The organism is Neptuniibacter sp. 1_MG-2023, from assembly GCF_030547185.1.
GTDB lineage: Bacteria > Pseudomonadota > Gammaproteobacteria > Pseudomonadales > Balneatricaceae > Neptuniibacter.
The window spans coordinates 57,672-173,014 of sequence record NZ_JAUOQR010000004.1 but is presented as its reverse complement, the minus strand read 5'-3'; the positions used below and the strand labels follow the sequence as shown (position 1 = coordinate 173,014).

The 115,343-nt window shown below is 42.6% G+C and carries 105 protein-coding genes and 1 tRNA gene (2 of these 106 cut by a window edge); 54 read left to right on the top strand and 52 right to left on the bottom strand.

The features are described 5' to 3' along the window. Positions 1 to 331, bottom strand: partial view of an Lrp/AsnC ligand binding domain-containing protein gene (locus Q4492_RS06970; protein WP_303416526.1) — the 5' portion only. The gene continues 164 nt to the left of window position 1, outside the view; 331 of the gene's 495 nt are visible here — the first part of the coding sequence; it begins with the start codon at positions 329 to 331; its stop codon lies off the left edge, out of view. Between the two features lie 141 nt (positions 332 to 472). On the opposite strand from Q4492_RS06970, the gene Q4492_RS06965 reads away from it, so the two are divergent. From Q4492_RS06965 to Q4492_RS06930, 8 genes are all read left to right on the top strand, one after another. After that, entirely contained in the window at positions 473 to 1,729 is a 1,257-nt protein-coding gene (locus tag Q4492_RS06965; protein ID WP_303416525.1) for a D-amino acid dehydrogenase, read from the top strand. Between the two features lie 79 nt (positions 1,730 to 1,808). Further along, positions 1,809 to 2,192 (top strand): Rid family detoxifying hydrolase, encoded by a 384-nt coding sequence (locus Q4492_RS06960; protein ID WP_303416524.1) that lies wholly within the window; start codon positions 1,809 to 1,811, stop codon positions 2,190 to 2,192. An 89-nt stretch (positions 2,193 to 2,281) separates the two neighbouring features. Continuing rightward, the gene (gene alr / locus Q4492_RS06955) at positions 2,282 to 3,358 is read left to right on the top strand and encodes an alanine racemase (protein WP_303416523.1); all 1,077 of its coding nucleotides are present in this window, start codon (positions 2,282 to 2,284) and stop codon (positions 3,356 to 3,358) included. A gap of 10 nt (positions 3,359 to 3,368) precedes the next feature. Next, the gene (locus Q4492_RS06950) at positions 3,369 to 3,716 is read left to right on the top strand and encodes a RidA family protein (protein ID WP_303416522.1); all 348 of its coding nucleotides are present in this window, start codon (positions 3,369 to 3,371) and stop codon (positions 3,714 to 3,716) included. A gap of 209 nt (positions 3,717 to 3,925) precedes the next feature. Further along, the gene (locus tag Q4492_RS06945; protein ID WP_303416521.1) at positions 3,926 to 4,420 is read left to right on the top strand and encodes a DUF4405 domain-containing protein; all 495 of its coding nucleotides are present in this window, start codon (positions 3,926 to 3,928) and stop codon (positions 4,418 to 4,420) included. 122 nt (positions 4,421 to 4,542) lie between these two features. After that, positions 4,543 to 4,722 carry a CPXCG motif-containing cysteine-rich protein gene (locus Q4492_RS06940; protein WP_067861807.1) on the top strand — a complete coding sequence of 60 codons (180 nt, stop codon included), beginning with the start codon at positions 4,543 to 4,545 and terminating at the stop codon, positions 4,720 to 4,722. Between the two features lie 10 nt (positions 4,723 to 4,732). Continuing rightward, complete coding sequence (locus tag Q4492_RS06935) at positions 4,733 to 5,242, top strand: MOSC domain-containing protein (protein WP_303416520.1); 510 nt, start codon at positions 4,733 to 4,735, stop codon at positions 5,240 to 5,242. A gap of 55 nt (positions 5,243 to 5,297) precedes the next feature. Further along, entirely contained in the window at positions 5,298 to 7,127 is a 1,830-nt protein-coding gene (locus Q4492_RS06930; protein ID WP_303416519.1) for an ABC transporter ATP-binding protein, read from the top strand. Positions 7,128 to 7,201: 74 nt separating this feature from the next. Here the strand turns inward: Q4492_RS06930 and Q4492_RS06925 are convergent, their stop codons facing one another. Beyond that, complete coding sequence (locus Q4492_RS06925) at positions 7,202 to 7,963, bottom strand: ABC transporter substrate-binding protein (protein ID WP_303416518.1); 762 nt, start codon at positions 7,961 to 7,963, stop codon at positions 7,202 to 7,204. Between the two features lie 360 nt (positions 7,964 to 8,323). Between Q4492_RS06925 and Q4492_RS06920 the strand changes: the two genes are divergently transcribed. Genes Q4492_RS06920 through Q4492_RS06905 form a run of 4 tightly spaced genes read left to right on the top strand, consistent with a single transcriptional unit; the run spans position 8,324 to position 11,731 of the window. Beyond that, positions 8,324 to 8,797 (top strand): RimK/LysX family protein, encoded by a 474-nt coding sequence (locus tag Q4492_RS06920; RefSeq protein ID WP_303416517.1) that lies wholly within the window; start codon positions 8,324 to 8,326, stop codon positions 8,795 to 8,797. Then, positions 8,794 to 9,699, top strand: a complete 906-nt coding sequence (gene rimK, locus Q4492_RS06915) for a 30S ribosomal protein S6--L-glutamate ligase (RefSeq protein ID WP_067861822.1) — start codon at positions 8,794 to 8,796, stop codon at positions 9,697 to 9,699. The genes Q4492_RS06920 and rimK overlap by 4 nt, the downstream gene beginning before the upstream one ends. Before the next feature lie 5 nt (positions 9,700 to 9,704). Then, complete coding sequence (locus tag Q4492_RS06910) at positions 9,705 to 10,730, top strand: succinylglutamate desuccinylase/aspartoacylase family protein (protein WP_067861825.1); 1,026 nt, start codon at positions 9,705 to 9,707, stop codon at positions 10,728 to 10,730. A gap of 20 nt (positions 10,731 to 10,750) precedes the next feature. Next, positions 10,751 to 11,731, top strand: a complete 981-nt coding sequence (locus Q4492_RS06905) for a magnesium transporter CorA family protein (protein ID WP_303416516.1) — start codon at positions 10,751 to 10,753, stop codon at positions 11,729 to 11,731. Positions 11,732 to 11,741: 10 nt separating this feature from the next. Here Q4492_RS06905 and Q4492_RS06900 read toward each other — a convergent pair whose 3' ends face one another. The 3 genes from Q4492_RS06900 to Q4492_RS06890 form a co-directional block, all read right to left on the bottom strand. After that, on the bottom strand, positions 11,742 to 12,677 hold the full coding sequence (locus Q4492_RS06900) for a diguanylate cyclase (RefSeq protein WP_303416515.1): 936 nt from the start codon (positions 12,675 to 12,677) through the stop codon (positions 11,742 to 11,744). A gap of 1 nt (position 12,678) precedes the next feature. Next, the gene (locus tag Q4492_RS06895; RefSeq protein WP_303416514.1) at positions 12,679 to 17,499 is read right to left on the bottom strand and encodes a CHASE domain-containing protein; all 4,821 of its coding nucleotides are present in this window, start codon (positions 17,497 to 17,499) and stop codon (positions 12,679 to 12,681) included. 618 nt (positions 17,500 to 18,117) lie between these two features. After that, a tRNA-Val gene (locus Q4492_RS06890) sits at positions 18,118 to 18,194 on the bottom strand. Between the two features lie 685 nt (positions 18,195 to 18,879). Here Q4492_RS06890 and Q4492_RS06885 point away from each other — a divergent pair. After that, the gene (locus Q4492_RS06885) at positions 18,880 to 20,511 is read left to right on the top strand and encodes a methyl-accepting chemotaxis protein (RefSeq protein ID WP_303416513.1); all 1,632 of its coding nucleotides are present in this window, start codon (positions 18,880 to 18,882) and stop codon (positions 20,509 to 20,511) included. A gap of 150 nt (positions 20,512 to 20,661) precedes the next feature. On the opposite strand, the gene Q4492_RS06880 is transcribed toward Q4492_RS06885, so the two are convergent. Then, positions 20,662 to 21,315 (bottom strand): response regulator transcription factor, encoded by a 654-nt coding sequence (locus Q4492_RS06880; RefSeq protein WP_303416512.1) that lies wholly within the window; start codon positions 21,313 to 21,315, stop codon positions 20,662 to 20,664. Between the two features lie 15 nt (positions 21,316 to 21,330). Then, entirely contained in the window at positions 21,331 to 22,602 is a 1,272-nt protein-coding gene (locus Q4492_RS06875; protein ID WP_303416511.1) for a cache domain-containing protein, read from the bottom strand. Positions 22,603 to 22,822: 220 nt separating this feature from the next. Between Q4492_RS06875 and Q4492_RS06870 the strand changes: the two genes are divergently transcribed. Continuing rightward, positions 22,823 to 23,701, top strand: a complete 879-nt coding sequence (locus tag Q4492_RS06870; protein WP_303416510.1) for a hypothetical protein — start codon at positions 22,823 to 22,825, stop codon at positions 23,699 to 23,701. Positions 23,702 to 23,734: 33 nt separating this feature from the next. Here the strand turns inward: Q4492_RS06870 and Q4492_RS06865 are convergent, their stop codons facing one another. Genes Q4492_RS06865 through Q4492_RS06840 form a run of 6 tightly spaced genes read right to left on the bottom strand, consistent with a single transcriptional unit; the run spans position 23,735 to position 28,275 of the window. Further along, positions 23,735 to 24,493: a heme ABC transporter ATP-binding protein gene (locus Q4492_RS06865; RefSeq protein WP_303416509.1), complete on the bottom strand. Its 759-nt coding sequence runs from the start codon at positions 24,491 to 24,493 to the stop codon at positions 23,735 to 23,737. A gap of 2 nt (positions 24,494 to 24,495) precedes the next feature. Next, on the bottom strand, positions 24,496 to 25,518 hold the full coding sequence (locus tag Q4492_RS06860; protein ID WP_303416508.1) for an iron ABC transporter permease: 1,023 nt from the start codon (positions 25,516 to 25,518) through the stop codon (positions 24,496 to 24,498). Then, positions 25,518 to 26,357, bottom strand: a complete 840-nt coding sequence (locus Q4492_RS06855; RefSeq protein ID WP_303416598.1) for a hemin ABC transporter substrate-binding protein — start codon at positions 26,355 to 26,357, stop codon at positions 25,518 to 25,520. The genes Q4492_RS06860 and Q4492_RS06855 overlap by 1 nt, the downstream gene beginning before the upstream one ends. 59 nt (positions 26,358 to 26,416) lie before the next feature. Continuing rightward, a complete protein-coding gene (locus Q4492_RS06850; RefSeq protein WP_303416507.1) occupies positions 26,417 to 26,836 on the bottom strand; it encodes a biopolymer transporter ExbD in 420 nt (139 codons plus the stop codon). Continuing rightward, positions 26,833 to 27,384: a MotA/TolQ/ExbB proton channel family protein gene (locus Q4492_RS06845; protein ID WP_303416506.1), complete on the bottom strand. Its 552-nt coding sequence runs from the start codon at positions 27,382 to 27,384 to the stop codon at positions 26,833 to 26,835. The genes Q4492_RS06850 and Q4492_RS06845 overlap by 4 nt, the downstream gene beginning before the upstream one ends. Before the next feature lie 30 nt (positions 27,385 to 27,414). Continuing rightward, positions 27,415 to 28,275, bottom strand: a complete 861-nt coding sequence (locus Q4492_RS06840) for an energy transducer TonB (protein WP_303416505.1) — start codon at positions 28,273 to 28,275, stop codon at positions 27,415 to 27,417. A gap of 271 nt (positions 28,276 to 28,546) precedes the next feature. Between Q4492_RS06840 and Q4492_RS06835 the strand changes: the two genes are divergently transcribed. From Q4492_RS06835 to Q4492_RS06825, 3 genes are all read left to right on the top strand, one after another. After that, positions 28,547 to 30,511 (top strand): TonB-dependent hemoglobin/transferrin/lactoferrin family receptor, encoded by a 1,965-nt coding sequence (locus tag Q4492_RS06835; RefSeq protein WP_303416504.1) that lies wholly within the window; start codon positions 28,547 to 28,549, stop codon positions 30,509 to 30,511. 75 nt (positions 30,512 to 30,586) lie between these two features. Then, positions 30,587 to 31,000 carry a heme utilization cystosolic carrier protein HutX gene (gene hutX / locus Q4492_RS06830; RefSeq protein WP_303416503.1) on the top strand — a complete coding sequence of 138 codons (414 nt, stop codon included), beginning with the start codon at positions 30,587 to 30,589 and terminating at the stop codon, positions 30,998 to 31,000. A 9-nt stretch (positions 31,001 to 31,009) separates the two neighbouring features. After that, entirely contained in the window at positions 31,010 to 31,534 is a 525-nt protein-coding gene (locus Q4492_RS06825; RefSeq protein WP_303416502.1) for a HugZ family protein, read from the top strand. Positions 31,535 to 31,599: 65 nt separating this feature from the next. Here the strand turns inward: Q4492_RS06825 and Q4492_RS06820 are convergent, their stop codons facing one another. From Q4492_RS06820 to Q4492_RS06750, 15 genes are all read right to left on the bottom strand, one after another. After that, a complete protein-coding gene (locus tag Q4492_RS06820; protein WP_303416501.1) occupies positions 31,600 to 33,384 on the bottom strand; it encodes a type II secretion system protein GspD in 1,785 nt (594 codons plus the stop codon). After that, positions 33,384 to 33,791, bottom strand: coding sequence for a hypothetical protein (locus tag Q4492_RS06815; RefSeq protein ID WP_303416500.1), 408 nt, complete (start codon positions 33,789 to 33,791; stop codon positions 33,384 to 33,386). Before Q4492_RS06815 ends, Q4492_RS06820 begins: the two co-directional genes overlap by 1 nt. 7 nt (positions 33,792 to 33,798) lie before the next feature. Next, positions 33,799 to 35,013, bottom strand: coding sequence for a type II secretion system F family protein (locus tag Q4492_RS06810; RefSeq protein ID WP_303416499.1), 1,215 nt, complete (start codon positions 35,011 to 35,013; stop codon positions 33,799 to 33,801). After that, positions 35,010 to 36,641 carry a GspE/PulE family protein gene (locus Q4492_RS06805; RefSeq protein ID WP_303416498.1) on the bottom strand — a complete coding sequence of 544 codons (1,632 nt, stop codon included), beginning with the start codon at positions 36,639 to 36,641 and terminating at the stop codon, positions 35,010 to 35,012. The genes Q4492_RS06810 and Q4492_RS06805 overlap by 4 nt, the downstream gene beginning before the upstream one ends. Positions 36,642 to 36,645: 4 nt before the next feature. Then, positions 36,646 to 37,734 (bottom strand): type IV pilus twitching motility protein PilT, encoded by a 1,089-nt coding sequence (locus tag Q4492_RS06800; RefSeq protein WP_303416497.1) that lies wholly within the window; start codon positions 37,732 to 37,734, stop codon positions 36,646 to 36,648. Beyond that, on the bottom strand, positions 37,734 to 38,369 hold the full coding sequence (locus Q4492_RS06795; RefSeq protein WP_303416496.1) for a hypothetical protein: 636 nt from the start codon (positions 38,367 to 38,369) through the stop codon (positions 37,734 to 37,736). Before Q4492_RS06795 ends, Q4492_RS06800 begins: the two co-directional genes overlap by 1 nt. After that, positions 38,369 to 40,099, bottom strand: a complete 1,731-nt coding sequence (locus Q4492_RS06790) for a hypothetical protein (RefSeq protein ID WP_303416495.1) — start codon at positions 40,097 to 40,099, stop codon at positions 38,369 to 38,371. Before Q4492_RS06790 ends, Q4492_RS06795 begins: the two co-directional genes overlap by 1 nt. Further along, complete coding sequence (locus tag Q4492_RS06785; protein WP_303416494.1) at positions 40,099 to 41,100, bottom strand: type II secretion system protein; 1,002 nt, start codon at positions 41,098 to 41,100, stop codon at positions 40,099 to 40,101. Before Q4492_RS06785 ends, Q4492_RS06790 begins: the two co-directional genes overlap by 1 nt. Next, a complete protein-coding gene (locus tag Q4492_RS06780) occupies positions 41,088 to 41,945 on the bottom strand; it encodes a type II secretion system protein (protein WP_303416493.1) in 858 nt (285 codons plus the stop codon). The genes Q4492_RS06785 and Q4492_RS06780 overlap by 13 nt, the downstream gene beginning before the upstream one ends. A 157-nt stretch (positions 41,946 to 42,102) precedes the next feature. Then, positions 42,103 to 43,170 carry a type II secretion system protein gene (locus Q4492_RS06775; RefSeq protein WP_303416492.1) on the bottom strand — a complete coding sequence of 356 codons (1,068 nt, stop codon included), beginning with the start codon at positions 43,168 to 43,170 and terminating at the stop codon, positions 42,103 to 42,105. 109 nt (positions 43,171 to 43,279) lie between these two features. Next, the gene (locus tag Q4492_RS06770) at positions 43,280 to 43,459 is read right to left on the bottom strand and encodes a hypothetical protein (RefSeq protein WP_303416491.1); all 180 of its coding nucleotides are present in this window, start codon (positions 43,457 to 43,459) and stop codon (positions 43,280 to 43,282) included. A 659-nt stretch (positions 43,460 to 44,118) separates the two neighbouring features. Beyond that, positions 44,119 to 45,189 (bottom strand): TRAP transporter substrate-binding protein, encoded by a 1,071-nt coding sequence (locus tag Q4492_RS06765; RefSeq protein ID WP_303416490.1) that lies wholly within the window; start codon positions 45,187 to 45,189, stop codon positions 44,119 to 44,121. A gap of 214 nt (positions 45,190 to 45,403) precedes the next feature. After that, complete coding sequence (locus Q4492_RS06760; protein ID WP_303416489.1) at positions 45,404 to 46,693, bottom strand: TRAP transporter large permease subunit; 1,290 nt, start codon at positions 46,691 to 46,693, stop codon at positions 45,404 to 45,406. A gap of 12 nt (positions 46,694 to 46,705) precedes the next feature. Next, on the bottom strand, positions 46,706 to 47,242 hold the full coding sequence (locus Q4492_RS06755; RefSeq protein ID WP_303416488.1) for a TRAP transporter small permease subunit: 537 nt from the start codon (positions 47,240 to 47,242) through the stop codon (positions 46,706 to 46,708). 172 nt (positions 47,243 to 47,414) lie between these two features. Further along, positions 47,415 to 48,491 carry a TRAP transporter substrate-binding protein gene (locus tag Q4492_RS06750; protein WP_303416487.1) on the bottom strand — a complete coding sequence of 359 codons (1,077 nt, stop codon included), beginning with the start codon at positions 48,489 to 48,491 and terminating at the stop codon, positions 47,415 to 47,417. Between the two features lie 388 nt (positions 48,492 to 48,879). Between Q4492_RS06750 and Q4492_RS06745 the strand changes: the two genes are divergently transcribed. From Q4492_RS06745 to Q4492_RS06680, 14 genes are all read left to right on the top strand, one after another. Next, complete coding sequence (locus tag Q4492_RS06745) at positions 48,880 to 49,155, top strand: hypothetical protein (RefSeq protein ID WP_303416486.1); 276 nt, start codon at positions 48,880 to 48,882, stop codon at positions 49,153 to 49,155. Positions 49,156 to 49,216: 61 nt separating this feature from the next. Beyond that, positions 49,217 to 49,804 (top strand): CBS domain-containing protein, encoded by a 588-nt coding sequence (locus Q4492_RS06740; RefSeq protein ID WP_303416485.1) that lies wholly within the window; start codon positions 49,217 to 49,219, stop codon positions 49,802 to 49,804. A 150-nt stretch (positions 49,805 to 49,954) separates the two neighbouring features. Continuing rightward, complete coding sequence (locus Q4492_RS06735; RefSeq protein WP_303416484.1) at positions 49,955 to 51,625, top strand: phosphoethanolamine transferase; 1,671 nt, start codon at positions 49,955 to 49,957, stop codon at positions 51,623 to 51,625. Then, positions 51,625 to 52,350 (top strand): phosphatase PAP2 family protein, encoded by a 726-nt coding sequence (locus Q4492_RS06730; RefSeq protein WP_303416483.1) that lies wholly within the window; start codon positions 51,625 to 51,627, stop codon positions 52,348 to 52,350. Before Q4492_RS06735 ends, Q4492_RS06730 begins: the two co-directional genes overlap by 1 nt. 13 nt (positions 52,351 to 52,363) lie before the next feature. Beyond that, complete coding sequence (locus Q4492_RS06725; protein ID WP_303416482.1) at positions 52,364 to 53,050, top strand: response regulator transcription factor; 687 nt, start codon at positions 52,364 to 52,366, stop codon at positions 53,048 to 53,050. After that, entirely contained in the window at positions 53,047 to 54,270 is a 1,224-nt protein-coding gene (locus Q4492_RS06720; RefSeq protein ID WP_303416481.1) for a HAMP domain-containing sensor histidine kinase, read from the top strand. Before Q4492_RS06725 ends, Q4492_RS06720 begins: the two co-directional genes overlap by 4 nt. Positions 54,271 to 54,422: 152 nt before the next feature. Then, positions 54,423 to 55,130 (top strand): thermostable hemolysin, encoded by a 708-nt coding sequence (locus Q4492_RS06715; RefSeq protein WP_303416480.1) that lies wholly within the window; start codon positions 54,423 to 54,425, stop codon positions 55,128 to 55,130. Next, positions 55,127 to 56,617: an AMP-binding protein gene (locus Q4492_RS06710; protein ID WP_303416479.1), complete on the top strand. Its 1,491-nt coding sequence runs from the start codon at positions 55,127 to 55,129 to the stop codon at positions 56,615 to 56,617. Before Q4492_RS06715 ends, Q4492_RS06710 begins: the two co-directional genes overlap by 4 nt. Positions 56,618 to 56,633: 16 nt before the next feature. Next, positions 56,634 to 57,287, top strand: a complete 654-nt coding sequence (locus tag Q4492_RS06705; RefSeq protein WP_303416478.1) for a TenA family transcriptional regulator — start codon at positions 56,634 to 56,636, stop codon at positions 57,285 to 57,287. Further along, a complete protein-coding gene (locus tag Q4492_RS06700; protein WP_303416477.1) occupies positions 57,284 to 58,069 on the top strand; it encodes an SDR family oxidoreductase in 786 nt (261 codons plus the stop codon). The genes Q4492_RS06705 and Q4492_RS06700 overlap by 4 nt, the downstream gene beginning before the upstream one ends. A gap of 12 nt (positions 58,070 to 58,081) precedes the next feature. Beyond that, the gene (locus Q4492_RS06695) at positions 58,082 to 58,705 is read left to right on the top strand and encodes a hypothetical protein (RefSeq protein WP_303416476.1); all 624 of its coding nucleotides are present in this window, start codon (positions 58,082 to 58,084) and stop codon (positions 58,703 to 58,705) included. A 22-nt stretch (positions 58,706 to 58,727) separates the two neighbouring features. Further along, positions 58,728 to 59,393, top strand: coding sequence for a response regulator (locus Q4492_RS06690; RefSeq protein ID WP_303416475.1), 666 nt, complete (start codon positions 58,728 to 58,730; stop codon positions 59,391 to 59,393). Further along, positions 59,390 to 60,778 carry an ATP-binding protein gene (locus Q4492_RS06685; protein ID WP_303416474.1) on the top strand — a complete coding sequence of 463 codons (1,389 nt, stop codon included), beginning with the start codon at positions 59,390 to 59,392 and terminating at the stop codon, positions 60,776 to 60,778. The genes Q4492_RS06690 and Q4492_RS06685 overlap by 4 nt, the downstream gene beginning before the upstream one ends. 497 nt (positions 60,779 to 61,275) lie before the next feature. Continuing rightward, the gene (locus Q4492_RS06680) at positions 61,276 to 62,868 is read left to right on the top strand and encodes an HD domain-containing phosphohydrolase (RefSeq protein ID WP_303416473.1); all 1,593 of its coding nucleotides are present in this window, start codon (positions 61,276 to 61,278) and stop codon (positions 62,866 to 62,868) included. 6 nt (positions 62,869 to 62,874) lie between these two features. On the opposite strand, the gene Q4492_RS06675 is transcribed toward Q4492_RS06680, so the two are convergent. Next, positions 62,875 to 65,070 (bottom strand): CHASE2 domain-containing protein, encoded by a 2,196-nt coding sequence (locus Q4492_RS06675; RefSeq protein WP_303416472.1) that lies wholly within the window; start codon positions 65,068 to 65,070, stop codon positions 62,875 to 62,877. Between the two features lie 411 nt (positions 65,071 to 65,481). Here Q4492_RS06675 and Q4492_RS06670 point away from each other — a divergent pair, with 411 nt between their 5' ends. Next, positions 65,482 to 66,249: an MBL fold metallo-hydrolase gene (locus Q4492_RS06670; protein ID WP_303416471.1), complete on the top strand. Its 768-nt coding sequence runs from the start codon at positions 65,482 to 65,484 to the stop codon at positions 66,247 to 66,249. Between the two features lie 14 nt (positions 66,250 to 66,263). Here the strand turns inward: Q4492_RS06670 and Q4492_RS06665 are convergent, their stop codons facing one another. The 4 genes from Q4492_RS06665 to uvrB all read right to left on the bottom strand — a co-directional run bounded on the left by Q4492_RS06665 (position 66,264) and on the right by uvrB (position 72,103). Beyond that, positions 66,264 to 67,868 (bottom strand): FecR family protein, encoded by a 1,605-nt coding sequence (locus Q4492_RS06665; protein ID WP_303416470.1) that lies wholly within the window; start codon positions 67,866 to 67,868, stop codon positions 66,264 to 66,266. A 10-nt stretch (positions 67,869 to 67,878) separates the two neighbouring features. Continuing rightward, positions 67,879 to 69,183, bottom strand: coding sequence for a porin family protein (locus Q4492_RS06660; RefSeq protein WP_303416469.1), 1,305 nt, complete (start codon positions 69,181 to 69,183; stop codon positions 67,879 to 67,881). A 112-nt stretch (positions 69,184 to 69,295) separates the two neighbouring features. Further along, positions 69,296 to 70,039, bottom strand: coding sequence for a FecR family protein (locus Q4492_RS06655; protein WP_303416468.1), 744 nt, complete (start codon positions 70,037 to 70,039; stop codon positions 69,296 to 69,298). Positions 70,040 to 70,081: 42 nt separating this feature from the next. Continuing rightward, a complete protein-coding gene (uvrB, locus tag Q4492_RS06650; RefSeq protein ID WP_303416467.1) occupies positions 70,082 to 72,103 on the bottom strand; it encodes an excinuclease ABC subunit UvrB in 2,022 nt (673 codons plus the stop codon). Positions 72,104 to 72,417: 314 nt separating this feature from the next. Between uvrB and Q4492_RS06645 the strand changes: the two genes are divergently transcribed. From Q4492_RS06645 to Q4492_RS06630, 4 genes are all read left to right on the top strand, one after another. Beyond that, positions 72,418 to 73,605, top strand: coding sequence for a pyridoxal phosphate-dependent aminotransferase (locus Q4492_RS06645; RefSeq protein WP_303416466.1), 1,188 nt, complete (start codon positions 72,418 to 72,420; stop codon positions 73,603 to 73,605). A 109-nt stretch (positions 73,606 to 73,714) separates the two neighbouring features. Beyond that, on the top strand, positions 73,715 to 74,221 hold the full coding sequence (locus Q4492_RS06640; protein ID WP_303416465.1) for a disulfide bond formation protein B: 507 nt from the start codon (positions 73,715 to 73,717) through the stop codon (positions 74,219 to 74,221). A gap of 181 nt (positions 74,222 to 74,402) precedes the next feature. After that, complete coding sequence (locus tag Q4492_RS06635) at positions 74,403 to 74,858, top strand: DUF4442 domain-containing protein (RefSeq protein ID WP_303416464.1); 456 nt, start codon at positions 74,403 to 74,405, stop codon at positions 74,856 to 74,858. 152 nt (positions 74,859 to 75,010) lie between these two features. Then, complete coding sequence (locus tag Q4492_RS06630) at positions 75,011 to 77,002, top strand: methyl-accepting chemotaxis protein (RefSeq protein ID WP_303416463.1); 1,992 nt, start codon at positions 75,011 to 75,013, stop codon at positions 77,000 to 77,002. 62 nt (positions 77,003 to 77,064) lie between these two features. Here Q4492_RS06630 and Q4492_RS06625 read toward each other — a convergent pair whose 3' ends face one another. Next, positions 77,065 to 77,259: an RSP_7527 family protein gene (locus Q4492_RS06625; RefSeq protein WP_067862011.1), complete on the bottom strand. Its 195-nt coding sequence runs from the start codon at positions 77,257 to 77,259 to the stop codon at positions 77,065 to 77,067. Between the two features lie 224 nt (positions 77,260 to 77,483). On the opposite strand from Q4492_RS06625, the gene gcvA reads away from it, so the two are divergent. From gcvA to Q4492_RS06605, 4 genes are all read left to right on the top strand, one after another. Next, complete coding sequence (gcvA, locus tag Q4492_RS06620) at positions 77,484 to 78,392, top strand: transcriptional regulator GcvA (protein ID WP_303416597.1); 909 nt, start codon at positions 77,484 to 77,486, stop codon at positions 78,390 to 78,392. 166 nt (positions 78,393 to 78,558) lie between these two features. Next, positions 78,559 to 79,617 (top strand): efflux RND transporter periplasmic adaptor subunit, encoded by a 1,059-nt coding sequence (locus tag Q4492_RS06615; RefSeq protein ID WP_303416462.1) that lies wholly within the window; start codon positions 78,559 to 78,561, stop codon positions 79,615 to 79,617. Positions 79,618 to 79,623: 6 nt separating this feature from the next. Beyond that, positions 79,624 to 82,674, top strand: a complete 3,051-nt coding sequence (locus Q4492_RS06610) for an efflux RND transporter permease subunit (RefSeq protein WP_303416461.1) — start codon at positions 79,624 to 79,626, stop codon at positions 82,672 to 82,674. A gap of 13 nt (positions 82,675 to 82,687) precedes the next feature. Then, positions 82,688 to 83,983, top strand: coding sequence for a TolC family outer membrane protein (locus tag Q4492_RS06605; RefSeq protein ID WP_303416460.1), 1,296 nt, complete (start codon positions 82,688 to 82,690; stop codon positions 83,981 to 83,983). Positions 83,984 to 83,990: 7 nt separating this feature from the next. Here Q4492_RS06605 and Q4492_RS06600 read toward each other — a convergent pair whose 3' ends face one another. Then, positions 83,991 to 84,848, bottom strand: a complete 858-nt coding sequence (locus Q4492_RS06600) for a methylated-DNA--[protein]-cysteine S-methyltransferase (protein ID WP_303416459.1) — start codon at positions 84,846 to 84,848, stop codon at positions 83,991 to 83,993. A gap of 426 nt (positions 84,849 to 85,274) precedes the next feature. On the opposite strand from Q4492_RS06600, the gene Q4492_RS06595 reads away from it, so the two are divergent. Further along, positions 85,275 to 86,405 (top strand): GGDEF domain-containing protein, encoded by a 1,131-nt coding sequence (locus tag Q4492_RS06595; protein ID WP_303416458.1) that lies wholly within the window; start codon positions 85,275 to 85,277, stop codon positions 86,403 to 86,405. Positions 86,406 to 86,494: 89 nt separating this feature from the next. Further along, positions 86,495 to 87,550 (top strand): DUF3549 family protein, encoded by a 1,056-nt coding sequence (locus tag Q4492_RS06590; RefSeq protein WP_303416457.1) that lies wholly within the window; start codon positions 86,495 to 86,497, stop codon positions 87,548 to 87,550. 65 nt (positions 87,551 to 87,615) lie between these two features. On the opposite strand, the gene Q4492_RS06585 is transcribed toward Q4492_RS06590, so the two are convergent. The 3 genes from Q4492_RS06585 to Q4492_RS06575 form a co-directional block, all read right to left on the bottom strand. After that, on the bottom strand, positions 87,616 to 88,155 hold the full coding sequence (locus tag Q4492_RS06585; protein ID WP_303416456.1) for a hypothetical protein: 540 nt from the start codon (positions 88,153 to 88,155) through the stop codon (positions 87,616 to 87,618). 58 nt (positions 88,156 to 88,213) lie between these two features. After that, entirely contained in the window at positions 88,214 to 88,690 is a 477-nt protein-coding gene (ybaK, locus tag Q4492_RS06580) for a Cys-tRNA(Pro) deacylase (protein ID WP_303416455.1), read from the bottom strand. Positions 88,691 to 88,819: 129 nt separating this feature from the next. After that, positions 88,820 to 89,059, bottom strand: a complete 240-nt coding sequence (locus Q4492_RS06575; protein WP_075107875.1) for a DUF3820 family protein — start codon at positions 89,057 to 89,059, stop codon at positions 88,820 to 88,822. A 95-nt stretch (positions 89,060 to 89,154) separates the two neighbouring features. On the opposite strand from Q4492_RS06575, the gene Q4492_RS06570 reads away from it, so the two are divergent. Beyond that, positions 89,155 to 89,403: a Rho-binding antiterminator gene (locus Q4492_RS06570; protein WP_303416454.1), complete on the top strand. Its 249-nt coding sequence runs from the start codon at positions 89,155 to 89,157 to the stop codon at positions 89,401 to 89,403. A gap of 11 nt (positions 89,404 to 89,414) precedes the next feature. Then, positions 89,415 to 91,316 carry a hybrid-cluster NAD(P)-dependent oxidoreductase gene (locus Q4492_RS06565; RefSeq protein WP_303416453.1) on the top strand — a complete coding sequence of 634 codons (1,902 nt, stop codon included), beginning with the start codon at positions 89,415 to 89,417 and terminating at the stop codon, positions 91,314 to 91,316. Positions 91,317 to 91,366: 50 nt separating this feature from the next. On the opposite strand, the gene Q4492_RS06560 is transcribed toward Q4492_RS06565, so the two are convergent. Together Q4492_RS06560 and Q4492_RS06555 are read right to left on the bottom strand one after the other, a co-directional pair. Continuing rightward, positions 91,367 to 91,765, bottom strand: a complete 399-nt coding sequence (locus Q4492_RS06560; protein ID WP_067862037.1) for a phasin family protein — start codon at positions 91,763 to 91,765, stop codon at positions 91,367 to 91,369. Between the two features lie 112 nt (positions 91,766 to 91,877). Then, the gene (locus Q4492_RS06555; RefSeq protein WP_067862039.1) at positions 91,878 to 92,327 is read right to left on the bottom strand and encodes a YaiI/YqxD family protein; all 450 of its coding nucleotides are present in this window, start codon (positions 92,325 to 92,327) and stop codon (positions 91,878 to 91,880) included. A 343-nt stretch (positions 92,328 to 92,670) separates the two neighbouring features. Here Q4492_RS06555 and Q4492_RS06550 point away from each other — a divergent pair, with 343 nt between their 5' ends. The 4 genes from Q4492_RS06550 to Q4492_RS06535 all read left to right on the top strand — a co-directional run bounded on the left by Q4492_RS06550 (position 92,671) and on the right by Q4492_RS06535 (position 95,828). After that, the gene (locus tag Q4492_RS06550; protein WP_303416452.1) at positions 92,671 to 93,828 is read left to right on the top strand and encodes a methyl-accepting chemotaxis protein; all 1,158 of its coding nucleotides are present in this window, start codon (positions 92,671 to 92,673) and stop codon (positions 93,826 to 93,828) included. After that, the gene (locus Q4492_RS06545; RefSeq protein ID WP_303416451.1) at positions 93,825 to 94,586 is read left to right on the top strand and encodes a hypothetical protein; all 762 of its coding nucleotides are present in this window, start codon (positions 93,825 to 93,827) and stop codon (positions 94,584 to 94,586) included. The genes Q4492_RS06550 and Q4492_RS06545 overlap by 4 nt, the downstream gene beginning before the upstream one ends. A gap of 137 nt (positions 94,587 to 94,723) precedes the next feature. Beyond that, positions 94,724 to 95,290 (top strand): elongation factor P-like protein YeiP, encoded by a 567-nt coding sequence (yeiP, locus tag Q4492_RS06540; protein WP_303416450.1) that lies wholly within the window; start codon positions 94,724 to 94,726, stop codon positions 95,288 to 95,290. Positions 95,291 to 95,321: 31 nt separating this feature from the next. Further along, positions 95,322 to 95,828: a TIGR02281 family clan AA aspartic protease gene (locus Q4492_RS06535; protein WP_303416449.1), complete on the top strand. Its 507-nt coding sequence runs from the start codon at positions 95,322 to 95,324 to the stop codon at positions 95,826 to 95,828. Between the two features lie 12 nt (positions 95,829 to 95,840). Here the strand turns inward: Q4492_RS06535 and Q4492_RS06530 are convergent, their stop codons facing one another. Genes Q4492_RS06530 through Q4492_RS06520 form a run of 3 tightly spaced genes read right to left on the bottom strand, consistent with a single transcriptional unit; the run spans position 95,841 to position 100,200 of the window. Continuing rightward, positions 95,841 to 96,476: a LysE family translocator gene (locus tag Q4492_RS06530; RefSeq protein ID WP_303416448.1), complete on the bottom strand. Its 636-nt coding sequence runs from the start codon at positions 96,474 to 96,476 to the stop codon at positions 95,841 to 95,843. 35 nt (positions 96,477 to 96,511) lie between these two features. Beyond that, positions 96,512 to 98,713, bottom strand: a complete 2,202-nt coding sequence (locus Q4492_RS06525) for a tRNA(Met) cytidine acetyltransferase TmcA (protein WP_303416447.1) — start codon at positions 98,711 to 98,713, stop codon at positions 96,512 to 96,514. A gap of 41 nt (positions 98,714 to 98,754) precedes the next feature. Next, positions 98,755 to 100,200 carry a diguanylate cyclase gene (locus Q4492_RS06520; RefSeq protein WP_303416446.1) on the bottom strand — a complete coding sequence of 482 codons (1,446 nt, stop codon included), beginning with the start codon at positions 100,198 to 100,200 and terminating at the stop codon, positions 98,755 to 98,757. A gap of 152 nt (positions 100,201 to 100,352) precedes the next feature. On the opposite strand from Q4492_RS06520, the gene Q4492_RS06515 reads away from it, so the two are divergent. The 3 genes from Q4492_RS06515 to Q4492_RS06505 all read left to right on the top strand — a co-directional run bounded on the left by Q4492_RS06515 (position 100,353) and on the right by Q4492_RS06505 (position 103,604). Next, positions 100,353 to 100,841 carry an NYN domain-containing protein gene (locus Q4492_RS06515; RefSeq protein ID WP_303416445.1) on the top strand — a complete coding sequence of 163 codons (489 nt, stop codon included), beginning with the start codon at positions 100,353 to 100,355 and terminating at the stop codon, positions 100,839 to 100,841. A gap of 321 nt (positions 100,842 to 101,162) precedes the next feature. Continuing rightward, the gene (locus Q4492_RS06510) at positions 101,163 to 102,383 is read left to right on the top strand and encodes an acetylornithine transaminase (protein WP_303416444.1); all 1,221 of its coding nucleotides are present in this window, start codon (positions 101,163 to 101,165) and stop codon (positions 102,381 to 102,383) included. 111 nt (positions 102,384 to 102,494) lie between these two features. Beyond that, a complete protein-coding gene (locus Q4492_RS06505) occupies positions 102,495 to 103,604 on the top strand; it encodes a sterol desaturase family protein (RefSeq protein WP_303416443.1) in 1,110 nt (369 codons plus the stop codon). A 66-nt stretch (positions 103,605 to 103,670) separates the two neighbouring features. Here the strand turns inward: Q4492_RS06505 and Q4492_RS06500 are convergent, their stop codons facing one another. The 4 genes from Q4492_RS06500 to leuA all read right to left on the bottom strand — a co-directional run bounded on the left by Q4492_RS06500 (position 103,671) and on the right by leuA (position 106,715). Continuing rightward, on the bottom strand, positions 103,671 to 103,967 hold the full coding sequence (locus tag Q4492_RS06500) for a hypothetical protein (RefSeq protein WP_067862060.1): 297 nt from the start codon (positions 103,965 to 103,967) through the stop codon (positions 103,671 to 103,673). Positions 103,968 to 104,001: 34 nt separating this feature from the next. After that, on the bottom strand, positions 104,002 to 104,538 hold the full coding sequence (locus tag Q4492_RS06495; RefSeq protein WP_303416442.1) for a GNAT family N-acetyltransferase: 537 nt from the start codon (positions 104,536 to 104,538) through the stop codon (positions 104,002 to 104,004). Then, positions 104,535 to 104,900, bottom strand: a complete 366-nt coding sequence (locus Q4492_RS06490) for a DUF1778 domain-containing protein (RefSeq protein ID WP_303416441.1) — start codon at positions 104,898 to 104,900, stop codon at positions 104,535 to 104,537. Before Q4492_RS06490 ends, Q4492_RS06495 begins: the two co-directional genes overlap by 4 nt. Before the next feature lie 135 nt (positions 104,901 to 105,035). After that, a complete protein-coding gene (gene leuA, locus Q4492_RS06485; protein ID WP_303416440.1) occupies positions 105,036 to 106,715 on the bottom strand; it encodes a 2-isopropylmalate synthase in 1,680 nt (559 codons plus the stop codon). Between the two features lie 389 nt (positions 106,716 to 107,104). Here leuA and Q4492_RS06480 point away from each other — a divergent pair, with 389 nt between their 5' ends. Then, positions 107,105 to 107,587 (top strand): Lrp/AsnC family transcriptional regulator, encoded by a 483-nt coding sequence (locus Q4492_RS06480; RefSeq protein ID WP_067862066.1) that lies wholly within the window; start codon positions 107,105 to 107,107, stop codon positions 107,585 to 107,587. Positions 107,588 to 107,661: 74 nt separating this feature from the next. Here Q4492_RS06480 and Q4492_RS06475 read toward each other — a convergent pair whose 3' ends face one another. Genes Q4492_RS06475 through Q4492_RS06455 form a run of 5 tightly spaced genes read right to left on the bottom strand, consistent with a single transcriptional unit; the run spans position 107,662 to position 114,302 of the window. Beyond that, a complete protein-coding gene (locus Q4492_RS06475; RefSeq protein WP_303416439.1) occupies positions 107,662 to 108,939 on the bottom strand; it encodes an HD domain-containing phosphohydrolase in 1,278 nt (425 codons plus the stop codon). Positions 108,940 to 108,964: 25 nt separating this feature from the next. Further along, a complete protein-coding gene (locus Q4492_RS06470; protein ID WP_303416438.1) occupies positions 108,965 to 110,596 on the bottom strand; it encodes an ATP-binding protein in 1,632 nt (543 codons plus the stop codon). Between the two features lie 26 nt (positions 110,597 to 110,622). After that, positions 110,623 to 111,438, bottom strand: a complete 816-nt coding sequence (locus tag Q4492_RS06465; RefSeq protein WP_303416437.1) for a phosphate/phosphite/phosphonate ABC transporter substrate-binding protein — start codon at positions 111,436 to 111,438, stop codon at positions 110,623 to 110,625. Further along, positions 111,435 to 112,553: an HDOD domain-containing protein gene (locus tag Q4492_RS06460; RefSeq protein WP_303416436.1), complete on the bottom strand. Its 1,119-nt coding sequence runs from the start codon at positions 112,551 to 112,553 to the stop codon at positions 111,435 to 111,437. Before Q4492_RS06460 ends, Q4492_RS06465 begins: the two co-directional genes overlap by 4 nt. Positions 112,554 to 112,577: 24 nt before the next feature. Continuing rightward, positions 112,578 to 114,302: an EAL domain-containing protein gene (locus Q4492_RS06455; protein WP_303416435.1), complete on the bottom strand. Its 1,725-nt coding sequence runs from the start codon at positions 114,300 to 114,302 to the stop codon at positions 112,578 to 112,580. A gap of 321 nt (positions 114,303 to 114,623) precedes the next feature. Here Q4492_RS06455 and Q4492_RS06450 point away from each other — a divergent pair, with 321 nt between their 5' ends. Both Q4492_RS06450 and Q4492_RS06445 read left to right on the top strand, forming a co-directional pair. Continuing rightward, the gene (locus tag Q4492_RS06450; protein ID WP_303416434.1) at positions 114,624 to 115,160 is read left to right on the top strand and encodes a heme NO-binding domain-containing protein; all 537 of its coding nucleotides are present in this window, start codon (positions 114,624 to 114,626) and stop codon (positions 115,158 to 115,160) included. After that, positions 115,160 to 115,343: the beginning of a sensor histidine kinase gene (locus Q4492_RS06445; protein WP_303416433.1), read on the top strand. Its footprint extends 779 nt past the window's final position; the window shows 184 of its 963 coding nt (coding positions 1–184); it begins with the start codon at positions 115,160 to 115,162; its stop codon lies beyond the right edge, outside the window. Before Q4492_RS06450 ends, Q4492_RS06445 begins: the two co-directional genes overlap by 1 nt.

Genomic DNA, 115,343 nt, shown 5'->3' with positions numbered 1-115,343 from the left:
CTGCATCACCCGATACTAAATGACACTCAAGTATATAAGGCAAATCAGAAACAGCTCTGTTAAACATACGAAAGGCGTCTGGTGTCTGATAAGACAACGAGATCTCTACAAATACCAACATATTGTAATCAAGCAGCTGTGGATTCAAGCGAGCATAATAGCCCTCTATATAACCCTCCTTTTCCAACCGTTTTACACGCTCAATACAAGGCGTAGAACTTAATCCTACCTTCTCCGCTAAGTCGACATAACTAATTCGACCATCAGACTGTAACGTACGCAGTATACTGATATCCAAACGATCTAATGCACGTTTTTTATTATTCGTCATATAGAGAAATCCACTGCATATATTAAATTAATTAGCTAATATCGCTTAATTATAGAAAAATTCAAAGCCATTTAATACAAAAAAGCCAATAAACTAGTGTTTTCTCATTAGCAAAATAAATTTAATAAATGAGGTCATACAATGAAAGTATTGGTTTTAGGTGCAGGCGTGGTTGGCGTTACTAGCGCTTGGTATTTAGCCAAAGCAGGCCATGAAGTAACTATAATCGATCGCCAAGTAGATGTCGCCTTAGAAACAAGTTATGGCAATGCCGGACAAATATCCCCCGGTTACTCAGCTCCTTGGGCTGGTCCAGGCATCCCTCTTAAAGCGATTAAATGGTTAATGCAAGACCTTGCCCCGTTTATGATTAGCGGCAAAGAAGTCGATATTCAGACGCTTGGCTGGATGACAAAAATGCTGACTAACTGCACTGAAGACGCTTATCACACCAATAAAGCTCGAATGATGCGTTTAGCTGAATACAGTCGCGATTGCTTTATTAACCTACGTCAAGAGATTGATATAGATTATGAACAGCGCAGCAAAGGTACGCTGCAACTGTTCCGTACAGATAAACAGGTCAGCGACTCTAAAAAAGACATCTCTGTTTTAGAAGAGTGTGGGGTTAATTTCCAAGCCCTCGACACCGACGGTTGTATTGAATATGAACCAGCCCTAGCAATGGTAAAAGAAAAAATCGTTGGCGGCCTTCGACTACCGGGCGATGAAACGGGTGATTGCTTCAAATTCACTAACGCCCTTGCTGAAGAGTGTAGAAAGTTAGGTGTCGTCTTCAAGATGAAGACCGATATTCTTAACATCAACACTGAGGGTGATGAAGTCGTGAGTGTCAGCACCTCAAGAGGTAAGATGACATCTGATGCTTACCTCGTTGCATTAGGCAGCTATTCAACCTTAATGCTCTCAAAAATTGGTTTAAAAGTACCTGTTTACCCTATCAAAGGTTACTCATTAACAATACCGATTATAGATCCATCCAAAGCACCAACCTCTACGGTTATGGATGAAACCTATAAAGTGGCTGTCACACGTTTTGATGATCGTATTCGTGTTGGTGGAACCGCAGAGATCGCCTCTTACAACAAAGAGTTAGAAGAAAAACGCCGTGCCAATGTTGAGTTTGTTGTAAATGATCTCTTCCCTGGTGGTGGCGATATAGAACAGGCTGAATTTTGGACAGGCTTACGTCCGATGACACCCGATGGCACACCGATTCTTGGCGAAACCAATATCTCTAACCTGTTCTTAAATACCGGCCACGGTACTTTAGGTTGGACTATGTCACTAGGTTCAGGCAAATACGTTGCCGATGTAATCAGCCAAAAGGCCCCAGATATAGATAACGAAGGCTTGTCGGTAGCCCGTTACGCTTAACACCTATCTAAATCGTATCTAATATTTTTGATGCCAATCAGCCAACTGATTGGCATCAGTTAACATTGAAGGAACTATTATGAGCAATAAATCTATCATCACCACCAACAAAGCCCCAGCGGCGATCGGCACATACTCTCAAGCAGTCAAAGCAGGTGATACTGTATACCTTTCAGGTCAAATCCCGTTGAACCCTGAAACAATGGAGATGGTTACAGAATCTTTTGAAGCACAAGCCGTACAAGTATTCGAAAACCTACAAGCGGTAGCAGAAGCCGCTGGTGGTAACCTAAACGATTTTGTTAAAATAACAGTGCTTTTATCTGACCTATCTTACTTTGCTCAGGTTAACGAAATCATGGCAAAGTACTTTCAAGCACCTTATCCTGCGCGTGCAGCTTATGCGGTCAAAGCATTACCAAAAGATGCTGATATAGAAATCGAAGCGATTATGGTTTTATAAGACAGCTTAAAATAGCTTTTACGAGATTATCATCTTTATTTTTTAGCGCTATTTATTATTACTAAAAGCACCACCGATTAGGAGTTCCCATGGCACGCCCAGCCACCGCTACAATTAACTTAGATGCTATACGTCAGAATTATCTTTTGGCTAAATCTGTGGCGCCTAAACAAGGCGCATTGGCTATTATAAAAGCCAATGCCTATGGACATGGTGCCGTAGAAGTTGCCAAAGCCTTAAGTAAAGATGCAGATGGGTTTGGCGTAGCCTGTATTGAGGAAGCCATTGAGCTTCGCAATGCAGGTATTAGCTTACCTATATTATTACTAGAAGGTTTTTTCACCGCGGATGAGCTACCTATTATCAGCGACCAAAACTTGTGGTGCGCAGTTCACAACGCAGATCAGATCGATATTATTGCTAATGCTCCACTAAACAAACCTATCACCGCATGGTTGAAATTAGATAATGGCATGCATCGTTTAGGTATCACTCCAGGTGAATACAAAGAGGCATTTAATAAGCTATCGGCTCTACCTCAAGTTGAACATGTTGTATTAATGAGCCACTTCTCTGCTGCCGATGAGCCTGAACTTAATACAACAGCTGAACAAATCCAGATTTTGGACACTCTCGCTGATGAGCTCAAAGCGCCGATCAGTATGGCCAATTCAGCCGGAACCCTTGGACATGATAATGCACGTAGGGACTGGCAGCGCCCAGGTATTATCCTTTACGGTGCAAGCCCTTTTGCTGAAGCACATAAGTTAGCCGATCAGCTAAAACCAGCTATGACATTAAGCTCAGAAGTTATTGCCGTTCGCGAAATCGAGCCGGGTGAAAGTGTAGGCTACAGCGCCACATGGACCTGTGACAAACCCACCCGTGTAGGTACGGTCGCTATGGGATATGCCGATGGTTACCCACGTCATGCGAAAAATGGCACCCCCGTACTTGTGGATGGACATAAAAGCCGCATTATTGGTCGCGTTTCTATGGATATGTTGGCCGTTGATCTCAGTGATATTCCAGACGCTAAAGTTGGTAGCTATGTGGAGCTTTGGGGCGAGAACTTACTAGCTTCAGAAGTCGCCGCTTGTTGCGACACTATCCCCTACACCTTGTTTACCGGTATTACTCGCCGTGTACACAAAAAATATATTTGAGGAAACATCTATGAGCATTGAGCGCATGGAATCTACCGAACGCATGAGCCGTATCGTTAAGCATAACAATACCGTTTACCTTTGCGGCCAAACCGCTGGCGAAGCCCAGTGGGATATAGCAGAACAAACGCAACGCTGCCTAGATAAAATTGATGACTTACTCGCTAAAGCGGGTAGCCACCGTAATCAATTACTTTCTGTCACTATATATATCCGTGATATGAAAGATTTTGCTGCGATGAATAAAGTCTGGGACGCATGGGTAGCAGACTGTGAAAAGCCTGCTCGTGCTTGTGTAGAAGCACGTATGGCGCGTCCTGAGATACTTGTTGAATTGAGTGTCACTGCCGCATATTAAATGCTCAATCGATCATATTCATAGAAACTTTTAGGGGGCATTTAACGCCCCCTTTTTTTTATGCTCAATAACAAGAGCCCACCCTCTTAATCGCCTTCGCCTTAACTTTAAGACCCTCCTTTACTTTTCTTTACAGTTTATAAACCCTAGTTAACTCTTCCTAACGGCATAATTTCTATAAAGAGATATAGCTTATTTGGATCATCGTTATGAAATACAACCACCGTCATTTTTCAACGCCCCTCATCATCGCTAGCGGTCTAATTATTGCGATTAGTGGCGTTATGATGTTTTTCCATATAGGGAAAGATGTAGTCAAATTAATGCATGAGTGGATTGGCCTTATCATGGCCGCAGCGACTCTGCTACATATTCAGTTTCACTGGCGCTCCTTTAAACAATACTTCTCAAAGAAAACGGGCCTTGCCGTTATAAGTTTTATATTACTAGGAGCTAGCGCTCTAGCCTTAACGCCAATAGAGCATAAACCACATCCAGACAAGCAACTTATTGAACTCTACTCAGAGAAGTCACTAGAACAGATCGCCTCCTTTGAAGAGCGTAATATAGAGCAATTACTGATTGATTTAGAGATCGCCAATTTTAGCGTTAGTTCAGAACAACTAAGCCTGAAAGATATTGCTCAAGAAAATCATGCGCGCCCATTTGAATTAATCAATGCCATAATTAATCCGGAATACTAACCGCCTTTCAGCTATTCTAAACCTAGCCTGTATCATTTAAATTTAAACAGGCTACCAAACCCTTTCCACAAGCGATAAACGAAAACCACACTCTTGTTCAAATTGATCTTAAAAGAGGTGCTATGTTCATATCTTTCGAATGTCCTTACTGTATGACCCCAAATACTGCTGAAGTAGATCCGGACAACGATATTGATCAGCAGATGATTCAAGATTGCGAGATCTGCTGCCAACCGATTGAACTTTTCATCACCGAAAGCGATCAAAAGATCTACGTGGAAGCAAAGCAGGAATGGGAGTAGCCATCGTTTTATGAGCTTACATAGTTTATTTTTACGTTACGCAAAAGATCTACCTCCCGGTACGCTTAACTGGATAGGCATTAGACCAGAGCGTAAACAGCCCCTGATCTCACTTGATCATGTCATGGCAATTAAACACAAAGGCTTAGAAGGTGATCATCGCTGCATAAAAACGCCCGGCTCTGCACGCCAAGTAACGCTTATCTCTGAAGAGTTTATTCAACAAATCGCTTATTACGCTAACAAAAGCACTATAGCCCCCGATCTTTTACGGAGAAACCTTGTTGTATCCGGCATTAATCTCAATGCGTTAAGATACCAACAGTTTCGAATCGGCAGTGCTGTATTTGAAGCCAGCGCTTTATGCCACCCCTGCTCAAGAATGGAAGCAGCCTTAGGTCATAATGGTATTAGTGCAATGCTTGGCCACGGCGGATTATGCTGTAAAATCATCCGCTCAGGTGAGATCAAAGTTGGAGATCGTTTACATGTGCTCAATACCCAACAAGACCTTTTTTAACGGCTGTGATTGACCCCACCACTCATAACTACCTTATTCACTGTTAGAGAGACTTATGTTTTCATTTTTTGAAAAGCTGATTCCCGCTTTTCCTCCTGCAGAGCCTAGCCAACCGCCCAAAGGCCTTTATGCGTTCTGTCGTCACTATACAAAAGGGGCAGAATGGCCATTAATAGCGATGTCTTTACTCACCGCTACGGTTGCCATTTTAGAAGTCACTCTATTTGGTTTTATGGGACAACTAGTTGATTGGCTATCAACTAAAGATAGAGCCACCTTTCTTGAGCAAGAAGCAGATCAACTTCTGTTAATGAGCTTAGTGCCTTTGATTGCGCTGCCCATTGCCGGTCTACTACATTCATTAATTACCCACCAAACTCTTTTGGGTAACTACCCTATGTCCATCCGTTGGCTCGCCCATCGCTATCTTTTAAAACAAAGCGTCTCCTTTTATGCCGATGACTTTGCCGGACGAATCTCAACAAAAGTGATGCAGACGGCACTTTCTATACGTGAATCAGTAATGAAACTACTAGATGTCATGGTGTTTATCGTTGTCTACTTTTTTGCCATGCTAGTATTAGTCGCTCAATCAGATTGGCGCCTCACCTTACCTATGGCCATTTGGTTATTATTCTATGTAGGGATCCAAACCTATTTTGTCCCTCGCTTGAAAAAAATATCTACCGAGCAAGCCGATGCTCGCTCAATGATGACCGGACGAATTGTCGATTCCTATGCCAACATTACAACCATAAAACTTTTTTCCCATACTCAGCGAGAAGCTGAATACGCTAAGGAGGGTATGGATCTATTTTTAAAGACTGTCCATAAACAGATGCGTCTTGCCACAGGGCTGAACCTTAGTGTGCAATGCATAAACCACCTGCTCTCATTTTCTGTAGCCTCTCTTTCCATCTGGCTTTGGCTCGAAAATGCTGTATCTGTTGGTGCCATCGCTATCTCTATCGCCTTAGCTCTGCGGTTAAATGGTATGGCGCACTGGATTATGTGGGAGATCAGTGCACTTTTTGAGAATATTGGCACAGTTGCCGATGGCATGAGCACACTTTCAAAGCCACTCCAGATCCAAGATAAAGCCCATGCAAAAGCACTTAAAATAAAAAATGGGGCAATAGACTTTAACGCTGTCAGCTTTGGTTACGGTGAAGAGAAAAAGATCATAGATCAGTTAAATTTGGCGATAAAATCGGGTGAAAAAATAGGCTTAGTAGGTCGTTCTGGCGCAGGGAAATCAACCATTGTTAATTTGCTTATGCGTTTTTACGATGTTGAAAGTGGCTCTATACAAATTGATGGCCAAGATATTAGAGACACAACACAAGACTCCCTGCGCGCGCATATAGGCATGGTCACTCAAGATACCGCACTCCTTCATCGTTCAGTGCGCGATAATCTACTTTATGGTCGACCTGAAGCAAGCGAAGAAGAGATGATCTATGCAGCTAAAAAAGCGGAAGCACACGACTTCATTCTAGGCCTACGCGATAGTGCCGGACGTACAGGCTATGATGCCCACGTGGGCGAACGGGGTGTAAAACTATCCGGTGGACAACGCCAACGGATCGCAATCGCCCGCGTATTACTTAAAGATGCACCTATAATTATCTTAGATGAAGCAACATCTGCATTAGATTCTGAAGTCGAAGCCGCAATCCAATCTAGCTTATATACCTTAATGGAAAACAAAACCGTTATAGCGATTGCCCATCGCCTATCGACTATCGCAGCTTTAGACCGCTTAATCGTCTTAAATGAGGGAAAAGTACTTGAACAGGGAACCCATAACGAGTTAATTCAAAAGCAGGGAATTTATGCCCAGTTATGGGCCCATCAAAGCGGTGGCTTTTTAGGTGAAAAGTGATAATAAACTGCATGCTATAAACTTGTTACCTAGCATGCCCGTATCAGATAGATACTCTCTATTAGATCTCTCTATTATTTCCAATCCTTAAGGCCATATTTAGCTAAAATTGTGGAGAGTTCTCCCGACGCCCTAAGCTTTTTTATGCCATCAGATAGAAGGTCTGCATACACTGTTGAACTTTTCAGTGCTGGAGAAAAAGCGATATACGCTTTTTCCCGTTGCACAACTGTGCCAGCAAATTTAAATTGATCCGCTACACCCAACTGATTTGCGGTATACCAAAACACAGGATCAGTTTCGATCATCGCATCAATACGATGCCTATCAAGTAATTTAATCCCCTGAGATAACAAATGATAATTCCCATTGAGCATAGTGACTCTCTCAGCACCACTCTCTTGGATATAACTCCTTAACTCATCACCGTAGTCATAGCCTAAAATAGCCCCTAACTGCACATATTTAAGGGATTCAACTCCCTCATAAGTCCAGTCACTATCTTTACGCACAAAGAAAGAGTTCGCCAAAACCGCCAACTCTTCTTGAGGATAGATGAAATGTGGGGCATCACTCTTAAAGCCCCCCATAATGGCATTAATATTACCTTTTCGCGTTTCTTGAATAGCACGCGACCAGTTCATCTCTATATATTCAACATCATGTCCATGGTCTGAGAATACCCGCTGGGCAACCTCCACCATAAAACCGGGCAGTTCGGCACCTACTTCACAATTAAACGGACACCAGCGGTCTGCCGCAATTAATATGTGTTCAGCATAAGCCCGAGGCATAACAACAAAGAACAAACAAATTAAAATCAATATATGACGCATAAATATCAACAATTAGAATATAAGTGCACAAAAATTAGTATCCTGTGTTATTAGAGTATACCGAATAGAACGATACATAGCCTAATCCCATTACCGCTTCCCTTCTTCAATAATAAGAAACCCCATTAGTCGACAAAATAGATATCTCTACCTAAAGTTAGTTCAGGGTTAGCTATCAATCGGCTCCCTCTTTGGAATACCGCTAATCAATAGATGATTTTTAAATAGCCTTGATTAACTGAAATAGAGTGCAATAACAGATTTTCCTTGGTAAAAGGAGAAGCGTAAATTCTGCCTGCAGCACTTCTAACTTATCCACTCAAAAAGCAGCGCTAGGCTTATACATTATAGGTATGCACCATGGGTAAAGAACGTATATCAACAGGCTGGCAAGAATGGGCTCTACTTCCTGAGCTCGGTTTAACGCCATTACAAACCAAAATTGACTCAGGAAGGCAAACATCGACCCTGCATGCCTTTATGACTGAGGAGTTTGAAAAAGATGGGCAGCCTCACGTCCGCTTTTGTATTCATCCAAAACAGAATGATCGGACAGACGCTGTACTCTGCGAAGCCCCCATCCTCGGCAAGTTCGAAGGTACAAATAAGTACGGCAAAAAAGAAGACGATTATCTTATAAAAACGACGATTCAAATGGGGAACGAGCAGTGGCCTGTTGAGTTGGTAATTACCAATATGGATGAAATGACATTCCGTTTAGTGTTAGGCCACTCAGCAATTGACGGACGGCTCATCGTAGATCCTGCAGCCACATTTTTATTAGGTTCCTCCGATGATATGACACACAATTCAAGCCAAAAGGCAGACAAATGAATATCGCCATCCTTTCACGTAACAGAAAGCTCTATTCAACTCGCCGTCTCGTCGAAGCATGCGAGCAGCGTGGCCACGAAGCTATGGTGGTAGATGCCTTAAGAACCTATATGGATATTGCATCAAATAAACCACAGGCTCACTTTAAAGGCGAACCACTACCCCACTTTGATGCCGTCATTCCTCGTATTGGCGCTTCTATTACCTTTTACGGCACTGCGGTTCTACGTCAGTTTGAAATGATGGGTTCCTACCCTTTAAATGAGTCAGTCGCTATTTCTCGCTCTAGAGACAAACTACGTACTATGCAGTTACTTTCCCGTAAAGGCGTAGGTATGCCCTTTACTGGATTTGCGAACAACCCTGATGATATAGGCGATCTAATCAAAATGGTTGGCGGTGCACCTCTCGTCATCAAGTTACTTGAGGGTACTCAAGGTATAGGCGTTGTCCTTGCTGAAACACAAAAAGCAGCCGAAAGCGTACTTGAAGCCTTCATGGGTCTAAAAGTGAATATTATGGTGCAGGAATATATTAAAGAAGCTGGCGGTGCCGATATTCGCTGCTTAGTTATTGGTGATAAAGTCGTTGCTGCGATGAAACGCCAAGCAATGGCGGGGGAATTCCGTTCCAACCTTCATCGTGGCGGCAGTGCATCACTGATTAGAATATCCCCCGCTGAACGAGCCACCGCAGTCAATGCAGCCAAAATAATGGGGCTCAATGTGGCTGGGGTTGATCTCTTACGTTCAGAGCGAGGCCCGTTGGTGATGGAAGTGAATTCATCACCTGGGTTAGAGGGAATCGAATCCGCAACTGGCAAAGATATAGCGGGTATGATTATTGATTTCATTGAGAAAAATGCAAAACCTCATCGAACAAAAACACGGGGTAAAGGTTAATATCTATGGCAGATACAACGTTTACTATTAACGGAACAAAGGTCGCCCCAGGTACACGGACGACCATTGAGCTTCCGGCAGGCCGCCTCTACACCCATACGCCTATGACCATCCCTGTTCACGTTATCAATGGTAAACGAGATGGTCCTCGACTATTTCTCAGCGCCGCAATACATGGCGATGAGATCAATGGGGTTGAGATTATCCGGCGCGTGTTAACCCTGCCTGCACTTAAACGTATTAAAGGCACATTAATCGCCGTGCCTATCGTTAATGTGCACGGATTACTGAGCCACTCTCGCTACCTACCAGATCGGCGCGACCTTAATCGCTCCTTTCCTGGCAGTGAAAAAGGCTCCCTTGCAGCGCGTATCGCCCACCTATTTATGGAGGAGATAGTTTGTCAAAGTACTCACGGTATAGATCTACATACTGGCGCGGTACACCGTACGAACCTTCCCCAAATTCGTGCCAATCTGGATGATGAAGAAACCGACAAACTCGCACGCGCCTTTAATGTTCCGGTAATCATATCGTCCAACCTTAGAGATGGTTCGCTTAGAGAAGCCGCAGCGGAACATGGGATTCCAATGCTGCTATATGAGGCAGGTGAAGCGCTAAGATTCGATGAAATGGCGATCAGGGCCGGCGTAAAAGGGATTGTAAACGTCATGCGCTCATTAGGTATGCTTCCCCCTTCACGAGGCACACGTAAATCCTATAAAGAACCGGTAGTCGCCCGCTCTAGCTCATGGGTACGCGCCTCTGAAAGTGGTATTTTGCGCGCACTTATCCCCCTTGGTGGTCGTGTCAGCAAAGGCACCTTACTGGGTGTTGTGTCTGACCCTTTTGGTGAGAAAGAAGCGCAAATCACCTCTCCCTATAGCGGCATTGTGATTGGAAAAACCAATCTCCCCTTAGTTAATGAAGGAGATGCGCTTTATCACATTGCCCGCTTTGGCGACATTGAAGAGATTGAAGCCAAAGTTGATGAGTTTCAAGAAGACCTCTCTGACGAACTTAATCGTTAATCTATAGGACGCCATAGTAAATGGTCACAACGTATTGGAAAAAGAGCGGTCAACCTATGTTGATCGGCAATGAAGACCAGATAGCGGCTTGGCAAAACGATGCATCAAGTTTTATTTGGATAGACATCCAGTACACTGGGATGGATCAACAATGGGTTGGCGAGCTTCTCTCATCATTAAACTGCAATGCCCTTGCAGTGAAAGATGTACTTAGGACACGCCATCCACCCAAAATAGAGCTTTTTCAAGATCAAACTTTTATCTTGTACCGCGGTATATCGGACGTTATTAATGAGTTGGAATACAATCACCAACAGATCGGCTTTTTTATCAATGATCGATATTTAGTCACCGTACACCCTGAACACTCCATGGGGATAAGCCAAATTATCCAATTGGATTCACTTACAGATTATATAGAGGAGCCGATGCTACTGGCTCTAAAAATAATGCATAAGTCATCCGATACCTATCTATCTAATATGCTGAATTTTGAAGATGAATTGGGGTTACAAGAAGACGCCCTTCTAGCTGGTGAAGGAGAAAGGCATATGGCCGCTTTAGCAGGCTACCGGATAAAGCTTCTACGCCTAAAGCGCATATTTAATTATCATCAACAGATGTTTGCAGAATTCTGCTCCCACGCAAATGATGATAAAGCCTCATTTATTCAACTATCAAAGCATGAACACTATCTCACTGATGTTTATGAACGCTTTGAACGTATTTACAGTTTATCTAGCCTCTACTACGAGATGTGCTCAGATATGGTTGAAGGCTATATATCAATAAGCTCACACCAGCAAAATGTCTCAATGCGCGTGCTTACAGTCATTACCGCTATTTTTGTACCGCTAAGTTTCTTAGCCGGTTTATACGGAATGAACTTTGATAATATCCCAGAGCTGCACCACCCTAATGCCTATTATGTGCTGCTCAGTACGATGTTTATTATCTCCTTTGCGCTCATTGTGCTCTTTAAACGTAAGAAATGGATCTGATACGCTAGACTCATTCCACCGACTGATAACTCAGTCGGTTTCGCCCCTTATCTTTAGAGGCATAAAGGGCGCGGTCAGCCGCTTTAACGACAGCCCAATCATCTAAATGATTTTGATTCTTTTTTTCTGGATAAAAAGTACTGTACCCAACAGATACAGTGACGCATTTATATATAGCATCTGGCGCATGCTCAACATTCAACTCTTCGATTAGTAGAATGAGCTTCTGAAGTAATATTTCAGCACCCTCTTTATTTGTATTAGGTAGAATTAACGCAAACTCTTCACCACCATACCGAGCAACCATATCAGCCGGACGCCGAACATTATTAGCCAGTGCCTGAGCAATACCTTTGATACACACATCACCTTCTATATGACCAAAGTGATCGTTGTACTTTTTAAATTGATCAATATCGATCATAGCAACTGTCAGAGGCTCTCTTTCACGATACATTCGTCTTAGCTCAACACTTAACCGTTCATCAAATGCTCGACGATTGGCAAGCCCCGTCATAGAGTCGATTTTCGCCAACTGCTCAAGCAAGTGAATGGCTTGATGGTAATTCAAATGTGTCTGTACACGTGCCGCTACCACACGTGGGTTAAGTGGCTTAACAATGTAATCAGCGGCTCCCGCATCAAATACAGCCTCTTCAAAACCAAGCTCACTATTACTTGTAATAAATAAGACAGGAATATCAGCAGTATCGGGATTGTCTTTTAGTGTGCGGCACACCTCTAATCCATTAATGTCAGGCAAACCCATATCGAGCAGAAGAAGCTTAGGCGGCTGTGCTTTTATCATCGTTAACGCTTGCCTTGCATCTAACGCAAAACGAATTCGTCCGATCTCCCCTAAAGCTTTGTTTAATGCCATTATGACCGTGTTGTCATCATCAACAATTAGAATGTCTGGTAGTTCACCACTCTTAGGCTTGATCATATTACTCTTCAGCTCCAGACGTTTTTATAAGGGCACCCACTAAAGAAGCCGCCTGTTCAAAGTTAAGTTTCATCAAACTATCATTCAACTCCTTAAACCCCTTATAGCCCAAAGCCTCACGCAGCATCGCACTATGCTCTTCCACTTTAGCCAAAGCGCTTAAATCCTGCTCAGTTAACAAGGTCAGAATATGTTCTACTACATCCTGTTTAAATACAGGCTCTGACAGGTTCGAGCTTAAGTTTGACTCCTGATTTACAGCGGAATCTTTCTCTTTACGCCTAGCATCTATGAGACGGGAGCTCGCTTGCTGTAGTGTTTGTAATGCAAGCGCTAGTTCTGATAACAAGTTCATTACCGGCTCATTTTCAGCTCTTAAAGCCGTCTCAATCTCAGCGGCAAGCAACTGTATTTTCTCTGCGCCAACCATTCCAGAAACACTTCTCAATTTATGAACTTGAGATGCTATCTGCAAGCGCTGATCAGTCTCCCTGTTTTTATCAAAATCCACGGCTGGCGGAACCATAAGGTTGGCATACTCTTGCAACAAGTTATCCAGCGTATCTAAGAATAGTTGTTCATCTCCTAGTAGCAATTTTTTGGCTTGAGCGTGATTTAAACCGCTTATGTCTGGCCAAGTATCCCGATCAGGCGCCGCTGCATTAATCGCTTCAATAGGTATATCCTTACTTCGATAAGCTTCTACAGATATTCTTAACACGTTGATAAGTTTTGATGGATCTATAGGTTTAGTAAGGAAGTTATTCATTCCAGCATCCAACGCACGGTTCTTCTCTTCCAGCAAAGCACCTGCGGTCAATGCAATAATAGGTAAAGAACTCAGGCCTAGTTGATGACGAATACGCTGCGTTGTCTCAAGACCATCAATACCTGGCATTTGTACATCCATCAGTACTGCATCATAGTCATTAGATCTATCTTGTAATCTTTCAAGGGCCTCTTCACCACTACCTGCTGTCTCAACCAACGCCCCGTTATGCTCAAGAATATGACTAACCACCTCTAAATTAGTCGGGCTGTCATCCACTACCAACAAACGAATTCCCGGTAACCATCTTGCGCTGACAGCTTCAGTATGGGTGGATTGTAATACACGTTTAGCATTACCCGTGTGTAGCGTCACCGCATCATTAATTGCATTAAATAGTGCCGAAGCATTGACGGGTTTATGTAAAAATCGATTTACCAAATGCTCCGTATCATGCTTTTTAATGGTTTCACTATCATGGGCTGAAATCATCAAAATCGCTGGTAATTTCTCGCTATCCTCTTTGTTCGCAAGAATATTAATCGCATCTAATCCGTCCATCTCTGGCATCTGCCAATCAACGATCATAGCATCAGGTGGCCGTAGATTTTCTTCTTGTCGTGTAACAAAAGATTGAATTAACTGCTTACCATTACTGACTATTTCAGAACGCCAACCTAAGGCGCGTGTTATTTCTTGCAACTGCTTAGCATCATTTGGATCATCCTCAGCAATCAACACAAAAAGAGCTCGGTTTTGATTCTCTTGCAGTATAATTTCGTCAGATGTTTGGGCTCTCAATGGCAAGCTAACCCAAAAAACACTTCCTACCCCTTCTGTACTTTCAACACCTAGCGTTCCGCCCATAAGGCTAACTAATTTACTGACGATGGATAATCCCAATCCAGTGCCACCAAAACGGCGTGTCGTACTAGAATCCGCTTGCGTAAAAGGATTAAATAAGCGCGTTTTAGACTCATCAGAAATGCCAATCCCTGTATCCGATACACTAAGACGTACGCTCACATGGTTATCTGGCAGGCCTTCTACTTCGGGCTGAACTTCAGCACGAACAGAAACCTTACCTATGGTAGTAAATTTAAACGCATTACTCAGTAAATTAACCAAAATTTGACGAAGCCTGACTTCATCTGCCAATACCCACGAGGGTAAATTCGGATCAAGCTTGCAAGTAAAATCTATATTTTTAGCTTCTGCCTGTACCGCAAAGACACTCGATACTTCCTCAAAGAACTCTGGTAGATCTAGCGGGTACTGCTCCAATGCCATTTCATTCGCTTCTATTTTCGACAAATCTAATACATCGTTAACAATACCCAATAGGGATTTACCTGAAATCTGAATTTTAGAAACTAGTCGATGTTGCGAGTCAGTTAATTGCTCCTCATTCAGTAGATAGGTTAAACCAATGACCGCATTGAGAGGTGTGCGAATTTCATGACTAGTGTTTGCTAAAAATGCACTTTTCGCTTCCGTTGCTTGCTCAGCATCATGTAACGCCCTTCTAAGCTTTTCCTCAATAGCAAGCCGATCGCTAATATCACGTACTGAAGCGAGTACCAGTAACTTTTCATCAATGTTGACGGTGTTTAAGCTAATCTCAACTGGAAACTCTTTCCCATCCCTTCTGCGTGCAAGAAACTCTTCATTACCACCAAAAGGCAGTTTTTCAGGCTGCTCCACATACTCCATGAGATGCACCGCATCTCCATCGTCTGCCGTAGCGGGTAATATTTTGTATATAGAAAGTCCTTCTAATTCGACGCGATCGTAGCCAAACATACTCTCTGCTTGTGCATTGACTATTTTAATAATACCTATCTGATCGATCACAAAAGTTGCATCAGGCGCAGACCCTAGCAACGCTTTGAAACGCAGCATCTCTTTGTTCCGTTGGGCTTCTATTTCTACAGCGAGGGCATTTCTTTGACGTATTTTTTCATTTAGCCACATCCAATATTGAACAACGAAAACTAAGAAACCTAAAATCAAAAACACACAAAATACGCCGGCAATATTAAAGGCGATTTTTTTTACAACGAAAAACTGAGAGATCACACTATAAATTTCTAAACGGCTTCCTTGAATCTGCTCATCAAGAGAAAAACGACCTTGATCGGCTAACACATATCCTTTTTGCCCATCAAAACGCAGCATATTAAAAGCACTTAATTTATGTAAAAAAGTAGCTTCCTTAAATTCATTATCCCAACGATATGGATTCCCATATTCAAAAGTAAACGTTTTCTCTACATTAGGGTGGAGCAAAAAATCGCCCGCTTGATTTGTGATGTAAAGCTCGGACTCTGCAGGTAAATTGGAGGCAAAGGAGTTTAAGACCCTGTCTGCACTGACATTCACAATAACAATAGCTAACGGCGTGCCATCCTCATTAAAAATAGGCGTTGAAAAACGCCACACTGGTCGGGCAGGCTGCTCGATTTTCCCGTATTCTCGGTTTAAATTAATATTTGAGACGTAAACCTTGCCAGCCCCCACTTGAAGTGTTTTTGCGATATACGGCTCATCACCCTTAAACTGAAGCTCTTCTTGGGCATATACCTCAAGCTCATCTCCATCACGTTGAACCTTAACGCTTTCTTGCCAACCATTTCCGGCCTCAATTAAACGCACCTGATGCACATCAGGAATGGCCAGCATATACGCTTTAAAAATGTCCGCCAGCGTCCCGTACCAGTGATGCGATAATAGGCGATTTTGTGAATCCACACCCTCGACTTGATTATTTAAAAGGTCAGAAATAGAGGGTGTATTAGCAAGAAATATCACATCACGCTTGAATTGAGTCGCTTCATTATCAAGCTTAAGAAGAACAGATTCTTTTACTTTTAGCAGCTCATTACTAACACTAGACAGGTGGCTTTTTACGATAAACCAGCTCGATACCGAAAATACAAAACAGAGAATAAGAAAAATATATGGCCAAGAACGATTAAATCTAGCGCTCTTAAAGAAAATGGATAAGCTATGGATATCCGCTTTTAATATTTCATCGTACTGATCCTCACCCACCTGACCATTACGCAATAAACTAATCACTAATAAACCGCACAAGGTTAACCCTAAACCAATAGCAATAACCCAATCCATATTCCATGATTTTATAAGATCAGTCGCTTCGACGGTGGGTGTTAGCGTCATTTTCCAATGCTGCCCCATGACAAGGACATCTCGCACTACTGCGCTATCCTTGAGCAACTTAGATGAATAAGTATCAAGTACGCTAAAAAAAGGCTCCTCTTCTTTTACATTACTGAGTGTAATTGATGCATTATCCGTTAATAAATCTATATCCGATAACACATCATCGATAATTAAAGGCGCATATGCCCAGCCCAGTACCGATTCTTCCCGTGACTCTACAGTGGTTAAAAGTGCGGTATGTGAATAAACCGGCAACAAAATAAGAACACCTTTACGGGCTTTTCTATTTGCCTGAACAAGGGTAATTGGATTGGTTATATAAGCTTTATTATCTCTAGCTGCGGCAAGAGCCGCTGAGCGTCGATTACTTTCAGATCCAATATCCAGCCCCATAGCTTGTCTATTTTTATAGATAGGATAGATATATTGAATTACAAAGCGATCCTCCTCGTGAGGCGATAGCGCTCTGATAGTAAAATCAGGCGCACCGTCCTGACGCGCACGGGCTAGAAAGCTAGCTTCTTGTGATGGGGGAACCCGTCGAATAAAACCAAACCCTAATGCGCCTGGAAATTCATTATCTATATCTCGGCTATTCACATAACGTTCAAATTGTTTACGAGTAACTTCATTAACCCCCGCTGTAGCTATCGCCCCTCTAGCACCACGTAAACCGTATTCAAAGAGTTGAAAACGCTCTTTAATCAGATTTTCTGTTTTATCTGCAAGCCCATTCGTGTAAGCCTTAATATCATGCTTATTTTGATAATCCAGCATCCAAGCAATTATCATTGTTGTTAAGAGCCCAATAACCAAAGGCCACCGCAATGTAGAAAAGCCATATCGATTTAGCTTTGTTTCTTTCATATAAGATAAATACTCATAATTTCCTTAGCAGAAGCAGGGGTGGAACAATAATAACTTTGAAAAATCGAACGTTTCATTCGCAACATTTGCTCTTTTGACCCAACGATAGGTTTATCCCTATCCTGTATATACCAGTGTCACAATGACCTTAAAGAATTATCCCTGCCAATGCTGATGCCACCTAAGAGAAACAGGTGCAACAAGAGGCATTTATCGACAAAAACGCCGTCCCTATAAAAATACCTATAGGCCTATGTTAAACGGCGCCAATTATATTTATCGCAAGATCAACCTCTTTCAACAATAGTACAGTATAAGCAACCTTGCCCTGAAAGATCGCTTATCCCTTATAATCAGCTATTAAATAATCACAGATAAACCGTTCTATACAGCAATCTACAGATGGAAGGGTTATAAGCAAAAAAGCCGAATCATAAGATTCGGCTGACAGCGACTTAATACTCAATATAACTTAAGTAAGGCTAAGCAGATTATTCCCCTTCGGGCTATCGTCGCAAGCTCCGATGTGGTCTCGCTTCGCTCGGCTCGAACTGCGCAGTTCTCATCTGCATAGTCCAGATAGCAAAAAGCCCCGCATTCACGAGGCTCTTTTAAATCTGGTAGGACTAGTCAGATTCGAACTGACGACCCCTTGCATGTCGAGCAAGTGCTCTAACCAACTGAGCTATAGTCCTAAATAAGTGGTGCGTAGTATACGACTCTGCTTAATCAGTTCAAGATTTTTTTCACTCGATTTACCACTTTGATACTTAAATACAACGATTAAACGGGTTGGATCACTGCTATTAGCCTAAAACACCTTACACTGCTGCCGCTTATCACACTGTAAGTAGCATCTTTAATATTAAGTTTTAGGTTCCGTTCTTTTTGAATCACTAACCCGATCGATCATTTACAGAAAACATCCTTGCGTCTATGTTTACTGAGTGTTTATCAACCGTTAATCATTCCATAGTGGTAAAATTAGATACTATTTATCAGTACACTCTAAGCTGTGAGGTGCGGTATTATCTGCTTTAGAACGGTGAACTTTATAGGGAACCTATCGGTATATTTACCTCATATAGCCTAGACCCAAGGTGTAGATTTTGAGAATAACCGAAAGCATTCGCGAGGAAGCTGTTCAATTTATCACCTCCCCTGCTGAAGCTCATTTAGTACAGGTTCAGTAACCGAGTGTTAGTGTTTCGCTACTTTATTAGTTTTTAAAATTCAGGCCTTTTGCACTCATTAGATATACATGAAAATCAACACCCTATAAGACTTGCCTTCGATTAACTAAATTTTAATCGCGCAGGTCAATAACCCATTTGCCCAGAAAGAATTGAACAGCGCCGATCCCAAAAAGAGATAATAGCTATGCTTAAAGATGTTTCCATAAAGACAAAACTGACGGTAATGGTCGTTCTACCTATTATTGGCTTGATTTGTATTACTTTGTTTGCACTTCAAGAACTACAATTGACGGAAGGCGGCGCGAAACGGATTTATCATGACAGGGTTGTTCCCCTTGAAGACTTAAAAATAATCGCCGACGATTATGCGGTGCTCGTTATTGATGCGATCAATAAAGCAAATGCCGGTATTTATACTTTAGACGAAACCGTAGCCGATATAGAAAGCTCTAAGCAAGAGATCAGCCTTAAGTGGAAAAAATATCTAGCAACAAACCTCACACCAGAAGAGAAAACTTTAGCTGATGAAGCTCAAAACCTTTTTGTGTCCGCTGATGCAGCTATTGATAATACACTACAGATCCTAGCCACTATATCTGGGCCCCCTAAAGGCCAGCTTGATGCACTGGATGGCCCTCTCTATACCCAAATAGACCCTATTAGCGAAAAAGTTACTGAGTTAATTAATTTACAGCTGCGCGTTGCTAAACAAGAATATGAGGCTATTCAACAGGTTTATAAGGAAAGTATTTTTCTGCTCTCTACACTATCAATACTGATCATGGTTTTACTGATCGCTATTTCAGCTTATATCTATCGCTCCATGATTAATCCACTGCTACATATGCAGGAAACCATTGAACGTATTTCTGAATCTTCTGATTTAACTCTCACACTGCAAACAGAAGGTAAAAACGAATTAGGAACAATAAGTAAAAGCTTTAACGCAATGATCGCGCAGATGCGTGACATTGTTAGTCAAATTACCTCGGCGACTAACCGACTGGCCAGCGCGGCTACGGATATGACCGATGTTAGCGTTGAAACAAAATCCAGTATTAACACTCAACGTGCAGAGATAGAACAAGTGGCAGCAGCCATGAATCAAATGGTCTCCTCATCACAAGAGATATCACACAATGCGGAGCAAGCGGATAGTGATGCTCGCAATACAAGAGAGAAAGCACATCAAGGCACTACGATTGTAAATCAAGCGGTCGTGGCCACAAACGCACTCGTCACTGATGTTAAAAGTGTATCCAGTAAAATAAAAACGCTTGAGTCTGATAGTGAAAATATTGGCTCAATTGTGGATGTGATCAAGAGCATTGCCGAGCAGACAAACTTACTGGCACTTAACGCTGCTATTGAAGCCGCCCGGGCAGGCGATCAAGGACGTGGATTTGCTGTCGTAGCGGACGAAGTACGTACATTGGCACAACGCACGCAGGTCTCTACCCAAGAGATACAAGTAGCTATTGAACGTTTACAGTCGGGGACTACCGATGCCGTAACCGCAATGAGTGAAGGTCAGAAAAAAGCGGAGACCGCCGGTTCTAAAGCGACTGAAGCAGGCTCTGCACTCGAAGAGATCTCAAAAGCAGTTATCAGCATAACGGATATGAATGCTCTTATCTCTAGCGCATCAACCGAACAAACCAGTGTGTCTGAAGAGATCAACCGCTCACTCATTAACCTACATGATGCGTCTAATATCTCTAGTAATGGGGCGGAAAAGATCTCTCAATCGAGTACTGAACTAAACGCCCTTTCCAACGAGCTAAAAGCGATGATCGCAAAATTTCGCGTAGGCTAACGTTAAGTAGAGTGATGGGATGCTCAACTTATAAAATAACGTCAAAATATGCTGAATAATTTTTTAGATATTCTGACGTTATTGATTCTGTCTTAAAAGGCAGGGAAGTTATTAGCGCAAGAGCGTTTTAATCCTTTTACAGCCTAACGCTCAATCCACCAGCTTATGTTCTATCGCGTAACGGGTCAGCCCTGCTGCTGTGTGTATATCTAATTTTTGTTTGATATTTTGTCTATGAGTCTCAACTGTACGTACAGAGATATCGAGCTCTCTAGCAATCTCTTTATTACTATTGCCTTCAGCAACTAGTTTCAAGACATCTTTTTCACGGCCGGTAAGCTCTTCCTGTTGAGTATTTGCATGCCCACCCTCCTGATCAAACTGGCTAAATAAGCTTTGTGATGCTCCTGAACTAAAGTATGTACCACCGCCGTAAACCGTTTCAATCGCTGAAATCAGCTCGTTAGATGAAACATCTTTTAAAACATAGCCAGCCGCACCACATTTAATCAGCTTAACAATATATTCTCGATCATCATGCATGCTTAAAATTAGCACTTTCACATCTGGCTGCTCCGCATGGAATCGCTCCGATGCTTCAAAACCATTCATCACCGGCATAGAGATATCCATAAGAACAACATCTGGATGAAGGGTTGATGCCAACGCTAGGGCTTGCTTTCCATCATTAGCCATGCCGATAATTTCAAGGGAGGGTTCACCTTCTAAGCGCGCACTAATTCCATCTAGTACAAGAGGGTGATCATCGACCAATAATACTCGGATTTTATTGTCACTCGGCATTAGCGTTTGTATCTCCTAAAAAATTGCGAAACCCACTTTAATACGTGTACCTACACCCAAACGACTCTTAATACTAAAACGTCCACTGAGCAATTCTGTACGCTCACGCATATTTAGAAGACCGATTCCTGTCTCTGTCTTCTCGGGGATAAAGCCTCGTCCATCATCTGATACTTCTAACCAGATATAGCCTTCACGAAACCAAATTTTTAAACCTACATTCTGAGCTTGTGCATGCTTTTCAATATTTGTCAGGGTTTCTTGGGCAATTCTATACAGCGTAATCTCAATATCATCAGGTAGACGCTGTTCTGGTAACTCTATTCTGGCATTCATTCGGATGTTCGTGCGCTCAGAAAAGTCATTGGCCATACTGTGTAGTGCGGACTCAAGCCCTAGATCATCAAGCTGTATAGGTCGAAGGTCATGGGAGATACGTCGCACCTCTTGAATCGCCATATTTAAAACATCACAACCTTTAGTGATGTCATCAACCGCACTTGCATCCCCTTTCAACGATTTATCTCTGGCAAGTTCCAATCTAAATTTTACCGATACCATTAACTGATTAATGCCATCATGCAGTTCACGTGCAAAATTACGCCGCTGACTCACCTGAAATTGAACATAGCGATGGGCTAACTCACGTAACCGCACATCCGCTAATTGGGAGGAATGCATATTAATCGCAATACCTATGAGCGCAATAATAATAATTGTACCCGCTAGAATAACGACCACGGTAAAAAATGTATTTCTGATATTACGGGTTACTTTTAAACGCGTATGGGCAACTTCTTCTGCAATATCATCAATATATAAACCGGTTCCCATCATCCAATTAAATTTCGGTATTTTAACCACGAAACTCAATTTCTTTTCCTGATGCCCTGCTGAAGGTTTTCGCCAGAGGTAACGATAAAACCCGCCCCCCTCATCAGCAATCCTAATCAAATCGCGTATTACATATTTACCATTACTATCTTGCAGCTCGATTAGATCCTGCCCAACCAACTCCGGCTGGGTAGGATGAACTAAATTAATGCCCTGCATGTCATATAAAAAGAAATAGCCATCATCACCAAAAGTGAGAGTGCTCAGCATATCCTTTATACGCTTTTCTGCATTTTCATCTCCAGGCTCAGATTCATTAACGACTTCCTCTATCGCGTTCATCGCTAAGGCGACATAATGCTGTAGCTCTTGATGTTTGGAGTTGAGTAAATTTTCTTCGAAGGTTTCAATCTCTTGTTCTGAGAGAATATGCGCCTGATTTAAGCTAATCATAGTGATAGCTACCGTCACTATAATTAGTGGCAGTATTGAAAGCAGTAGCATTTTTGCTTTTAATGAAGCTGTGACGCTTTTCATATTGGAATAATTATGATTTTTAACTGACGCTAGAATACAACTAACGCATGACTAAAGAACAGCCTATAACGGCAAACCCACAAGCTTAATAACCACTTATATAATCAGTATAAAGTACTCTGAGGGAGAACACCCGATGGTTTTTACATTGTGGAAAGATGCTGCGGAAGTTGCAAAAAGTGCCACTAAAGCTGGCGCATTAAACAGTTTTAAAACATCTATGCTTAGTGTCCAAGAAGGAAGTCTTAATTTTCATGTCCGTATACTTGATAATCTCCAAAACAAACCAACACCCGATAGCTCCCTAGCTAAGCTCAATCAAAGTAAACCCGACCCATTCCTACCCCATGAAGAAGCTTTATTTGTCACCAACATCGGTGATAATCATAAATGTTTATTGAATAAATATAATGTAGTCGATGAACATCTGCTCTTAGTAACTCAAGCCTTTGAAGAACAAAATACAGCCCTTAATAAAAACGATTTTTATGCCTTACACCGGTGCCTATGCGCCGCGCCGGCATTAGCTTTTTACAATAGTGGTAAAACGGCTGGGGCCAGTCAAACCCATAAGCACCTACAGCTGATAAAAGTGCCAGAAACAGTGGAACAATTAATCGCTTTTAATCCACAACTGTCAGAACTACATGACGAAGTACCTAGGGAGCTAGATAGCTTACCCTTTCGCCATGCAGCACTGGCCTTACCTAAAGATATTTTTACAGAAGAGAAAATACAGAATGGTGATGGTGCTGCTCAATTACAAAATTTTTATAATCGGCTGCGAATGACCTTAGGGATCGAAAAAGACGGAGAGAAGATAGCCCGCGCTTATAATCTTCTCTTAAGCCACCATTGGATGTTGATGGTACCTAGAACAGGTGAAAATTTTTCCGGTGTCTCACTTAATGCACTTGCCTTTAGTGGTTCGATTTTAGTAAAAAGCGAAGCACAAGCTCACGAGATTATAGAGGCTGGACTCTCCACGGCTTTAAATGTGGTGAGTTGGTCTTAAAATACCCCCTTGATCCAAAGACTTTTGCAACGATCAAATTAAAGCGATCTGTCCATCATTTAAGATCACCCGTTGTGGCTGATACTGCCAGTGCTGTTTTATCCGCTCATCGGATAACACCTTATCAGGACTATCTACAGCACTCACCTGCCCCTGATCTAACAAACAACAGGTATCACAATAACGCAGCACTTGGTTAAGATCATGCAGAATGGCAACAACGCCAAACCCTTCTTTTTTTGCTAGCTGTTGAGTCAACGTTAACAGATTATGTTGCTGTCCTAAATCTTGTGCCGACGTCGGCTCATCAAGAAGCAGTAAAGGTGAGTGACTCGCTTGACTGAGCTGCAATAAGACCCGCGCGAGCTGAACCCGCTGTCGTTCTCCCCCTGATAACGAAGGATAGGAGCGATCCGCAAAGCTATAACAATCAGTCGCCTGCATTTTTTCATCGATCAAACAATTTGCTTGAGCTTTAGACAGCGATAATGGAGTTAAACCTAAAGCAACTACTTCTCTGGCGCTGAAGGGAAAGGTCAATTGGCTCGCTTGGGGAAGTACTGCCAGATGCTTAGCCAATTCACGGCGATTCCACTGTGTTAGCTCTTTACCATAGAACTTGATAGAACCGCTGGCTTTAATATCACCACTAATCGCTTTTAATAAAGTCGTTTTACCGGCCCCATTCGGCCCCAGTAGACCATAGACTTCACCTGCTTTTACCGATACAGAAACCTGATCCAATAACAGCTTTCCCTGCGGTTTAAAACTGACATTATTAAGCTGCAACATGATCAACTCCAGTTTTTACGCTGTTGGATTAACAAAATCAGGAAGAACGGAGCGCCCAATAACACCGTAACTAAACCTACGGGAAGTTCCGCAGGCTGTACGACAAGACGGGCTAACAGGTCGGAACCCATCAGTAGAACAGCACCTAGCAGAGCTGATAAAGGCAGTAGGAAATGATGGTTCGGCCCTGTGGCTAAACGAACCAAATGAGGCACAACTAAGCCAACAAAACCGATAATGCCTGAACAGGAAACCGCCACACCAACACCTATAGCGGTAAGAATAATCATTTGTAACTTTAGCTGCTCAACATCTATACCTAAGTGACGCGCCTCGGGTTCACCTAAAAGTAACGCATTTAAAGCTTGGGCCCGACGCTGAAAGGCGATCATTAATAGCAGCATTGTTGTAAAAGCTAGCCATAAGTTAGCATCACTCGCACCGGTTAATGAACCCATCTGCCAGACATTCAGTTCACGTAAACTGGCATCATCCGCAAAATAACTTAAGAAACCGATAGCAGCACCGGCGAAAGCGGATATAGCGACACCGGCCAGTAATAATACTAATACGGAGGTGCCATTTTTTGATTGCGCTAAACCATAGACCAGCAAAGTAGTGAGCAAACCACCAACAAAGGCCATCGTAGGGATTGTCCAACTTCCCCAAACAGCCGGAAACACAACAATCGCTAAAATAGCGCCCACCGCTGCTCCAGAAGAAACACCGATAATGCCAGGATCTGCCAACGGATTACGAAATAAGCCCTGAGCAACCGCACCGCATTGGGCCAATATGGCCCCGACAAAAATAGCTAATAATAATCGAGGTAAACGAAGCTCTAAAACAACAACCTGCTGATAACCTTCTAGTTGACTGAAATTAGCACCAAAAAGGTCATCTACAACAATCAATAAACTATCGTATACCGGTAAATTCATCGCCCCTAACACAAGTGATAAGAGTGCACAGGCAATCAAAAGACTCGCTAATGCTAAGGCGCATACTGAAACGGACCTTTGCATCAATTATTTTCCTGACGAGCAAGAATTTGCGGATTAGATAGCTGCTGAGTTAAACGAATCGCTTCATTAATAGCCGATACACTCAAACCAGCAACTAAAGCGGAACCATTCACGGCCACAATACGTTTATTTTTGACCGCGGGTGTATGAGCGAGTACAGGATTAGCCGCAAGCAAGCTTTGCACTGCATTCTCTACATCACTACCTGCAACGATAATCACAGAGGGTTTCATTTCAAACAGTGATTCAGCCGATATATTTCGGTAGTTTTTAAAGTCAGCTACATTGCTAGCTTTCATTAATTCGATAAAGGAATGGCCCGTTGTCCCCTCTCCTGCTAAACGTAATTTACTATCATCCATAGATAATAAAAACGCTACGCGCTCCCCCGATAAGTTCACCTTATCAAGTGTCGCTAGTTTTTGATCAATAGATTCAAGCAAAGCTTGCCCCTTTTCCTTCTGCTCTAAAGCCAGAGATAGCGAACGTATATTGTCACGAAGTTGTTCACTATTTTTTGCACTGCTTAACTGTACAAATTGAACATCTGCTTGCTTTAGTGCTGTCACAACGGATGAAGGACCTATATGTTCACTCCCTATCACTACCGATGGATTTAAACTCATTAAACCTTCAGCAGACAAAGTGCGGTGATAACCAATATTGGGGAGTTTAGGATACCCCTCTGGCAGCTTGCTAGTCACATCTACGGCAATCAGGTCATCTTCAAAGCCAAGAGCAAAAATCAGCTCAGTAACACCCGCATCAGTACTAATTAAACGCTGTTCATCCGCTGCATAAACTGAAACAGGTAACGCAATTAATAGGATAAGTTTCATCCAGTTCACGACTGAAAACCTATTCTTTTTTTGTGTAAATAATCGAAACGGCAAAGAGATCATGGCTGTGCGTCTTCCATTAAAATTTGAGTGTTAGTTATTTGCTGCTCATTGAGGAGGGCTAAAAGTTTTAACAAAGGTTCGACGTCTGAATCACGGGCAGCAGCAATTGAAAGTGCCCGATCTTTTTGATCTGCAATATTTACCAACAGCGCCTGTTTAAATTCGGCCCATTCATAAAAGCGATCTTCTCCAATTGCATAGATGGGAGATTCATCCAACAAACTAATGGTTAACGGCGTAACCGCTTCGGAATGGTGACTAATATCACTATCACTGTCTGGTATATCGACCGGCAAGGAGAGCAAACGCGTATTCGCAGTTAACAGTAAAAAAACCACCACTATAAAAATAATATCTATCAATGGGGTGAGCTCTACACTGCTATTTATTTGGCTCTTCTGCTGTACACGAATCATTTTAACGCCTCAGTGCAAACACCTTCGATCCGAAGATTACCTACATTAAGTACTTGCTCGGTCACTGCTATCAATTTATCCACCCAAAGCTGAAAGCCATGAGCCCCAATGACCGCGGGAACAGCAATAATCAAACCAGCGGCTGTTGTTTTCATTGCGATTCCTAGTCCTTCGGCCATCATAGATGGGTTAATCGGTCCTTGGTGATCACCTAAGGCATCAAACACTTGAATCAGACCAATCACAGTCCCGAGCAGCCCTAACAAAGGTGAAATTAACGCGATAATTTGGAGCATACGAATACCATGGCTCAGTTTTCGTTGTCTGTTATGCAGCCATATTGCCGCTATATCCGTCCTCATAACCCGTGATTGATCTGCATGTTGATTAAGTAGTTCCATCCCAGCACTAGGAAGGCTCCGCTGAATGCTGTGATAACAAAGCACAGCTATACGCTCAAGCAATATCAAAAGAGTAAGAACAGAGCAGATTAATAATGGGATTCCTAGCGGCCCCAAATACTGTTGCGTTAAAACAAGGATATTCATAATTTATAATCTTAAAACCTATAAAAACGATCAGTTAAGCGAAAAAACAACTGGAATCCTGACACGTGAAGCGATGCGGATACCGTTCCTTTCATAAGGTTTGAACTTCCACTCGGACACAGCTTTTAAAGCTGACTTATCTAACAAAGCCAAACCTGAACTCTGAGTAACCTCCAGCTTTGACTTGTTACCTTTTTCATCCAACCAAATATCTAACCAAACAGTGCCTTCTTGACCTCGCTTACGCGCAACCGCTGGGTAGCGAGGCGGCTTAGGCTGTGCCGCAAAAACAGGCTTAGTAATAATTTGCTCGCTCACTTCCATCTGATCACTTGTGCTCCGATGGGGAGGATTAGCCTCTAGGTCTGTGAGGGATTGAGTATCTGAATTAGTCTGTACCGATGATGGTTCAACCGTTTTAGCATCAGGATTTACCTGCTTAATACTCGGTTCCACCTTAGCCACTGAGGTACTGGCTAGCGCTTCACTCTTATTTTTGAGAACGGAGGATGGCTTTAAAACCTCTTTCGATACTGGCTGTGTAATAGCCGGTTTGCTTGTTTTCTTTGTAACTTTATTTGCGACTACAAGCGCCTTAGTGACCTCTTCTTTAGGTACAGGTCTATCCGCTGTTGTCTCAGGCTTAGGCTCTGTATGCCTTAATGCCTCTTGAGCAGGCAAAGAGTTAACTGTTTTCCCCTGAGTAGGTTCAGGCTGTGGCCGACTAAACGAGATCGCGAGCGATAGCTGACTACCTTTCCCCGAGGCCTCATCCATAAAGCTCGGTTTTGCCAACGCAGCGAAAGCCCACTCTTGCAGCAAAATAAGTGCACTAATGAATAGCACTCGCCAGCCAAGTAAACCCCATTTTCTCTTAACCAACTGAGTCATAAATACCCGTTACCTAACCCTATAACCTTTGCGCAAAAAAGCGCCCGATGATTCTTTAAGACTAATAATGACCGCCATAATAAAACAGGACAAAACCTAATGCAAATACAAGTCATTATCATTTACATTATGTTTATTAAATAGTAGCATCCCCTCAATCAGGACCTAGAGAGATAGAAAAAACTCCAAATTTAACGAGCTAGCCATTGCTGATAACGCTATATGCAGCAAGCTAGAAAACTCAATTCTCATTGACGTAATAGGGGAATTCATGAAACCTAAACCTTTAGCGGTGCTCATCAGTAGTATTATTTCAGCTCCAGCAATGGCCGATGCTGTTGATAACAGCCTAGTCTTTAATGTCGGTGAAGTAGTTGTCAGCGCAACCCGAATGGAACAAAAATCTGATGAGGTTTCACGTCCAATCACCGTTGTTGATAAGGAAACAATCGATAGCATTCAACCGCAGTCGGTCGCTGAAGTCCTAGCGAATGAACCTAATATATTAATCGATGGTGGCTCTCGCCCTGGCTTCCAGACTATTAACATACGAGGTTTAGGTGACAATCGAGTATTGCAAACCGTTGATGGTGTTAGACAAGATTTTGAATCTGGTCATCGAGCCAGCTACTTTTTAGATCCAATAATACTGAAGTCAGTTGAAGTCGTTAAAGGGCCGGCAAGTACTCTTTGGGGATCTGGCGCTTTAGGGGGTGTAGTTGCACAAAGCACCATTGACGCAGCAGATATTTTAGAGGGCGATGCAGATGTAGGCGGCCTAATCAAAAGCAGTTTTAACTTCAACAATGACCAATTAACGACAACAGCCGTTGTCGCGGGTCGTACAGACTCCGTCGATTGGTTAATTAGTGGTTATGGTCGCGATTCTAATAATATCGAAATGGGTAACGGCGAGCCGTTAGAAGACTCGGCTTCAGAAGATCAAGGTGCTTTAGCTAAGATTGAATGGCAAATTAACGAGGATCAATCCATCGCTTTTAATGCGCGCCACGCAACGGTTGAAGGTGGAGTTCCTTCTAATGGAGCATCCCAAGTCAACGGCAGCAGCGTTTTTCTTATCGACAAAGATCAAGTTAACAACAGCCTATCTGCTGACTATAGAATCAATACAGAATCACCACTACTCAATGCACAGATAATGGCTTACTGGAATAGTGTCGATGTTGATGAGTCTCGTGTGAGTGATGGGCGTATAGATAACACTGAAAAAGACACATACGGCTTAAACCTTAACAACCTGTCACAGTTTGGTGATATCACACTGCTTTATGGGGTTGATGGTTCACATAGTAATTTTTCCGCTGAACGTAGTGGCGCCGACCGTCCAACACCTCCTGATGCAGACATTGATATCTGGGGCGCTTTTGCCCAAGGTATTATCCCTCTATCAGATAAATGGTCTGTAGAATTAGGCGCCCGTTACGACTACTTTTCAGTTACAGCTAACAACTTAGATGATAGCCGCTCAGATAATGAGCTGTCCCCTTCTGCTGCACTGGTCTGGAAAACAACTGATAACCTAGAACTCACCCTTCGACATGATAGAGCCTTCCGAGCGCCAACAGCTGAGGAGCTTTACAGTACAGGCACTCACTTCTGTATGGGGCCAGGTATGTGTAATACCTTTATACCTAACTCTGATTTGAAAGCTGAAAAAGCAGCCAATACCGAATTACTGGCTAAGTTAAAGATCAATAACGCTTGGACATTAAAAACATCCATCTTTGAAAACCGTGTAGATGACTTTATTGAGCAGACCGTATCGATGAATCCATTCCCCGGTAACACTTATTGGGAAAACGTTGATAAAGCAAAACTGCACGGATTTGAAGTGAGTGCTGTATATAGCCAAAACAATGTCAATTTGGCATTAGGTTACGGACAAACCCGAGGTAAAGACCTAGCAACAGGTGACGCACTCAACAACATCCCAGCCGATACTTGGTCTGCAGACCTAAGTTCCAGCTTCCTGAATGATCAGCTAAAAGCAGGTGTACGAGTCCTACATGCTGAAGAACAGAACTTATCTACAGGTGATGTTTATGATGACTACACTATCACTGACCTCTACGCCGCTTGGCAGCCAGCAGCTCTCAAAGATTTGACCATAAACCTCACGGTTAATAATGCAACGGATGAATATTACCGTCGCGCATGGGCTGAAATTTATGAAGCGGGTCGCGAAGTATCTTTAGCCGCCACATATAAGTTCTAAATAAAGGCATTTAATTAACAGAGCGACTCTCCTTTGAATCGCTCTGTTAATTTCCAACTTAGAGCATAAAAACTAATGAATAAAGAAGACACTCAGTCCCTAAATACACAACTCCCTGGCGATCAAGCTGAAGCCCTGTTGAGGGAGCTAGCAACTTGGGGTAACACCACGACTATTATTTTACATGCTGGGTCTGTATTTGAATTTAAAGGTGTATTTCCAAAGGGTGAAATTGGCCATGGTTACTACAACCTAACAGGCCCCGTTCCTGGCTTTCATGGACATATAAACCTAAACAGCATTCACCATATAAACTTCCAAGATAAGCCTCATCGAGGTCAGGAAAGTTACGCCTTCAATTTCCAAGATAAAGACGATAGCAACATTTTCAAAGTATTTTTAGGACGAACAGAGGATGGTGAATTAATAGCCGACCAAGTCTCTCGTTTTAAACAAATAAAACAGCAGTTTAGCTTAAAAAAAGATTAGGAATTTTCCATGAGCAACGATTTATTGCAAACCCGTGTACAAGAAGAAGTCTTAACATTTATCAATAGCCGTCGAAGCTTACAGTTAGCGACTGTAGGAAAAAATGGCGAGCCTTATGCCTCATATTCCCCCTTCGCAATTGGCGATGATTGTTTATACGTGTTACTGAGTGAAATGGCCGTACATGCGACCAATCTGCAAGAAAACTCCGTTGCGGCTGTGATGATTATTCAGGATGAAGACAGCGCCAAAGAGTTGTTTGCACGTAAGCGTGTTAATTACTCCATAAAAGCTGAACTTCTCTCATACGACAGCCAAGAATGGAGCTTCGGCATCAATACCTTAGCTAAACGTCACGGGGATCGAATTAATAAACTTAGCCAACTGTCTGACTTTAAGCTGTTTAAATTAATCCCCACAGGAGGCCGATACGTTAAAGGGTTTGGTAAAGCCTACACTTTAGCCGGCGATGGTCTAACCGGTAACGAAGTACAGCATATGACCGGTGGACATACAAAACGCAACGCGGCATAAGTAGATTGGCCGGTTTAAACAAAAAGCGAGTGGCGTCCTGTCACTCGCTTTTTTAAAATCAGTTCTTAACCTGCATCAAACATAACTTGATCCGCAGAATCCCACCACCCCTGTGTTGCATTTGTACCTTTTGATGACTTTGACGGCAGTTGCTGAACAGGCTGAACTTCCGGTTGTTGAGCTCGGTTATTCAATGCTTTATTTTCTTCCTTAAAAAAACGCGGTTCTGGTTTCTCTAAGTCAGGAAACCCCTGATTATGTTGTTGATAAAAACGATTATTACTGTTTTCTAACTCTTGGCTGCTAGACGGTGTATTCAAAATACGCGGTGTAATTAACAGCACCATTTCAGTTTCCTCTTCCTGTTCAATCGTACTGCGAAAAGCAGCACCTAAAACCGGCACATCGCCTAAAAAGGGAACTTTACGTTCGTTGTTTGAAACTGTGGATCGAATTAAGCCACCTACTGCAACGGTCAACCCGTTTTGAGCCGCGACTATACCTCTTAGGCGGGAGGTATTAATTGTATCTATAGAGAGATTAACTACATTACCTGTGCCATCAGTCACAGGAACAGTCCCACCACCGGGATTCAAGGTTGAACTTTCTTGTTCTAAATCCAACAGGACAGATCCATCTGAGTTGATACGTGGCGTGATCTTTAATGAGATACCAATCTCTCTAAGCTCAGTTTGCGTCTCAATATAAGCAGGGGAAATAACAACACCGCTATCGATGGTAGCTGGGTTAAACGTAAAACCACGCGTCATAATGCTCTCTTCACCAATAAAGAGGTCAGCCTCGCGATGGTTAGACGCCAATACCATCGGATTGGACAATACTTTTAAACGCTTATTTTCTTCAAGAAACTCAATGTTAGCGCGTAAACGATCATTCAGATATTCGTAAAGGAATGAGCCTGAATTTAAGAGGCCATTATTACCAAATGAGGTTGGTGTTAGTGAATCATTACTACCAAAAGGGGCCAATTCAAAATTAAAAATAGAGTTAAAATCTTCACCTAAGGAGATACTAAGAATTTTCATCTCCAGCATCACTTGCGGAACAGGAATATCCATCTGCTTAACCAAACTAGCGATGGAGGCAAGTACCTTATCATCATCAGTTCGCGCAATAATCATATTATGCTCGTTATTCACCGTCACATAGATAGGCTGAGGCTGTAAGGTGACCGCCTGTATTTTATTAGGATCTAACGGCATAACGCTGCTATTGCTGCTTTCCCGTGCAAGCTGCTCGATCTGCGCTACTGAAAATTCAGAGGTATCAGCATTACCGTTGCTACCATAGCGCTGCTGTGACAAATTGCTTGAAGAACGACTTGAAGAACGACCGGATGTACTACTTGAACGACTGCTGCTTCGGCTCGATGTGGATGTGGACTGCCCTGCTTCAATACCTAAAGATAACTCAACACGATCGCCATAAAGATCTTCAATCGCTTGGGCAACAATTTGCACATTCGCATTACGTAATCTAAACACCTCAATCCGTTGACTCTCTCGTACAACTAGATCGCGCGTATATTCTTCTCTTCCCATGATTCGATAGGTATGAGTATCCTCATCATAGCGGTACCACAGATCACTAATGCGGCAGATCGATTTAATCGCATCAATCTCTGAAACATTTTTAAGATGTATAGTAATGCTTTTATTAATCGCACTCGGAGTCGCTATAATATTGGACTGTGATAATTCAGATAGCACCCTAACCACATCGCCTAAACGTGTTTCAGAAAACTCTATCTCAGAAATTTTAGCCGCCGCCGAAGCATTTAAAGTCACGGCAAGCAGTACAGTACTGATTATTATCTTGATATTACCCATTAGCGAAGCACCTTCATCTGCCCCAAAGTACCCGCCTCAATAGTGAGACTTAACCTTGAAATCTTTGTTATTCTTATTGCATGCCTAGGGTTGGTTGGATCAATATTAATCTCATCCCCTACCGTCACCATGTGAACACGATCCCCTGCGACTTCGATCAATGCCATAGGTGGGAGGCTTTTTCCCCTATCTACATAACCTTTAAACAACAGCACCGGCACCTTCACGTCATCAGGCATACGTCTGAAACCACGACCAAAGGTACTCAGCACCCCATTAATACCACCAGCCTCCTCTGTATTTTTAAGTATTTGTGGCTCACTAAAAGGGTCACGCATCACCAAGATTTCCTCTGCATGCGCGGTATTAAAAACAACCAACATAATTAATAAAAAAATCCGATTCATAAAACACCTAACCCGATACAGCAAACATTGATTTAAAGAAGCCATAGTAGACATATCCGACAATCCCACCGATCATCAGAATTGATATAGGCTCCATCGCAGCGGCCAACGCTTTTGTAATTGAACGCACCCGCTCCTCATAAAAACTACCTGCATCTTGCATCACCTGTACCATATTCCCGGTACGTTCACCCACCAGCGTCATCTCTTGAATAAGCCCTTCAATATGAGGTTTACGAAAGCTTTTCCCCATATCATCGCCACACAAAATATCCTCTGCTGCTTGAGATATATCCCGAGCAATCATTTTGTTATTAATCAAAGAGCTAATAATCTGTAACGACTGCACAACAGATATGCCACTTTGCAACATACTGGTTAGCCCCCAAGTAATCTGCGACATTGAGCTAGCTGAAATCATCTTGCCTATAAGCGGCATCTTCAGAAGAATCAGGTCTAGAAACAAACGCCCTTTGGGCTGCCTATAGGTAATAAAAATGGAAACTAAGATGGCAATAATGCAAACGATAATCAGCCACCAATATTGATGAATAAAATTAGAAATACCCATCATCTGCAGCATCTCCGGTGGCGGAACGCGACCCGTTTTTGCAAAGAAAGCAGCAAATTTAGGTATGACAGTAGACATCAAGAAGATAAACACACCCACCGTCATAAACAGCACAACCGCAGGGTAGGTCATGGTGGAAATTAATTGGCTTTTAATCTCCGCCTGACGCTCCATAAAACTCGCGATACGTACTAACGCTGGTTCTAATTCACCACTAGCTTCTGCGCTGCGAATCATATGCAAGGCTAAAGGCGTAAATATAGCTTCATGCTTTTCCATCGCTTGGGAGAAGGATCGGCCTGCGCTAATTTGATCATTCATATCATCAATGATCCGAAGCATTCCTCCCCGCTGTATTCCCCTTAATATATTGAGCCCTTCAGTCACCGAAAGCCCAGAGCGAAGCATTAACGCAAACTGCCTAAAGAAAAATATTTTTTGTGAATTTTTAATCGGTAGAAGCGCACTGATCTCATCCAATAAACCAACATTCGGCTTATTCTTCTCGTTTTTAGATGTACTTTCATGAATATCGGTAATATAGATACCTTTATTCTGCAGTTTGGCGATTGCCGCATCATGGTCGACCGCCGAAATAGTGCCACTGCGAGCATCGCCCGATGTGCTAATACCGTTGTAGGAGAACTTCATCTACCCTCCTCCACTAACCTATGCACTAAACCTAAATGCTTCAGCTCATCTAATGTAGTTAACCCCTGAATCACTTTCTCACAGCCATCATGGGCTAGGCTGACATAGTATTGCGCATGCTTACGTAACTGTTGTTCGTCAGCACCCTGGGTAATTAACTCACGAAGGAGATCATCCACCCACAAGGTTTCAAACAGCGCGATCCTACCTTTAAAACCTGTGCCATCACAGAGAGAACAGCCCTGAGGATGAGAAAGCATCACCACCTGGTCTGTTTCCTCTATACCTAAAGCATCTAACTCAGCTAAGTCGGCCTCCATCTCTAACTTACAATGCTGGCAAAGCCTTCTCGCCAAGCGCTGGGCCACGACTCCCTGTAAACTAGAAGCGATCATAAACGGCTCTAAGCCAATATTTTTAAGCCTTGTTACACTGGCAATCGCCGAGTTGGTGTGCAAAGTAGATAAAACCATATGACCTGTAGTCGCTGCTTTAAGTGCAATTTCAGCCGTTTCTGGATCACGTATCTCCCCCACCATAATCACATCAGGATCATGACGCAGAAAACTACGTAGCGCCGAGGCGAAATTTACTTTGGCATTCATCTGTACTTGCGAAACACCCTCTACAACCATCTCCACAGGATCTTCAGCCGTAAGAATATTCGTACTTTCGGACTTTAACTGAGTAAGCGCGGCATAGAGTGTTGTTGATTTACCACTACCGGTCGGCCCTGTAATAAGAACGATGCCATGGGGTTGCGCAATAACACGACTAAACTGGCGTAAGGTTTCAGATGACATACCCAGTTGGGTTAAGGTCAAGAGCTGATTATCTGTCCCTAATAGTCGCAGTGTAACCCTTTCCCCATGCTTGGTTGGCGCAGTCGCCACCCTCATTTCAAACTCTATATTGGAAGGTGTTACATAATCAGCGCCGCCATCTTGAGGCATGCGCGTTTCCGCAATATCCAGATGGGACATTACTTTAATACGACTAACCAAAGAGCTGCCTTCAGCTAGCGAAAAACGCTTACCATACTGCTGTAAACGTCCATCAACCCTAAAACGAATCAAATAAGATTCCGCCTGAGGCTCAATATGTATATCCGAAGCGCGGTGCATATAGGCAGAATTTAATAGCTGCTTAAATGATTCCACCGCATCAAACCCTACTTCAGGGGTGTGTATCTCTAGATCTATACGTAAGCAGCTTTCGAAGGTTTCCGGATCGGTTACACAGAGCTTAATATCGGTTTTAAAAATCCGTTGTACTTGCTTCTCCAGTGCAGGGTTTTCAGGCGAGTCAGTAACAACATATATCGCCTCATCATCATTAGATGCAACCTCAATAGGTAAAATACGCCACTGACGAACAAGACTTTGAGGCACTAAATTCAGCTGTTTCTTATTAATACGAACCTGCGATGAACGAACAAAAAGTAATCCCTGTTCGCTGGCATAAGCGTGATAAAAGCTACTTAGAGATAAGCGCTGCTGATAGCAAAGTGCAGTCACCTCATCCAACTGAAAACGACGTGCATTTAAACGCGCCTCTGTTTGCTGCTCAGGGGTTATAAGACCTTGATTTAATGCTGCCTCAAGCAGACCTTTTCCTCGAATCGCCATAAGCCTACCTATTTAAAACCTTGAGCGCGTTTTCAAACTGCTCTTTTCTATAGGTTAACTGCAGCGCTTTTTCATAAGTAATTAGCTTATCTTTAACGCGCAGAGCTAAAGCATATTCAAGGGTTTGATTACCTTGTGAGCGACCTGTTTCCATCACTGAACGAATCTGTGCAGAGTTTTTCTCACGGATCAGATTCGACACTGCACCGTTAACCATCAGGATTTCATTCACAGGTACACGACCAGAGCCATCTGCGGAGGGTACTAATATTTGTGTGACTACAGCACGTAAACTCATGGAAAGTTGCTGACGAACGGTATTTTGCAGATTCCCAGGGAACATACCTACAAGACGATCTATAACACCCACCGCATCATTAGTATGCAGTGTCGCAAACACAAGATGTCCGGTTTCCGCAGCAGTAATTGCCGCGTGCATAGTTTCAAGATCTCGCATTTCGCCTAACAGCATAACGTCAGGATCTTCTCGCATAGCACTGCGAATAGCATCAGCAAAGCTCAATACATCCTCACCGACCTCTCGCTGATGGACGACCGAACGTTTATTCGGATGAACAAACTCTATCGGGTCCTCAATCGTCAGAATATGGCAGGCTCGCTCTTCATTAATCTTATTAATCATGCTCGCTAAGGTTGTAGATTTACCACTACCTGTAGTACCCGTTACAAGCACTAGACCATCCTTTTGGCCGGCAATAGCCTCTAGTTGCGCGGGAAGTCGTAACTCTTCGAAAGTACAAAAAGCATTATTTAATGCACGTACCGCAAATGCTAAACCTCCTCGCTCGAAATAAAAATTCAACCGAAAACGCTCACCCACCCCGTTGCTATAACCTAAGTCACAACTACGTTGAGTTGTTAAATGCTCAAACTGCTCTGCTGATAAAAGCGCCTCTGCCATCCCTTTCAGCGTCCCTTTTTCTAAAACAGCCAACTGGTTCTGTTCGAGTAACTCTCCCTGTATACGAAAAACCGGATAAACATCTACAGAGCCATGCATATCAGAGGCACCGAGTGCCAACATAGACGCCAAAAGATCTTCAAATTGTTGTTTATAAAAATGACTATTCATCACAATGCCAACGTAATCTGAATATCTAATACATGCCCGCCACCCAATGCTGTGCGGTCAGTTCGGCTAATCTGTACTTTGATCGGAACAACTGAGTATTCCAATTTAGAGAGTCTTTGAATAAAACCATGCAATGCACTATATCCACCCTGTAAATGCAGGTCATACAGGGGCCTATTCAGAGATGAAGCAGAGACCTTCTTCGTTTTTGTAGAAACAAACTGAATGAGGTTCGCTTCGCTTTGAACTTTAGAGAGCAGCTGCAAGTTGCTTTCTTTCGCATTACGGTTCACCTCGCCTACCAATTGAGCAACTTTTGTTTTATCGCGTAGGTCAACAAATACATGCCCAAACCCTGACAAGAGTGCTTTTTCTTCCTCAACGAGCAGATCCAATTTTTTAATATCTTTAGATTTAATCTGCTTACCGTTTAATTCAGGTATAACAATTTTCTTATCCCTCTTTTGTTCTCGGGATATTTTGTCTTTAGCCGATTGCAACTGCTCATCTAAAATCAAAACTTGTGTATTTAGATCTGATCCCCGGGTAAAAAAGTAGCCACCTAGAACCAAGGTCAATCCTAAAACCAGTAACAACAATTTTTCCCGTGGCGCCATAGTCTCAAACAACGACATTATTCTGCCTCCTGATGTTTAAGCAAAAACTCAAAAGCATAAACACCGTTTTGCATCAAAGCCGTATCACCACTAAAGTTACTAGGGCTTTTAGCTACATACATATGCAGCGCCTCTAAACTGATAGATAGCACTTGGTTAAAGTCATCAATACTAGCTTGATCTACCGCTTTTCCTGTCAAAGAGAACTCATACCACTTAGTTTCTTTAAGTGTTTCCAGCACGACCCCATCATTAATACTTTCAGACAGTACGGGTAATAAACGCGCCATAAATGCCTGCCGTTTAACAATAACTTGTTCTACCAACTGCTTTTCAGATTGGAGCTGAGTCAGATCTTTCTGTTTTGCCTCAAATAACTGGATATTTTTTCCCGCTTCTTGAGATTCTTTACGCTGCTCTTTTTTAGACTCTTTAAGTCGATTCAACTGCTCCTCTTTTGTAATCAACTCCCGCTTAATATTCTCAAGCGTCCAATGGTAATAGCCCTCATAAGCAGCAATAAAAAGTGGGACAGTTAACACTCCCATAAAGACTTTAAAGTTTTTACTGCGATAAAAAGGATCTGGCGGCGGCATACCCGCTAGTGGAGCTAATAAGAGTGGTGATGCCCCCAAAAAGTGTTGGGCAACACCAAGTTCACATAACAGCGCCTCATCATTAAGTTGCGTACGACTGACTAACGACTCTGGTGTAAGCGCCAAAACAGTTTCAAGATATGAGATCTGCTCTGAATAAGCATGATTAAAATCAGCAACAAACCAACGTGCTATATCAACAAAAGCCCCATTGCCTATAAGGTCGGCCACCGCTGAGATATCTACCGGCTGGTTAGAACACTTAATCATGGCAGCATCTAATACACGGCCATTAGAAAGTACCGCACAATAGATATAAGCTTGATGAAATTCAGTTAGCAGAATGGTTTCATCACTCTCACCCACTAAAGGTACTGTCGAGCCAGCAAAAGGATAAACCTGTCTTAAATTAAGACGAGGTACATTAGCTGAACCACTTATTTTTTTGACAGCTTCCAACCATTGTTGATGCTGGGCAATAGGCATAGAAGTACATAAATATTTTTTGACTGCATCGCTCCCATCCAGCATCCCCGCTGAATCAGACGCTTTTTCTAATTGAGGCCGCCATTGAGTGAGTAAGCGTTGATCAGATAACTGCAACTGCTGTTGAATATGTAAGCATTCTGAAATCTGCTCTTTGGATACCATCTGTTCACGAAGAGCAACCTCACCATACCGCATCGGACCTCGCCCACTCGGCTGTGCCGCCATATTCTTTTCTTCAGCCACCAAAGTTGTTAGTGCCTCGCGCTGCTCAGCATTTATATAACCGCGCCCCATCAGCAACCAACCTAAGTCCCAATTTGGCGATTGAGTTGCAACAATGCCTTCCATCTCCCAACGCAGCATCTCCAGAAGATTGCCTTTATCTTCAGATTCAAAACTCTCGGTCACCTCAACCAAACCGGAGATCGCGCTAACATGCAGTAATAGCACTGTATTAGGCATATTTTTACCTAATACATTTTGCAACTGCTCAAAGACATCACCTAAAGCAGCAATAGGCTCAACCTTATGAGAGGTAACAGAAACTGTTACTTTTAATTCATCACGACTCCCATTAATAACTGTCGCTTTTAAATCAAAACCGTTGACTTTAAGAACAAGAATTCCTTTTCCCGCTGTTTTTTTATGAAGGAAAGACAACATTAATCAACCTCGAACTGTAAAGATGGTTGCGTAGAACGCGGGATAACTAAGAGATGGTCATAGCCTGTAATGTCATTAGCGTCATCAATCACAAAAACAGCATGCTGCCCTGCGGGAATATAAGTACTTGAAGGCGTGACACTAGCACCACTTTCCATCCACTCTGATGAGGTAAACAAGCGAGACCTTTCGATTGAAGGTACTCCCCCAGAAGCCGCAGCTACTGAGAAATAATAGGTCGTCCAACGCTCTGCTGGGGTGGAAACTGCTTTATTTTTAAAAACAGCTAGCGCAACTTTCTGAGGGTTTGCACTGTAATTCGTTACTTGAATATCAAGCTGATTCAAAGGTACCTGCCAATCTAAACTCGAAACTGCACCAGAGACGGATATATTGAAAGGTGAAGGATGTAAGCCATCATCCCCTTTAAAATTAAATTGGTAATCACCAATCGCTGTGCTGCTCACTTCAAAACCTACACCCCAACCATCTAAAAACTCGTTATTACTATCGACACCTTCTTGTAAATAAGCACCGCGATAACCTTTTAGCTGAGCATATGAGGAAGATGCTAAAGAACTACCTGAAGCACTCAACTTCAGATAAGGAGCAGTCGCTTGCCATGAACTCCAGTCATTGCCGCTATCCATATTCCAGACATCATTTTTTCCAATTAAAGGAAATAGCTCAGAAGGGTCTTGCGACGGCGTGCCACTGGTAGGCGGTAAAACGCCATTATCGACAACAAAGCCGGATAAAAGCGGTTGGTTTTGGTAGGTGGATTGATTATAAACAGCCCGCTCAATGAGCTTCATTTTAGCTAAAGTTTCATCATAACGAAGCTGGTTATCTTGGTTATCAATAAAGGCTAAAGGGGTACTGGCGATTAAACCGATAATGAGCATGACTAAAACTAATTCAAGTAAGGTAAAGCCTTGCTGCTTAAACTGTGTGCAACATCGATCGTTGAGAATCGATAAAGTGGGCATTAACGTAGACATAAGACAATATCATCCCCGCTACTGCTACATAGTAGATCTTTACTGCAATAATCGTCTTCCTCGTCATCTGTTTCAGCGTAATCACAGCTGTTGGGCTCATACACACCATTAGAACCCAAACTCACCAAACGAGCAGCTCCTGGTTTAATGGTATTGTCCTGTAAAAGCTCAAGGTCTATAGCCAGATAAGGTCGGCCAAAGCGATCTAGCCGAGAACTATCATCATCCTCAATTTTACGCCATTCAAATAGACAGTCTGATGTATAACATCCATCACGGCTGCGACTAACACCATTATCTACTGGGTAATGATCAAACGGGTCCGCAATAGCAATAACCGACTCGATGACGTCACCACCTGAAGCAATTAGGTTAGGTTCACCTGCACTGCTGCTATCATCGACGCTGGTTCCATTGGCCGCCAAATCATCACCTATATCTACATAAAGATATTTATGGCCACTTAAATAAGGTCCGCGCCAACCGCGGCGATAATCAATACTCCAGTCTGCGGCTGAGGCTGGCTTAATAAAAAGGAAAGAAAGGTCAGCAGGGGTGTCACGGGAAGGGATAAAATCGGTATCGGTATAGTAAGCATCAATAGCGTCACCCAGTTGTTGCATCTGGTAACGTGCCGCTTGCTCTGTGGCATCAGAGCCCACATCACGAAACGACGTGACAACACCACCGGCGATGACTAACAGCAGCGCCGCAACAACTAACATCTCTAATAAGGTAAAACCCGACTGATAACGGAAAACCGCTTTCCTAAAAGCATCGTCCTTGACACTTTTAGAAAAACGGTCTGATACACCACAGCTTGTACATCTGTCTACAAAATACATTTACTACCACATCATTTTTATTGTTTTTATAATGATGACTAGAGCTAACTAGTCAGTTTTTCTGTTAATTTTTTAATCAATATCTAAGTAACCTAGCTACCCAATTAAATAAGAAAAAAGGCAGGAGGGCTCCCCCCCCTGCCAACATCAGGAGTGATTACTCTTCTTCATTACCTTTTGCTTCGGCAATTTCGTCATCGTAAGCATCGCCGCCAGCATCCAGCACTGCTAGAATTTCAGCTGACTCATCTACAGTCCATTCGTCAGATGCATCACAATCAGTATCCCCAAACTCTGCTGTACCAGCAGTACACTCTGCGACTTTAACTGCTATAGAGAAGTGCCCATACTTATCTGGACCAACATTACCGTCACTTGGTGCACGACCTATGATGTTATTAATCAGGCTAGAATCTGGACCGATACCAAAGACAGCAACGACGTCACCCTCATCACCACCAATCTCTGCAGGCTCATCAAAAAATGCGATAGGAGCAACTGCTCCAGAAGCTGCGTTATTAAAATCAACTAAAGCACCCGCTCCGTATTCCCATTCCGTTCCATCAATCAAAGGGTCACGAAAAATAAGATTGGGTTTAGTAATATCAACTAGCGCAACATCATCAACACCGGTTGCAATGGCACCAGCTGTAACAACGCCATCACAAACAGCCAGCGTCGCGTAACGCAGGCCGGTAAGGCCAGCATCAGCCATATTATCCCAGACAGGATCAGCCACATCGACACCAATAACTTCTAACTTATCTGCAATGTCACCGGTAAGACCACCGTTTACACGGGACACATTTGAGTTATCACCACTGTTACTAAGAAGAATTGCACCCGTCGCGGTTCCTGCACCCAGCGTTGCACTTAAGCCATCAGCATCCACTGCCATATTATCAATACAGATCAGTGACTCCAGCTCATCCGGTAGCAAACGTTTCTCGGTAGTTTTGAATACCTTCATACCACTCTCTAAAGTTGCCATGGTATGAACAGCAGTTGCTTGGGCAGCGCCTTCCTCTTTACCATCAAGAGAGGAGATAACTGCACCGGCGATAATGGCCAAGATTGCCACTACGACCAAAAGCTCAAGCAAGGTAAAACCGCCCTGCTTCGCTTGTAATTTTTCACCCTTACTACGCAAATCTGCGTCTTTAACTTGGGATAAGTCAGCTTTCTTAAATTTAGCTATCGTATTTTTTATTTTTTTAGTATTCATCTTTTTTCTCAATACATTTACCGCATCTGTCTCGTACAGACTTTTGGATTTCTATTTTTATTTTTAGAAGATGCAAACCCTCATTGCACTCTTATCTCATATCTATTTTTTACACATCAACAACAAAGCGGTATTGCTTACCACAATGCAAAATAACTTCTTTTTGCTGACGTTTAAGAATTTTCGTTTCAACACGTATTTCGCCAAAGCCATCGTGACTTAACACATCATCGAATAGCTCAAGTAACTTCTTTTTAGCCAACTCAGCGGTTTTATGATCAGCTTGCACAGCACAGCTCCAACCTTTATTTTTTTAAATTCTGTACGCCTACAAAGAACGGGCTTATACATCTGGCTTTTTATGATTTTTCATAGTAAAGATGAGCGCTAAGTAAAAACATTGTATTTAGGAAGAAGCCTTACAAACTTTCGAATATTCTTTTCTCCCAATCGGCTCGGGAAATATTCCCAAGCCTTTGTGAAAAAGTAATTTATCAAAACTGAGTTGATAGCTATGCACACCTACTGCTACCTATAGCTCTTACCTTCCCCGCACCATCTAAAAATTTATGTGTCCGATCATATATTCATAAATAAATTGGGTGTTATAGGAAAAATTCCTTTTTTAAAAATCTAGCCATTTTTTTATTCGACTTACAGCTAGCTTTGATAAAACAGCTTTTCTCAAATTTGAGTGAGAAAAACCAACCTAGATCTCTTAAAGGATCAGGTACAAATATGGAAAAAAATCCTATAACCCATTGATTTCCATATATGAGATATAGGTAATCTTAAGACGATCAGAAAGAAGCTAAGGGGAGAGACAAGAAAGAACAGTAGCTTTATATAAGACATACAAAGCCCAAAAAAGAAGCCAAAACAAGCTTAAAGAGCTAGAGCCTTCAACTTATTCCAGCTTCAATTGATTGTGAATTAACCGGAAAACTACTAATTAGATAAACTATTTAAATAAGCCTTATCCGATATTTCAGTCCATGCCCGTGCTTTAGCCATATAGGCTGCTTGAGAGTCCTGAATACGTTTCGCTAACGGATCCTTTCCTGCATGCTCAGCTAACAGTTCATTATTCTCTTTTTGCATCGCCTTAATAACGTCCGTAGGAAACGACTTAATCTGAATATCCGGGTACTCACTTTTCATACTTGACCAGTTAGCTGCCGATTCATGCTGAGTATTAATATACATATCATAAGCAGCCAAGCGCATCGCAGTTTTTAATATCTGCTGGAGATCCTTAGGCAATCGAGAGAATGACTTTTGATTGACTAAGAACTGCAACTCACTCGCAGGCTCATGCCAACCTGTATAATAGAAAGGCGCAATTTTATGGAACCCCATTCTCAGATCAAGCGACGGTCCAACCCACTCAACAGCATCAATTGTACGTCGCTCTAATGAGGTATATAAATCACCAGGCGCAATATTGACCGGCTTAGCACCTAACTTGGCCCAGATCTCTCCGGCAAAACCCGGAATACGTATTTTTAGCCCCTGTACATCTTCAAGCGAATTAATCTCTTTCTGGAACCAGCCACCCATCTGTACTCCCGTGTTCCCACCAGGAAAAGAGTACATCCCAAAGGGCGCATAAACCTCGTTCATTAACGATTGGCCCTCGTCAAAGTAGAACCAAGCATACTGTTCAGGTGCAGTCATTCCAAAAGGCATAGTTGTAAAATAAAGGGTATTAGGCACCTTACCTTTCCAATAATATGAAGCCGTATGGCCAATATCATACTGACCCGCTCGGACCATATCGAATACACCAAAGGGGGCTTTATGTTTATTACTGGAATCAATTCTTATCTTCAGCCGGCCATTGGACATAACCTCAGCCAATTGCACCATGTGGCGGGAAGTTTCACTTAATATAGGGGTATTCGTGCCCCATGTTTCGGCCAACTTTAAACGATAAACTTTATCTTCTGCGTGCACCAGCGTAGTAATCAGGAAACAACAGCACAGTACAATACCGTTCTTTATTCTCTCTACCCACATCTACCTATATTCCTAAGCATCATTAAGTGATTAAAGCCTGCATAGTAATATGCTAAGCCCTACCTCTCAAATCAAACACAAAAATTAGATAAAAAAATGCCCCGTAAAACGAGGCAATTAATCAGCTCATATAACAGAGCTGAACATGGGAATGGATTATAAAATGGGCTATTACTAGCCCATAGCAATACAACCGCCAATACACCAGCTATCTTTAGGAAAGCCCGTAGAAAGCAGGGAATAGAAGTATTGAAACAACAACAGCTACCTGCATTATGATAAACGGCATCACACCTCGGTAAATATCTATTGTAGTGACTTGCGGCGGTGCAACCCCTTTAAGATAAAATAGACTAAATCCAAATGGAGGCGTTAAGAAACTAGTCTGTAGGTTCATCGCAATCAAAATCGCAAACCAAACCGGCGCTATACCAAAAGCATCCGCCACAGGCGCAAGAATTGGTACAATAATAAAACTGATCTCTACAAAGTCGATAAAGAAACCTAATACCAAAATAGCCAGCATAGATAGAATCAAGAAGCCTGTCGCACCACCCGGCAGATCAGATAAGATCTCTTCTACAATGTAATCACCGCCTGTATAGGTAAATGCCATAGAGAACGCGGTAGCGCCCAATAATATAGCAAACACCATCGCCGTCACTTTAACGGTTTCTTTAGCTGAGTCTAAAACCATTTTCCAGCTAAACTGACGGTAAAGTGCAGCCAGAACAATCGCACCAACACCACCTAGTGCAGAAGATTCTGTTGGTGTAGCAATACCAGCAAAGATAGAGCCAAGAACGATCAAAATTAATGCTAGCGGCGGAATAATAGCGATCAACGCTTTAGTATATTGCTCGCGTTTGTTCTTCACATCATCATCTAAAGGCAGAGCTGGAGCAGCTTCTGGCTTCAAATAACTATAAATCAAGATATAAACAACGTAGATACCGATCAACATTAGACCAGGCCCCACTGCGGCTTTAAATAGATCACCAACAGGAATACCAAGTACGTCACCTAAGATAATTAGAATGATCGACGGTGGAATAATCTGACCTAAAGTACCTGACGCACAAATAGTTCCGCAGGCTAGAGATTTGTCGTATTTATACTTCAGCATAACAGGCAAGGAGATCAACCCCATCGCCACAACCGATGCACCTACAACACCTGTAGATGCGGCTAAAAGCGCACCGACTAATACAGTAGAGATCGCTAAGCCGCCGCGCACCCCACCAAAAAGCTTACCCATCGACTCAAGCAACTGCTCAGCCAATTGAGTTTTTTGTAAAACAATCCCCATAAAAATAAACAGAGGAACCGCCATCAATACCGTATTTTCCATAATGCTCTGAATACGGAATGGCATAAAAGCGAACATTTCTGCGCCTTCGGCAAAGACACCGAAAAGCAAAGCAACGCCACCAAAAGTAAAAGCAACTGGGAAGCCGACAAGCAGCATAAGCAGCGCCACCGCGAACATGACAATACCAATCATTACTAAGGCCTCTTAATGTTGTGGGGGTTGATAATCGTCTGCCTGGCTATTACCTAGGTAAACGTTTAAAGATTTAAGGAATAGACCCACACCGCTAATTAACATAGCGAAGAAAGCAAAAGGAATTACAGATTTAATAAGCCAGCGATAAGGTAGGCCACCAGGATCACCCGATGTCTCGCCCAGCTCAAATGCCTCACGCGCAAAATCAACACCATACCAGCCCACTAACGCGCAGAAAGGAAATAACAGTATCAAGCAACCTAACATGTCAATTATAGCTTTAGTCTTTGCACTGAGGCCTTCATAAATAAGATCCACACGTACATGTCCGCCGGCCTTTAATGTATAAGGTACGCCTAAAAGAAAGACAGCAGCGTAAAGGTGCCACTCCATCTCCTGCATCCCTATAGAAACATCATTAAAAACATAGCGCATAACAACATCGATAAAGACATTGAATAGCATTAACACAAATAGGACTGCAGAGATCTTACCCATCAGCTCTGAAAAGCTGTTGATCACCTGCTCCAGTCTCAATAGAAACATGCTAGCTCCAAGAAAAAATAGATAATGGCACCCTGAATAGGGACAACACTCAAAATACCAACGGAGGTTCTTTAACTTTAGATAATAAAGGGTAACTAAATAATTAGTCACCCTGTGGAACAACGTAATTAAATAAGACCTGCCCCTTCAACAGGCCTTATTAGAGATACGCTTAGTCAGACAAACTGTTCAAGTAAGCTTTATCAGAGATATTAGTCCACACACGGGCTTTAGCCATGTATGAAGACTGTGATTCTAAGATTTTCTTAGCTAATGGATCAGCCGCTGCTTTCTCTGCAAGCAATTCATCATTTGCTTTACGCATTGCTGCGATAACTTCTGGCGGGAAAGTTTTAACCTGAATATTTGGGAACTCAGATTTCATGCTAGCCCAGTTCTCTGCAGATGCATGGTAAGACTGAATGTACATATCATACGCTGCAGTACGCATAGCCGTTTTCAGGATCTGTTGTAGATCAGCTGGTAACCTTGCGTATGCTTTTTTGTTGATAAGGAACTGCAACTCTGTAGCAGGTTCATGCCAACCCGTATAATAGAACGGTGCAATTTTGTGGAAACCCATACGTAGATCAAGTGATGGGCCTACCCACTCAAGCGCGTCAATTGTACGGCGTTCAAGCGCTGTATATAACTCACCTGGTGGAATATTCGTAGGTTTTGCGCCTAGCTTAGCTAGTACTTCACCTGCGAAACCTGGGATACGCATTTTCAGACCTTGTAGGTCTTCTAATGAATTAATCTCTTTCTGGAACCAACCGCCCATCTGGTTACCGGTGTTACCACCAGGGAAGGACATAAGGTTATATTTACCATAAACCTCATCCATTAGTTCCTGACCACCACCATGATAGAACCAGCCGTACTGTTCAGGCGCAGTCATACCAAAAGGCATAGTAGTAAAGTAAAGGGTATTTGGCACTTTACCTTTCCAGTAATAAGACGCGGAGTGACCCATGTCATACTGTCCAGAACGTACCATGTCAAAAACACCGAAAGGCGCTTTATGCTTATTCTTAGAATCAATAGTAATTTGTAAGCGGCCGTTAGACATCTTATTTGCTAAATCAGCCATATTCTTTGGCGCATCGCCAAATATTGGGAAATTCGTTGGCCAAGTTTCGGCAAGTTTCAACTTGTAAACTTTATCAGCCGCCATTGCAGGCATGGCCAATACAGCTGTACACGCTGCTGCAGTGATCAAGGTTTTTTTATAAGTCATTTTGAACATTTTTATTATCGCCCTCTAGCTATATAACTGCGTTTGAAAAACCGTCAAAAAGATTGGTCGTAATGGTAAGAGGATCTCCTGCCCAACACCACTACGACCACAAATAGCACAATCTGCTAAGAATCAATCGGCTAAGAATCGATGATTCAGCCTAAACAGTATTACATAGAAGAGTCCACTCTCCCATTAGGATTACTGCGCAAGCGATTAGCTATGAATACTTAGTTATCCTACGTAGTATTACGTAGTACCTGAACTATTTTATTGAGATGGAATATTTTTTTAGCTTATTAATATCAAGTTAGTCTAGACTAGGTTTATGAATAAGATAGCTAGATTTTCTATATGCCATCATAAAAGAAACCTCACCTATGGTGTGCGGGGACTATTGTTATTTTTATTCATTATCGTTTTCCAGCTATCCAGCATTCCTTCCACATCCCCCCTATCCCATTTAATTCTATCATCCGAAACCAATCTTCAATCGTCTGCACTTTCCTTTACAGCTATTGATAATGATTATGATGACTTCACCGTTATCCATTCAACGCTGCTACATACGCCATTTCCGCCACTACAAAAAGCAGACCTAACACAAAACCATAACCTAAGTCACAAAAAATGGCTTAAACCCTTGCCACAAGCCCCACCACAATACAGCTAGTACAAATACTTTTAAGCTTTTTATCTTTTTTTGTGCTGCCACTATTGGCGAGGATTTCACAATGAAAAATTACAACGAACTGAATACAGTATTTTTAGAAGCGTCAGATCTTGTTATGCGCCCTGAAGAGCTAACTGAATACACCTTAGAAACACCCGCTATAACTATTTTAACTGACTTCTCACATGTCCAGCCGCTATCAATGGAGCTAGATGTATCTATAGATGATGCTCGCCATATGATGCGTAAAGTGCATGTACGGTCAGTATTAGTTATCGATTCTGATGAAAACTTTAAAGGCTTCCTTACACTTGCAGATCTGGAAAGCCGATCAGCCCTGAGTGTAGCAACAACCGCAGGTATCAAACGCCAGGATATCTCTATTCGAGATGTAATGACTCCACGCGCCCAACTAAAAGCTATTCCTTTATCAGAAATTCAATCCGCTAAAATAGGCAACTTATTACAAACACTGAAACATGAAGGTACACCCCATATCCTTGTTGTTGATACTTCAAACCATTCTATTCGTGGTGTGATCTCCAGCAGTGATATTGCACGCCGCTTGAATATCTCCGTTGATATATCCAAACGCGTCAGTAGCTTCCAAGAGGTGGTTGGCCTCCTAGCCTCAGGACAGGAGTATTAGATAGCGCAGAGCTATAACCCTTTTATAAATAAACCTCCTACCTAGGAGGTTTTTTTATAGCTCGCTTAAGCATTAGGCACAGATTTCACGTTTCTTTCACATCACTCACGATAACCTTCGCGCTTTAATCAGCCATTGTAGTGATCTGATATGACGCAACGTGCAACACTTTCTCAGTTATTGGTCGCCTTACCAAGTATCCATAGAACAACTCTTACGCTGCTCTCCGCTACTACACTCACCCTGTTCTATAATGACGCGCTCTGGTCTCTTATCCTTAAAACCCCCTTTGATAATGTTTTAGACCAACTCTTATTTGACGGCTCATTTTTCCTATTTATCTTTCTTATTTTTAACATCCTTCTTACTTTAATCAGTGTTTCATATATTCAAAAACCGATCATCGTACTGATTATTCTATCCGCAACAGGCTGTAACTTTTTTGCAAGCCACTACGGCATTATGTTTGATCGGAGTATGATGCAAAATTTGATGGAAACAGATAGCGCAGAAGTCGTTGAACTGATCAATTTTCATTTTCTTATCAACCTGCTGTTTTTTGGAGCCATACCCGCAACGCTCATTACACTTATACGCATAAAACCTACCAGCATCAGTACAGGGCTAAAACATAAACTAATTAATATTCTGTTATCCGTTTTGCTATTAACCGCTGTGATACTCTTAGCCTATAAAGACTTCTCTTCTGTTTTTCGCACCCACCGCGAGATCCGAAACTTAATTATTCCCACCAGTTATCTGTATTACGGTAGTCGATATTTATCCGGTGCCTATGATTTAAATAATCGTTCCCTACAAACAATCGGATTGGATGCATCCTCTGGTCCACTACTCAACAGTGCAACAAAAAAAGTAGTGACTGTGGTCGTGGTCGGAGAAACAGCAAGAGCGATGAACTTTTCTTTAAACCACTACGGGCGCGAAACAAATCCTGAATTATCTAAAGAAAATATTATTAATTTCTCACAGACCTATTCATGCGGTACCAATACCGCCGTATCTGTTCCCTGTATGTTTTCTGATATACCACGTAATAAGTTTGATAATGCGACCGCTCAATCCCGCGAAAATGTTTTAGATGTACTTTCCCATGCAGGCATCAATGTACTTTGGCGTGATAATAACTCTGGCTGTAAAGGTGTTTGTGAACGTATCCACCAACAAACTCAAAAGGAATATAGATTAGAGGCGGATTGTAATGCAGGGGAGTGTTTTGATGAGATGATGCTAAATAATCTTTCTTTGTACCTTAACAGTACAGATGAAAACACTATGATAGTGCTTCATCAACACGGCAGCCACGGCCCATCCTATGCACATCGCTACCCTAAAAAATATGAACAGTTTACGCCTGTATGCGAAGGTTCCGATTTACAATCATGCAGCCAACAACAAGTCATTAATGCTTATGACAATACAATCCTTTATACCGATCACTTCCTCGCTAAAGTGATCAACTTTTTAAAACAGCACAACGATCAATATATCACTGCAATGCTGTATGTTTCCGATCACGGAGAATCACTAGGTGAAAGCAATCTTTATCTACACGGACTGCCCTATTTTATTGCCCCCGAAGAGCAAACGCATGTGCCATTGATCTTATGGTTATCGGAAGCATACAAAGCGCAATTCAATATCAATAATGAATGTCTCAGTAAACAAGCGAGCAGCAAGCTGTCTCACGACAATTTATTCCACTCAATTTTAGGTTTTATGGATATTCAAACCACCTCAAAAAATAAAGCGTTAGATATATTTTCTAAATGCAGAAACGTTCAGAAAATTGCAGGCAGATAATGAATAACCACTTTTGGTACAAACATTTAGGCTTACCACTGTTGTGCTCAATCTTATTATTTTCTGCAATAGCCTACTGGCAGTTAGATATATCGTTAGCTAACTATGTTTATATACTGGAAGGCAGGCAGTGGCTCTACAAAGACCATTGGTTTTTCTCAACCGTTTTACATACTGACGCACGTAATCTGATGATATCGCTATTATTAATCGTGTTTATAAGCTTAATATCATCGTTTTTTGTACCTCAGCTTTTACCCTTCAGGAAAGCCATCGTTTATCTACTTTTATCAACAACCCTATCCGCTCTGCTCATCACTACAGGTAAACACTTTAGCCAAATAGACTGTCCTTGGGATTTAGTGAATTACGGCGGAAAACTACCGTTTATCTCATATTTTCATGCCCGTCCTGAATGGATGCCTGATGCTCAGTGCTTTCCAGCTGGGCATGCATCTGCTGGCTATGCGTGGTTCGGGCTCTATTTCTTGGCCTTAAAGTACTGTCCTCAATGGAAGTGGCTTATATTAGGCGGCATCCTCTGTTTAGGTCTTTTATTCGGCGCTGTGCAGCAGCTACGCGGTGCTCACTTTATCTCCCATGACTTAGCCACCCTAACGATCTGCTGGTTAACCGCATTATTGCTTTACCCATTATTTTTCTCAGGTAAAGTAAATAGACTTATTACCCCTTTCTTAAATCGAAAACCGCTTAAACACTCTTAGAATAGGCCGTTGTATGCATATATTGCTTACCGATGATGACCCCGATATTTTATCAACAATAGCGGATCATTTAGAGCTACATAATATGACGGTAGACTTCGCCTACAACGGGGAGCAGGCGCTTTTCTTACTCACAGATAATCATTACGATGTGATCGTACTTGATATCATGATGCCCAAACTTGATGGGCTCCTGACCTGCGAGGCGCTTCGGAATCAGGGAAATACCACTCCTGTACTAATGTTGACAGCTCGCGATACTCTGGACGATAAAGTAACAGGGTTTCAACAAGGTGCTGATGACTATCTTGTAAAACCTTTCGCCATGCGTGAGCTTATATGTCGTATAGAAGCCCTTGGACAACGTATATCACGTAATAAAGCACGGACAATCCACTTTGGCGAGTTAGAACTCGATCTAGAGCAAAAAAATGCATGCCGTGCAGGACAACAATTACACCTCAATCCACTGCAATTTCGTTTACTAAAACTCCTTATAACTCAAGCCCCGAAAATTGCCAACCGCGAGCAAATAGAACAAACATTGTGGCAAGATAATCCCCCTGATAGCGATGCCCTGAGAAGTCATTTTTACCAACTACGTAATATCATTGATAAACCCTTTACTTACCCGATGTTAGAAACAATACGCGGCGTCGGTTATCGCTTAACAGATCATCAAGCGGGAGATGCATCGTGAAGTTAAACTATACCCAACGGCTTATTGTCTCTGTCAGCCTTTATACCTCACTCTTATTTTGCCTTTCACTCGGCGCTGCTTGGTTTACGTTTGAAAGCATTGAAGAGAGTGAATATGAAGCGTCAGCTTTACAGGTGAATCGTTTAATCAAATCGTTAATGAGCACTACACCTGCTCTCGAAAGTTCCCATCCACAAAACGGTATAGGTTTATATCTATCAGATTCAGCACTTCCCAAAGCATATACAAAGTTCAAGCAGCCGGGCTTGTATACTTTAGCCAATGGGGATGAACTCATCATGGATTACCACCCCATTAGCCAGCAACCTTATTACCTGCTTTTAGCGCCTCCCCATCAAGACGAAGAAGGTATAAATAATGAGTTTTCTGATTTAATCGTACTGCTTATGGGCCTTATTATGGCAACCTTTGTTTCAGGTGGTATGGCTTGGTTTTTAGCAAAACGGCTTGCTCAACCAGTTATACAGCTCAAACAACAAATCAATCAAATCGAAACCCAAAATCTACACCTGACGGTGATGGAGCGGGATGATGAAGTTGGAGAGCTCAGCCGATCAATTTCATCTTTAGTTACGCGAATAGATCAATTTACCCAAAGAGAACAAGAGTTCACGCGCTTTGCCAGCCATGAGCTACGCACCCCCATCACCATTTTAAAAGGCAATATAGAGTTACTTAATTCAACACTCACACCGAGCCTAGCAACAGACAGAGTGCTAAAACGTATGGAGAAAGCGACAGATCGGATGTCCGCGTTAATTCATGCCTTTTTATGGTTAAGTCGAGAGGGAGATGATTATGAGCAGGAAGAGAGCCTTATAGATTTAACTCAATTTAAATTACTAATAAGCGATTGCCTGCAACATATTCCCACCGAAGAGACGGAAAGAATTAAGGTTGATGGGGATACAATCGCTTGGCTTAGTAACCGGTTCCTTATATCAATACTACTCGACAATCTAATCCACAACGCCCTGAAATACAGCTCAGGTGATATTCATATTACGGCGCATAATGATCATTTCACCGTCTCAAACGCTCCCATAAAAGTCACGAACCACTCATCAACAGGCTTAGGGTTACTTATTGTGCAACGTATCTGCGAAGCTAAAGGCTGGCAGTATGCAATAGAATCAAACGATGACCGTTTTAAAGTCGTTATTAAATGTATTCAAGAACCTCAAGAGTTAGCAGGTTAACTACAAACCGAAACAGTAGTTTGAGATCAACCTTACAAAATCACACTAGGCTAGACGATCGCTCTTTACTCCATCACCAATCTTTTACACTTTTAAGAAACCCTTAAGAAAGCAACGCTAATTTATATGTCATCAACTAATGGAGATGGCATATGAGTGTTGTAATGCTCAAACCCAGCGAGCAATTTATTCCACAATCAGATCTTCTTTTAGTTTCTCGTCATGAGAATAAAGAGATGGTCAGGCGATTTGCGGAGGCTCGCTTTAAAGCGGCATATAACGCCGATGTAAATGACTTTCTTCCCCATATGCTTGCACTACTAGATAACCAGCTAGCCGTCCAAGCATCTGTGGGTTATCAATCAGCGGAATCACATAGCCTCTATCTCGAACATTATTTAGATCAGCCAATTGAAGATGCCATTGCCGCTCGGCTAAATATCGATAAACCTCGTCGTAGTGAAATACTGGAAGTAGGTAACCTCGCATCGCTCTCCCCTGGGGCGACGCGACGGTTAATTCTTAACTTAGCCTGTCATTTTCAAAAGCAAGGTTATAAATGGTTAGTCATCACCGCGACCTCTCACGTCAAAAATAGTTTTGAGAAACTCAATATTGGCTTAGACCTACACAAGGTATGCAAGGCGGATGCGAGTGCAGTTATCGATACAAATTCAAATTGGGGGAGTTATTACGAACATAACCCAGAGGTTTATATAGGCGATATAGATGCCGGTATTAACGTACTCAAAAACAACCCTGTCATTGGCAAACTGCTCGCCCGTTTAAAAACACCAGTGAGCGACTGTGCCGTATCAATCACTCATAACTCAGCGGTAAAAGAAGGAACAGTCGAGTGAGTCAATTATTAAAAAAGATACAAGCTTACTCAATATCCCAACCTGATAAAACAGCGTTTAAGAGTCACTTAGGTCAAATCAGCTATGCTGAGCTCTATAAACAAGTAGAGTCACTTGCAACACACTTAAAACAGACTCACTGCGCTATTTTAGGTATTTGGGCGGACAACTCCCCCCAGTGGGTGATTACTCAGTTAGCAGCGATGTCTGCAGGTATTAATGTAATCCCGATGCCCATATTTTTTAGTCCCTCTCAAGTACAACACCTGATTAACAGCGCAAATATTGAGCTGATTGTTTTAGATGAACGATTAAAATTAGCCTACCCACAAGTTGATTTTGAAAGCTATACGAACGCTCAACTCCCATTACCTAGCGGCTTATCCGCTTATCAAAAATCTACTCATACAGGCAGCACGACTAATTTAAGCACAGCATTGGTCACCTTCACATCGGGCAGCACGGGCACGCCAAAAGGAGTGTGTATAGATTTTGATTTGATTGATCAAATGTGTAGCTCTCTACATTCACTCACCCATAACCTAGGTGTACAAAAACACCTCTGCCTGCTACCTCTTGCTGTCATGCTAGAAAATATTGCAGGGGCATTTTTGCCACTTTATGCGGGTGAAACTATTGTAATTGATAGCTCAGAAATCACAGGACTTAGGGGCTCATCACAGTCAGACATTCAGCAGCTGGGTCTGTACCTTAGTGCGGAGCAACCGCATAGTTTGATTGTAACGCCGGAGTTACTGAAACTTTTACTCCTACTAAAGCAGCAAGGCCAAGCGCTCGATTATTTAAAACTTGTTGCGGTAGGTGGCGGCAAAGTACCAAAACGCCTACTCCAACAAGCCAACGCCTTAAATATTCCTGTTTATGAGGGCTACGGTTTAAGTGAATGCGGCTCTGTAGTTGCACTCAACACACCTAACGCAACCAAACTAGGAAGTGCCGGTAAGCCTCTGCTTCACTGTAATGTAAAGATATCAGACAGTGGTGAGATACTGGTCTATGGCCCGCATATGAGTGGATACCTAGATGAACCGGTATCAGTCTCTGACCACATATCAACAGGTGATCTCGGTTATATAGATGAAGATGGTTTTCTCTTTATTACAGGTCGTATAAAAAATATCCAGATCAACAGCTTTGGTCGCAACTTCAGTCCAGAGTGGATTGAAGCTGAAATCAACGGTTTATCCGGTGTCATACGATCCGCTATTTTCGGGGATGGTAAACCTTATATCACGGCGCTCATTCAAACTATACCCGGAGTCAGTGAGTCTCAGATTCAACAGCAGATTCAACAGTTAAACCAATCACTCCCCGATTACGCCCAGATCAAAGCCACTCTACCTATGTCGGCTGAAGTACTTACCAACCACGGATTATTAACCGCTAATGGTCGAATCAAGCGGGAAACCATTAAACACTATTACGCACAGCAGATTGAAGACTGCTACCACAGCGTCACTATATAACTGTAGGAAAAATAACATGGTATTTTTTGATAAGTTGTCACAAGAAACAGTAGCCGCTCAGCACGCCTTTCTAGAGCGCCCTATTATTCAACAAACACTTTCAGGGGATATTTCACTTGCTCGTTATCAAGCGTTTTTAACTGAAGCCTACCACCACGTTAAGCACACCGTTCCTTTGTTGATGGCCTGCGGTTCTCGATTACCTGAAGATTTCAACTGGCTGCAAAAAGCGATTGCGGAATATATTGAAGAAGAGATTGGTCATGAACAGTGGATTCTTAACGATATAGAGCAAACCGGCCTAGACCCATTAAGTGTCAAAGTAGGCACCCCTTCCCTGCCCACTGAAGTAATGGTCGCTTACGCTTACAATCAAATCGACCGTGTACATCCACTTGCCTTTTTCGGCATGGTCCATGTATTAGAAGGCACCAGTATCGCGTTAGCCACTCACACATCCGAGTTAGTACAAGGCCGATTAGGTTTACCGGATGAAGCCTTTAGCTATCTTCGCTCCCACGGTTCGCTCGATATAGCCCATGTGAAATTTTTTGAAGATCTAATGAACAAAATTGAGTGCCCTGCAGCTCAACAAACAATCATTCATGCAGCACAAGTGTTCTATCACCTTTACGGTGAAGTGCTCTCATCAGTGGAAGGTGCAGAATGAGCTTAGAGACCAAGACCTCACTGATTATTGGTGCATCCGGTGGTATCGGTCAGGCCGTCGCTAAAAAACTGGCCGAACAGGGACAAAACCTTTTTCTATGCGGGCGTAATGAAACCGCTTTAGCAGACCTAAAAGCTAATCTTCTACATCAGGATCAACACACATTACTTATCGCTGATGTCGTCAGTGCGCAAGGCCGTGAAGCCATTGTAACTGAGGTTAGCAGATCGCCGATTGACACTATTATTAATGTAGCCGGTATCAATCAGTTAACTGCATTTGAACAACAAACAACAGAATCAATTGAAGCGATGATTCACACCAACCTCACTGCCATTATGCTACTGACTCACGACCTAATTCCCCTATTAGAAACACGTAGTAATAGCACCTTAGTCAACGTCGGATCCACGCTTGGCGCCATTGGCCTGCCCGGTTATGTAACCTATTGCGCATCAAAGTTTGCACTGCGCGGTTTTTGTGAAGCACTGTCCCGCGAGCTGGCAGACAAACCTATTAACATCAAATACTTTGCCCCTCGTACCACAGAAACCAGTATTAATTCCGATAGTGCTAACGCCATGAATACTGAACTGGGCAATAAAGCAGATAGCACTCAGTACGTTGCTAATGAACTGATACGTTTCCTCGAAACGGATAAAGATAGCTGTCACTTAGGTTGGCCAGAACAACTGTTTGTAAAAGTTAACGCTGTGCTGCCATCTATTATGAGCCAACAGTTAAAAAAACAACTTCCCATTGTCCGTAAATATATTGGCTAAGAGAGTTTTACTATGAAAAACCTATTTATCACTACAGCACTCACACTCTTCAGCATGTGTATACTTGCTGCACCCGTTGATGATGCGCGGCTCACACTACAAACAGAGTGGGCGCATATCAAATATGAGCTAGAAAAAGATCAGCAAGAGATAATGTTTAAATCCCTTGCGGAACAATCCGAAGAGACTCTATCCCAATTTCCAGAGTCGGCAGATATTATGATCTGGCGTGCCATTATTCTTAGCACTTATGCAGGCGAAAAAGGTGGTTTAGGTGCGTTAAGCTTAGTAAAGGAGGCTAAACAGCTACTTGAAAAGTCGATAGAGATTAATCCAACAGCTCTACAAGGTTCAGCATACACTAGCTTAGGAAGCCTTTATTATCAGGTACCCGGCTGGCCGATTGGATTTGGTAGTGATAAAAAAGCAAAAGTGTTTCTAACAAAAGCACTTGAAATCAACCCAGATGGTATTGATAGTAACTTTTTCAATGCCGATTTTCTGATTGAACAGCATAAAAAAGATGAGGCTAAAGCTTTCTTAGAACATGCTCTAGAGGCATCACCAAGGCCGGGCCGCGAGGTTGCTGATAGTGGCCGTCGCCTAGAGATAAAGGCACTGTTAGAAAAACTTTAAGCTGAGGGTTATTAACCAAACCATGAAGATATTACTTGTGGAAGATGATCCCTTGCTGGGTCAAGGTATCGCTGATGCGTTAACCTATCAATCATATATTGTTGAGTGGGTGAAAACCGGCAAGCAAGCGATTAGTTTTGCTAACGCAAGTCAATTTGATGTCATCATACTGGATCTAGGCCTTCCTGATAGGGATGGCTTAGATGTTCTGCAAGAGTTAAGAAATAATAAAATATTAACACCGATTCTAATCCTCACTGCGCGGAGCACTTCAGGCGAAAAAGTCACGGGGCTAGACCGTGGCGCAGATGATTATATGGTGAAACCTTTTGATGTACCGGAACTCATGGCACGATTGAGGGCCTTACAACGCAGGGAATCGCAACAGAAAAGCTCAATCATCACTCATGGCAGTATTGAGATCAATCCAGCCAACTTTTCTCTCTCTCAATATGGAAAACCTATACTTCTTTCCCGCCATGAATACGATCTGTTACTCCACTTAATCAATCGCCCAAACCAAGTATTTAGCCGTGAGGCTCTAGTGGATAAATTATATAACTGGGACAATGAAGTAAGCAGTAATACAGTTGAAGTCTATGTGCATCATCTTAGAAAAAAACTAGGCAAAGATATTATTAAAACCGTCCGTGGTATTGGTTATCAATTAGGGAGCACCTCAGAGTGAATTCCATACGTGCCTATCTAACACTCACCTTAGTCATCGGTATTGGCCTTGCCATTGCTGCCTCAATCGCCATGAGCTATCAACGTATCACTCACGAAACCGAAGAGCTATACGACGCGGAGCTGGCTCAAATCAGCCGAGTACTAGAAGCTGTACTAAGTATCGAGTTTGAATTTACCGGTGTACATATTTCAGAAACAACCCACGATAAACAAAAACTGATCATTTCACCTGAGATTATTGCGGAGGGTGAGTACAACAAAGATGGTCATAAATATGAGAAGAAATTAGCTTTTCAAGTTTGGAGCCGTAAAGGGGTTCCCCTACTAGGAAGTGGGGAAGATGATGCAGATTTGAGTTTTTCAGACCAGCCTGGTTATAGCTACGAAACCATTAAAGATAAACAGTGGCGAACCTTTGTTAGGTACAGTGAAACCTTATCTATTTGGATTAAAGTTTCACAATCCGTAGAGATACGAGAGGATGTAACCCATAAGATAGCCTCAGTTAACGCATCAATTTTATTGATCCTATTACCCGTAATTTTTATCTTGATCACCTTGATCGTACGAAAAGGACTTTCTCCACTTAATGAGATCAACAAGCAGATCTCATTGCGAGGAAATCACAACTTAACCCCATTAAGTTTCTCCTCTGTACCTAATGAACTGCAACAAGTCGTTGGATCAATCAACCATCTCATGTCTTCCCTCGGTGCCGCTTTAGAAAGACAAAAACGCTTCACCGGTAATGCAGCTCACGAGTTAAGAACACCACTAGCCGCGATAAAAGTTCACGCGCAAAACATGCACCCAGAGAATGAGAGGCTCACCAAGATTCAAACCCATATTATTTCGGGTATAGATAAACTAACCCACCTTTTCAACCAACTAATTACCTTAAGCCAAACTGAGTCCTCTACCGAACCCACCAAGAAAGAAAAGGTCGATATTAACGGTTTAGTTAATGAGGTTATATCCGAACTAAACAGTGTAATTAGCAATAAGCAGATCCTACTTAGCACACTTATAGATGAAAAAATTTCTGTTCAAGCAAATCAAGAAACACTCTCCATCTTACTGCGAAACCTAATCGACAATGCGGTTAAATATGTTCCAGAACGGGGAGAAATCAGAATAAAAGCAGAACAACTCAATGCTAAAGTTAAGTTTGTCATTTCAGATAATGGAATCGGTTTAAGTGATGAACAAAAAACACATGTATTTGAACGATTTTACCGAGCAGCAAGCCAAGATACCGACGGCTGTGGAATAGGTTTATCTATAGTCAAAGAGATATGTGACAGTAGTGGGTACAACATAACCTTAGCTGACTCAGATATTTATGAATCAGGCTTAACAGTCACATTAGAGATCCCCAACTAGCCTTTTTTGAGTCTTAACCCCTTAGATAAGATTTCTTCTACGGGGGCATATATCTGCCTTTACCCTAATCAATTAAAACAACGACAACAGTTTGAACAGGTAAAAAGCGCTAAAATTGAATATATCTTCCATGCCCCCTATAGGTGTATTCATCTAGGCATTGCTGAACCTTTTTATAAACCCTCAGATATCAATCTCTGCCAAGCACGCATCTGTTTGATTTATATGTTTTTTAGCTTAATCTTATGCCTAACGCCTAGGACTAGAGCCTTAAACTCACAATAACTAACCTAGCTCAAACCTGCCTTCCCTCTAATACTGTTATTATGCTGTCTAAAATGGGCAGGTTGCCAATGAGAGCGTTCTAAACCCGTTCCTATAACCTAACAAGAGATAAAACCTTTATATTTTGGTTATTTAACACTGCACCCCCTTGACACAACTGCGCTAGGGCGCCACATTTATAGTTACATCTAAATAGGTAGATCGGAATAGTTATGCTTCACTTAGATCCAGAAGAAATCGCAAAGCAACTGGCTGATTTGACAGGAGCTTTGACGACAGAAAATGATCATACCAAACTATTAGATCGTATTATTCTCGGTTGTATGCACCTGACTAATGCTGATGGTGGGACCTTATATACCCTGAATGAAGAGAACGAGAATGAGTTAGCATTTACTATATTGCATAACCGTTCTTTAGGTATTCATCGTAAACCTCACGATCTACCTGCGATAGATATTTTTAATTCTCAAAAGCAAGCATCTAAACTGGTGGTCGTTCAGACCTTTGTTCAGCGTGAAACCATTAATATTCCTGATGCTTATGAGTGTGTTGATTATGATTTTTCAGGCACACGCAATTTCGATAAACAACTAAACTACCATTCAAAGTCTTTTCTCTGTGTCCCCTTACAAGACCATGAAGGGGAGATTATCGGTGTTTTGCAGTTAATAAACGCCATTGATGAGAATGGGCAGATCATCCCTTTCTTAGCAACCCAGCAGCATTTAGTAGAATCTCTTGCCTCGCTCGCCGCAACGGTCCTTACTAAACGCCGTTTAATTGATGCCCAACGCCACCTTTTTGAATCATTCATTAAGTTGATTGGCCGTGCAATTGACCACAAATCCCCTGTTACCGGCAAGCATTGTGAGCAGGTACCAGAAATTGCGATGCTATTAGCCGATGCTGTAAATACGGCAACCCAAGGCGAATTCGCAAATAAAGCCTTTTGTGAAATAGAGATGTACGAGCTACGCATCGCCGCGTGGCTGCATGATTGTGGCAAGATCACAACACCAGAATATATAATCGATAAAGCCACCAAACTACACACCATGTTTGACCGTATCGATTTAATTGAGTCCCGGTTTCGTGAATATAAGCTTCATTTAGAAATTCAATTTCTTACCTTAAACTCGTCGATATCTGACAAAGAGCGCGCACTGGCCCACCTCCAATTAGAACAGCAAAAACAGAAACTAGACGCTGATCTCGATTTTATCAAACGCTCTAATGCTGGATCGGAGTTTATGGCTGATGAGGATATCGCCCGCGTCCTAAGTATTGCAGATATCAGCTGGGTTGATGTAGAGGGGAAAATCCGCCAACTATTGAGCAGAGATGAAACCGATAATCTATGTATTCGCAAAGGAACGCTAACTGAAAATGAACGTCAGATTATGCGGGATCATATTAAAGTCTCCATCGATATGCTGGAATCTCTGAACTACCCTAAACAACTGAAACAGGTACCCGAGATCGCCTGTAACCACCACGAACACTTAGATGGCAGTGGTTACCCTAGAGGTTTGAAGGCGGATGATCTCTCAACCCGAGCACGTATTATGTGCATCGCAGATATTTTTGAGGCACTCACCTCCCCCGATCGACCTTATAAAAAAGGCATGCTTTTATCCCAAGCCATGACTATTTTAGGCCGTATGGTAGAGGACAACCACTTAGATGGTGACTTATTCAAACTGTTTGCAGAAAGTGGGGCTTATCTCACTTATGCACAAAAGCATATGGCACCCCGCCAGATAGATACCTTTGATATCCACTCACTTCCTGGTTTGCAATAAACGCTCTTACTTACTGGTATGGCTAAAGACTCCGCACCAATCAGCGGGGAGTGCAGCATCTTTATATTCAGCAATACGGTGCAGATAAATCCGTGCCATTGTATCTTCTGTAGCTTGACATAGATAAGCCTCAAAAATATCCTGAGCCTCATCCCACTGTTTTGTCGAATAGGCCTGAATACCTTTTTGGAATAGATCGACTGCGTTTTTTTCATGTTGTGTGCACTGTTCACGTAACCCTATAGGCTCTAGAACATCCACCGCCTCATTACGACCTTTAACCTGCACTCTATCTAATTTACGGTATAGGTACTCAGGTACTTTTTGCGCTAATTCACCACTTACCAGCAACGGCGTACCATAATATTTAGTCAGCCCTTCCAAACGTGCACCTAAATTAACCGCGTCTCCCATGACCGTATACGCCATACGGAAAGAGGAGCCCATATTACCCACATTCATTAAACCACTGTTAATACCCATACCTACACGAACCGCGGGCAACCCCTCTTGCTCTAATTGCTGATTAAGTTCCGGCAACAGTGCAAGCATCTCTAACGCGGCTTGCAAGGCATGACGAGCATGATCTTCATCTTTAAGGGGCGCTCCCCAAAAAGCCATCACAGCATCCCCTATATACTTATCCACAGTACCGCGCTGCTCATGAATCACCTTAGTCATGCCCGTTAAATAGATATTCATTAAACGAGTTAACTGTTGAGGCGTCAGCTGCTCTGAAAGGCTGGTAAAATCCCGAACATCTGAGAAAAAAACGCTCATCTCCCGACTTTCACCAGAAAGCTGCACGGATTGATCCTGCTGACTTAACTCTTCCACCACCTCGGGCGGAATATACTGTCCGAACTGATTCGCCAATTGGGCTATATTTCGGGTTTCAAAAAAGTAACCTGTCGTTTGCTGAAAAAGGTACAACACACTAATTAAAATTAAGGTGTAACCCAGCGGAATTACCCATAATAGTTGCTGCCATGCATAGAGATTCAGAGCGATGACCACCCCACCAATGGCCAGTGTGATAATCGTTGATAAAAATACTGATAATCGAGGAATAACGATCGATAAGAGTAGACCGCAAAAAATAAGCTGGACGATCTCAACTCCGAGCGTGTAATCAGGTTGGTGATGAAAACTCCCATCCAACATGCCGGATAAAATATTGGCATGGACCTCCACTCCAGAGTAACGATTACTCATAGGTGTCACCCTAAGATCCAATAGACCCGCCGCACTTGTTCCAACTAAAACAATCGTGCCCTCCAGTAACTCAGGATCAGCAACCCCATTAATAATATCAGTAGCCGAAACGTAGGGAAAACTCCCTTGTGGGCCTCGATAAGGAACCAGCACTGCGCTATGTTGATCAACAGGGATACGTATGCCTGCTGCTTCAACGGCCACTAAAGCATTCCTCTCCTCTGTTGCATCCGTTTCAATAACCGGCAGCACCTGATCTTCCTCAAACAACGCTAACATCATAGCTAAGGCTAAGGATGGATAATATTGACCTTCAAAGCGCTGCAGTATAGGTACGCGTCGATAAACACCATCGGAATCAACCATTGGGTTATCAAAAAAGCCATTACGAACACCCTTACTTTGTAGCGCATTCAAACTAGAGATCACACCGTTCGCTTCAGGAATAGGCAACTCAGCTAAAGCGGGGTCTTCACCTATCACCGCTTTTCCTGGATGGCCTACTTGTAGCTGCTTAGTACTACGGTCAAATAGATAACCCAATACAACAGGCCTATCAGCTATTACACGGGCAAAATGAGCATCCGAGTTAAGCGTTTTAAGCAGCGTAGTTACATCGTGATCGGTACTTTTATTTTCAAAAAACTGTTTAAGCTCAACTAAATCAATACTTTGATCCGCTTCTGAAAACACCATATCAAAGCCTACGATGGCCACACCATAGTTATCAAATAACTGATCAACCATACGTGCTAACTTTGAACGATTCCATGGCCAGCGCCCTTCCGCAGCAAGGCTTTTTTCATCAACATCAACAATAACAATACGAGGATCTTTCTCTTTGGAAAGAAACTGACGTAAACGTAAGTCATAAAGGTCATGTTCAAAACGTTCAAATAGCTCAGGACGATCGCCGGTTACTACAGGAACTATCATTAGAATGGTGAGAAAGATACCCAACAATGTCCTGATTTTTCTTTGTCTCATAGACTACTCAGCAACAATTTGACGAAGCGAACCAAGGAGGCTCAATCCATTCGCCATAGGTTTTATTAGATTTATACTATATAAAAATAACAGTTTTATTTGCGCGCGACAGCTATAAAGCAGGTCAAATGTTGAACTTCCGCTACAGAGTCGAATATAGAAAGCGCACAGCTTTTTATAACCTGAAATTTCAAACTGATTCATTTGCTGCAACGGACTAATATCTGTATCTTGAATAACCGTTGGCGTTTATATAAAACTGTCGTACTCAGCAAAAGTTTGTTTTACCAAAAAGTCAGCACCTGCAACGATTTGGTTGTCCTATTTTTTTGCTGTCGCTTTTGTTAGACCCAACTACCATACTGTGCATAGTAGTGTACTTAATTTAGATAGCCACATCTGAGGTGGAACGTGAAGATCGACGTGTTAGGTTGTAGTGGCGGTATAGGTCAAGGCTTAAAAACTACAACATTTTTGGTAGATGATTCGTTACTGCTCGATGCAGGTACAGGTCTCGAACTACTAACAATGGAGCGTATGTTAAAAATACGCGATGTTATCATTACCCATGCACATATAGACCATATTATCGGCCTGCCTCTCATGCTTGCCACTATCTTTGATCAGCATAAAGAGCCTCTAAATATTTATGCACTTCCTGAAGTTATTGATGCTTTGAAGCAGCATATCTTTAACTGGACTATTTGGCCCGATTACACCTGCCTGCCTGAAAAATCGCCAATTATCCGTCTGCACAAGATCAAAAAAGGCGACAAGCTCTCTCTACAAGACAAAAACATTGAAGTGCTGCCCGCGCAGCACCCTACTCCAACGGTTGGCTATTTAATATCTGACGCAAACGCATCTTTTGCGTTTACCGGCGATTCAGGTATTAACGATGAACTTTGGCCTATATTAAATGATCGCAAACCGGATTTACTGATTATTGATGTCTCGTTTACCGACGAGATAGATGAGCTTGCTCGCTTAAGTGGGCACTTAACCCCAAGCCACTTACAAGAGCAATTAGCCCAGCTAAACCATGATTGCAAAATCATGATCACCCATTTAAAGCCTGGGTTTGAAGACACCATTATGCAACAGTGTCATCAACGGCTAGCTAACAGAAAGGTCGAACGTTTACAGCACAACCAACAAATCGATGTAAACGCTATTTAAACACCTCCGTTAGGCTACTCAGCTTCAAATAAGATAGTGCCTGAAATAGCAGCCGGCTGGCTATTCACTGCATTGATGCCCTCGGCAGCATAACTAGTGACGGCGCCCTCTGCGTTATCACCAACAAAGTCTAAACTCATATGGCCCGATAAATTGGTAGATACCGGGTTACAGCCGCCACCTGAACAACTCCCCGTCAACGCAACCTCTTGTCCATTTAAGACACTATTCAAAGAGATATCACCGCCAAGGCTTGGGTCGTCCCGTAGCACATAAGTAGCCCCGCTAACCTCCGCTTCAATGCCCACCTCGGTTAAAGCCTGCGCACCAAAATTCACCAGTAAATAGGTGCCACTATATGTATGCCCATCAGTACCCGTGACTGAAGAATAATCAGTTAACGTTCCAAGCGCACCAGTTCGATCTTGAGGGCTTGTGGCTCCACCATGCATACTGTCATAACGGTAGAGCAACGTGCCGGTTTTACTAGTAATAGTAGACGCTGGCGTCAAATCTTCACTGTACATAAAATGAAAGCTACCTAATGATGCAGTCAACCCACCATTCTCAACAACAGTATAACCGCTCGCCCAACGCCCCCAACTGACCTCTGCTGTGCCTATAGTTGCTTTATCTTGAACAACCACTGTACCAATAATAGGTGGAGCAGACACAACACAAGGTGAACAGGAGTCCGAATACAAGCTGCTTTCATCGTTAAAGACAACGCCAGTTACCAAATCCCCCCCTATCCACGAACGATCGACCGTAATATCGGAGCTACTATCATCACCATGAATACTGCCTGCAGAAATTTCTACGCCGCCAATAGAGGCCCCTACGCCACTTTGAGAGAACGCTAAGGCAACAACACTTTCATTCGGTGCGTTTTCACCACTACCGTTTGGGTCTGGTGAAACGATTGTGTTTTCACTATTCTCATCGGCCGCTAGTGCAACAGCCTCGTTCTCAGCCTCCGAGACGACAACCGTAGCTGCAGGCAAAGGCGCTGCCGGTGGTTTAGGAACGTCAGGGCGGTCGACCGTAGCAGGCGTTCTGAATCTATTTATCGCTCCTTCAGCACCCTCCAACTGAAAAGAGAAGCCTTTGGCAATATCACTCACTCCGTCTTTATTAGCTACGTAAATCGCACCATCATTAACGCTACCACTGACCCTATTACCTTGCTTATTAACGATAAAATCTGTTCCACGAATACCGATTGTCGCCACCACGGCATCGAGCTTGTAATCTTCCTTGTCCACTTTACCTATCTGACCAGAGATCGTTCTCATTCCGCCTTTTAACAACCGATAAACCGCTTTGCCATCTTCAGGGTTCGCCTCATCAAATTGATATTCAGCGATTTTAAATTCAGTACCCGGCTTTAATGATAAGCGCGCGCCGTCGGTGAATCGTATCTGTAAACGACCGGTATCTCCCGTTTTCAATAGATCATCCGCATATACATCGGATTTACGCTTCAAAACCCGCTGAGTGCTTGCAGATTCCGCTGTATTCTGGCCAAAACTTAAAATGACGGTGCCTACGCTTTGAGGCGCAGCAGAAGCAAAACTAGAAAAAAGTATAAATAGAGCCGCCGTGACATAGGTTTTCATATGCTAAATCTCACTGAAAGTTATAACGCAAACCCAGCATTGCTTGCTGGCGGTCATATTCATAAAGCTCAATATTGGAGTCTATATCGGTAAAACTATAATTAGCTAGCACTGTCCAGGAAGGCGCAACCATCCACTCCATGTTCAGATTAAACATGGCAAAATCATCCTTGCGTTTAATATTATAGATCCAATCTTTTCCTTTATATTCGCTGCGCTGATAAGTAATAGCGGGTGTCAATTTAATATCGCTAGTAGGCGATAGCTGGATCCCTAGGTTTCCGCCGTGAAAAACCCGGTCAACTTGACCATTAGCAAGGATACCCGCGGCTTTTGGGTTTTCTGTTCCGACAAAAGCACTGACAAAATAAAGCGGACGCCAGCCACCTTCCCCAGCATAAATATAGGTTGCACCTACATTGCTCAAGGTTGCATCTTTCCATGACTGATCATCATAAGCGAGGTCACTAGCCCCTGCGAAAAGCTTCATCACCGATCGTTTACTAAGCTGCTTGCTCCATGACCCCGTAATACCGAACATATCGCGGTAGTTATTATTGGCTAGCTGATACTTCTGTAGATTAAAGTTAAGCTGAAATTGATCAGTCTCTCCTTTCCACACGTGGCCAGCACTTAAATTGATATTATTGTAGTCTTGCTCGTCTTCAGTGTCGTAAATACGCGAGTCCACATTAGCACTGAACATAAGTGCATTATCAGGATTATAAGCATGCTCGACACTCGCCCCCACTTTAACTTGAGCATATTGATCACCGCGACCTAATGCATTATCACTTAGGATAACCACATTAGTTTGCCCACCAGGGCCCGAGTTAATATTACTATCGTAACCGGTCCACAGTTCAACAAAACTCTTAAATTTAGTCGGTGATATTGACGTTTTTTCTGTAATCAACGTCAGAAACTGCTGAATCCGTGCACGCACAACTTCGGGTGGATTTTCTGCATCAACCTGCTGGAATAACACTTGTGCTCTGTCATATTGAGCGATCAAATAATAACCACGCGCCAGTTCCAACGTCGCTAGCGAGTTCTTAGGTTCCAACATATGAACACGCTCAAGAGCAAAAATACCTTCACTAAGATGCCCACTATCAATGGCTGCTACGCCATACTGAAAATCAAACGCAGGGTCACCTTCCATCTCATCAAGATTATCAAGCGATAACTGGTAGGCTTTTACAGACTCTCCTTTCTCAAGGAGCTGGGACAAATCACTGACCGTATCTGCCATTGCCGTTGTCGACAAACACATTACATTCAGCATCAGACCAATAGATAATTTCCTGAACACTGACTACTCCTGAGCAAGATTATAAGTGGTTTTTAAACACTATTAGTTTAAGGCTAACAGCTATATAAGGACGATACATCTACAATTTTAATAAAACTTAGCGCTTTTTTTGTTACTGATATTGTGGTGGTAACGCTCTAGAGTTCAAAACCTCTGTCGCAGGAATGTTTTTATCATTAACACCATCGATTAAAACAGGCCCTAGGTCTTTAACTGTTTCAAAAATATCGAAAGGAGTGTCTTTCATCTCTATTCGACTCTCCCTACTTGCTAAGAAGAAGTAATGTCCAGCGGAAACAGGCGCATTACTAAAATCATTTTCTACAACGATTTCTCCCTCCAAGACATAGCCGTACAGCCCCATTATGCCACGCGTATCTTGTTGGCAGGCGCTATCGCAGTAGAAAAGCGTGTAATGTGTGCCTCGAACCCCAATAGTTGCAATCGGTGTATGCACTTGATAATGCTCCACATTAGCATGACTGATCGCACCGGTAATGGTCCGCAGTCCACCTTTTAATAGGCGATAAACTGAGTTCCCCGTTTCCGGTGTATCTTTATTAAATTGGTAGGTTTCAACACTGAATACGGTTTCTTCTCGTAAGGAGAAACGAGAACCATCGCTAAAACGTAACTGAAGTTGTCCCTTAGGCCCTGTTGAGATTAAATCCTGCGTATATATGCTAGATTTACGTTTGAGATCACGGCTAGGCTGCTGAGGCAGTTGGGCCGTGTTTTCCCCTATACTTAAAACAACTACGGCCGCTTCTTGAGCCGCGGCCACACTCAGGTTTGAACCGATTGCAGTCGTTAATAGCACCGCTGAAAACATCAATAATCTAGAGAGCCGTGCCATGATTTCTTCCTTGTTTTAAACTGTCGTCAAATCGATAAAAACTCAACTAACAAATGTGTGTTGTTTTAATTTCTGTAATTCATCGCGATAACGTGCTGCAACTTCAAAATCTAGATTTTTAGCGGCTTCATACATTTTATCTTCGATGCGTGTCATCGCTTTTGCCAGCTCTTTAACTGACATCAATGACGGATCTACCTGATACTCGCCCGTCTGTTCCGCAACTTTCTTCGCCGTTCGTGTTGCTTTGCGGCCTGGGATCGTACTAGCTCCTTCCATAATATCAGCGACCGACTTCGTAATACCTTTAGGCACGATCCCGCGCTCTTCATTATAAGCAATCTGCTTATCTCGACGTCGCTGGGTTTCATCTATTGCCCTTTGCATTGAGCCAGTTATTCGATCCGCATATAGAATAGCGCGCCCATTAACATTTCGAGCCGCACGTCCAATTGTCTGAATCAACGATGTTTCTGAACGGAGGAAGCCTTCTTTATCGGCATCAAGTATCGTAACTAAAGACACTTCGGGCATATCAATACCCTCTCGAAGTAAATTAATGCCGACTAAGACATCAAATTCACCAATACGGAGGTCTCGAATAATTTCCACACGCTCAACCGTATCTATATCGGAATGAAGGTATCGAACTCTAACTCCGTGTTCATCGAGGTATTCAGTCAGATCCTCAGCCATACGCTTCGTAAGCACAGTAACGATAATACGCTCTTTTTTAGCAACGACCTTATGTATCTCTGATAACAAGTCATCCACTTGAGTTGAAGCAGGCCGAACCTCAACCTCTGGATCAATCAATCCTGTCGGGCGCACCACCTGTTCAACAACTGCTTGCTGATTAGCAGCCTCATATTTACTCGGTGTCGCAGATACAAAAATCATTTGAGGGGATTCTTCCTCCCACTCTTCAAATTTCATCGGCCGGTTATCTAATGCAGAAGGTAGACGAAAACCATACTCAACCAGCGTTTCTTTACGCGAACGGTCACCACGGTACATCGCCCCTATTTGCGGCACGGTGACATGGGATTCATCCAGTACAAGCAAGGCATTATCCGGCAGATAATCAAATAAGGTTGGCGGTGCAGCCCCCGGCTCTCTACCAGATAGGTAGCGAGAATAGTTTTCGATGCCTGAGCAATACCCAAGCTCCATAATCATCTCCATATCATAGAGAGTTCGCTGCTCTAACCTTTGCGCCTCAACCAGTTTTTGATTATCACGCAGCTGTTTTAATCGTTCTCGTAGCTCATCTTTAATTTTGTCGACCGCAGCCAACAAAGTTTCACGGGGCGTAACATAATGGGATTTTGGATAGATAGTCGCGCGGGGAACTCGGCGTAGTATTTCGCCGGTCAATGGATCAAAATAGCTAATCTCTTCAATCTCTTCATCAAACAGCTGGATACGGATCGCTTCCTGCTCCGACTCTGCGGGGAATACATCGATAACTTCCCCTCTTACGCGGTAAGTACCACGGTGTAGTTCCACATCATTACGGGTGTATTGCAACTCTGCCAAACGACGCAAGACAGCCCGCTGGTCAATAATATCGCCCCGATCTATATGCAGCATCATGCCGAGGTACGATTTCGGATCACCTAAACCATAGATAGCAGAAACCGTAGCAACAATGATGGCGTCATCCCGTTCCAATAAAGCTTTGGTTGCTGAAAGCCGCATCTGCTCTATATGGTCATTAATCGAGGCGTCTTTTTCAATAAAGGTATCAGAAGAGGGAACATAAGCTTCAGGCTGGTAGTAATCGTAATAGGATACAAAGTACTCCACCGAATTATCCGGAAAGAACTCCTTAAACTCACCGTAAAGCTGGGCTGCTAAGGTTTTGTTATGGGCCATCACAATCGTGGGGCGCTGAACTTGAGCTATGACATTGGCAATCGTAAAGGTTTTACCAGACCCCGTTACCCCCAAAAGTGTCTGTGAAGCTAAGCCCGACTGTATACCATCGACGAGTTCTGCGATTGCTTGCGGTTGATCACCCGCCGGAGCGAATTTCGAATGAACTTTAAAGCGCTCTTTCATACCATAACCATGCGAAGATAAAACCCCGCATTATATCCCACTCCCTTTTATTTTGAGCAGTTATTTCCCCTACAAAGAACATAATCGAAGCAATAAAGTTTCCTTTAATAGAATTATGACCAATATATTGATCTAAAAAGGCGTTTTTTAACCGAAACAGGATTCATGCTGGCTTTTCTTTGCTGTATTATTAGCGGGTTTGGGGACGCCTGATGTAGTTTTTGCTTTGCCATAACTACTGATTAATATCGCCACCTGCTGATGCGCCCCTTTCATATCACTTATACAAGCAGGTAATTTTTGAGGATTTAGGCTTGAACGTTCAACTTTCAGACCGCGTCAACAACATAAAACCTTCACCAACGCTGGCGGTTACTAACCGTGCAGCAGAATTACGCGCGGCAGGTAAGAACATTATTGGCCTGGGTGCTGGTGAGCCAGACTTTGATACGCCCGATCACATCAAGCAGGCTGCCATCCAGGCGTTGAATGAAGGTTTCACTAAATATACCGCTGTAGACGGAACGCCATCCCTAAAAAAAGCGATTATTAATAAATTCAAACATGATAATGGCCTAAATTACGAAGCTAATCAGATCCTTGTTTCCTGCGGCGGAAAACAAAGCTTCTTTAATCTTTCCCTTGCTCTGTTAAACGAAGGGGATGAAGTTATAGTACCTGCTCCATACTGGGTGTCTTACCCTGATATGGTTCTTATGGCCGACGCAAAACCTGTGATTGTTACCACAACACAAGCACAGCGTTTTAAAATGACGCCAGAGCAACTTGAAGCGGCGATCAACGACAAAACACGCCTAATGGTTTTAAACAGCCCATCAAACCCAACTGGCGTTGCGTATACACTAGACGAACTTAAAGCATTAGCAGAAGTTCTGCTGAAGTATCCGAAGGTATTGATTGCTACAGATGATATGTATGAGCACATTCGCTTGAATGACAATTCATTCGTCAACATACTAAATGCATGCCCTGAACTTTATGATCGTACAATCGTGCTAAACGGTGTTTCAAAAGCTTATTCAATGACTGGCTGGCGCATAGGCTATGCAGCAGGACCGGCTTGGCTGATTGGCGCGATGAAAAAGATCCAATCGCAAAGCACATCAAACCCAACATCGATCGCTCAAGTCGCCGCACAAGCAGCACTTGAAGGCTCACAAGATTGTGTTAAAGAGATGGTCGTCGCCTTCAAAGCCCGCCACGAGTATGTTGTTAAAACACTTAACAACATTCCCGGTGTGAGCTGCATTCCTGCTGACGGTACCTTTTATGCTTTCCCTAGTTTTCAGGAAGTGATCGATAATGATGACCGCTTTGAAGATGATATAGCACTAGCTGAGTTCTTATTAATAGAAGCGGGTGTCGCACTAGTACCCGGTTCCGCTTTTGGCGCCCCCGGCAATATGCGCCTATCATTTGCGACCAGCATGGACGTACTTGAAGATGCGCTTGGACGTATCAGCAAAGCACTTTCTGCCTAAACGGGTGAACACAAAAAAACCGAGCTTATATGCTCGGTTTTTTCTATCTATTGGAACCTTCTCGCGACTTCGGCATCAGAGAAACTACTTATATAAAAGGAGATAGTCGATGCTAAGTAAATTAAGCTGTTTAAGTCGTTCGTCTTGGTATTGGCTTGGGCTCATTATACTTGGCCTTAGCATGGAAGGCGTCGCGCTATTCTTTCAATACGGATTAAATTACGGCCCCTGCGTACTCTGCATCCATATTCGTATCTGGGTCATGGCTTTCACTCTTGTAGCTATTCTAGGATTCTTTGTTAGAAAATCCCTCTGGGGGGCTAAACTATCTCACCTACTAATGCTTCTTGTTAGCCTTGGATTAACTGAGCGCTCTTGGCAAACCTTAGCTGTTGAACGCGGCTGGGTCATTGATAGCTGCAGCATGAATAGCGGCCTACCTAACTGGTTTGCATTAGATCAGTGGATTCCCCAAGTATTTGAACCTTGGGAGCCTTGCGGATACACACCAGAACTTCTGTTTGGTATAACAATGGCTGAAGGATTAATGCTTATATCTATTTTACTTGTAAGCGTTTCTATTTTATTTAGCGCACTTCAATTTCGCCATAAATAGCCACAACTAACGCTGCATATGGCTTAAATAATCTATTCATTCGCCTAAATCATTCCAGATTATTTAAGCCATCTCACAAACTGAACGATTCAGTTAGTAAAAAGAACCTTTTCTGTCACTGACACACCGACCAACTACCCTAAAAATACAACGCTACCCTTCTCTGCTTTTGAGCCTATGTATGAAGCTGTCAGCAAGAACAATGAAACATCTATTCAACTTATACCCTCCCTATATTGGTGCTGGCATAAAAGTAGAAAACATATCCGACGATTGGAACCATATCACCGTATCAATGAAAGTCCGCTGGTATAACCGTAATGCCGTCGGCACTCATTTTGGCGGTAGTATCTATTCAATGATCGACCCACATATCATGCTTATTCTTATGAAAAAACTTGGCAAGGAATATTGGGTTTGGGATAGCGCAGCTGAAATTGCCTTTATAAAAGCAACCAAGAAAAAAATAACTGCACATATCCACGTATTAGACGAACAGATAGAACAGATCCAGACTTCAGCCCAAACAGGAAAAAAGCAGTTCCCCGAATTCCACGTGGAAATCATCGATAGCGACAAGAACCTTATTGCTCGAGTAAAAAAAGTTCTTTATGTAAAACGACGCCCCACCCTATAGCTGAAGAAATTTGTTACTAGATTACCTGCTTTCTGTCACTGACTCAGCGTCTGCGTGCCTTTAAATTAATACCATCGATCAATAATTACCATCTTTGCCTGATTCAATCACGCTTAAAAATAAAAACAACTAACAGCATCCGGAACATTACAATGACTTTCATTCTAACCCCCGTCATTCGACTGATGGATAGACTGCCTTATCTATACAAATTCATCTTGGTTAGCACTGTATTTACGCTTCCTCTCGCCCTACTTTGTACTGTCCAAATTCAGTATTTACGAACCGATATTACTGACACACAACATAGAGCCATCGCTATAAAAAAGCTCAATACTAACTATCAATTACTAAAAGCGTTTACAGATTATAGAGACCTGCGATTTACTATTGGCTTCGTAAACCAGCCACTAAAACCGGAAAAAGAGCAACAGCTCGCTGAGCTAAGAAAGATAATAACCATACAGCTTATACCTGAATCTGACCTCGCGAATTTATGGCAAAAAATAGATACCTCACAGTTTTCAACATTGAACTTAGATATTGAAAACCGCTTCCAATATTTTAATCAGTTAAGTCAATCATTAGTCAAAATAAGTGAAGAAGAAAGCTTTAACTCAGGTATCACTCGCGATCTAGATACTCGAATCTATATCATCTTAAGAGCACTACTTGAAGATATCCCCACAACCTTAGAAAACATTGGCGCCACACGAGATTATGCAGGACATGGGCTGTCCACCGGCTATCTTGGTTCAGCAGCACTCGATCATTTAAACCAACTTTATGATCGCTTACAAAAAAGCGCCGTATCATTAAACGCAATCACAGAAAAACTAGAGAACCTTCAGGATATTGACCCACAATTAGTTGAATTAAGTCGCCAATCTCACCAAGCACTCCTCCATTTTGCTGATCGTCTTGATCGAGATATTATTGTTGGCGAAAATATGGAGCAGTCTTGGGAAACCTTTTTTAACGCGTCCAGTCAGGATCTCGAACATATCTTCCACTTTTCTGATCTAGCCCTCGGCTATGCATCACATATATTAAAAGAACGCCTCGAAGTACAAAAACGACAGTTATATAGCTTAGTCGCTGCCATCTCTTTAATTATTCTTTTAGCTGCCTACTTTTATCTTGGATTTAATATTTCAGTACAAAGAAATATGAAACAAGTCCTCAATGCAGCAAAGCAAATAGCCCAAGGGGATTTAACAACGACCATCGACTTACAATCTAAAGACGAAATGGCACAACTGAGTAATCAATTTAATGAGATGAGACAGCGGATTCATATTCTAATTGAGCAACTAAAGCATACTGCAAGCAGTGTCGAAGAACAGTCAAAAAGCTTAGATACGACCGCTTACAACTCTAGCCAATCAGCTCAGCAACAAAAACGACAAACCACAGAGATGTCATTAATTATTACTGAAATGTCCGCTTTAGCTGAAAAAATCAGTTACGAAGTCAATAACGCCTCCGCGGAAGCCTCTCAAACCAATGAATTAGCATTCAAAAGCCATGTACAAGTCCAAAGCGCATTAGATCAAATTGAGCAACTATCAGCGCATTTAAGTAAATCAAGCCAATCAATTGACCAACTGGCCGCAAAAAGCACCAATATAGTTAAAGTGCTAGATGTGATCAAAGGCATTGCCGAGCAGACCAACTTACTCGCACTGAATGCGGCAATAGAGGCCGCCCGAGCAGGTGATAAAGGAAAGGGCTTCGCCGTCGTGGCCGATGAGGTGCGAAACTTAGCTCAACGAACTCACAGCTCTACTGAAGAGATTGAGTGTATGCTGAACGAATTCAAAAAAGGGATCGATAGCGCCGTGGTTGTTATGGAGAACAGTGCAAAAAAAGCAGAACAAACAGCAGCGCAATCAAAATCAATAGGTACAGCCTTACATGAGATAACAGAATCAATCTCTACCATTTCAAAAATGAACGATCACATCACTCTGTATGCAGAGGAGCAATCAGAGAACGCTCAAAATATTGAACTCGGCATTTCACACGTAAACAAGGCAAGTGAACTCACGGCTCAAGGAGCTGATGAGACAGCAAAAGCATGTAGCCAAATGAGCGACCTGTCTAATAAATTAAACAGCGTCATTACTACCTTCAAACTATAAATTTCAGGTATAAAAAAGCCCGCTTAAAAGCGGGCAAAATAACAGGATGTAACTAATCAATTTCAATAAGTGTATGTAGGTACCGATAAACGGTTGGAATGAGAAGAGCTCAGTAACTTTTTAACCGCCGCTACAGCAACCGCTATAGCACCAACAAAAGCCTCACTACGCTGCTCTTTGGCTAGAGCCATGTAATATGCAGTATCTACATCACCACAAGCATTAAGACGTACTGACATTTCAAATTCGTTATTCACACATACACCAAATTAAATCAACAAAACAATTAAAAGAAGCCCCGCTGCTCGAACAAATAAATTCATCAAATCTAAGCTACAAATAAAAATAAGTTACTGTAACTAAAGATAAACAGATCACTTGTTGATTAACGATGTTGTACATACTAAAGTCTACCAAGGACATTAACAAACGACAGTTTTTCACCAAATAGATGAATTTATCTCATCTATAGGAGTTTCCTATCAGACGCCTTCCTCCTCTTAATGCCCTGCGCAGCTTTGAAGCAGCCGCCCGTGCAGGCAGTTTCCACAAAGCGGCAGAAGAGCTATTTGTGACACCTTCTGCTGTGAGCCATCAAATAAAGGCTCTTGAATCCTTCTTAGGCGTCCAGCTATTTGAACGTATTAAACGACGTGTAGCGCTTACACCACCCGGCGAACGATACCTTCTTGCTATTCAATCAGCTTTAGATGAAATAGATGAAGCGACAAAAAAAATAGTCACGGTTCCCAACTCAAATATTGTTAATTTAAGTGTTGCACCAGCTTTTCTAACTCGTTGGTTAGTGCCAAGAATTAATCACTTCCAATCACTCAGCCCTGATGTGGAGCTTCGATTAACTGCATCAATGAGCCAGATCGATTTTCGCTACAGCGATATGGATATGGCCGTGTTTTATGGTGATGGCAACTGGCCTGATCTCCACTACCATCTATTACGCAACGTACACTTAGTACCGGTATGCAGCCCTAAGCTTTTAGAGGGAAAGCCTCCAATAAAATCAGCTGAGGATCTTCTACAGCACACACTTATCCACATATCTAAACGGGATACCGAGTGGCAATCTCTGCTGGAACAAAACGGCGTTAATGAAATAGAGAATACACGGGGCATGACGTTTTCCAGTACATCACTAGCATTAGGTGCAGCTATGGAAGGCTTAGGTATCACTTTGGCTGACCGCGGCCTTGCAGAACGGGAACTGGAATATGGACAACTCATTTGCCCACTGGATATATCCTTAGATACACAAAAGTCGTTCTACTTAGTTTATCAAAAAGGACGCCCTCTAACGGAGAGCATGCAAGCCTTTAGAGATTGGATTCTCGATGAGATGCAAACGGAACAGCGCTCACTACAACAACTGTAAAGATCTTTATATATGCTTGGCATAAACCGACCGGTTTTATGGTCGGACACAACAACTAACACAGATTTAAGAACAGATTGTTGCATTTCTCAACACTATAAAGCGTTGTGAGCGCTATGCATCCCGTTACAATAGCATCTACAATTTTTTAGGGACGATAATAATAATGCCTATGCTTAATAAATCCTATCTCACTTTAGCGGTTGCCGTATTAACCGCACTACTCTCTCTATCCTCTTTCGCTAAAGGATTACCAGCAGAAGTTATCACTGTAACCAACTCCATTTTAGATAAAAAGATCTCTGCAGTAGGCAGTTTGAGAGCGAACGAATCGGTAATGCTACGCCCTGAACAAAGTGGACGAATTGAGAAAATTCTCTTTGAAGAAGGCGAAAAGGTAGAGCAAGGCAAACCATTATTTAAACTAGATAGTTCAGTTTACATTGCGGAACTCAAATCAGCACAAGCGAGCGTACAACTAAGTCGCGTAGATTATGAACGCGCAAAAAGTCTATTGAATAAAAAAGTAGGTTCCGCCCAAGATCGAGACAGCACCTTGGCGCAACTACGTGTAGACCAAGCACATGAATCACTTGCCCAAGCAAAACTAGACAAAATGACAATCAAAGCACCTTTTACCGGCTATACCGGTTTAAGGCTGGTTAGCCCCGGTGATTTTGTCAATCAGGGCGAAAATCTAGTTAGATTAACCGACTACAGCAAACTAAAACTTGACCTTAAATTCCCTGAAATCTATCTCTCAGAGCTAAAAAATGGCCGTATGCTCGAAGTTAATGTCGATGCATTACCAGGTGAAGTGATTAAAGGTAAAGTGACAGCCGTATCACCTAGCTCCGATAGCAGCGCCCATAATATAGAGATCCGCGCAGAGATCGCCAATGATGAAGGTAAACTAAGACCTGGACTTTTTGCACAAGTTTCACTACTTGTCGATCAACAAGAAACCGTGGTTGTACCTGAACAAGCCATTATTCCTTCAGACGGAGAGTTCTTTGTGATGACCGTCACAGAAGAGCATACCGTCGCAATGACACCGATTAAAATGGGCCAACGACGCCCAGGCGTTGTCCAAATCATTGAAGGCCTTACAGCCGGTGACATTCTTATTATTGCAGGGCAGATAAAGCTCAAACACGGTATGCCTGTGACCCCTATCTTTGTTGATGGTAGTCAAAAAGAAACAACAACCGATAAACAGGGCTAATCCATTATGGTTCTTTCAGAGATCAGTATAAAACGCCCTGTATTAGCAACAGTAATGAGCCTGTTAATTTTACTTATCGGCTTTATTTCGTATGACCGTTTATCTATACGTGAATACCCAAAAATAGATCTGCCCGTTGTTACAGTTGAAACAAACTACCCTGGGGCAAGCGCATCAATTATTGAAACCCAAGTCACACAGATTATTGAAGACTCCCTGTCCGGTATTGAAGGGATCGATTTTATGAATTCGATCAGCCGCACAGAAAAATCCCAGATTAGTATCACCTTTAATATTGACCGCGAACCTAATGCCGCTGCGGCCGATGTTCGTGACCGGGTAAGTCGAGTTACTGGGCAGCTGCCGGATGATATAGACCCACCGATCGTTACCAAAACAGAAGCCGATGCACAGCCTATTATCTGGTTAGCCTTTAACTCAGATAGGCACGATATGATGGAAGTCACAGAGATAGCAGATCAACGCGTAAAAGATCAGCTACAAACCGTCTCTGGTGTCGCGAATATCAGAGTAGTCGGTGAACGAAAGTACTCCATGCGTATCTGGCTAGACCCTGCACGCATGGCCGCTTACAAGGTTATTCCTAGTGATATTGAAACAACCTTAAGCCACCAAAATATTGAGATACCCGCCGGTCGGATTGAAAGTAAAGAGCGAGAATTTACCCTATTAGCTAAAACTGACGTAAACGATGTCGAAGCATTTAAACAGCTTATTATTCGTAACGTTGATGGTTATCCTGTCCGTATACAGGATGTTGCTCGTGTGGAAATCGCCCCAGAAAACATTCGCCGAATCACTCGCTACAAAGGTGAAAATGCAGTCGCATTAGGGGTCGTCAAACAATCGACCGCCAACCCCCTTGATGTTTCAAAAGGGATTCGTGCAACACTCGAACGGGTAAAACCGACCTTACCAGAAGGTATGAATGTTGAGGTTGCCTATGATTCCTCTATTTTTATCGAAGAATCAATCAAGTCCGTCTACCAAACCTTAATACAAGCAGGCATCCTCGTCATACTGGTGCTTCTATTCTTTTTAAGAAATATTCGGGCCACACTTATTCCGGTTATAACGATTCCATTATCACTCATCGGCGCCTTAGCCATGATGTATTGGATGGATTTCAGTATTAACACATTAACCCTACTGGCTCTCGTACTGGCAATAGGACTCGTTGTCGATGATGCCATCGTTATGCTGGAAAATATCTACCGCCACGTAGAGGAAGGTTTACACCCTATTCAAGCAGCCTTTAAAGGCGCAAAAGAGATCGGATTTGCCGTACTAGCTACTACGATTGTCCTTGTAGCCGTTTTTGCCCCTGTTGCCTTTTCTGAAGGGCGTACAGGAAAGCTCTTTACTGAATTCGCGCTAACACTTGCAGGAGCGGTAGTCGTATCGACCTTTGTCGCGCTGACCTTATCGCCGATGATGTGTTCACGTCTGCTTAAACATGAAAAACGCCACTCTGCATTTTTCAATTTAATTGAAGGTTTTCTTAATTGGATCACCCATAGCTATCAAAAGCTATTGGGGAAACTGCTCAAATCCCGTCTATTAGCTTTACTTATTATGGGATTAAGCTTTGCCGGTGCCGCCTTCTACTATCAACAACTTCCACAAGAATTAGCACCTTATGAAGATCGGGGTACGATCCTTAACTTCGCCCTAGCACCAGACGGTTCATCTGTAGATTATATTGATCGCTATACTCGCCAGATCGAAGCAACAATCAGCAAAACACCTGAAACTGAACGCTACTTTACCGTTGTCGGGTTCCCTTCAGAAACTAACGCGCTGGTATTCCAAGGCCTTAAACGCTGGGAAGATCGAGATAAGAAACAGCAAGCAATAGTGCAGGAGCAAACGCCTAAGCTTTTCGGCGGCATTCCAGGCATTATGAGCTTCTCGCTTAACCGCCCATCCCTTGGACAGAGCTTTATCTCTCGCCCTGTAGAATTCATCGTCAAAACAAACGGGACTTATGAAGATTTAAAAAACATTACCGATCAATTAATGGCTAAAGTTCATGAAAACAAAGGCTTTGCCCAACCAGATTCCGATCTAAAACTCAACAAACCTGAACTACAGATAGATGTAAAACGCGACAAGCTGTCTGATATGAATGTCGATATTTCTGACTTAGGTCGAACCTTAGAAAGCTATATGGCTGGTCGTGAAGTGACACGTTTTAAGCGTCTTGGTGAGCAGTATGAAGTCATAGTTAAAGCGGCTGATGAACAACGCCGCGACCCCAGTGACTTAACAGACCTTTATATGCGCACAAATGACGGTGATATGGTCCAGTTATCCAACTTAGTGGAAATCAATGAAACCGTCGCTCCACGTGAGCTCAACCATTTTGATAAAGTTAAGGCGGTTAAAATACAAACACAGCTAGCCCCCGATTATAGCTTAGGGGAAGCCCTCGCCTTTCTTGAAAAGGAACTAGGGGAAATTGCACCGCAAGCATCTTATGACTATACCGGCTCCTCTAGAGAGTTTAAAACGTCTAGCAGTAGCATGCAGGTGACCTTTGTATTGGCGCTAGTTGTTGTATTCTTGGTACTTGCTGCTCAATTCGAGAGTTTCAAAAATCCAATGATTATTATGCTATCTGTACCGCCTGCAATCTTTGGTGCTTTGTTTGCGTTACACTACAGCGGCGGCTCTTTAAGTGTATATAGTCAGATAGGCCTTATCACCCTAGTCGGCTTGGTCACTAAACATGGTATTTTGATCGTTGAGTTTGCCAATCAGTTACAAGATCAAGGCAAAACACTGCAAGAATCAATTTTAGAAGCAGCTTCTTTACGTTTACGCCCAATTTTAATGACAACAGGCGCAACCGTATTAGGCACATTCCCTCTGGCCTTTGCCTTTGGTGCGGGCGCCGAATCACGACAACAAATAGGTTGGGTTATTGTCGGCGGGATGACATTTGGTACACTGTTGACATTATTCGTAATTCCAACAGTTTACAGTTACTTAGGTAAGCGAACTTTTAAAGAAGTTCAACCTGAACAGGTTTAAGGACGTTCATTCCATGAAAATCACACAACTTTTCCAAATTTCGTGCCTGACATTAGCAGTAAGCTCAGTGCTCGCAACATCAGTCAATGCTGGACAGTTGGCTGATATTTATCAACTTGCACTCAACAATGATCCGCAATTAAAAGCGGCTGAAGCTGCCTATAACGCAGATAAAGAGATTGAGATCCAAAGCCGCGCGTCTCTTTTACCTAGCTTAAGCTTAAGTGCGAATACAACATCAGTTGATTCAGATACCGCCAATTACAACAACCATGGCTATACCTTAGCACTGAGCCAACCAGTTTTTAATGCGGCGTCTTGGTTTACCTTCAAGCAAGGCAAAGTACTCTCACAACAGGCTTCTCTCCAGTTTGATGCGGAACAACAAACGCTGATTAGTCGCACGGTTGAAGCCTACCTTAGCGTTCTACGTGCAAAAAGTGAGTTACAAACATTGGAAGCTCAAGAGCGAGCAATTAAACGTCGCTTAGACCAAGTGAACGCTCAGTTTGAGGTCGGTTTAATTGCTAATACTGATGTACAAGAAGCACAAGCATCATATGATAACGCCCGTGTCGCTAGAATCTCTGCAGAAGGCGATTTAGATAACAGCTATGAAGAGTTAGCGCGCTTAACGGGACAAAACTTTGATGTCATCGCTGAACTTGCTGAAGATTACCCAATTGAAGAGCCTACCCCTACACAAGCAAAACCATGGTTAGATAAAGCGATGACGAGCAACCTAAATCTTAAGATTGCCAACCTCGCAACTGAATCAGCACGCCGTGCAGCCCAAGCAGGTCATGCGGGTCACTACCCTACGTTAAGCTTAAGCGCTAGTTATGATTACGATAATGGTACTTCATCAACCGATTATGGAATTGACACAAGCTCAATTGGATTAACCCTGTCTGTTCCTTTGTATTCGGGCGGATCTGTGAGTTCAAAATCCCGAGAATTAGAGCAACGACTCGTTCAAACTCAGTTTAACAAAGACGATACGTTACGAGCTGTTATTCAATCCACTCGTAGCCTTTTACGTGACCTTCGTACCGGTGCATTAAGTGTTAGGGCCCTGAAACAAAGTATTAAATCTAGCGAAATTGCCTTACAAGCTACAGAAGAGGGCTACAACGTAGGTACACGAAATGTTGTAGACGTGCTTCAAGCTGAGCAACAGCTTTACACATCCAAAAGGGACTACGCGACAGCACGCTTTAACTTTGTGCAAAACTTGATCACCTTCAAGCAACAGATCGGTACCCTAAGCCCTGAAGATATCAATGAGCTAGACCGTTGGTTAGAGTAAGAACCGCTTAGCTTCTCTCAGCTAGGCTTTGGGCGGCTTCCCAGCCTTGGATTGCCGCCTTACGCTCTATACCCCAGCGATAATTACCTAAGTCACCGCTCTCACGAATAACTCGGTGGCAAGGGATCAAAAAACCAATATTATTGGACGCGACAGCAGTCCCCACCGCCCTCGATGCTTTTGGGGAACCGATCATCGTTGCTAACTGAGAATATGAGATCAACTCCCCTTCCCCTATATTAAGCAGCGCCTCCCACACCTTTAGCTGAAAATTGGTCCCTTTTAACACTATCTGTAATGGCTGTTTTTTACCTTTTGGTTGAAATATTTGATCTATATATTTCGCGGCGCCACTATCATCACGCAAGAAAGATGCTCCACTCCAACACTCCCCTAGAGCCCTCTCGACATCAGGTTCCGGACACTGACAAAATGCCATATGACAGATACCACGGCTCGTCCAAGCAATATACGCTAACCCAAAAGGCGAAAGCGCGTAGCCATGGGAAATGAGTAATCCAGCCCCTAAAGATTTAATTTCACCGGGTGTCATCGCTTCACTGCTAATCAGTAAATCATGTAACCGGCTAGGGCCGGATAAACCTAGCTCATGAGCCGTATCTAATACGCTTCGTGATTGAGCAAGGGATTGCTTAGCTCTCTGTTTGGTCAAGAACTGAACAAACCTTTTAGGTGATACGCCGGCCCAACGACTAAATATCTTTTGCAGGTGATGCTCACTAATGCCAACATAAGCAGCTAGATCAGGTAACGATGGCTGTTCTTCAGCATGCTCACAAAGAAAATGGATAGCTCGCTCAATACGAAGATAGTTGGTCGTGCCTTCTGCAAAATTATTAGCCATTTTTTACCTGCTATTGATTAGCTATCTAACCCTCAACGGGTATTAGACCCAGAAATTGCGCTACAGTATCCAACTTCATAATAAATAGCCTCTACACCAAGATACAACAACGCAGAAAAGCCAAAAATATATTTTATGGGGCCTATGCCACAACAACCACCCGTTTCTTGTCATATACCTATAAAAAACAACCGTATAAAAACACCTTCCTAGTCCAAGCTCATCTCGAAAAAAAACTACTTTTAATATTTGAGTAAACTTTCTGCAATCTACTCAAAACAAACTAAACTTACATAGATATAACTATAAAAAAGTTCATCGAGGCAGCCCCAACCATTCAGCTAAACCTTTTTAACTAAATGATGCGAGCATATGAACCCAGGACAAAACAACATTAAGGCCTACTTCTACTTTCTGGGGTTCTTTGTGATATTCATAGCATTTGCCATCACATCCACATATTCCTACCTACAATACTCTCAAATTAGAACAGAGTTACTCACAGCAACCCAAAATAACGACCGTCAACTTAATGCGGCTATGGAGATGCGTGTAGCCGTTAGAGAACGGGCTATATTGCTTTGGCGCATGACCTTACAAACAGATTATTTTGAAAGGGATGAAGCCCTACAGCAGTTCTATAATCATGGCTCGAACTACCATAAAGCCAGAATGGCGATATTAACATCACAGTTATCACCCGAAGAAAAAAGCTTAATGGAGGTACTCGATAAAGAAACAACAAAACGAGCCCCTATTTTACGAGCATTTGCAGATAGGCTCTTACTCGCTGAGGAAAATACTGAGCACACACAATCACTCAATCAAACATTAACTGATCAAATTATAGTAGCCGATTTATTGGATAGCATGATCGCCCTACAGCAATCTCAAAATGAATATGCCCGTTATCATTCAGCTGAAGAGATATCAGATTTAGTCTCCACGCTGATTATGTTTATGGTTCTTATCATCACCGGTGGTTTTATGTTTGCCACTTACGTCATTATGACCACTACTAAGCAAAGCCAACAGCTAGCAAAGGTGAATGATAGACTCGAACATTTAGCCTGCCACGATAATCTCACTGGCTTACCTAATCGTATGTTTTTACTTCAGCAACTAGAGCGTTTACTTTCCCTAGTCCATCGTAAGAAAAACTTAGCTGCTATTATGTTTATCGACATTGATAATTTCAAAAGCATCAACGATACGTTTGGTCATGATTTTGGGGATCAATGCCTAAAAAGTTTAACTAAAAACATGATAAGCGTGCTCCGCGGCTTCGATATTTTAGGACGCTTAGGCGGCGATGAATTTTTAGTTCTCATCAACGAAATTGAATCCCCCAACCAAACAGCGATTATTGCTCATAAATTACTTGAGATTTTAGATACACAATATACGGTCAAGAATGACACTATTTCTATCTCGGCTAGTATTGGTGTCTATATTCTCTCCGACCAAACAGAAAGCTCCAAAGAAGCAATTATCTTGGCAGATCGAGCGATGTACCAAGCTAAAGAGTCGGGTAAAAATCGTTTTGTCATCATCTAAACAATCATCTAACAAGTTGAGCCACAGGTATTATTGTTCATTATCCTAAAGCTGCTAAAATTGCGCTCCTGTTTATTTAGGTGCTGATCATGTCTGAAATTTCCTCGCTTACAGAGTTACTTCGCCAAAGTGGCGGTCAATTCCGATTCTTTGATATGGGCCGTCGGGTGCAGAAATTTTCCATTGAACAATTTGAGAAGATTGAAAACCAGCAAACCCCTTATCCGTACCCTTACCTACAACATGCCTGGGTCGCATTGATGGTATGGAATCCTAAAGATAAACAGCAAGGTGCTGCATGGTTTCTAAAACTTCCCTTAGATGAGCAAGGTTTTCTAATTCAAGCGGTGCGCGATGATCTGCTTTCAAGGTTGCTAAAAAATGCTGGCGGGGTAATGCAGCATGAAAAGAGCGGTGAAGTACCAGAAGACGCGCTTAAAGATAACCCTTTCTCGTTTAAACCTGACCAAGAAAAAATGGCGCTCTTCCATGCTTACTCTACACTGACCTCAAGCGACCCGGCCTCTCAGTATTTTGAACAGGCACAACAATACTTTTCAGGACAGATGGGGTTTGATGATTGGCAATCTCTAGGCTTCCAAGGTATTGCTGATTTAGTTGTTCGTCATCAAAACGGTAATAACAGCAAAATACTGACGAAATCTATTCCCCTCTTGCCAGACGTTCCGTTTGAGGTGCTCTGCACTTGCCTAGAAAGTATTGAGCCAGACCACAAACTTTATGAAGCCCTTTGCCTACGCGCAGAACAAACACTGGCAAAAGGTACCGCTAATGCTAATCACATTGCGGCACTCACACGTGGACTATCGAATGGCCCCAACGGTGCCCGTAAGATGGCGTTAATTAAACAGATAGTCACAAGTGAATACGCACTTGAGCCGGAAGTGATTATTGCCGTAGCAACCCGTTGTCATGAATGCTTACAAGATCCAGCTATTCTGGCCATATTTCTGGAAAAATTAGCTATAGGGAAAGGCGGTCAAAACGGTTTTTCAAGGATACTATCAGATCTGATGTTTATGCCTGCACTACGAGCACTCATTCTAATGCAGTTCCGTAATGAAGATAGGAGCCCTGAATTAACGACCGCCATAGGCGAAATGTTTGGAACTAATTTCAGTTAATCGTCGACGTAAACGAACCAACTAAAGATAACTAATCGCACTTAGACTTAAGCGGTTAGTTATCCTCACGTATGCTGTAAAGCTTGGCTAATTTCCCGAGTTCTTACAAATGTTTGCTGAATAATTAAAGCATCATTGCTGGCACGGTGACGGACGATATTCAGCTCCGTCTCAACCTCTTGTTTAACCTGATGCCAGATATCCATTTGGGGCTCAGATAAGATCATATCTAAAGCACTTACTCGGAACTGCATCGGCATACCTGCACGATAAAACAACTTGATTAACCAAGTTTGATCAACCACCCAACCATCGCTGTAGACCGTTTGATTATAAAGTTTATGATTAAGCTCACTAGCAACCTGTTCAACAGATGCACCCGACTGAATTAGATCAGTACGCGGTATTTTATGATGCTCTTCCGCCTCGTCGCTCCAATGTAACCAATCATCTTTGGGGCGAATCAAACTACAATATCGTGTGCCATCAGAAAGCACAAAGCCTACTTCAATGGGATAGCTATCAACGCCAAAGCCAGAGGCTTCTAAGTCTATTATATTAGGACACTTAAGCTGTGCGATAAGTAGAATGCTCCAAAAAAACAAGTTACTAACCTAACGTTAACATAAGATAGGCTGATAAGATCCCTGTAATTAACCTTCACTAACCTCGGCCAATTGCCGCCGATATTCCCTGGGTCAACCTTAAAAGATCCGCAGCTGACATCTCTATCTCTAACCCTCGTTTACCTGCACTCATATAAATAGTCTCATACTGATCTGCGGAGCTATCTAGCACTAGAGGCAAACGTTTTTTCTGTCCTAAAGGGCTTATCCCACCTACAACATAACCGGTTGCACGCTCTGCATCTTGCGGCTGTGCCATAGCTACTTTCTTAACCTTTAAGGCACTTGCTATCGCCTTAAGATCTAACTGTCCAGATACAGGAACAACCCCTACCGCTAACTTTTTGTTATCCCCATTTAATTCTACTAACAACGTTTTAAAGACTCGACCGGGTTCAATACCGATCGCTTCGGCCGCTTCAGTACCATAAGATTCAGCCTTCGGATCATGCTTATACTCATGGACTCGATGATTAACTTTAGCTTTGATAGCTACTTTGATAGCAGGCGTCATAAAAAAACCTAACAACGGATTATAATCTGATAGGAAAAACCAAATCCTATCTAAAGGGAAATTTTAACAAAACTACGGCTTCAATAAGAATATCTACAAGATTAATGATATCAATAAAGCTAAGCGCTTTTATCTAAGATGGGGCGCCCTAGATGTTTGCCTTAAAGGCTGGAGTACTGACTCCAAGCCATTGATACGGATATCCAACATCAATTCCATCAGCGACCCTAACTCTCCTTGAGGAAAGCCTTTCTGCGCAAACCATAACAAATACTCTTCTGGAAGATCGAGTAATACCCGACCTTGATATTTACCAAAAGGCATCTTCATATTAGCTAACTTGAGTAAGTGTTTTTTTTCTAAATCCAAAACTGTTTCTTATCCTATTTATAATGCCTCTGTTCATCACCGAACAGAGGCATTATTCTTGTGCACAAACGCTTAAATCACCTCGGGTTAGAATAATGTCTGACAACATAGATTACCAACCAATTAATTGCGCTATACATGATGAATTTGAACTCGCGTGTATCCGCCAAGAAGTACGCACGCTTACTTGGCATACAAAGCATCAGACATTTAATCAAAAATTACGTTTTTTAGACCTCAAGTGCGAACAAGGGGCCGAGTACCTTATTGCGGAAACAGAAGAACATAAACCTTTTAAAATCAGGCTAGATCATATTATCAATATGCAAGTTGATTCAGCTTAAGGACCCTATCAGTGTCAGAAACTCAATTAAGTACCATCAATATATTTCCCATCAAATCGATGGCAAAAATATCAATCTCTTCTGCTTTTGTGTGTGAAAAAGGTATAGCCTTTGATCGCCGATTTATGCTGAGTACCCCAACGGGAGAGCTGTTATCCGCTCGACAAATCCCAGAGCTACTACACTACCAAGCACTTATTATAGATGACGGCATAGTCGTCATCTCTCCTGATGGGGATCGTATTACCCTCCACTACCCTGAGCTATTTCAAAATTATCGTCAGGTTACTGTGTGGGGAACTGAGATCAATGCACAACACTGCGGTTTGCAATTTGACGAGTGGTTTACAAAAAAACTAGGACGAGAGTGTCAGCTCCTGTATTTTGGTGAACAATCAGAACGCTACACCTCTATTCAGCCAGAAAAGCCTGTCGCTTTTGCCGATGGTTATCCTTTATTGCTAATTTCCGAAGCATCGTTAGCTGATCTAAATAGCCGTAGTACAAGCCCCTCCATCATGGATCAGTTTCGTGCTAATTTAGTCGTCCGTAATTGCGCAGCGTTTGCCGAAGATAGTTGGAAACGTATCCGTATAGGGGAGGTAGAGTTTGAAATCGTTAAACCTTGCTCCCGCTGCGTCATGACCACTTATGAGTTAACCTCTCTCAACCCTATAGACAAGGGCGAACCTATTAAAACTCTTGCGAACTATCGCAGGGGCGATGATAACGAAGTCTATTTTGGGCAAAACCTTATCCCCTTAAATGAAGGTCAGATAAAACAGAACGACAAAGTTGAAATACTCGAGACGAAAACAGCTGAACAGTATCCCAATAATGCCCCTATTATTAACAAAGATATGACCTTAACTACGCAAGGAGCTAGTAACTTAACTACTTGGAAGTCAGACCAAGCACTTAACTTAACTTGCGTTGCCAAAGTAGATGAAACCCCTGATGTCACAACGTTTCGCTTTCAATTACCCGCAGGTTACCAAGCAGAATACATAGCTGGGCAGTTTATAACGCTGAAAATAACTATAGGAGAGGTAAGGGCTTCCCGCTGTTACACTTTATCTTCATCCCCTTCAAGGCCAAGTGATATAACTATCACCGTTAAACGAGTGAAGGGTGGCCAGGTCTCTAACTGGCTACATGACCACCTTACAGTCGGTGATAAAATCACGGCACTAGCTCCGCAAGGCGAGTTTAATGAAAGAGTTATATCCCATGAACTACCTGTTGTTTTACTGTCGGCAGGTAGCGGGATTACTCCGATGCTATCCATTGCGCGTTCACTCACAGATAAACATTCTAAGCGGGAGATTCTTTTTTATCATCAAGCCCGTACAGAAGCAGATCTAATCTGCAAAGATGAATTACTCTGGTTAGCAGAACAAAATCCACGTTTGAAACTGATTTTCAGCCTAAGTCAGCCAGACGAAAAATGGAGCGGAATAAAAGGGGGGATCAGTCAGGAGCAAATAAAACTACTTGTCCCTAATATAGAACAGCGCACGATTCTCTGTTGCGGCCCAGAAGGCTTTATGACAAAAGCAAAAGCGCTATGTCTGCAACTAGGCCATAAAGAAGCGAATTGGTATGAAGAAAGCTTTGGACAACCACCCAGTTTATTAGCTCCCCCACCATTCCTTGAAGAAGTTGAACTCTCCATTAATGGTCAAAGCTTCTCTGGCGACAATCAAACAAGCTTATTAGATCAAGCAGAAGAAGCCGGTATTTTTATCCCTTCAGGCTGTAGAGCAGGAGTATGTGGCGCCTGTAAAGTTACCTTAATCCAAGGCGAGGTAGAACGGGACTCTGAAATTCCATTAAGCGAAAAAGAGATAGAGCAAGGAACTATTCTCGCCTGTAGTTGCATTCCTAAATCAGACTGCACTATCAAATTTTAAACAAAAAAAACCGGCTAATAAGCCGGTTTTTTAGAATTTGTTAATTGAAATTAAGCAACTTTCAATTCAGTAACTTTTTTAGCAGCTTCTTCAGCTAGCTCAGTTACTTTTTTACCAGACTCTTCAACAGTTGCAACGTAAGCATCTTTAGCTTCAGTCATTGCAGCAACGCCTTTTTCAGCAGTTTCTGTCATTTTAGCTTCTACAGACTTGTAGAATTTAACCTGTAGGTCTAGAGCAGCTTTAGGATCTTTGCATTCGCACAAAGTTTTGAACTGTTCAACAGAAGCATTAGCTAGTTCTTCAACGTATGCTTTCTGAAGTGAAACCAAAGTTTCAACAGTCTTAGTGTTTACTTCAACTAAGCTCTGCATTGGTTTGAAAAGATCAGCCATCTCTTTAGTAAGTTCAGGTTTGAAAAAATCAGCAAAAGGGTTAGCAGCGTTCATATTTATATCTCCAAATGTTATTCATGCTGCAGTGCAGCAATCCATTACAGCTAAGATACGACTTGCACGATTTTTAGTCAAGTGTTTTTTTGTGCAGTGCACAAAAAAATTTCTATCGGCAACTTTTAGCCAAAAAACGATCTAACTGGTTAGCAAACGCCTGACGATCAGATTGATTAAAAGTGTTAGGACCACCCGTATCAACACCAGAGTTACGTAGAGTTTCCATAAAATCTCTCATCGATAACCGCTGTTTGATATTTTCAGGAGTGTAAAGCTCTCCACGGGGATTAATAGCAACACCCTTTTTATCAATCACTTCAGATGCCAAAGGAATATCTTGCGTAACGACCAAATCCCCCTCTTCCATCTTAGCCACAATGTGGTTATCCGCTACATCAAATCCCTGCGGTACTTGAACCGCATTGATCAACGGCGATGGAGGTGTAGCCATATACTGATTAGCTACTAAAGTCATTGATACGTTTTTTCGTTCAGCCGCGCGAAAAAGAATCTCTTTGATTACTTTTGGACAAGCATCGGCATCAACCCAAATATGCATAGATATCCTCTGTCAAAAATAGAATAAAGTTCCATCATGACAATAATACTTCAATCGGGATTACCCGATAAGAAATATACTAATAAATTTGGATCAAAACCCAAATAGCTACGCTGACTTAGCCATAATCCTCGATTGAGTTTATTCCTCAATAACGCACCATAAAAAACTGAAAAGCACCTAAAGCGTGCACCCGGCTTCTAAAAAACCATTAAATTGCCCCACTATAGTTCCTTCAACTTAAAGATAACGCCCGAAAAATGAGCATCGCAAGGCAGAAGGTTATTTATGGCTTAACTCTTGCAGAACTAACCAAGGGGACTGGAATTTTTGAGGAAAAAGCATGTTGCTATTATCTTTTGGCTATTCACTACTAAGCAAAGTATCACTAAAAACGTCAGGTCTTCTATTACTTTGCTGCTGGCTTTTAGTGGTAATCTCCCAAGCATACGACATCAAATCAGCCTTGTGGGCTTTAATCCCCCTGAGCTACTTACAAATCAGCTTTATATATATGTGCCAGCAGCGCTGGAGCAACCTTGCATCGGTTATTCATGCTTTCGCGAATCAAGACCTGCAATTTCGTGAACAACACTCCAGTAGCGACAAACCTCTAAGAGACTTAACACAAAGCCTTTATAGCGTTTCACGTAATTACGAAGAGCTAAATGATCTATCAAATCAGCTTTGCAGCGAGATGAAGTTTTCTACGCACGAATTGGAAAATCTGGCGACACATACAGCCGATGCAGCATCTGAACAACAAAACCAGTTATTAACCGTTGCAAGCGCCTCAGAAGAGATGAGCCAAACGGTACACATAATTAGAGAACACATACAAAAAACACATAGTAACGCCCAGAGCTCCCAATCCTTATGCATTAAAGGAAGCGAAGAGGCCCAACAACTCAGCCACTCAATAACCGATGTTCGTACCCAATTTTCTGAAGCTGTAACTAAAATAAACCAACTAACCAACGAAGCTGAAGCTATACAAGCATTTGTCAGTACAATCGAGAAGGTTGCAGCGCAAACCAACCTACTAGCCTTAAACGCAGCGATAGAAGCAGCACGTGCGGGCGAAGCAGGAAGAGGATTCGCCGTCGTCGCCGATGAAGTCCGCCTACTCGCGGGTAGTACCGAAAAAGCGACAGGAGATATCACCCAATTAGTAAGCTCCATGCTTAATCGCGTTGGTGAAGTTACAACAAGCATGGATAGCTGTGAAACAATGCTTAATACGGGATCTGATACATGTACTCATATGCTCGATCTTTTACAGGCAATTGAAGACGGCAGCAACACCAGCTTAGAGCTCATAAGCGAAGTTAACCATTCAATCGATGAACATGCCTCAGCCAGTAATGAACTCAGCGAGAAGCTTACTAATATAGGTATGCTTCTACAGCAACATAGCGAACAGGCTAGCTCCTTGACGGAATTAACAGGGTATCTTGAAAAGTTAGCCGAAAAATCTGTTCAAAAGGAGCCTACAAAATGATCGAAGCAAGTATGATCGAAGCCAGCATTTTCGGCGCTCTTTTAATTATTATGCTCAGCGTCAATTTCTATCATCGTAACAAACTGGCCAAACGACGAGCAGCCAAACGGCAACGGGGCATCAACCAGCTCTCCCAAATATTAGAGCTTATGCAAAAGATGCAACGTCATCGTGGGCTGTGCGCGAACTTACAACAGAATCAGTCAGAACAGCATAGATTAAGCCAAGAAATCGACGCCCTCTGGTCTCCCCTCTTAAAAAGCGATTATAGCGGTAACCCTACCCGTATAAGGCTCCAACATATTAATTGGCAAAAGATCAGTGCATCACCCGACAATAGCTTTATGCCCCATTGTCAGCTCATCGAAAAATTACTCCATGAGCTAACCGTGATTGCAGATACCTGCTCACTGACCGCGCAGGAAACTAATCATGACAATCAAAACCTCTGGCATAATGTGTTAAAACGCCCACAGTTTGCTGAATCACTTGGACGTTTAAGAGCCCTAGGCAACAAAGCAGCCTCTCTAGGCCAATGTCCAGCAGATGTTCGCGTGCAACTGCTCTATCAGCTACAAAACTTAGAAAGCACCCAATTGGATCGCTGCAATACAAGACAGATAGTGACACTAATTAATAATGAGATTCTTACTCCAGAAAAAATACAGATAGAACCACGCATCTATTTTGACCAGCTAACCCTAGCGATTGATGAACAGTTAGCCATTACACGAGAGCACCTTAACCAGCTCAGCTAACAATACCATCTACTCCATATATAAAAGGGCCCCTCTAACCACATCAGAGCTGGCCCTTTTTATACCCACTGCCCTTTTCCTCTCTACTGCACTCCAATACAATCAACGCTAATTATAAGCGTTTAACGGATACTGCTATGCCTAAGGCTTCAGAATTAAAGAAAGGGATGGTCCTTGAGATCAACAATAACTACTACTCAGTTCACAGCATTGATGTTCGCAGCCCAAGCTCACGCGGTGCAAACACTTTATACAAAGTCCGTTTTAGCCAGTTACCCGGCGGCGGAAAGTATGAAGACACCTTTATCGGCAGTGATATATTAAAAGAGGTTCAGCTGGAGCGCCGTAGCTGCTCCTACCTCTACCGTGAAGATGACACATTCACCTTTATGGACAGTGAAGATTACAATCAGTATTTATTAAACTCTGCCGCCATTGAAGCACAGCTGCCCTACCTGCAAGATGGTATGGAAAATATCCAAGCAATGATGATTGACGGTGAAGTTCTTACCATCCAAATGCCCAGCAGTGTCGTACTTACTATAGCGGAGTGCGTTCCTGGGATGCAGGCGGCGAGTGCAACAGGCCGAACAAAGCCAGCCATTCTTTCAAATGGCTTGGAAGTTCAAGTACCTGAATACATTAAAGAAGGGGAAAAAGTAAAAATAAATACCGAAACCGGTAAATTTATGGAACGTGCATAACCTCTTAAATGACAAAAGGTAGAGTATCAAGATGACACAGCAACATACTCCCAAACGTATTGGCCAAGGCATGTGGATGATCGCTTGGGTGTTACTGCTTGGCCTGCTCTACCTTTTCTTTGAAGATACCATCTCCCAGCAGTACAACCCGAATCAAAGCTTAGTCAGCGATAGCAGCAATGCAGAAGTCGTACTGCAGCGAAACCGTTCAGGCCATTATGTAGCGCCTGGCAAGATTAACGGCACAACGGTTACCTTCCTCCTTGATACCGGTGCAACAACGATCAGCATTCCTGAAGCCGTTGCAAAAAAAATAGGCTTAACTAGAGGTTTTCGCTCTGAAGTAAGCACCGCAAACGGCAATATCTCGGTCTATAACAGCACACTCGATAGCGTGCAATTGGGAGGCATTAAACTGTACGATATTCGTGGCCATATAAACCCTTATATGGACGGTGAGACCGTATTGCTAGGTATGAGTTTTATGAAACATCTTGAAATTACGCAAAAAGGCAATACGCTAACTTTGCGACGTTAAGAGCTGCACTCACTAGCTTGGTACCGCTTTAGATGTAGCCAATTTCAACGCTAACCCAATAAATACCACGCCTGCTAGGCGATTCAGATACAGCTGAGCGACCGGTGAGCGATTAAGCCAATACCCTAAACCCGCCGCTAACATCGCGATAACACATAAAACAGCCAACGCCACCAACATAAAAACACCACCGAGCATAAAAACTTGCTGGGTAAACGCCCCCTTTTCCGGCACAACAAATTGCGGAAGAAAAGCCAGAAAAAAGATAGAAACCTTAGGGTTAGTGATATTCATAAGGATACCGCGACGGTATAAGGCACTTAGTGACAGAGCTCCTCGGCGCGTTAATTCAACACTGTCAGCAGACGCTTGAAATGCACGCACAGCCAAATAAACAAGATAGATAGCCCCTATTACTTTCAACACAGTAAACGCTACAACCGATGTTTGGAAAATAGCAGCAACACCCAGCGCAACGGCTGAGGTATGGACAATCAAACCGGTACAAAGCCCTAAAGAAAGCATAATCCCCGCAGCCCGCCCATGAATTGCTGACTGAGTTAACACAAAAAGATTATCTGGTCCCGGCACAACCGCCAGTAGTGCTGAAGCCGTAATAAACATAATAAGAGATTCGACAGGTATCACTACTGTTACTCCTTGTCAGCACAACAGACTAAGTCTTAATTTTCTTTAACAACCGCCATGATGCGCAATACCACTTCACGGAATTGACGCATTAACTGCTTCCGGCCTTGCCCCCGTTTTTCAAGCAACGCCCAACTTCTTTGCTGCATATTACGCTCCATAAGCAAGCGAAAATCATTATTCTGTAAAAAGATCTGCAACCGATTCTCTGCCACCTTTTTCAGGAAAAGCAATAACAGCTTATGCAGGATATAAGCGCAACTTTCATAACTTCGATTATGGTAGCAAAACGCATCTAAATCGGACCAATCATGAGTGGTCAATTCAAACGGGCCTTCCCCATGCTGTAATAACCGACAAACGAGCGGTATATCCAAATCGATCAGATCATCGCTTAAACGGTAATTAATCTGCTCTAAAAACCGTTGCCGCAAGTGTTCCTGTAATGCTTTGGCCTCGGCGGAAAGAGCCACAATAACCACCGCTGCATGGCTACCGCTCACACTGTCTTTAGCTGTTCCTAATCGAACCGTTTCAAAACCATTACTTTGCCAATAACCCATAAGGTCAGTGCTGGCAGCAAAACTAGCCCCTAAATAATCCCACCCTTCAGCTTTAGCATATCTTTGGACTGCACTTAATAAGGTACTCCCCAACTGCTCTCGCTGAAGTACTGGATGGATAGCAACACGCATAATGCGCCCCGCCCTCAAATGGGCAGCCGCTTTAGCACCTTCCTGACAGACTAAGGTTTGCGGAAGTAAATGACCTCGTGGCCTGCGTTTTCCCGACCAGATATCATCAACTAATTCCGCGGGTAGAGGTCCCTCTTCTGCCACTAATACCGCCCCGGCAACGTTGTTATCTATTTTAAGTAGCCATATATGTAAATTAGGGCTATCTAACAAAACACGTAGGTCACCTGGTGATGTACGATAATGAGCCAGTACCAGTAACCCAAATAACTGACCTAAAGTATCGTAATCCTCAATCAGCAGATCACGATCTATCTTTTCTATTACAGGTTGAATATTACGCGTCTGCTCAGCACTATAGGCATCCAATAAAACGTGCTTATCAACCGCTTGCGCATTCAGTAACAACAGCTGAAACGTCAATGATTCCAGCGGATCCTGTGCTGACCAACGTATGGGCTGCTGAAGGTGAAGATTTTTCCAATTAGGGGCATCACGATCGAGTACTTTCTTAAATCGAACGCTAAATCCCTGCCCTGTGCCTTCATAACCATGAATCGTCGAGGCGAAGGCAATACGAGGAAAACGCTGTAGTAACTTCGACAAAATCGGCACGGGGATCGCTGCCGCTTCATCAACCAATAAAACCTGTCCTTCGCCCAACTCCCTCAATGCTAACTCAGGTTCTAAAAAACGTATCTGATGATCCCCGTTCTGCATTAAACCTTTACTGTATTGGTAATCCGGTAGGAGCTGATGAGCCCTACTAAAAACTTCATCTACAGCGGCATAATCTGGTGCAGTAATTAATACCTGTTTATAATCCAATCCCGACAATTGAGCTGCCGCAATACCTAAAGCAGCCGACTTCCCTCGACCTCGATCAGCAGTCAATACGGCGGGGCGACGACCACGCCTAAACTGACTCAGAATCAGTTCAACGGCATGTTGTTGATCTACTGTTTTATTAGGCAGAATAGGCTCATCATCGCCACGCATTTCATCAGAGATCAACACTTCGGGTAGTTCAATCTCTACACCCGCTAAGGTGTTTTTTTCACGATAGATGACCGTATAAGCATCATCTTCTAACAACATAACCACCCGAGAGATAAAACGGCGGCCCGCATCACTACTCTGATACGGATAAGCCACTATGCTTTTATGTTCCGGGTCATCATATTCAGGCCACCCATCTAAATCAGGGCAGACCAACACCAGCAAACTGCCCCCCGCCAATGCACCCGCTATTTGACCAAAACTATTCGGGTTAAAGCCATCCCAAGCATTAAACACAACAGAAGAGACTGTTTGCCCTAAAAGAAGATGAAGATCAGAAGCATTAATATAGGGAGAAGTTTGAGAAGCTTTTCCTTGTAAAGAGAGCGATTCACCAATCCAAAGTAAATCCGGTAGGTTATTAAGATGCTGAGCTTGAATCCCACACCACTCTTTAGAACCACTAACCACCAGCAAACGACGATGATTATGCTGTTCTGCATCGTTCTGCAAGCGTGTAAATAGGGATTCAATGACAGCCATATATCTCTCTTAAGTTAGGATCACTGAGCCTAAAGAGGCATTTAGACTGAATAAGTGAGCGAGGGCTCAGAGTTATTCTCAATATAAGCTTTATATTGATCGCCTCCAGCTTCACTGGCTAGCGCTAGCTGCTGCTTAGTTACATCAAATAAACGCTCAGCCGTTAACAGACGGGTCGGTTGCAGTGTCACAACACCTAAACTTACCGTGACGCATAAGTCCTGCGCCTCTGACTCATTTGGCAGCGCCAATGTCCTTACCGCTAGAGAGCAACGTTCAGCTAGCTGAACAACCAGCTCATTGGTCGATGGTAAAATAAATCCAAACTGACTGTCATCGACACGGGCCAATATATCTCCCGGCCGACTCACACAGCTCTTTAAGGTCTCAGAGATACGCTGAACCAAAATATCCGCAGCATCAACACCATAATGATCACGGTAGCGAGTAAAATCGTCAATGCGCAATAAAATCATAGATAAAGGAGAGAACTCACGTACCGCTCTGCGACATTCAATATCTAAAGTTTCATCAAAGTGGGTACGGTTCACTAAGCCAGTAAGAGGATCATTCCATGATGTGTCTATCATCTGCTCTGATAGAATCTCCTGCTCATCTTTCAGTCTTGTTAGCTGCAAACCAAGTCGCTTAAGGTAAGAGGCTAAGAGTAAAGATAACAATAAGCCGGTTAGTAGAAACAACACAGAGGTATAGTTCATTTTTGCAGCAAGATAAGACTCTGTAGCCGCAAAACTCAAAGTAAGTTCAGTGCCATCCGGTAAAGTGATGACTTTATCTATGATCGAGTCTTCTGCAACAATTCCTTGTCCCATAGAGAAAATAGGCTTATCAGACTCCGCCGTCGAAGAAAAAAGATGAACGACCAGCTCATTCTGCAAACTATTTTCAAGACTTGTTTGCATCACTTTTCCCACATCCAGAAGACCCAGCATGCGCTGCTGATCTTGGCCTGTAGACACGACCAATACAGGCTTTTCAGCTAACTGGATAACTTGAGTTACGGCCATATCACTCTTAAAAATATCCACTAAGACCTGCTCTACATGCCCTGTAGCTAAATCACTCTCTGAAACAGTAAAAAGAGTGGGACTCAGCTGCCCTTCAGGCAACCAGAGTAATGCCTCTATTCCTTGGCTAGAATTAACTATACGCCGCGCAGCAACACTTAAATCAACACTATTATCTTCAGCCGCCAGATCAAAATAAGTCTGTAAAGATTCCATACCATAATAGGTGTAGGTAAGTTTTTGCTCAAAAAGTGCTACATCTTCTGCAATCTGGACATAAAAGCTCTGAATAACTGTATCCCTTTCCTGTTTAAACATATAAAGGAAGATAAGTAGGGAAAACAACGCACCACAAAGGGCGAAAGCAACAGCGACATCAATCCGTTTTTTCGCTTTACCAGTAGCAGACATGGTAGATGTGGGCTTACTTGAGGTAGGCGTCTCGTCTGAAACAGACATTAAAAAGCTCCGATGAATCAATCAGTAAGGTTCAGTAAACCTCGTTATTATTGCTACGATAGTTCACCCGAACTGTTTTTTCCAGCATTTCCGTGAGATAGCGACGAGGTCTGATATAGTGAACCCCTTAATTTAAGCGTTACAGGTTATCCGTGAGTAAATCAGCTAAAAAAATCGCCATCTTTGTTGATGTACAAAACATCTATTACACCACCCGTCAGGCGTTTGGTTGCCCTTTTAATTTTCGTAAATTCTGGAAGATTATTAGCCAAGAGGGTGAGATCACTCACGCCTTCGCCTATGCGATTGAAAGTAACAATGATGGTCAGCGTAAGTTCCAAGATGCACTACGTCACATAGGCTTTGATGTAAAACTCAAACCCTTTATTCAACGTAAAGATGGCTCCGCCAAAGGCGATTGGGACGTAGGTATTACCATTGATGTGATGGAGCATTCAGCCGACGTAGACACCGTCATTTTACTCTCAGGAGATGGTGACTTTGACTTGTTATTAAAAAAGGTGCGTGAAAAATACCATGTCACAACTGAAGTGTATGCCGTACAAGCACTCACGGCTAAATCACTGATTAATGCCGCCGACATTTATAAACCAATATTGCCGCAGCTATTAATCTGTTAAAACCAAAAACGCTAAGCGGCTAAATTTTTTGTTGACCCAATAAAGGCTCCGCTGACATACTCCGTTAACTATGAATACTCAAAGCAACCTCCCAACAGGCCCTATTCAGCCAGCCAACAATACACTACGACGTCGTGTATCCATTGCCTGTGCCTTACTGGGTGTTGCTGACCGACGACGCTAAATAACCTAAAGCGTATCACCCTTTAAGAAACCGCAGGCTAACCCCCGCGGTTTTTTTGTGCCCTAAAGAACCTCAATTCTATTTGCATCGTGCTAACAAGCGGATGAAAAACTTGATTAACCATTAAGGAAAAAACCATGTCTACACCTATAGACCCAACACTCGCTATACAGAAAGAACATTTAATGCCCATCACCCCAAGACCTGACATCTGCTTTACTAAGGGCAAAGGCCATTATTTATACGATCAATCAGGCAAAGCCTATTTAGATCTTATGCAAGGCTGGGCAGTTAATACCTTGGGCCATAGCCCTGATGTGATTCAAAAAGCACTGTTAGACCAATCAGCTCAGTTAATTAACCCTGGCCCCGCCTTTTTTAATAAACCAATGATCAATCTTGCGGCCACTTTATGCGCTCACTCCGTATTCGATCAGGTCTTTTTTGCCAACAGCGGCGCAGAAGCGAATGAAGGCGCAATAAAGCTCGCTAGAAAATGGGGACAAAAAAATAAATCAGGTGCATTTAAAATCATCACCTTCGCACAGAGCTTTCATGGCAGAACTTTAGCCACTATGTCCGCCACAGGGAAAGACACCTTTGCGCCACTTTTTGAACCTAAAGTGAGCGGCTTTACTAAAGTTCCTTTTAACCAATTGGCGGCGACCGAACAGGCGATAGATAAGCAAACCGTCGCCATCATGCTAGAACTAATTCAAGGTGAAGCCGGTGTTATCAGCGCAGATAGTGAATTTGTGTTAGGCCTTGCAGCCCTATGTAAACAACACAATCTATTACTGATTATCGATGAAGTACAAACCGGCATCGCCAGAACAGGCAGCCTATTCGCTTACCAGCAGTTTGATATACAGCCGGATATTATGACCTTAGGTAAAGGACTTGGCGGCGGTGTACCTATCTCCGCGTTACTCGCTACTAAACAGGTAAGCTGTTTTGATTATGGCGATCAGGGCGGTACGTTTAATGGTAATCCTCTGATGTGTTCGGTTGCTAATGCGGTACTCTCATCAGTATTGGAACCACAGTTTATGCCGCTCATAGAGAAGATAGGTATTTACTTCCAACAACAGCTAAAAGCCCTCAGTGCAAAATTTGGCTTGGGGGAAGTAAGAGGCAAAGGCCTTTTGTTAGCCTTAGAAACACAGAGCTATTCCGCCCCAGACTTAGTTGAACAAGCACGGGAACAGGGCCTATTAATCAATGCACCCAAAGAGCATACACTCAGATTTATGCCTGCCCTTAATATAACTGAAGCAGAAGTAGACAGATGCATCGCCTGTTTAACCCAGCTATTGGAGTCAAGCAAAAACGTTCATCCTCTTAGCCTAAGCCATTAACGGCTATATGTGAGCGCCCCACTCTACTATATAATCCCTACAGATTAAGAGCCGAGGCGCCATGCTCTCGTTCAATACCATTAGCTAATAACATACGACAAGAGGCATAGGATGCTATTAAAGAATCTGCAAGGGGGGCAACTACGTTTCGGCGAGGGGCGAATTAGTGGCTATATAGCAGTTACGTTAGCTGCACTTAGTTTACTCGGTGTATTGGCCTTTCATTTCCCCGAATACCTGACCACGCCAGAACTGCGAGCAGCCTACGATGTAGAACTTATTCGTATGATTATGTTTATTGCCCTAATCATATCCGGTAGTTTAGGCCTGCTTAACTTTGTCCGTAACACTAATAAACGGGCAGGTTTAGTGGCATGGTCTCTGATTACTATCGCTATCGCGTTAGGTGGGCATCGTGTCGAGGTCTCTGACTTTGAACAAAGTAGCGCTTACTTAGGGCTAGATTGGTTTATTCTAGATCTTCTTGGCTCCACACTGATCTTCATCTTTATAGAGAAAATCATTCCCCACCGAAAACAAGCGATCCTAAGACCTGAATGGCAAACCGATCTACACCACTTCTTTGTAAATCACCTGATTGTTGGCTTTGTTCTACTGGCCGCCAATCAGTTTGTCTCCAACGCATTTGGCTGGGCCGTTGAACGGGGCTCCCAAGAATGGGTACAGAACTTTAGTTGGTTTAGCCAACTCTTATTGGTGTTGTTGGTGGCCGATCTTGTTCAATATGCACTGCACCGCGTTTACCACGAAGTGCCTTTTTTCTGGCGTTTCCATGCGATTCACCACAGTGCGAAAACGATGGATTGGCTCGCAGGTTCCCGTCAGCATATTGCCGAACTCACCTTAACCCGCTGTGGCGTACTCGCCCCGATCTTTATCTTAGGTTTTGATAAAAGCGTTATCGATGCCTATATCATCATCGTGGGCTTCCAAGCCGTGCTAAACCACACCAATGCACAGATAAAATTTGGCTGGCTTAAATATATTATCGTTACCCCTCAGTTTCACCACTGGCACCACTCATCCGATAAAGCAGCCATTGATCGCAACTATGCCGCACACTTTGCCTTTATTGATTACCTTTTCGGCACCGCCGTACGGGGACAAAACGAGTGGCCTGAAGCCTATGGGGTGGTAGGTGACTACGTACCAGAAGGTTGGATAAAGCAGCAGGCGTTCCCGCTTAAAGTAAAAAGTTAACCGACACTAAAACAACTAAACCGATGATCGCTCATCGGTTTAGTTGTTATGACCTATCAAGAATGCTTATTCACTATGCTTCTCTGTCCACTCTAATAGATCAAAACCATCAATTAATGCATTGAATATTTTTTTATGATCGTTTGAACCAGCACTTGGTTTTAATCGATTATAAAACTCAAGAATAGATTCAGCATATGTTTGATCTTTACTTTCATCGTTTAACTTTAACGAATTACCAACTTCAGTTTTTAACTGTGTATACCGCTCTGATACAGACTCTAGGTTTAATTCATTTTCAATATCTGAAATTAGCTGCTGCGTATCATTTTTTATTTTGTCAAAAAAAATTCGCGTACTCATACTTAAATCCTTCTAAACAATATAATGCTATAAATTACGGTCGATTAAAAAGCTGCTCTACCGTTTTCATCGGCAAATACATACGCATATGTCCGTTATGCTCACATAGCCTTTTAAAGCCAAACATTGCGTAAAAGGCTTGCGCAGAATCGGTCAGACAATCGACAACAATAGCATAAGCCCTCATATGATGATTAACATCCCATAGGTACTTTAGCGCACGGATCAGGCTAACCTTTCCTAAACCTTCCCCCTGAAACTCTTTGTGTACGGCAAGTTGCGCTAGTAGAAATACAGGAATTGGATATCGAGGGAGTTTCTTTGCTATCTGAGCAGGCAAGGTTTCACGACTAATCGAGCTAGGCGCGACCGTATAAAATGCACAAATCGCGTATTTCTGATTAGGCAGCGGTAAAGCACTAGGCAGCACCATGGTACGACTGATACTCGCTTGCATGTGCTTAACGGCTTGTGTTTTTATGAAGCTATTTAACTTTTCTTCGCCGCAATCAAACGGATTACGGTCATGTTCCGATTTACTCAGCTCAACGAAGGTTTTAGCCCACCTCACTTGATACCGCTCTCATCTGCAAGCTTTGCTGCATCAAGCAATGCCTGATTAGGTGCGTTAGCCTTATCACAGGCTGCCATAAATTCGTCAAAGACGCTGTCTGTAACAACCATACTTTCGTGCGCTTCAATTACGTGAGTTGCATCCTCATCCATTACCCTAACAACATACTCAGTCAAACTTTTTAAACCAAGTAACGCTGAGGCTTTTTCTGCTTTTGCCTTAATCTCTTCATCAAGACGAATATCTAAACGTGCCGTTGCCATACGCCCTCCAATGTACGGAACATATCCGTACATATTAAAATTATACTGCACTTGCTGAATCAACTCAATTTGTACGGATAATAGCCGGATAAGCATCAGATATAACCTATGGATACGCAGCCTCCCTCTTTCCTTGATTCGGTGACATAAAAAAACCCGCCTTAACTAGAAAGCGGGGGTTAAGATCATGCTTAGCTGTCACTCTGGCTGTTATAGCTGTATATCACTACCTTAGGCGACTTGTTCCGTATCTTGCACACTAGGTGCGACCTTAATGGCTTGCCGGCTAAAAGCGGTTAACATTGCTTGTAGCGCAGCAGCCGAGGTGTCTTCATTGGTTGCAACGGCGTACTCTAGCGCACCATTGATAGCAACACAGATAGAAGCTAAAGCTTGGGCATCCGTACCGGCGCCGATTGAGTGCTCATCAAAATGGCTGACTTCAATCTCACATTGGTACTGCTTGGCCAAGGCATCACACAATGCTTCTAGAGCGCCAGCTCCTTTACCTGAGAATTGGGCCTCACCAATGCTAAACTGTGCACTCACTTGGTTTGAGTCTGTATGCAGCTCATAGTCATTTAGTTGCCATTGAGCAGGTACGCTGACAAGGCTTTGCTCATAAATAGTTTTAATGGTCGCCGCAGATAGCTCCACCCCTTGGGTTTCAGCTGCCTGCTGTACCTGCTGACTCAAAGGTGCATGCATCCATTTAGGTAGCTCAATACCAAAATCCCGTTCCAAAACAAGGGCGACCCCGCCTTTACCGCTTTGGCTGTTGATACGAATAACCGCTTCATATTCACGACCAATATCCCGTGGATCGATCGGTAGATACGCTACATTCCAATGGGTTTGTTGATGCTCAGTATGGTAGTTAACTGATTTTCTAATCGCGTCTTGATGACTGCCGGAAAATGCAGTGTAGACCAACTCGCCCGCCCAAGGGTGACGTGCAGCAACCGGTAGCTCAGTACAGTATTCCACCACATCAATAATCTCGGGAATATTGGAAAAGTCTAACTCAGGATCGACACCTTGAGAGTACAAGTTCATCCCCATGGTCACTATATCCATATTGCCGGTACGTTCACCGTTACCAATTAAGGTACCTTCAACTCGATCGGCACCCGCCATCACACCCAACTCGGCCGCTGCAACGCCGCAGCCACGGTCGTTATGGGTATGCAAACTGATACGAACCTGATCCCGCTGTTTAAGGTGACGACAGAAATACTCGATCTGATCGGCATAAACATTAGGCGATGAAATCTCGACCGTTGCCGGTAGGTTGATGACAATCTTTTGGCCGTTTTCAGGTGTCCATTCAGCGATCACCGCATCACAAACTTCTATAGCGTAATCGATCTCGGTTCCGGTAAAGCTTTCAGGTGAGTATTGAAACTCCCATTCAGTTGCAGGGTATTGAGCCGCATAGTCGCGAACCCAACACGCTCCTTGAGTCGCTATAGCTTTTATCTCGTCACGGCTCATATTAAAAACTTGTTCGCGCTGAACAATAGATGTGGAGTTATACACATGCACATTGGCGCGTTTCACACCCTCTAGGGACTCAAAGGTACGTTTAATCAATCCTTCTCGTGCTTGAGTCAATACCTGTATGGTTACATCATCAGGGATGCGGTTCTCTTCGATCAATTTACGGACAAAATCAAAATCCGGCTGAGAGGCTGAAGGAAAACCTACTTCGATCTCTTTAAAACCTAGTTTCACCAACAAGGTGAACATGCGGGTTTTCTGTGCAACTGACATAGGATTTACCAGTGCTTGGTTACCATCACGCAGATCTACACTACACCAGTCAGGTGCTTTATTGATCTCTTGATCCGGCCAAGTACGGTCAGTTAAGCGGACGGTTTCAAAACGGCGATATTTTTTATGGTCAAACATAAGGTTTACCTATAGCTCAGTAATACACAATTTTTTATATGGATAAAAACAATCTGTAAAACCTGCTGTCGGGTACTCTTGGCGAATATGACAGCAGGAAATTTTTCAGTTATCTGCTTTTGACACTAAGGGTTAGTTCTATAAAACTATTCTGGGCTGGATGCGCTCACTTATGATGATTGCCCCCTCACATACGGATTAATATGTGATTTTCAACCTAACAGCCTGTTCTCACTTAGGTGTAACAAGCCCCTTAACCGATAGAGATAAGTTTATAGCGCACCTTGCGCAATTACCGATCTTATTCATTATATTTTTACCTGTTTGCGCAATTAATAAAAAGAAAATACACTAAACCTATACATTTTATTGCCAAACTATTAAAAACTATGAAAACTTCCTTCTCGCTTGACCGTTTTGACTTAAAAATATTGCACGAGCTACAAGCTAATGGGGAGCTATCCAATCAGGATTTAGCCGAGCGGGTAGGATTAACCGCTGCGCCCTGCTCCCGACGGGTAAAAGCTCTAGAGGAAGCAGGCGTTATTCGTGATCGTGTTGTACGTTTAAATGAACGCTCAGTAGGACTTAATCTATTTGTCATACTGCATATCAGTATGGATAAACATATTCCTGAGCGGTTTGAGGAGTTTGAGCGCACTATACAGTCACTCCCTGAAGTGATGGAGTGTTATCTAATCACCGGACATGATGCGGATTACCAACTTAAAATAGCGGTGCCCGATATGGATAGGTATCAAGATATTTTATTAGGTAAAATAACCCGTATTCAGGGAGTAACAGGGGTTAAATCTGCATTTATTATGCGTAAAGTGGTCGATAGTACAGCGATGCCACTTAAGTATGTTTAATGATAAATCACATAATAAACGGATCAAAATAAATCCTCTTCGATCCGTTTTTTTCTAATAGCCATCTCTAACAGTTATTGAGAGACGTAGATCTGTAGGCTTTCATCTAAGTTAAATTCAATTTCACGAATACGGTTAATAGAAACCTCATCCAATACCTGCTCTGAACTGAGTAACATTATCCCCTCATCACTGATCAGATCTCGCGTTAAACGCATCCCTTTTGTAAGCTGATCACTATGTATACACTTATCGTTAATGGCATCGCCTGTATCGCTTAACGCTTGGATCGACTCCATTAAAATTGTCACTATGGATTGGTTATAACGTTCTGCCGCTGTTGTTTGTAAGTAGTTAATCGCTTCCGTTGTACTGTACTGGCGCTCATCATAAAAGCCATACATCAACTCAACATAATCATTAACAACCGCTAAAATTTGCGCTCGGTAACTAATTTCTTCCCCTTTAAGCTTTTTCGGGTAACCGCTGCCATCAAGGTATTCCTTATGCTGAGAAACTATCTTTCCAGCGGGATAGAGAGGTTTAACCATTAGCGTTGCCGCTTGCGCTAACAGGGGATGGGTTTGAAATACACGCTGCTGCTCAGCGTCTAATTTTAGATAAGGGACTTTGATTAAATCGTCGGAAAAGCTTAGTTTCCCTATTTGGCGTAGCTGCCATGCAAAATAGAGCTGTTTTAATTCTCCCCCTTCTATACCTGCTTTTTTAGCAACTGAGACAAAAATTAAATTGAGCTTTTGGTTGTTGCTCGATGCTTTAATACCTAAACGTCTCGTTGTTAATGTTGAAAACATTCTCACAACGGAACGGTAACTATTTTTAAGACTTTGGTTCGCAACTTTAAGCTGCTCGGTACGTGCCTGAACCTTTAAATCCAATGATTGATTTAACGCCTGTAACTCCAGATTTTTTTGTTGTGTCTCGGCACTTAACCGCGCATTTTCTTTTTTAAGCTGGGCAAGTTCAAAGCTTTTCTTAACCATGTTAAGCACATCTTTATCTTCCCAAGGTTTAGAGATAAAGCGGCTTACTTGGCCTTTATTGATAGCATCAATGGTTGCTTGAACATCCGCATAACCACTGATCACTACACGTTCACAGTTGGGAAACTTTTCGGCGACCTGTTCTAAAAAACATTCACCGGCCATCTCCGGCATACGCATATCACTAATCACTATATCAACAGGCTGTTTTTCCAGTATAGCTAAAGCATCTATAGCGGAAACTGTTGTAATTACATGGCATTTTAATACACGTAACAATCGCTCAAATGCGGTTAAAACTGAGGCTTCATCATCAACGATAAGGACTGTATTATCAGGATATTCCATTGTTATTCATCCCTATTTGACCGTTTTATGCTGACACAACCGAATCATCCTCTTCATTAGGAGGCTCAGTAACTATCGGCAATATAATAGTAAAGCAGGTTCCTTTACCCTCTTCACTTTGCACATTAATTTCACCGTGGTGATCATCCACAATAATGCCGTAGGAGATTGCTAAACCTAGGCCTGTTCCTTCACCAACTTTTTTGGTTGTATAAAAGGGATCAAATAATTTATTGATCTCATCTTCAGCTATACCACAACCATCATCTTTTATGCGTATCTCGATATGATCTTCAACCACATTGCTAGATATATCAATAACACCCTGTCCCTGAATCGCATGTCCAGCATTTAAAATAATATTGAGTAACACTTGTTTTATCTGGCTAGGTAAACAATATATTTGGGGGATATCTGATAGGGAGGTCGAGATAGTGCAGTGGTATTTCAGTTCATTATTGACCACTTTAAGGGTACTCGTAATGCACTCATTAATATCAGCTAACTGCATACGCCCCGTTTGATCTGTATGGGAAAATGCTTTTAAACCTTTTACAATCTCTTTAACTCGAACTGAGCCTTCGTGGGTATCTTTTAACAGATCATCAAGATCCTCATTCATAAACTCAAGATCTATGCTTTTAATTAAATCTTGGATCTTATTTAGCTGCTCTTCACGCTCAGCGGTGTCGTTAATTTCCAGTAAGCGCTGATATTCAGTGACTAAGGCACGATAGTTATGCGCATAGATATCTAAGGTTGATAAATTACTAATAACAAAGCCTAGGGGATTGTTAATTTCATGGGCAACACCGGCTGATAACACACCAATTGACGCCATTTTTTCTGACTGAATAAGCTGTGTCTGGGCTGATTTTATTTCACTGTTGGCTTTTTCTAACGCTTCAGTTCTACGTTTAACTCTATCTTCTAAGGAGCGGTTAAGTTCACTTAATTCCGCTTCAAATTGATCTCGACGTAAGCTGGCATCTTTTAGATCAGATGCCATAGAGTTGAATGCATGTGCCACATCGGCGATCTCGTCGCGGCCATTAATCGGTATTTTAATCGCTAAATCACCTTTTGAAATCGATCGAGCGGCAGCCCTTAAATATTTAAGCTGGCTTGTTAAGTAGGTACCCAACATCGAAGAAAATAGCGCTACAAATAACATCCCAACAGCAGCAATAGTTGCACTTCTATTAGTCGCTTCGTCAATAATGGTAGAAAGGCTATCGGTATCAATACCAATCTCTACTCTTCCATAAACGACGCCACCTTCACTAATCTCTGCATAAGTATCAAAGATCGAGTCGTTGACCTTTTCAACATCTGTATCTAAAACAAATGGGCGGCTCAAAATATTAGCCTCACCATCCTCAGCAAATAATTGATTATCGGGACCTAAGACACGTGCATAGACTAAATCTGAGTTTTTCATAACCTCACTAACAAAGGCATCTAAGGAGGCTAAGTCATAACTTAAAACGGCATTGGCGGCAGTTGTAGCAAACAAGGTCGCTGTTGTTGAAGCGCGCTTGGAAAGGCTTTCGTAGTTAGTTGTTCTAAGATAATGTAACGTCATAGAGACTAAAAGCAGGAGTAAAACCGCTTGGATTATCGCTATACCTAAAATGGTTTTCAGTCGTAATGACACAAAATTTCTCTCTTAGACAAAGATCACTACAATAAATGTTCTAGTAGCTTAATATTTAAGTCTCGCACATCATCCCAATCTTTATTTTCTGCGCGCTCTAATCCTTTGAAATGAATCGCTTTTAATAACGCTTCTCCCTCTGGATTTTGGTCCATATCAATTAATGCTTGTTGGATCTTTTGCCTTAAATCAGCATTTACTCTGGGATGAACCGCTATAGCATGAGGGGTGTAACCGGGGGTCGCCCATAACACCCGAAGCTTTTCTCTTACTTCGGGTGCGGTATTATTAAAAGTACGCATAACGCCGCCCCCAGCTAGAAATAAACCTTTCGAAACCGTTAAATAAACCGAATCATGGGATGAAACATATTTAGGTGTTATATCGATCCCCTCCTTCGCCATTTTCGCTCTCGGTAGAACACTCGCAGCGAAGGCAGCTAAAGAAGGAAAGGCAAGAGTAGCCCCTGATAGCTGATCTAGAGATGTTATATCACTCTCTTTAGCGACAACAACAATCCCTTTAATTTCTCGATCTTGCTGTTTCGCGATCGCCTCATAGCCAGGCTTTTGATGGAACACCGTATAATGATATGGGTTCATATACGCGATATCATATTCCCCTGCCAGCAACCTCTTTTCAAAGGTAGGAATATCTTGAGCGGTGCTAAACAAGACGGTTACCCCTGTTTTTTCGCTCAAATAGCGGCTAATAGGCGTCCATAATTTAGCCAGTTTTTTAGCTGACTGTTGTGGCACTATGCCAAACGTTAATGTTTCTGCAGTAACGAACGACGAACTGATCACAAGATATAAGAATAAGCAGAATAACCGCCCTTTCATACATGACTCTCCAGGTATTCAGATAACATCGCTTGCTCTATAAGTTTAGGGTCAAGCTCATCAAACAACGATTCCAGTGGCTGATTATTATTCTCTGCATCAACCAAAGCCTTAGCGATATGTAACTGATAAAGCACTACATCATCACTGCCTGATGCTTCAGGGTTTGATTGGTAACGAAGCGTATCAACAATCAATTGTTCAAAACCCCATAGCCGGAGCAGAAAACTACCAACCAACTCGAATGAAGCGTTAACCTCTCTACCCGAAATAACTAATGCTCCGATGTTATGCAGTAAACCAGTAAAATAAGCGCGCTCTCTTTGCGCTTTGGGCAATCGAGCGAAGCTTGCCAACTCAATACACTTTTCAGCGACGCGTTCTGAATTTCTGAGTAACTGACTATTTAAATCAGTATCTCCATTTGCAGTATAGATGCTAAAACAGAGCACTAACTTTCTGACCAAGTCATAACCTAAGCGGATAACCGCTTCCCGTGCTGAGTAAACAGGATTAACTGCGCAGAAGAATGCAGAATTGGCTAACTGTAGTATTTTTGATAAGACCGCCACATCATGACTCAGCAGCGTATCTACTTTAGCGGGATCAGGTTCCTCGACTGAATCTAGATACTGGACTAAAGCTTGGTAGTTCGCTGGCAGGAGCGGCAAATTATCAACCTGTCCCATTTCAGCTCGTAGTTTGTCGTCTAGCTGAAATGTTCTTAAGCAAACCGCACGTTCAATCACTTCAACAATTTCATCTAATTCAAACGGTTTAGACAACAACAGGTGAGCTATGCCGGCAGATTGAACCACGGTATCATGGCTAATATCCGCGGAAAGAATCACCCTAACAGCATCGGGGTAATTGGTTTTAACCTGCTTTAGAAAATCAGCACCATCCATCTCCGGCATTTTTTTCTCTACCAGTACAACCCAAGGAAGCGTTTTTGCCATTTGATCTAGTGCTTGACGGGGGGATGCTTCAAAGATCATGGTCCAACCTTTTAACCGCGAGCGTAATGCTCGACGTAAAGCACTAAGAACCTGAGACTGATCATCAATAAAATAAACTGTCGCTTGGCTCATATCCATCACATCAGATCCATGCATTTTTACTATCTCTCCTGATTTCACCTAAGGACAATGAGCCCAAGATTGTGCCTGCAACAATTTTTTAAACTCTTCCGCCACTACTGGACGACTAAAATAATACCCTTGCACTTCATCACAATTCATTTCCTTGAGTTGCTGGAGCTGTTCCAGAGTTTCAACACCTTCAGCAACAACACGCATACCTAAATCATGGGACATGACGATCATATTTTTGACTAAATTTGTTTTTTCAGTCTCTGTCGAGAAATCAGTAATAAATGAACGGTCCACTTTTAGCGTATCAACAGGAAGGCGCGTTAAATAGTTTAAGGAAGAGTAACCTGTGCCAAAGTCATCAATAGCAATTTTGACACCTAAAGCTCGAATCTCTTTTAACACATCGATACTGTGCTCAATATCTTGCATCAAAAATGTTTCAGTCACTTCCAGCTCTATATACTCAGGCGCTAAGCCACTGTCTTGGATAATCTTTTTCACCTTAGTAGCCAAATCATGTTCAACCAGTTGGCGGCCTGAAACATTCACCGACATAACAAATGTGGGTAAACCCTCCTGCTGCCAAAGAAAGCTTTGAGCAATTGCCGTGGATAAAACCCACTCCCCGATCGGCTCGATTAATCCCGTTAATTCAGCAAGAGGGATAAACCTATCAGGGGAGATCAGCCCTTTTTTGGAGTGGTGCCAACGAATAAGTGCTTCAGCACCTAATATCTTACCGTTTGCAAGGGATATTTTTGGCTGGTAATACAATGTAAATTCATTACGCTTCAACGCTTGGCACAGTTCACTTTGCAAACTCACCATATCATCACGGTTACCATCCATGCTTTTTTTATAATGAGGATAAACATTAAGTCCTCTGTCCTTACTGTAATTTGCAGCTAACTGGGAACCTCGAACAAGCGCCTCCGCAGTTAGGCCATCGTCAGGATAGACCGAATAACCAGCACTAAAGGTCAGTAACAGTTCCCGTTCATCAAAGGTTATTAATTGCTTAAAAGGCGATAAGAGCGAGGTAATAAAATCAAACGCGCTCGCCTCGGTAAATACCTCTGGAACAAAAAAAACAAAAGCAGCCCCATTCATTAAGCTAAATTCAACATCCGCCCTGATTTGTTTCTTCAGCAAGGCATGAATGTGGTGTAACAGTTGGTCAGATTTCTGATAGCCGAGGCAATCATTAAAGTGCCTAAAATGCCTAATATCTAGATAAACTAGTGAGAAATGAGCCTGGGTTAATATTTTATGGTCAATACTCTCCATGACCGTCATCTTTCCGTAGATTAAATCGGAGCTAGCCCGTGCTACATTGCCAAGGTCGGAAACCACACCCAACTCATCAGAACTAACATCATCGAGAGGCAATATATTCTCTTGGCGCCAATGCTCAAAGGCTTGATCAATCTCTTCTAATAACTGAGCTTCATCCCAAGGTTTTTCTAAAAACTTATAGACAGCCCCACTATTTAAGGCTGCAATGACTGATTGCAGATCTGCATACCCGCTCAGAATAAGCCCTAATGTAGAGGGATATTTTTCTTTAATCTCGATTAAAAGCTCACCGCCAGTTTTATTCGGCATTCGATAATCAGAAAGTACGATGGGAAACGAATGATCTTCAAGAATGGCCAATGCTTCTTCTGGGCCATTTGCAATAGTGACTTTATAACCAGCACGGTGAAAAATCCGCTTTAAGGCTCTTAAAATTGAAGGCTCGTCATCAACTAATAAAAGGGATTTATCCATGGCACAACCTACAGGTAGAAGAAGCGGGTAGTACTCAGTATAACCGTTAAATGCAGCGGTTCTACCCTGATGTGAAGTTTCTAATATAACCTAATCAATAAATATATAGATTATAGAGGCCTAATCTCTCCAATCAGGATAAACAATGGATAGAGATCAAATATTGTCAAAAAAAGATTAACACCGATAAACTTCAGTAAAAGCAGAATCAACATAGCCTGACTCTATCGATAAAAAACAGCTATTATTAAAAACTAATTCACTACCTCTGAGATAAACAGATAAATAACCCAGATCTATATTGAGTAAACGGAGTAGATTATGAAAGGTGTGATTTTTAATGTTCTCGAAGAGATGGTAGTTGAACAATACAGTATGCAAGTGTGGAATGAGATTCTGGAATCACAATCTGTTGATGGTATCTATACCGCGGGTGAAAGCTATCCTGACGAAGAACTTTTCAACCTAGTCAGCTCAATTTCTGACAAAACAGGCATGATGCCTAATACACTTATTGAAGCTTTTGGCATACGTTTATTTAAAGGCCTCGCTACTCGATACCCTTTGTTTATTGAAGCAGAAGATACACTCAAAGGCTTTTTGAAAAGTATTGATAGCGTTATTCATACCGAAGTTCGAAAATTATACGATAATCCAAACCTCCCTGATTTTGAGTACGCTGAGAATACAGATGACACTTTATTAATGCGCTATCGCTCACCGAGAAAGCTCTGCATTCTTGCTGAAGGCCTCATTAGAGGCGCCGCCACTCATTATGATACAGCCATTACTATTGATCACCCTGTCTGCATGCATAAAGGCTCAGACCACTGTGACTTGATATTGAGGTTCATATAATGGGTATACAGGATCAAGAAAACGCTTATAAAGTAGCCTATGAAAGAGAGAAACGTGCACGCCTGAAAGCAGAAGAGCTATTAGAAAATAAATCGCGGGAAATTTTCCTGCAAAATGAACGCTTAAAAGAAAACTTGGATCTGCTACAAAAGCAACAAACCACCATATTACAAAACGAAAAGC

What these genes read in the sequence shown, in the direction of transcription:
- Q4492_RS06965 (WP_303416525.1), top strand. Translation starts at nt 473, where the DNA reads ATGAAAGTATTGGTTTTAGGTGCAGGCGTGGTTGGCGTTACTAGCGCT.
- Q4492_RS06960 (WP_303416524.1), top strand. Translation starts at nt 1,809, where the DNA reads ATGAGCAATAAATCTATCATCACCACCAACAAAGCCCCAGCGGCGATC.
- alr (WP_303416523.1), top strand. Translation starts at nt 2,282, where the DNA reads ATGGCACGCCCAGCCACCGCTACAATTAACTTAGATGCTATACGTCAG.
- Q4492_RS06950 (WP_303416522.1), top strand. Translation starts at nt 3,369, where the DNA reads ATGAGCATTGAGCGCATGGAATCTACCGAACGCATGAGCCGTATCGTT.
- Q4492_RS06945 (WP_303416521.1), top strand. Translation starts at nt 3,926, where the DNA reads ATGAAATACAACCACCGTCATTTTTCAACGCCCCTCATCATCGCTAGC.
- Q4492_RS06940 (WP_067861807.1), top strand. Translation starts at nt 4,543, where the DNA reads ATGTTCATATCTTTCGAATGTCCTTACTGTATGACCCCAAATACTGCT.
- Q4492_RS06935 (WP_303416520.1), top strand. Translation starts at nt 4,733, where the DNA reads ATGAGCTTACATAGTTTATTTTTACGTTACGCAAAAGATCTACCTCCC.
- Q4492_RS06930 (WP_303416519.1), top strand. Translation starts at nt 5,298, where the DNA reads ATGTTTTCATTTTTTGAAAAGCTGATTCCCGCTTTTCCTCCTGCAGAG.
- Q4492_RS06925 (WP_303416518.1), bottom strand. Translation starts at nt 7,963, where the DNA reads ATGCGTCATATATTGATTTTAATTTGTTTGTTCTTTGTTGTTATGCCT.
- Q4492_RS06920 (WP_303416517.1), top strand. Translation starts at nt 8,324, where the DNA reads ATGGGTAAAGAACGTATATCAACAGGCTGGCAAGAATGGGCTCTACTT.
- rimK (WP_067861822.1), top strand. Translation starts at nt 8,794, where the DNA reads ATGAATATCGCCATCCTTTCACGTAACAGAAAGCTCTATTCAACTCGC.
- Q4492_RS06910 (WP_067861825.1), top strand. Translation starts at nt 9,705, where the DNA reads ATGGCAGATACAACGTTTACTATTAACGGAACAAAGGTCGCCCCAGGT.
- Q4492_RS06905 (WP_303416516.1), top strand. Translation starts at nt 10,751, where the DNA reads ATGGTCACAACGTATTGGAAAAAGAGCGGTCAACCTATGTTGATCGGC.
- Q4492_RS06900 (WP_303416515.1), bottom strand. Translation starts at nt 12,677, where the DNA reads ATGATCAAGCCTAAGAGTGGTGAACTACCAGACATTCTAATTGTTGAT.
- Q4492_RS06895 (WP_303416514.1), bottom strand. Translation starts at nt 17,499, where the DNA reads ATGAAAGAAACAAAGCTAAATCGATATGGCTTTTCTACATTGCGGTGG.
- Q4492_RS06885 (WP_303416513.1), top strand. Translation starts at nt 18,880, where the DNA reads ATGCTTAAAGATGTTTCCATAAAGACAAAACTGACGGTAATGGTCGTT.
- Q4492_RS06880 (WP_303416512.1), bottom strand. Translation starts at nt 21,315, where the DNA reads ATGCCGAGTGACAATAAAATCCGAGTATTATTGGTCGATGATCACCCT.
- Q4492_RS06875 (WP_303416511.1), bottom strand. Translation starts at nt 22,602, where the DNA reads ATGATTAGCTTAAATCAGGCGCATATTCTCTCAGAACAAGAGATTGAA.
- Q4492_RS06870 (WP_303416510.1), top strand. Translation starts at nt 22,823, where the DNA reads ATGGTTTTTACATTGTGGAAAGATGCTGCGGAAGTTGCAAAAAGTGCC.
- Q4492_RS06865 (WP_303416509.1), bottom strand. Translation starts at nt 24,493, where the DNA reads ATGTTGCAGCTTAATAATGTCAGTTTTAAACCGCAGGGAAAGCTGTTA.
- Q4492_RS06860 (WP_303416508.1), bottom strand. Translation starts at nt 25,518, where the DNA reads ATGCAAAGGTCCGTTTCAGTATGCGCCTTAGCATTAGCGAGTCTTTTG.
- Q4492_RS06855 (WP_303416598.1), bottom strand. Translation starts at nt 26,357, where the DNA reads ATGAAACTTATCCTATTAATTGCGTTACCTGTTTCAGTTTATGCAGCG.
- Q4492_RS06850 (WP_303416507.1), bottom strand. Translation starts at nt 26,836, where the DNA reads ATGATTCGTGTACAGCAGAAGAGCCAAATAAATAGCAGTGTAGAGCTC.
- Q4492_RS06845 (WP_303416506.1), bottom strand. Translation starts at nt 27,384, where the DNA reads ATGAATATCCTTGTTTTAACGCAACAGTATTTGGGGCCGCTAGGAATC.
- Q4492_RS06840 (WP_303416505.1), bottom strand. Translation starts at nt 28,275, where the DNA reads ATGACTCAGTTGGTTAAGAGAAAATGGGGTTTACTTGGCTGGCGAGTG.
- Q4492_RS06835 (WP_303416504.1), top strand. Translation starts at nt 28,547, where the DNA reads ATGAAACCTAAACCTTTAGCGGTGCTCATCAGTAGTATTATTTCAGCT.
- hutX (WP_303416503.1), top strand. Translation starts at nt 30,587, where the DNA reads ATGAATAAAGAAGACACTCAGTCCCTAAATACACAACTCCCTGGCGAT.
- Q4492_RS06825 (WP_303416502.1), top strand. Translation starts at nt 31,010, where the DNA reads ATGAGCAACGATTTATTGCAAACCCGTGTACAAGAAGAAGTCTTAACA.
- Q4492_RS06820 (WP_303416501.1), bottom strand. Translation starts at nt 33,384, where the DNA reads ATGGGTAATATCAAGATAATAATCAGTACTGTACTGCTTGCCGTGACT.
- Q4492_RS06815 (WP_303416500.1), bottom strand. Translation starts at nt 33,791, where the DNA reads ATGAATCGGATTTTTTTATTAATTATGTTGGTTGTTTTTAATACCGCG.
- Q4492_RS06810 (WP_303416499.1), bottom strand. Translation starts at nt 35,013, where the DNA reads ATGAAGTTCTCCTACAACGGTATTAGCACATCGGGCGATGCTCGCAGT.
- Q4492_RS06805 (WP_303416498.1), bottom strand. Translation starts at nt 36,641, where the DNA reads ATGGCGATTCGAGGAAAAGGTCTGCTTGAGGCAGCATTAAATCAAGGT.
- Q4492_RS06800 (WP_303416497.1), bottom strand. Translation starts at nt 37,734, where the DNA reads ATGAATAGTCATTTTTATAAACAACAATTTGAAGATCTTTTGGCGTCT.
- Q4492_RS06795 (WP_303416496.1), bottom strand. Translation starts at nt 38,369, where the DNA reads ATGTCGTTGTTTGAGACTATGGCGCCACGGGAAAAATTGTTGTTACTG.
- Q4492_RS06790 (WP_303416495.1), bottom strand. Translation starts at nt 40,099, where the DNA reads ATGTTGTCTTTCCTTCATAAAAAAACAGCGGGAAAAGGAATTCTTGTT.
- Q4492_RS06785 (WP_303416494.1), bottom strand. Translation starts at nt 41,100, where the DNA reads ATGTCTACGTTAATGCCCACTTTATCGATTCTCAACGATCGATGTTGC.
- Q4492_RS06780 (WP_303416493.1), bottom strand. Translation starts at nt 41,945, where the DNA reads ATGTATTTTGTAGACAGATGTACAAGCTGTGGTGTATCAGACCGTTTT.
- Q4492_RS06775 (WP_303416492.1), bottom strand. Translation starts at nt 43,170, where the DNA reads ATGAATACTAAAAAAATAAAAAATACGATAGCTAAATTTAAGAAAGCT.
- Q4492_RS06765 (WP_303416490.1), bottom strand. Translation starts at nt 45,189, where the DNA reads ATGTGGGTAGAGAGAATAAAGAACGGTATTGTACTGTGCTGTTGTTTC.
- Q4492_RS06760 (WP_303416489.1), bottom strand. Translation starts at nt 46,693, where the DNA reads ATGATTGGTATTGTCATGTTCGCGGTGGCGCTGCTTATGCTGCTTGTC.
- Q4492_RS06755 (WP_303416488.1), bottom strand. Translation starts at nt 47,242, where the DNA reads ATGTTTCTATTGAGACTGGAGCAGGTGATCAACAGCTTTTCAGAGCTG.
- Q4492_RS06750 (WP_303416487.1), bottom strand. Translation starts at nt 48,491, where the DNA reads ATGTTCAAAATGACTTATAAAAAAACCTTGATCACTGCAGCAGCGTGT.
- Q4492_RS06740 (WP_303416485.1), top strand. Translation starts at nt 49,217, where the DNA reads ATGAAAAATTACAACGAACTGAATACAGTATTTTTAGAAGCGTCAGAT.
- Q4492_RS06735 (WP_303416484.1), top strand. Translation starts at nt 49,955, where the DNA reads ATGACGCAACGTGCAACACTTTCTCAGTTATTGGTCGCCTTACCAAGT.
- Q4492_RS06730 (WP_303416483.1), top strand. Translation starts at nt 51,625, where the DNA reads ATGAATAACCACTTTTGGTACAAACATTTAGGCTTACCACTGTTGTGC.
- Q4492_RS06725 (WP_303416482.1), top strand. Translation starts at nt 52,364, where the DNA reads ATGCATATATTGCTTACCGATGATGACCCCGATATTTTATCAACAATA.
- Q4492_RS06715 (WP_303416480.1), top strand. Translation starts at nt 54,423, where the DNA reads ATGAGTGTTGTAATGCTCAAACCCAGCGAGCAATTTATTCCACAATCA.
- Q4492_RS06705 (WP_303416478.1), top strand. Translation starts at nt 56,634, where the DNA reads ATGGTATTTTTTGATAAGTTGTCACAAGAAACAGTAGCCGCTCAGCAC.
- Q4492_RS06700 (WP_303416477.1), top strand. Translation starts at nt 57,284, where the DNA reads ATGAGCTTAGAGACCAAGACCTCACTGATTATTGGTGCATCCGGTGGT.
- Q4492_RS06695 (WP_303416476.1), top strand. Translation starts at nt 58,082, where the DNA reads ATGAAAAACCTATTTATCACTACAGCACTCACACTCTTCAGCATGTGT.
- Q4492_RS06690 (WP_303416475.1), top strand. Translation starts at nt 58,728, where the DNA reads ATGAAGATATTACTTGTGGAAGATGATCCCTTGCTGGGTCAAGGTATC.
- Q4492_RS06680 (WP_303416473.1), top strand. Translation starts at nt 61,276, where the DNA reads ATGCTTCACTTAGATCCAGAAGAAATCGCAAAGCAACTGGCTGATTTG.
- Q4492_RS06675 (WP_303416472.1), bottom strand. Translation starts at nt 65,070, where the DNA reads ATGAGACAAAGAAAAATCAGGACATTGTTGGGTATCTTTCTCACCATT.
- Q4492_RS06665 (WP_303416470.1), bottom strand. Translation starts at nt 67,868, where the DNA reads ATGAAAACCTATGTCACGGCGGCTCTATTTATACTTTTTTCTAGTTTT.
- Q4492_RS06655 (WP_303416468.1), bottom strand. Translation starts at nt 70,039, where the DNA reads ATGGCACGGCTCTCTAGATTATTGATGTTTTCAGCGGTGCTATTAACG.
- uvrB (WP_303416467.1), bottom strand. Translation starts at nt 72,103, where the DNA reads ATGAAAGAGCGCTTTAAAGTTCATTCGAAATTCGCTCCGGCGGGTGAT.
- Q4492_RS06640 (WP_303416465.1), top strand. Translation starts at nt 73,715, where the DNA reads ATGCTAAGTAAATTAAGCTGTTTAAGTCGTTCGTCTTGGTATTGGCTT.
- Q4492_RS06635 (WP_303416464.1), top strand. Translation starts at nt 74,403, where the DNA reads ATGAAGCTGTCAGCAAGAACAATGAAACATCTATTCAACTTATACCCT.
- Q4492_RS06630 (WP_303416463.1), top strand. Translation starts at nt 75,011, where the DNA reads ATGACTTTCATTCTAACCCCCGTCATTCGACTGATGGATAGACTGCCT.
- Q4492_RS06615 (WP_303416462.1), top strand. Translation starts at nt 78,559, where the DNA reads ATGCCTATGCTTAATAAATCCTATCTCACTTTAGCGGTTGCCGTATTA.
- Q4492_RS06610 (WP_303416461.1), top strand. Translation starts at nt 79,624, where the DNA reads ATGGTTCTTTCAGAGATCAGTATAAAACGCCCTGTATTAGCAACAGTA.
- Q4492_RS06605 (WP_303416460.1), top strand. Translation starts at nt 82,688, where the DNA reads ATGAAAATCACACAACTTTTCCAAATTTCGTGCCTGACATTAGCAGTA.
- Q4492_RS06600 (WP_303416459.1), bottom strand. Translation starts at nt 84,848, where the DNA reads ATGGCTAATAATTTTGCAGAAGGCACGACCAACTATCTTCGTATTGAG.
- Q4492_RS06590 (WP_303416457.1), top strand. Translation starts at nt 86,495, where the DNA reads ATGTCTGAAATTTCCTCGCTTACAGAGTTACTTCGCCAAAGTGGCGGT.
- ybaK (WP_303416455.1), bottom strand. Translation starts at nt 88,690, where the DNA reads ATGACGCCTGCTATCAAAGTAGCTATCAAAGCTAAAGTTAATCATCGA.
- Q4492_RS06570 (WP_303416454.1), top strand. Translation starts at nt 89,155, where the DNA reads ATGTCTGACAACATAGATTACCAACCAATTAATTGCGCTATACATGAT.
- Q4492_RS06560 (WP_067862037.1), bottom strand. Translation starts at nt 91,765, where the DNA reads ATGAACGCTGCTAACCCTTTTGCTGATTTTTTCAAACCTGAACTTACT.
- Q4492_RS06555 (WP_067862039.1), bottom strand. Translation starts at nt 92,327, where the DNA reads ATGCATATTTGGGTTGATGCCGATGCTTGTCCAAAAGTAATCAAAGAG.
- Q4492_RS06550 (WP_303416452.1), top strand. Translation starts at nt 92,671, where the DNA reads ATGTTGCTATTATCTTTTGGCTATTCACTACTAAGCAAAGTATCACTA.
- Q4492_RS06545 (WP_303416451.1), top strand. Translation starts at nt 93,825, where the DNA reads ATGATCGAAGCAAGTATGATCGAAGCCAGCATTTTCGGCGCTCTTTTA.
- yeiP (WP_303416450.1), top strand. Translation starts at nt 94,724, where the DNA reads ATGCCTAAGGCTTCAGAATTAAAGAAAGGGATGGTCCTTGAGATCAAC.
- Q4492_RS06535 (WP_303416449.1), top strand. Translation starts at nt 95,322, where the DNA reads ATGACACAGCAACATACTCCCAAACGTATTGGCCAAGGCATGTGGATG.
- Q4492_RS06525 (WP_303416447.1), bottom strand. Translation starts at nt 98,713, where the DNA reads ATGGCTGTCATTGAATCCCTATTTACACGCTTGCAGAACGATGCAGAA.
- Q4492_RS06520 (WP_303416446.1), bottom strand. Translation starts at nt 100,200, where the DNA reads ATGTCTGTTTCAGACGAGACGCCTACCTCAAGTAAGCCCACATCTACC.
- Q4492_RS06510 (WP_303416444.1), top strand. Translation starts at nt 101,163, where the DNA reads ATGTCTACACCTATAGACCCAACACTCGCTATACAGAAAGAACATTTA.
- Q4492_RS06505 (WP_303416443.1), top strand. Translation starts at nt 102,495, where the DNA reads ATGCTATTAAAGAATCTGCAAGGGGGGCAACTACGTTTCGGCGAGGGG.
- Q4492_RS06500 (WP_067862060.1), bottom strand. Translation starts at nt 103,967, where the DNA reads ATGAGTACGCGAATTTTTTTTGACAAAATAAAAAATGATACGCAGCAG.
- Q4492_RS06490 (WP_303416441.1), bottom strand. Translation starts at nt 104,900, where the DNA reads ATGCTTATCCGGCTATTATCCGTACAAATTGAGTTGATTCAGCAAGTG.
- leuA (WP_303416440.1), bottom strand. Translation starts at nt 106,715, where the DNA reads ATGTTTGACCATAAAAAATATCGCCGTTTTGAAACCGTCCGCTTAACT.
- Q4492_RS06480 (WP_067862066.1), top strand. Translation starts at nt 107,105, where the DNA reads ATGAAAACTTCCTTCTCGCTTGACCGTTTTGACTTAAAAATATTGCAC.
- Q4492_RS06475 (WP_303416439.1), bottom strand. Translation starts at nt 108,939, where the DNA reads ATGGAATATCCTGATAATACAGTCCTTATCGTTGATGATGAAGCCTCA.
- Q4492_RS06465 (WP_303416437.1), bottom strand. Translation starts at nt 111,438, where the DNA reads ATGAAAGGGCGGTTATTCTGCTTATTCTTATATCTTGTGATCAGTTCG.
- Q4492_RS06460 (WP_303416436.1), bottom strand. Translation starts at nt 112,553, where the DNA reads ATGCATGGATCTGATGTGATGGATATGAGCCAAGCGACAGTTTATTTT.
- Q4492_RS06455 (WP_303416435.1), bottom strand. Translation starts at nt 114,302, where the DNA reads ATGGATAAATCCCTTTTATTAGTTGATGACGAGCCTTCAATTTTAAGA.
- Q4492_RS06450 (WP_303416434.1), top strand. Translation starts at nt 114,624, where the DNA reads ATGAAAGGTGTGATTTTTAATGTTCTCGAAGAGATGGTAGTTGAACAA.